We start from the raw sequence: 114120 nt of genomic DNA on the forward strand, positions 1-114120 counted from the left end.
GTAGCGGACCAGGGCCATGTTCGCCTCGATCAGGCAGTTGCGCACGTACTGGTACTCGTGCGTGCCCTCCTCCAGGACCTGGAGCCGGGCGAACATGGTCTTCGACATCGCCCGGATGTCCTTCACCGACGCGCCTGCGTCGAGGACCACCTCATCGAGGTGAGCAGGAACGGTCTCCTCCGCGGTGTCCGACGCGTGACCGATCATCGGGCTGAGCTGCGCCACCATGTCCCCTCCTAAGCCTGACCAGCGACAACGCCGAAACTGAGGCTCGCTTACCCCCGAAACCCGGCACTATGCGTGACGTGCGTCACAAACCGGAGTACGCGCGAACACACGCGTGCGAACACAAGGGTGGGACGGCTTCCAGGAGCCGTCCCACCCTGTGTTCGCGTATGCCCGCCGTGGGCTGTCCTACGGGCGCAGCGCGTCCTTGCCCTTTTCCTTCGCGGCGCGGGCGTCGCCCTTGGTCTGCTCGGCCTCGCCCTTGACCCGCATGCTCTCGTTGCCGACAGCCTCGCCGGCGGTCTTCTTGACCGCACCGGCGACCTGCTCGCCCTTGGCCTTGGCCTTCTGCTCCGCACTCATTCCGGGCCTCCTTGAAAAGGTCGGTTCGTCCTGCCGGACTTCCTCACCGGAGGGACCGTCGTCAAACCCGAAAATTCGAGGGAATGATCGCTGAAGGCGAGGGCACAGGTCGTCGTGGAGGTGATTGGACAATGGGTCCCTTGCTTTTGGTTCTGCTTCTCGCTCTGATTCTCTTCGGTGCGGGCTTCGCCCTCAAAATCCTGTGGTGGGTCGCGGTCGTCGTCCTGGTGGTGTGGCTGCTCGGCTTCCTGGTCCGCAGCGGTGAAGGCGCCGGCCGCAGTCGCTGGTACCGATGGTGACCTGACGTCAGCACGTCAGGCCGATGGCCGGGGCGACACTCCTTCCGGAGTGTCGCCCCGGCCATTCCCATGCGCGTGACGTTTTCGGGGAATTCCTCCGCACCTCCAAGACGGGACGGCGGGACCTGCCCACGGAAAGCGGCGATGCGAGAAGTTCATGGCTTCGACATCGCGAGCCCGGGTAGACACATGATTACGGCGGGGCGGACCGCCCACAAGGGATCTGCACCTCCAGCACGGCCCGTCCCGCCGCCGCACCTTCGATCCCCCTCTGACACAGTGGACGGCATGTACGAGGACGAGACGGTGCGGACAAGCAGCGCGATACGCGGAGACGACTTCGTACTGCGAGTGCAAGGCGAACTCGACGCCGACTCCTGCGAGCAGTTCGAGGAGGCGCTGCTGAAGGCCACCACAGCGTCCGGAGCACGTACCGTCGTCGACCTGTCCCAGATGACTTTCGCGGACTCCACCGTGCTCCACCTGCTCCTCGCCGCACGTCTTGCGCACCAGCGCGCCGAGCGGCCCTTCTTCCTGGCGGGCCCGTTCCAACTGCCGGTCGAACGGCTGCTGGAGGTCACCGGAACCCTCGGCTTCTTCCCCCTGTACGTTCTCGGTACCGCGGACGGCGTCTGAGCCCGGAGCGGGATCCGTTACCCCGGCCGGGACCCATTGCTCCGGTGTATAGGGCACGGACTCGGGCAGGCGCCGAAAAAGGACAAAGATCCGCGAGGGAGGGAAAGGGGATATCCGGCATGAGCGCTGCCGAGGAGATTCACCATGGCATCCTGCGGACCGTCGATGTGGGGGCGGTTCCGCGGACAGCCGGGGAGGCGCGCAGCCGGGTGAAGGTGGTTCTGGCACGCTACGGCACCGAGACCGGCCGCACCGTCTCCCTCCGCACGCACGCCGACGTACTGCTGGCCGTCTCGGAACTGGCCACCAACGCCATACGCCACGGCGAAGGACTGACCGCCTTCGACGCCGCCGTCGCCGACGACACCCTCCGCGTCGACATCACCGACGGCACTCCCCTGCTCCCGAAGACCGCGACCGACCAGGAACCCCTGGCGGGCAAGGGCGGACTGGGCTGGCCGATCATCCAGCAGCTCGCCGACCGGATCACCATCACCCCGACCGGGACCGGCAAGACCATCACCGTCCACTTCCCCCTCGAACTCACCCCGCCGCCCGCCACCTTGTGAACCGGCCGACAGCGGTGAACCGGTAGCCCCCGGGCTCCGCGACCCGCCGGGGCGCCGGAACAGCCCGCAGCGCGACCCCGCTGTGGTCATTCTCACGCAACCGTTCCCCTGCGACCGGCCGCCGTCGCGATGGCTTGAGAGCGGTTCAATCGCCGTCTTCGCGGTCCCGGTGGAGCCAAGGAGCCATGGCCCGTTGTGGCGCACGGTGGCCGAAACGCGGAGGCTCGGACCACCGATAAGCAGGAGTTTGAGCGGCAGTCAGAAGCGCGCGGGCGAAAGTCCTGGAACCCTGACGTTACCGTGATCATCTTCATGGCGAAGGCGAGCGGGGGCGGAGAGAGGTGAGGGCGGAATGCCGGATGCGATGCGCTTCGACGTGCTGGGAACAGTGCGGGCGTACCGGGCCGACGCCGAGCTGCGCGTCGGCCCGCCGCAGCGGCAGGCGATGCTGGCCGTCCTGCTCCTGCGGCCCGGTCACACCGCGTCGATGGCCCAGCTGATCGACGCGTTGTGGGGGGACGAGCCGCCGAACGCGGCGGTCACCACGATCCGCACCTACGCCTGGCAGGTACGCCGGTCCCTGGAGCCGGACCGGACGGCGCCGAGCGTGCTGGTGTCGGTGGGCGACGGCTACCGGCTCGCCGTCGCCTCGTCCGTGATCGACGCCTGGCGTGCGGAGTCCCTGATCGGGCAGGCCGCGCGGGAACGGGACGCGGGGCAGCCCGCCCGGGCCGGCCGCCTGCTCGGCGAAGCGCTCGGCCTGTGGCGCGGCGAGCCGCTGGCGGGCGTGCCCGGCCCCTTCGCCGAGCGGCAGCGCGACCGGCTGGAGGAGTTGCGGGTCGCCGCGCTGGAGGAGCACTTCGACCTCGATCTGGCCCTCGGCCGCCACCGTCTCGCCATTCCGGGCCTGACCGAACTCACCGCAGCGCACCCGCTGCGCGAGCGCCCCTACGGCCTGCTGATGCGGGCGCTGTACGGGGTGGGGCGACAGGCGGACGCGCTCGCGGTGTTCAACAGGGTGCGGCAGTTGCTCGCCGAGGAGCAGGGCATCGATCCCGGGCCGGAGCTGAGCGGTGTGCACCGGCGGATCCTGGAGGGCGATCCGGCGCTGACGGCCGCCGTCGCCGGGGAGGCGCGGGCCGCCGACCAGCGGGAGGAGCACCCGGCCGATCCCGGCCCTGATGCCGAGGCGCGGATTCCCGGCGGGCCGAGCGGTGAGATCCCGTCCTGTCCGCCGCCCGCCCAACTCCCGCCCGATACACCGGACTTCACCGGACGCGAGGCCCAGGTCGGCCAGTTGTGCCGGGTGCTGACCGCGTCCGGCCGGCTCGCGCCCGCCGTGGTGGCGGTGGCCGGGATGGGCGGGGTCGGCAAGACGTCCCTGGCGGTGCACATCGCACACCGGGTCCGTTCCGCGTACCCGGACGGGCAGCTCCACGCGGACCTGCGCGGAAGCGACAGCAATCCGGCGGACCCCGGCATCGTGCTGGCCGGGTTCCTCGCGGCGCTGGGGGTGTCCGCGCAGGCGGTGCCCGACGCGCTCGCCGATCGCTGCCGGATGTTCCGCACCCTGCTGGACGGCCGCCGGGTGCTGATCGTGCTGGACAACGCGCGGGACGCGACGCAGCTCGTCGACCTGATCCCGGGCTCGGCGAGCTGCGGGGTCATCGCCACCAGCAGGTCGCGGCTGTTCGGGCTGCCGCTGACCGCGCAGCTGAGCCTGGACCCCTTCCAGCCCGACGAGGCGCTCGCCCTGCTGGGCGCGGTCATCGGGCCTCGGCGTCTGGCGAGTCAGCGGTCCGACACCCTCGATCTGGTCGCCGCCTGCGGACATCTCCCGCTGGCCATCCGCATCGTGGCCACCAGACTCGCGGCCCGGCCCGGCTGGAGCATCGCGACGCTCACCGCGCGCCTGGCCGACGAGCAACGGCGCATCGGCGAACTGCGGGTCGGCGGCATGGCCATCGACGCCGTCTTCGAACTCGGCTACCGGCAGCTGACCTCGGCGCAGGCCCGGGCGTTCCGGCTGCTGGCCGTGGCGGGGGCGCCGGGGATCGGCCTCGTCGCGTCGGCGGCGCTGCTCGCCCTGGACGAGGAGACGACAGAGGAGTCGCTGGAGTCCCTCGTGGACGCCGCCATGCTGGAGTCGCCAGAACCGGGCCGGTACCGCTACCACGACCTGCTGCGGGTGTTCGCCCTGCAACACGGCGCCGGGGGCGAGCCCGACGAGGCCGCCCACGCCCTCGGGCGACTGCTGGACTTCCTGCTGACCACCGCGTGCAGCGCCTTCTCGCACGCCGTTCCCGGCGACCCGGTCGCCGACGCCCTGGGCCCTCTGCGGGCGCCGGGTCTGTCGTTCGCCGACGTGCACGCCGCGCGTTCGTGGGTCACCGGGGAGATCGACTCGGTCACGACGGTGGCCCTCGCCGCCGCGGGCCTGCCGCTGCGGACCGACGGCGAACACCTGCGGGTCGCCGTCGACCTGCTGATCGCGGTCAGCCCTTTCGCGCGCGACGTGCGGTACGGGCGGCTGGCACCGACCGCGCTCGCCCTGGCCCGTACCGCGGAGCTGCGCGGCGACCGGCGTACGGCGGGACGCGCCCGGTCGCTCTGCAGCACGATCGCGTTGCAGACCGCGCGGCCCGCCGACGCGGAGGAGCACGCCAGGCTGGCCATCGAGGCGTCCCGGGCCACCGGCGACACGGTCATTCTCCGGCAGGCGCTCAACGACCTGGGGCTGGCCGCGCAGTTCCTGCGCCGGTTCGACGAGGCGGTGGCCTGCTACGACGAGGCGATCGCGATCGCCCGGGCCCTGGGCCACCGCTCGGGCGAGGCGGCGACCACCATCAACGCGGCGCTGGCCCGGGTCCGCGACGGCCGGGCGGACGAGGCGATCACGGACTGCGAGGCGGCGCTGACCGTGCTGCGCGGCCTGGGTGACCTCTCGGGGGTGGCCTACGCGTTGTACGTGCTGGGTCTGGCGCTGCACGAGCAGGGGCGGTACGACGACGCGGTCGCGCGGTACACCGAGTGCCTGGACGTGTGCCGGTCGGCGGGGCTGCGGGACCGGGAGACGCACGCGCTGTACCGGCTCGCCGAGACGCTGCGCAGGATGGGGCGGTGCGAGGAGGCGGCCCGGCACGCCGGGGCGGCCGTCGCCCGGTGCGAGGAGATGGGCGCTGAACGCGACCTGGCGCACGCCCTGACCGTGCTCGGGCAGGCCCGGAGCGACCTGGGCCGAGCCGGGGAGGCGCGCGTCCAACTCGACCGCGCGCTGGGGATCTTCACGCGGCTGGGCCTGCCCGACGCGGCCGACGTCTCCCGGCTGCTCGCCCTGATCCCCCAGGGCGCGGCCTCCGACGGCTGAGGGGACCGGTCCTTCCGCGGCCCGGGCGGGCGCGGGGACGGGAACGGACGGGCGCCGCACGGCGGATCAGCTCTTCGGGTTGCAGGTCTCGCAGCTCGACCCGGTGCTGTTCCACAGCTGCTGGCCGTAGACGCCGACAGCCCGCTCGACCCGGGCGGTGTGGCCGCCGGGGGCGGGGGCCGCGAGCGCCGCGACGGCGGACCCCGGCAAGGCGGCCAGTACGGCGATCAGTCCGAACACCGCGGCCCCACCGCGGACGAGCGTCGCTGCGTCGGTCTTCCTCGAAGTCACGGCGGGAGCCTCCTACTGTGGCGCGTTGGTGCTGATGTGTGGTTCACCCTGCCGCATGCCGATCAACGGGCGATCAACGCCCTGGTGGGAGGGGCGTTACGGGCGGTGTGCCACGCCCTTCTTGGCGCCCGCGTGATGCCCACCGGGTCGGCGCGGCAACCCCGAGTGCGTTGATCGGCAATAGATTTCACGCCTATCGCGCCGCTCTAGCGTCATTCCTGTCGCCCCGGCCGGTGAGCCGGAGGCGGATTCCCGTGCCATTGCGGCAGGCCATTCCGGCAGGCCCGTTCCGGCAGCCGATTCCGACAGGAGAAAGGAGGCGTCCTCGTGACGACGTCCACTTCGGGCACGCGGACCGCGGTCGAATCCTTCCCCATGGGAGCGGCCTTCGCCTCGGTGCGAGTGGATTCGGAGATTTCCGGGGTCCACGCCGAAACGCGCGAGCGGTGCAGCCCGCTGTTCTCGTTCGACGACTTTCCGCACGAGCCCCGGGTGACCGTGCGCGTCTCGCGCACCGAGCGCCTGGAGGTCCCCGCCGACACCTGGCGGCACCGCGACGAGACGCCGGTGCTGGACCTGGACGCGAGCCGCTTCCTGGTCGCGGAGTTCGGCAGCCGGTACGCGCTGCTGGAACCGGGTGACGGGGACGCGGCGCCGATGGCCGTCCTCGGCGAACGCGGCGGACGCCACGTCGAGATCCAGGTGACGGAGGACTCCCCCGCCGCACGGCGTGCGGTGGCGCGCCACCTGCGGTTCCTCATGGGCGCCCAGCTCACGTCGGCCGGGCTGCCGGCGCTGCACGGGTCCGCGGTGGCGGCGGACGGCCGCGCGGTCATGGTGCTCGGCAGCCGCGGCTCCGGAAAGTCCTCGCTGATGCTTCTGGCGACGACGCTGCTCGGGTGGCGGTTCGTCTCGGACGACGTCATCCTGCCGTACCGCGATCCGGCGAGCGGCGAGCCGCGCGTCATCGGGCTCCCGAAGCGCATCGGGGTCAGCGTGGCCGCCCTCGACGGCCACCGGGCGCGGGAGCGTTTCGAGCAGACCCCGCTGCGGGGGCACGGCGGCGCCCCCGGCCGCCTCGACCTCGACCCGGCCCGGCCGTGGGGCGCGGAGCACCGGGTGCGGCTCCACTGCGACCTCGGCGAGTTCCTGGCCATCACCGGTGCGCAGGCGGCCTCCGACGCCCGTCCGGCCGGGGTCGTGCTGCCGGTCGCCCGGCACGAGGAACGCGGCTGGCGGATCGAGCGGCTGGCACCGGGCGAGACCGGCTGGCTGACCGAACACCGGGCGCGCACCCGCCAGTTGAAGTACGTGACGGACTTCCTGGGGCTGCTGCCGCAGGATCGCCCGGCAGGCGTCGCCGACGTCCTGCCCGCGCTGCGCGCCCTGCCTGTCGTGCGCGTCGTCTACGGAGCGGACGTCAACCGTGACTTCGCCCGCTTCTGGGGCGAGGTGACCGCGGCGCTCGGCTGCGCCGAGCCGCTGCCCGAGCCGAGCGGGAGGCCGGTGTGAACGCGATCCCGCCGGCCGGCGGATTCGCCCTCGCGGTCGAGGTGTCGGGGCTGAGCCGCACCTTCACGCCCGGGCGCGGTGTGCGCCGCAAGCGGGCGGACGTGCTCGCGCTGGACGGCGTCGACCTGACGGTGCCGCGCGGCGAGGTGCACGGCCTGCTCGGCCCCAACGGGGCGGGCAAGACGACGCTGTGCAAGATCCTCTCGACGATCCTGCTGCCGACCTCGGGGACGGTGCGGGTCTGCGGGCTCGACGTGGTCACCGACGTGCGGGGGGTCCGTGCGCGGATCGGCATCGTCTTCGGCGGCGACCGCGGCCTCTACACACGACTGACGGCACGTCAGAATCTGTCGTTCTGGGCCGCGTTGAGCGGCCTGTCGGGACGCGGCAGCGCCGCGCGGGTGGACGCCGTGCTGGACCGGGTCGGGCTGCGGGACCGCGCCGACGACCGCGTGGAGGAGTACTCCCGCGGCATGAAGCAGCGGCTGCACCTGGCCCGGGCCCTGGTCCACGAGCCGACACTGCTGCTGCTGGACGAGCCCACCACCGGCATGGACCCGGTGGCGGCGCGGGACTTCCGCACCCTGGTCGGGGAGGTCAGCGGCAGCGGGTGCACCGTGCTGCTGACCACCCACGACATGGACGAGGCCGAAGCGCTCTGCTCCCGCGTCACGCTCATCGACAACGGGCGGATCCTGACCACCGACCGCCCCCAGGCGCTCGGCGAGTGGATCAGCCGCTACGAGCGGGTCGAGGCGGAGGGCGTGCCGTCCGCCGTCGCCGACCGGCTGGAGGAACTGGAAGGGGTGGGATCGCTCCAACGCTCCCCCGGCGGCCGGATACGCGTGCAGACCACCGCCCAGGGCGCGAGCGCCGTCGTCATACGGACCCTGCTGGACGCGGGCGTCACCACGATGAGCGTCAACCGCCCCACCCTGGAAGAGGTCTACCTGCACGTCATCGGCGACCGCGGCATGGCGGTGGGCCGATGACCCCTCGAACCCCCGGGCCGGTGCTGCGGCGTACCGCCGTGACCGTCACGGCCGCCGCCCGGCTCCAGTGGGCGCTGATCAGGCGGTCACCCGGCGACGTCCAAGTCCTGGTCACCATCCCCCTGCTGGCGATCGTCTTCCTCGCCATGGCGGACCCCTCCCAGCACCCGCAGACGGCCGCCAGGGCCGCGCTCGCACCCCCGCTCATCGGCCTGTGGAGCATGGCGCTGGTGGTGGCCGGGGAGATGATCAGCCAGGACCGGGCATGGGGAACGCTGGAGCCGGTGATCGCTGCGCCCGCCGGACTGGTGCTCGTGGTCTTCGGCCGGATCGCCGCGGTCGTGGTCACCGGGCTCGCCGCCTTCGCCGAGACCTGGCTGGTGGCGAAAGTGCTGTTCGGCCTGACCATCACCGTGGCGCACCCCGGATGGTTCGCGCTCACCCTGGCGGCCAGCGTGGTGGCGATGGCCGGGACGGCGTCGGTGATGTCGGCGGTGTTCGTGCTGGCGCGCTCGGCCCGCACGTACCAGAACACCCTGAGCTATCCGTTCTACCTGCTCGGCGGGGTCGTGCTGCCGGCGAGCCAACTACCCGAGTGGCTGCGTCCGTTGACCCGGGTGGTGTTCCTGTCCTGGGCGTCCGATCTGCTGCGCGACTCGCTGCGGGACGCGCCGGTGCCGGACGCCTGGCAGCGGGTGGCGGTCATCCTCGGACTGGGCCTGATCGGCTCCGCGGCCGGGGCGTGGCTGCTGCACCGGGTGACGATCCGGGTCCGCCGTCTGGGAACGCTGGGGCGGGCATGAAGCGGATCGCGTACATCCTGCGCATCGTGCGCCACAGCGCCGCCAACGGCGCGGCGGACTTCCGGGCCACGTACACGTGGAAGAGCTGGACGTTCGGCTGGCTGGCCCGGATGCTCACCCAGGTCGTGTTCTTCGTGGTGGCGGGACGCGCGCTCGGCGCGACCCACACCCAGCACCAGCTGCTGGTCTCCAACGCGGTCACGGCCTGCGTGATCGAGACGATGGCCGTGGTGAGCACCAGCGCCCGCGAGCGGCGCGACGGCACCCTGCCGCTGCTGGTCGCCGCGCCGCCCAGCATGATCTGGGTCTTCTTCGGACGCGGCACGCAGCACGTGGTCAGCGGCACGCTGACGTCGGTGGTGGCGCTGCTGGCGCTGGGGCCGCTGTACGGGGTGAGCTGGTCGTGGTCGTCCGCGCTGCTCGCGGTGCCGGCGGTGATCCTGACGGCGCTGGCCAACTACTGCCTGGGGCTCGCGCTTTCGGGCCTCGTGCTCTCGCACACCAGCCTGCGCGGAGTGGCTGCCAACGCCGGGTACATCGCGATGATGGCCGTCTGCGGGGTCCAGGTGCCGGTCGCGTTCTGGCCGCTTCCGGTCCAAGTCGTCGCGTACGGGCTGCCGTTGACGTACGGGATCCGCGCCGTGCAGGCGCTGTCCGCGGGGCAGTCCGTCGCCACGGCGGCCGCCTGGGCCTGCGGGACCGTGCTCGCCGGGTGCCTGTGGTTCCTGCTCGCGGCGGCGGCCTTCCGCCGGGTCGGCGAACGCGGGCGCCGCAGCGGATCGATCGAGTTCTCCATATGAGGGCCCCGAGGCGGCGCACCGGGCGCCACCGGACGCCTTCGAAGACTTCCCGCCCGCGTGGGCCGGAGCGCTCCGGCCCACGCCCCGAGGACCGGTCCGGCGCGGCCGTGTCCGTCAGCCCCCAGGGCGACGGCGCGGCCTCGACCGGGTCGAGGTGACGGCCCATCAGATGAGAGGAGGTGTCCCATGACCCGCAACCACGTGGCGCTGATGCGCCCGCGCCTGCAGAAGCTCGTCGTCAAGGACGGGGAGTGAGTCACAGCCGCCGTGGAGTCCCCAGGGCTCCACGGCGGCCCCCAGCCGGCCGGCGCCGACGGGAACGGCCGCCGGTACACGAGAACGAGGAGCGCCCATGTCGTCCCCGATGACCGTCCACCAGCTCGACGACCGCCTCACGGTCGTGTGCGACACCGACCCGCGGCTGCGGACGACGACGTGGTGCCTGCGCACCGGATTCGGCGCCCGGCACGATCCGGTCGGCAAGGGCGGCATCGCACACCTGCTGGAACACTTGCTGATGTCGGTCCCGGTGGACGGCGGCCCCGGCCTGAGCGAGCGGGTGGAGGCGACGGGCGGCTCCTGCAACGCGATGACCGGGCCGGACTTCCTGCTGGTGCACGCCAGGACCCGATCCGAGGACGCCCACCGGGTGCTGGGCTGGCTGGCCGAGGCCGCGGTCGCACCCGACCTGACCAAGGACCGGCTCGACGCCGAACGCGAAGTGGTGCTGCGGGAGTTGGCGACCGCCGCCGCCGACCCGAGCGACGCGGTGCGCGAGGCGGTCTACACCGAGCTGTTCCCGGAGCACCCGCTCGGCCGGGTCGTCGGCGGCACGCCCGAGGAGCTGGCCGGGGTGACCGTCGCCGACGTCCTCGACACGCATGCCGAGCGGTTCCTCGCCTCCCGCCACCTGCTGATCTGCGTGGGACCGCAGGCGATGGACGAGATCCTGCCCGCCGTCCGCGCCACCCCGCTGGGTGCCCTGCCGCCCGCCCGCACCGCCCCCGACGGGCCACGCGTGGCGCCGTCGCTGCCCGTCGTACGCCGCGACCGGCCGGCATGGCCGCGGGACGAGTTCTGCTGGCTCGTCCTGTGCGCACGCGCCGCGCCCCGCGACAGCGAACTGCGGGCGGCGGAGAAGGTGCTGGCACAGCTGATGGGCGGTAGCCCGGCGTCCCTCGCCTACCAGCGGCTGCGCAACGAACGCGGGCTGGCCTACCTCTTCCACGCCCAGCAACGCGGCTACGCCGAGTCGGGCGTCTGGTACATGATCGTCGGCGTCGAGGCCGAACGCGGCCCGGCCACGCTGGAGGTGGCCCGCGAACTCCTCGCCGAGCTGGCCGGACGCGGCCCCGGCGAGGCCGCGCTCGACGCCGCGCGGACCCAGGCGGGGATGTCGCTGGTGTTCGCCGCCGAGCAGCCGCAGGACCGGGTGCTGCAACTCGCCGCCCACGTCGCACCCACAGGCGAGGGCCCACCTTGGTCGCTGGAGCGGGAGTTGGAACTGCTGCACCAGGTCACCGCGCGGGACGTGCGGGACGCGGCAGCGCGGATGCTCGACGGCCTCCACGTCATCGTGCGCCCGGAGGCGTCATGAACAGCCCGTCGTCCGCACGGACTTCACGTAACGCGTCGACGTCGAAGACGTCAGGGACTTCGGAGACGTCAGGGACTTCAGGGACTTCACAAGCCTCAAGCGCCTCGCAGGGCGAGCCGGTCAGCGAGGCGTTCCTGCGCGGCGCGCGCGCCGCCGGGCTGCTGACCGCCTCGGTGCTCGGCGACTGCGTGGCCGACCTGACCGAGGAGCCCTTCACCGGGGAACGCCAACTGCTCGTCGAATACGCCTCGCCGCGCCTGCTCGCCGACGCCCCGGCCTTCGCCAGGACGGTACGCGCCCTCGTCGCCGACCGCGGGCTGCCGGTCGACCGCGTCGTGGTGCGCGTCCCGGGCGGCCTGACGATGCCCGAACCGTGGGCTCCGTACCTCACGTACCTGCGGTGGACGGGCGAGGGCGACGCGGCCGCCGGGCAGGAGGCCGGGACCGACGGCGTGACCATCGCCACCGCGGGCGAGGCGGACGACCCGGTGGTCGTGGGATGGCTCGTCCGCGCCTTCCGCGCGGCCGGGACGGCGCGCGGCTCCGCCGTCGACGAGGGCGCGGCGCTCGACCAGGCCCGCGCGGTGCTCGACCAGCCCGACAGGGTGACGCTGATGGCCTGGTCCGAGGGGCGACCGGTCGGACACGCCACGCTGCTCACGGAGGCCGTGGACGACGTGAGCGGGCTGCGCTTCGTGGAGCTGCTCGACGTCCTGGTGGAGCCCTCCGACCGTGCGCGCGCCGTCTCGGCCCGGCTCGTGGCCGCCGCGACGTCGGTGGCGACACGGGAGGGCCACACGCTGGTCGGGAACGTCGTGCACGGACTGCCGCCGGACCCGCGGTCGGCCCAGGTGGTCGCCGGGCTGGAGGCGCACGGCTGGCGTACGAGCCATCGCTACTGGTCGGCGCCCCAAGGCGACGAAGGAAGCCGGACATGACCGACGCTCCCGCCGGGCCCTTCCCCGGCGCCGTCACCCCGGCCGCGCGACGCACCGGCTCGACGGACGCCGCTGGTGCGGACGGCTCGTTCCGGCCGACGTCGGGCCTGCTGCTGCGGCTGCTGGGCGGCAACGAGGACGAGACGCCGCGCGCGGTGCTGAGACGGCTGAGATCGCGTGCGTGGACGATGCCGCCGCTGCTGTTGTCGCTGCTCGCCCGCGAGGGCGTCCCGCTCGGTTCCGGCTCGGCGGACGAACTGCGCCGCGCCCGGGAGCGGGCCGCCGTGTACGACGCGGTCCTCGCCTCGGTGACCGGGACCGGCGTACGGCCGCTCAAGGGCCCGTCGCTGGCCCGCTGGTACCCCGCCGACATGGTGCGCCCGGTCGGCGACCTCGATCTCGTGGCCCCCGACGAGCCCGCCCTGTGGGACGTGGTGCGCAGGCTGCTGCGCGAACACCCGTTGGAGCACGTGGAGTTGGCCACCCTGTGGGCGCAGGGCACGGACCACCTGATCGTCGGCGTCTACTGGCCGTCCGCCGATCCGCTGCTCGACCGGGGCCTGAACGTCGAGGTCTCCACGTTCGGCTACGCGGGCGACGGGAGTGCCGTGCCACTGCGGGCGGGACTGCCGGGGGACCAGACGGCAGCGGACCTGCTGGCGCTCGCGGAGGAGCGGTTCCAACGGGAGTTCGCGGTCAAGGACCTGCTGGACGTCGCCCTCGTGCTCACCTCGGCCGAGGCTCCCGACCTCGCGGACCTGGTGGTCACGGCAGCCGAGTACCGACTCGCCCCGGAACTGGGCGAGTTGACGGACCGCACCGCCGACGTCCTGGGGCTGCCCGCGCTGCTGCCCGAGCGCGTTCGCACGGCACTCGCCGACGCCGCGGCGTGGGAGCGCGACCGGCGCACCAGGCACAGCGCACAACAGCCTGAGACGGGTGAGGTCGACGGGCTGTCGGTCATGCAGCGTCTCGACGCGGGGCTCCCCCTCCACGGGCTTCCCCTCGGCGACCTCGGTGTGCGCCCATGGCCGGTCTCCCGGTACGAGCGCTTCGGCGACGAACTCGTGCTGCGCACACCCATAGGCGACTTCCTGCTCGTCGGCAGCGAACCGGTGGACCCGCGGCGGCCCGCGGCCGTGTCGGCCGCGCTGCGCCGGAAGGACACCGCATGTGAGAAGGAGAGGAGCGGCGAATGAAGCTCGCGCTCATCACGGATGAGGTCGGCCAGGACGTCGAGGAGGCGATCAGGCTCGGTCTCGACTTCGGCATCCGGCACTTCGCGATCAGGTCCGCGTGGGGCCTGAACGTGGCGGAGTTCGAAGACGCCCACCTGGAGCGCCTGGAAGCGCTCCTGGAGACCTACGACGTCGGCGTCTCCAGTGTGCTGTCCCCGCTGTTCAAATGCCATCTGCCCGGCGGGCCCGACCGGCCGCACCACGACCCGCACTTCGTGGGCTTCTCCCGCGACCCGCGCGACCACCTCGACCGGGTGGGGGCGCTCGCCGCCACCGCCGGCAGGCTCCGGGCGCCTGTGCTGCGCCTGTTCTCGTTCCTCCTCCCCGACCTCCCCGACCTGCCTGGCCTCCCCGGCCTCCCCGACGGCATCTCCGCTCCCGGCCGCCTGCCCGAGGCCGCGTACGCCGAGCTCGCGCGGATTCCGGGCGCGATGCCGCCGGGCACGGTGGCCGCCATGGAGAACGAGCACGTGTGCCACATCCGGACGCTGCCCGAGTTGCAGGACTTCCTCGGTGAACGCGGTGAGGGGTTCGGCGCGGCCCTCGACCTGTCCAACCACCACCTCGCGGGCGGTTCCGTCGATCCCACGGCGATGACCCCGCACCTCGTGGCGCGCGCGGTCGACCTGCACGTCAAGGACCGCCGCGACGGACGCTACGTGCCGGTGGGGCAGGGCACGTTCGACTGGTCCGGCATCCTGCGCCGCGTGCGGGACCTGGGCTACGACGGGTTCGTCACGCTCGAATCCCATCTGCGCGGCGACGAGGAGGGCGTGCGCGCCTCCCTCACCGCATTGCGCAAGGTCGTGACCGCGTGACCTCCACGAGGCTCGACGCCGCCCGAAAAGGCACGCCACGAGAACAACTCGACCTCGTGCGCGAGTTGGCCGCCGCCCACAGCAACTGGGGCCGGTGGGGCGCGGACGACGAGTTGGGCACGCTCAACCTGGCCGACGCACGAGCGGTCGGCCGGGGCGCGGCGAGCGTGCTGGACGGCAGGGTCTTCTCGCTCGCGCTCCCGCTCGGCCAGGACGGCCCGCAGAACGGCACGTTGGGCCGCTTCAACCCCGTCCACCTCATGCTGCGCGACGGCGGCGACGTGGTGACCGGCGCGATGGTCGACGACTTCTACGACGGCCGGGACCGCCACATGCGCGGCACCGACGGCCTGGTGATCCTGCCGTTGCAGGCCGGAACGCACTGGGACGCGCTCAGCCATGTGATGTTCGAGGGCCGGATGTACAACGACCGCCCCGCGGCCGAGGTCAGCAGTCGTGGCGCACGCCGCAACGCCATCAGCCGGGCCGCCGCGCACGTCGTCACCCGCGGCGTCCTGCTGGACCTCCCCCGGCACCTGAACGACGGCCGGCCGCTCGCCCCCGGCCGGTCCGTCGGGGCCGACGAACTCCGCTCCTGCGCCCGGGCACAGGGGTGCGAGGTCGAGGAAGGCGACGCGCTGCTGATCAGGACCGGCCACCTCCAGCGCTACCGGAGCGCCGGGGCGTGGTCGGACTACGTGGCGGGACCCGCGCCCGGCCTGAGCCTCGACAGCGCCCACTGGCTGGCCGAGCGCGGTGTGGCGGCGGTGGCCGTCGACACCTGGGCGGCGGAGGTGCTGCCCAACGAGACGCCCGCGGTCATGCAGCCCCTGCACATCGTGCTGGTGTGGTCGATGGGGCTGCTGCTGGGCGAGATGTTCGCGCTGGACGAACTGGCCGAGGACTGCGCCCGCGACGGGCGCTACACCTTCCTGTTCAGCGCTCCCCCGCTGCCGTTCGACGGCGGTGTGGCCTCGCCCGTCAACCCGGTCGCGGTCAAGTGACGTACGAGAGGAACGAGCGGATGACGACAGTTGGACAGCCGCCGGAGCGCTTCCGCCCGGTCGGCGTCGCCCTGTTCGGCTACGGCGCCTGGGGCGGCAACCACGCACGTGTGCTGTCGTCCACCGGCGACGCGCGGTTGAGCGGGATAGTCGAGCCCGACCCGGAGCGCCGCGAGGCCGCCCGTGCGGCGCACCCGGACGTCCCGGTGTGGCGGGACGCGACTGCCGCCCTGCGCGATCCCGAGGTGGAGGCGGTCGTGGTCGCCACGCCCGCGCACACCCACGCGCGGGTCGCCGAGGAGGTCGTCACCGCCGGGCGGCACGTGCTGGTCGAGAAGCCGTTCGCGACCCGCGGACGCGACGCGCAGCAGGTGGCACGGCGGGCGCGCGCGGCGGGCGTGGTGTCGATGGCCGGGCACACCTTCCTGTACGCGCAGCCGGTGCTCAACATCGCCCGGATCCTGCGGGAAGGCCTGCTGGACGCACCGGTGTTCGTACGCAGCGAGCGGCTGGGCAGCCGCAGGCGCGCCGACTGCGGCGCGTTGTGGAACCTGGCGCCGCACGACGTGTCGATCCTGCTGCATCTGCTGGACTCGCCGGTCGCCGAGGTGTCCGCCCGCAGCCACGTCTTCCGCTCCGGCGGCTCCGCCGGCCACGACGACGCGACCAGCGTCGACCTGACCTTCGAGTCCGGCGCGGCGGCCGCGGTGCAGGTCTCCTGGCGCAGCGCCGGCAAGCGCCGTGCGTTGTCCGTGCTGGGTGAGACGTGGTCGATGGAGTACCTGAACCGGTCCGGCGGCGACCACCTCGCGCTCGACTGCGGACCCGCGGCGGCCGACCAGGACGCGCTGCGCCAACTGCTCTACGAGGGCTGCGAGTTGGCCGACGGCGGCGTGCGCTACCGGGAGCCGCTCCAGGCCGAGGTGGAGCACTTCGCACGGTGCTGCCGCACCGGTGAGACGCCGCGCACCGGCGCGCGGCACGCGATCGAGACGGCGCGGGTCCTGGAGGCCGCCGAGCGGTCGGCGGCCGAGGGCGGGGCCCCGGTGCGGCTGGCAGCCGGGAAGGAACTGGCCGCGTGACCGCGGTGAGCGCCGAACCCGGCGTCGTTCTGCTGGAGTCCGCCCACGGCCTGTGCCGCCTGGTGTCGGCGCGCCCGTTCGACCCCGCGGCGACCCCGGCCGCGCCGTGGAGCCCGGGACTGCGGGTGCTGCCGGACGCCGAGCGCGACGCGGCCGGTCCCGAGGTGCTGACCTGCTGGTACGAGGACGCTGGTCCGGCCGGGCTGTGCTGGGAGGACGGCGGGGTGCGCGTGCGCCTGCCGTGGCAGGACACCGCGGGCGGCGCCGAGATCGGCTATGTCGCCGCGGTCCTGATGGAACGGGACCGCCAGCGGCACGGCTACTTCACCCTGCACTCCGCCTCGGCGGCGCTCGGCCGGTCCGGGGTCCTGCTGCTGGGCAAGGAGGGCGCGGGCAAGACCAGCGTCCTCACCCACCTGTGCCTCGCGCGGGGCGCCGAGCTGATCGGCAACGACCTCAGCGTGATCGGCGGCCCGGGCCCGCGCTACGAGATCGCGGCCGGGACGCGGTTCCTGTTCCTGCGCCAGGCGTCGGTCAGCCGGTCGATGCGCGCCCTGGACCTCCCGGCCCCCGCCCGGACCGGGCTGGACTCGTGGCGCACCAAGTGGATGGTCGACCCGGCCGATGCGGGCATCTGTGTCGCCGAGGGCCCGCGTCCGCTGGACCACGTGTTCTCGGTGCACGTGGACGAGTCGCAGGACGGGCTGCGCGTCGAGGCGGTCGACGACGCGGCCACACTGCTGCACCTGCACGAGAACGCCGCCCGCTACGTCCGCGGCACCGCCACCCACGTCCTGCACGGGCGGGCCCGCCGTCCGCTCGGCTACCTGCCGAGCCTGGACACCGAGAGCTTCTACCTGCACCGGGTCCGGGTGATCGAGCACCTCGCCACCGAGCTGGGCATCCACTACGTCTCCGGCCCCGCCGCCGCGGTGGCCGCGCACATCGCGGAGGCCGTCCGATGAGCACACCGCCGTTGATCGCCGTGTGCCTGCCCTCGTACGGCGAAGAGGCCACGATCGGCGCGGTGGCGACCGCGGTGGCCGAGGGGCTGCGAGGGCTGGGCGACCGGGCCCGCGTGACGCTGGTGCACGTGGACTGCGGCAGCCCGGACCGCACCGTCGAGCGGTTCGCCGCGCTGCGGCTGCCGGTGCCGACGGTGCAGCGAACCGCCGCGCGCGGCAAGGGCAGTGCGTTGCGCGAGTTCTTCGCGGTGTGCCGGGAGCTGGACGCGCGGTACGCGTTGAGCTTCGACACCGACCTCACCGCGATCACCCCGCGGTGGGTGGCCCGGTTCGCCGAGCCGCTGCTGTCGGGGCGGGCCGGGGCCGTGCTGCCGTCGTATCCGCGCAGCGTCTACGAGGCCAGCGCGACCAACCACCTCGCGGTGCCGGTGGTGTACGCGTGCACCGGCCGGCTCGTTCCGCAGCCGATCGGCGGCGAGTTCGGCATCGACCTGCGCGCGGTCGCGCCGGAACGCGTCGAGTGGACCGGCAGCACGCTGCACTTCGGCGTGGACATCGCGTTGACCTTCGAGATGCTGCGCGACGCCGGGCGGATCGGCCTGGTCGACCCGGGCGTCAAACGCCACAAGCCGAGCTTCTTCCACCTGGAGGAGGTCTTCGGCCAGGTGGCGGAGAGCGCGCTGCGGCTCGCCGGATCGGTGCGCTTCCCCGGCAGCGCCGCGCCACTGACCACCCCCGGGCCCGTACGGCTGTGGCGTGGCGAGTGGACCCATCGGCGCGAGTCCCGGGCCCTGTTCGACCGCGCCCGCGAGACGCTCACCGCCTCCGGCACGGCGGTGCCGGGGTGGGACGATCCCGCACTGCCCGGGTGGGCGGCGGACGCCTGGGCTCCGGCGCTCGCACGGGAGTTGCGCGCCGCCCGCGAGGGGGCCGCTCGTCCGGCCGAGGGGGCCCGGGCGCTCGCCCCGCTGTTCGCGGTCCGTGCGACGAGCTTCTGGCTGGCCGCCGACCGCGAGGGCCTGGGCCAGGCCGAACAAGCCCTGGTCGACCAGGCCGAACGCGTCCGGCGGCTCCTGCTTCCGGTCCGCACCGGCTGACCGGCGACCTCCCGGGGCGGCCGTCCCGCCCCGACCGAACACCCCGTGCGATACACCGACACACTGCGTGAGACAAGGACTGCCATGCACATCTCCAGGACCATGACCCCGGTGCAGGACCTCCCCGTCGAGACGGTGGAGCGCAAGGGCTTCGGGCATCCGGACACACTCGCCGACGGCATCGCGGAAGCCGTGTCCCTGGCGTTCAGCCGGGCCTGCCTCGACGGCGCGCCCGGCGCCGTGCTCCACCACAACGTGGACAAGGTCTACATCGGCGCCGGTCACATCACCCGGCGGTACGGCGCCCACGAGCTGCTCAAGCCCGCCGTGGTGCGCATCAACGGCCGCATGAGCGCGTCGTTCGCCGGGGAGGACCTGGGGATCGAGCGGATCCAGGCCGAGGCGGCCGAGCGCTACCTGTCGGTGTTCGCACCCCACTACCGTGTCGGCGAGAGCATCGTCATCGAGCCCAACGCCACCCAGCACACCAACCGGCCCGACTGGTTCACCCCCAAGAGCCTGGACGACGTGCCCGACGCCAAGGACCCGCGTGCCAGCGACACCGCGCTGTGCGTCGCCCACGCACCGGCGAGCCCCACGGAACACGTCGTGCGGGAGCTGGAGTACGCGTTGTGGGACTGGTCCGGCGACACCCCCCGGCCGCGCTTCTCCGACGTCGGTCAGGACGTGAAGGTCTTCGGCTGGCGCGAGGGCCGCACGTTGGACGTCACCGCGTGCGTGCCGCTGCTGTCGGACTCGGTGGCGTCGCACGACGCGTACCAGGAACGCATCCGCCATCTGGAGTCCGAGCTGCAGGGCATCGCCGACACCCTCGCCGACGGACGGCTCGACGTGCGGACGCGGGTCAACCCGACGACTTCGGGCGAGGGGTACCGGGAGTACATGCTGGCGCTGGGCAGTTGCATCGAGTGCGGCGAGGAGGGCGTCGTCGGCCGCGGCAACGCGCTGAACGGCCTGATCAACCCGCTGCGCCCGCGGTCGATGGAGAGCCCGTTCGGCAAGAACCCCGCGTACCACACCGGCAAGGTGTACGGCCATCTCGCCCAGCAGCTCGCCGACGACGTGCACGAGCGCTTCGGCGTCGCCTGCAGCGTGTGGCTGACCAGCCCCAACGGCTTCCCCCTGCTGCCGCCGCGCAACGTGTGGATCGAGCTGGCCCCCGGAGAAGGGCCCGGCGACCGGGAGTTGACCGACTTCGTGCAGGAGCGGATGGCGGCCTTCCAGGTGCCGGGCGATCTGCTGGTGCAGCGGTTCAGGCGCTGAGGCACGAGCTTCGCCGACGTCGTGTCAATTTCCTGGGTCGCGGGCCTCGGCCCGCAAGCGGGTCAGTACGTCACGGCCCACCCGTTCGAAGTCGGTGTCCCCGACTTCGCGGGCCCAGACGATCGTGGTCATCGCGTGGTGGACACCGCACAGTTCCAGTTGCGCGCGTTCCGCCTCGGTGAAGTCGCGCCCGTACCCGGCCATGAACTCCTCCCGCAGGTCGGGGCGGTGCGGCCACACCTGGTGGCACAGCCTGAGGAAATCCCAGATCCGCGCGTCCGTACGGGAATGCTCGAAATCGATGACGTAGACCCGGTCGCCGTCGATCAGCCAATTGCGTGCCGTATAGTCGCGGTGACACGGTGCCAGTTCCGCTTCCGGATGATCCGCGAGCGCGTGGACCGCTTTCTCGACGAATCGCAACTCCTCGGTGCGGAGAATTCGTTCGGCACGCGGTCGCCACTTCTCGTAGCGCTCGCGGATCACTTCGGCGAAGTCGGTCGTGACGGCGGGGGGCGCCGCCTGATGGAATGCCCGCAGCAGTGCCCCCGCCCGCCGGTGCGTCGCGCGCTCGTCCCGTACGGTCAGCGGCGTGGCGTCCGCCGGGGTGCCGGGCACCGCCGTCACGACGAGGGTGAGCGACGTATCGTCAGCCATGACCAGGCCAGGCGCGCTTCCGGCGAGCGCGGGGACCCAGTCGCGGTAGGCGGTCACCTCGCGGCGGTACGCCTGCGGAGCGGCGTGCCGTTTGGCGAACCAGTGCCGTCCGTCGTCACCCGCCAGTTCGCACACCGCGGTCGTCCCGTCGGGACGGTCGTGGGATGCGGTCACCCGCATATCCGGAAAGGTCGATCGACACCAGGCAGACAATTCACTGATCACGCGGCCGAGCCTATCGCCCGGAAAGCACGACGGGCACGGCATTGCCATGACACGGATATCGACCCCCGTCACACCGGCCGTCCCAAGGCCCCAGATCCCCCAGGGAAAAGACCTCTCATGAGCGCAGCGCCGACCACGGCATTCTCCGCCTTCACCCTCGAACCCTTCCCGCGGATCGCCCCGGGCGACGACCTCGTAGAGGCCATCACGGGCGTCCTGGACGCGCAGGGCGTCGCCCTGGCCGACGGGGACGTCGTCGTCGTGGCGTCCAAGGTCGTCTCGATGGCGGAGCGACGCCACGTGGACCTCGCCACGGTGACGCCCGGCGAGCAGGCCCTCGAACTGTCCGCGCGCACCGGCAAACCGGCCGAGATCGTGCAACTCATCCTCGACGAGTCGACCGACCACTATCTGGCCACCGAACGCGGCCCCATCATCGCCCGCCACAAGCTGGGCCACCAGCTGACCTCCGCCGGGATCGACCGCGAGGGGACAACAGGGGCCTGGCTGCTGCCCGTTGACCCCGACGCGTCCGCCCGCGCACTGCGGGACGCGCTGGCGACGGCGACCGGTGCCCGGGTCGCCGTGGTCATCGCCGACTCCGACGGACGGCCGGACCGCCGCGGCGCGACCGTGATCTCCATCGGCGCGGCAGGGATCGCGCCGCTGCGGGTGACCGAGCACACCGAGCCCGGAGGCAGGACCAAGCGGCAGGAGGAGACCTTCACCGACCTGCTGGCGGGCGCGGCCGGGATCCTGCTCGGCCAGCGCGGCCGGGGAGCCCCGGTGGCCGTGCTGCGCGGCGTCGTCTACGCGCGCGACGACTCCGGCGTCTCGTCCATGCTGCACCACTGAGGGCGGCCTGGTCAGGGGGAATGAGGGGAGCTCATGTCGAAAGGGCCCAGTGTGAAGCGACTGGCCGTGCTGGGGCGGCCGATCGGCCAGGCTCTCTCGCCGGCCTTGCACCGCGCCGCCTATGCCGCGCTCGGACTCCCCTGGCGTTACGGCGCGGTGGACTGCGGCGTGGTCGAACTGCCGTCGTTCCTCGGCTCGTTGGACGACGGCTGGGCGGGACTGTCCCTGACCATGCCGCTCAAGCGGACGGCGGTCCCGCTCCTGGACGAGGTGTCCGACCTCGTGGTGCGGACCGGTTGCGCGAACACGGTGGTGGTGCGGGACGGACGGCTGATCGGCGAGAACACCGATGTGCACGGCATGGTGACCGCGTTGCGCGAGGCCGGGGTCACCCGGCCCGCCTCGGTCACCGTGCTCGGCGCGGGCGCCACGGCCTGCACCGCCCTCGCGGCGGCGCACGCGCTGGGCTGCGAGGAGGTGACCGTGTTCGCACGCGACCCGGCCCGGTCGGGCCCGCTCATGGCCGCGGCCCGGCGGTTGAGTGTGGCGGCCGAGGTCAGGCCGTGGACGCGGGCCCACGAGGGCCTGTCCGCGGCCCTGGTGGTCTCCGCCGTCCCGCCCGCCGCGGCGGACCGGTTGGCGCAAGCGTGGCCCACGACCGCGGGCGCCCTGATGGACGTCGTCTACCGCCCCTGGCCGACCCCCTTGGCGAGGGCGGCGACCCGCTCGGGCAGCGCGGTGGTCCCGGGCCTCCCCATGCTCATCCACCAGGCCGCACGCCAGGTCGTCCTCCAGACGGGCTGCCCCGAAGCGCCGATCGGAGCGATGCGCGATGCCGCACTGACGGCGATGGGGTCGGCGCTGCGGCAGACATAGCGCGCAGGCACAGCACGCCGCCGGCCCAACCGTCCGGGATGCGCCGCACCGTGCTGCTCGTCCCGTGGCCGGGGGCGCGTCCGGCGGGCGGGACAACGCGAGGACCGCTCACACGCGGGCCACGGGAAGGGCCCGGTGTGAGCGGTCCTGCTCCAGGGCGGGGGACCCTGGCAGCGGAGGCACGAGGCTGACAGCGCCGTTCCTCCGGGTCGATGGTCACGCCTCGGCGAACCGTGCCATGGCGCTCTCGTCCTGGTCCCCGCCACCGGTCTGGCCGTCAGCGGTCTCCTGCCCGGTCGCCGCCGCGCCGTCCGCGCCGCCGCGCATCAGGAAGAGCGCGAGGACCGCGGCCCCCACGACGCCCGCCGCACCGATCAGGAAGCTGACGGACATGGCGTGGGTGAAGGCGTTGTGGGCAGCGGTGACCAGCGTCTTGTCACCGGTGCGACCGGCCGTGGCGAGCGCGTCGCTGACCGAGTGCCGGGCCGCCGCGGACGCCGTCCGGGGCATGTGCGAGGTGAAGGTGCTGGACAGGACAGCGCCCAGGACGGCCACGCCGAGCGCGGCGCCCGCCTGCTGGATGGTGTCGTTGAGCGCGGAGCCGACTCCGGCGTGCTCCTCGGGGATGGCGCCCATCATGGCCGCCATCGCCACGGGCATCGCCAGACCGCTGCCCGCGCCCATCAGGCCCATCGCGCCGGCCAGTACGCCCCAGCCGCTGTGCTTCGTCAGGGTGGACAGCACGCGAGGGCCCCTCCGGCGATCCGGTGGGCCGCTGGAACGGTGCCTGCGCCTCCGCGCTGGAGATGGTCTCCGCCCACACCCGCCTGCGGGCTGCGGACGCGTTCTTGGCCGCGGTCGCCCGGGCGAGCGGCTCCAAGGCCCATTTCCTGCTGGACAGGCTCTGCCTGCTGTTCCTGCTCCGCGAGCTGAGTGAGCACACCGGTGACCTCCTCGCCGAGGGCCACCTGACGCCGGATGGTCAAGTCCCCCGCGCGACCGCCCGTCGGCCTGCGCGGGGGACTTCGCCCTCACGCGGTCTTCGGCGCCGCCCTCACGCCGTCTTCGGCGCCGCCCGCATGCCGATGTAGACGCAGTCGGTCCCATCGGAGAGCGTGGCGAAGACGACCGGCATCCAGTCGGCGCTGTACGCGCCGGAGCCCGGACCGGCGAACACCTTCTCCGACACCGGCGCCAGGTCCATCTCCAGCGGAGGGGAGAAGTCCTTCATCCCGTCGACGAACTCGTACACCAGGTGGGCGGTGCCGTCGCGGTCGGTGACGGTGATGCGCACGCCCTCGCGCAGATAGGTGCCGACGAGCGGCGCCACGTCCACGGCCGGCGGCTGCTCGGGCGGCCCGAAGGGCTCGGGCATCCGCACTCCGGCCAGCTCGTCCAGCAGTTCGCCGAACAGCTCCTCGTACAGACGGCGGGCGTCACCGCCGTTGGTCAGCAGCACGAGGGCGACGCCGGCCCGCGGCACCACGCGCAGGAAGCCGTACTGCCCGATGGAGGCGCCGTCATGGCCGAACCCCGGGGTGCCGGACCAGTCGTAGAGCGTCCAGCCCAGGCCCCAACCGTCCGCGCTCACGGTCCACTTGTCCGGGACGTCGGCCTCCCGGTGCCGCATCGCCGCCACGCTCGCGGCGCCCAGCAGCCGCGTTCCGTCCGGCGCCGTGCCGTCCGCGAGGTGCATCCGCGCGAACCGGGCGACGTCGCCCGCGGTGGCCAGCACCCTGCCGTAGGGACCCGCCGAGCGCGGCATGAGATCCCAGGCGGGCGCCGGGTCGGGGTCGTGGCCGAGTTCGCCGAGGTGGCCCATCGCCACCCGGTGGGCGAGCGCCTCCTCCGGCAGCGTCATCGTCCCGGTGAGCCCGAGCGGCGTCAGCAGCCGTTCCTTGAGCGCGTCGTCCCAGGTCTGCCCGGTCAGCACCTCCACCACCCGGCCCAGGACGTTGTACCCGAGGCTGCTGTACGAGACGGCCGTGCCGGGCGGGCAATCCAGGCCGACATGCCGGGCGGCCTCCACGTACCGGGCGAGGCAGTCGTCACCGCGCCCGGAGTCGAAGGTGAAGTCACAGGTGAGGCCGCTGCGGTGGGACAGAAGCTGCCGTGGCGTGATCGTCTCCGTGGCGAGCGGATCCCCGACCACGAAGTCCGGCAGCACGTCCTTGACAGGCGCGTCCAGGTCGATCCGGCCCTCGTCGGCCAGTTGCATGACGAGTGACGCGGTGTAGACCTTGGCGAGCGAGCCCAGCTGGAAGATGGAGTCGGTGGTCGCCTCGACGCCGGTGCCGCGGTGCAGGAGTCCGCTGGCGAACTCGTGGACGTCGCCGTCCACCAGGACCGCCACGGAGGCACCGGGAACTTGGTAGGTGTCGCGCAGCCGGTCGAGCCTGGCCTGCCAGTGATCGAGGTAGAAGGCATGGCCCGCCGAGTCGCGCGTCCCCCAGCGGCCCTTCGCCTGCCAATTCCCCCTGGCGTCCCAGCTCACGGTTTCCGGCATGGCTCCTCCTCGCGATCGCACGGCCCCCGTTCTTCGGTACGCCGTACCCTGATGCGCACACTGTACGCACAGCCCTTCGGCACTCGCAAGGCGTGACCTTCCGGACACGTCCGGAACGCGCCGGCACCGGCGTCACGGCCATCACCATCGCGACGGGACCGATTCACCCGTACGCAGATGCGTATGGTGTGCGCTAAAGTGAACGCAGAGTCGTCAGCCGAAGAGGAGGAGGTTCGCATGCCTTCCGATGCGCAGGTGATCCCATCGGTGTGGACCCGGCCCCGGCGCGTGAGAGAACAGCCCGCGCTGAGCCGGGAGCAGATCGTGGCCCAGGCGGTGCAGTTGCTCGACGCCGAGGGGATCGACGCGCTCAGCATGCGCAAGCTCGGCAACCGACTCGGCGCCGGAGCCACCTCCCTGTACCGGCACGTCGCCAACAAGGACGAGCTGATCGAGCTGGCCGTGGACGAGACCTACGGCGAGGTCGAGTTCCCGCCGCCCGCCGAGGACGCCCAGTGGCGCGAGGCCGTCGTCGCGTGCGCGCAGAGCCTGCGGGCGACCATCCTGCGCCACCCCTGGATCGCCTCCGTACTCGGCGAGATGGGCATGTCCTACCTCGGGCCGAACTGGATGCAGCTGTCCGACGCGCTCCTCGCCCCCTTCGAGCGGGCGGGCCTTCCCACGGAGGAGGCCGACCACGCGGTGGCCACGGTCATCGCGTACGTCACCGGCATGGCCACCAGCGAGGCCGCCTGGCTGACGGTGCTCGCCCGCAGCGGCCAGGACGAGCAGGAGTGGGTGGAACGCCTGTGGCCCGCGGCGGAAGAGGCCGCGCAGTCCTACCCGCGTCTTCGTGATTCCTACGCGCAGCAGCGTGGCAAGTCCCCTCGCGCGGCCCGCGAGGAGGGCTTCGCCTACGGCCTCGACCGCATCCTCGACGGCCTGGCCACCCGCCTCGGCGCGACCACCGCGTAGCCAACGGTTCGACGCACCCGGTACCAACGGCGCGCCCGGTACGACCAGCGACGGCCAACTCCCCGTGCTCCGCGCCGTCAAGCAGGCCCACACCGACACGAGGTGCGGACCGTGCGCCGATCCGGTCAAGGCCGTACGTGTCGAACTGCTGCTCCGGCTTGCCGGTGGATCCCACCTTCACCACGGGTCGCAGGCCCTGGAATCCGAGGACATACAGTCGGCCGCCCTCCTCCTCCGCGCTGGTCGCCCCGGCCCAGGTCGCCGAAATCTGCGCCGGCGCCGCGGTCGACGAAGGCCGGTGGCGGCACCCGGTTCGCCTGATCCGCTTGCGCCCGGACATCACACCCGGCGACGTCGCGCAGTCCGGCACCGGCAACGGCGGGCCGTCGACCAGCGGTGGCGGCCGGCGGCTCCTGGGTGACCGCAGAACGCGCCCGCAGCACGGCCGACGCGGTGGCGACGATCGAACGCGACCGGTGGCACGGAGAACTGACTCCCCGCCTGGCGCTGCGCATCGGCGGCGGGCTCGATCTGCGCCTGACGGTGCGCTTCGAGGCCCGACCGGCCTGCACCGATTCGACGAGGCACGGGTGACGATCCGCGACGACCGCGAAGACCCGTTCTTCGGTGGGGGGAGAAGTTGTCGAGCACGATCGCGATACGGATCTTGGGCGGGTAGAGGCTGCGCAAGTAGCGGCAGAATTCCAGGCACCTAGTGCGGTTCTTCCTCGGCTACCGGGGCTACCGGCCGCATGCCCGCCTCGATGACGGGCAGGCCCAGCTGGCGACTCTGGCCGTGGTGACGGCCCCAGGCCGGGTGGGCCCGGGTCGGCAATCCCTGACGGTGTACCGGTTTCCGCCGGTGTGCCGGGTTTCCCACCTCATCGTGTTGTCATCTTTACGCCACTGTCTTGTTTTTCCCATGACAGGTTCATGCCCGTAGGCCTAGGTTCCTCGGCACCGCGAGCGATCCACAGGCAACACCAAGGAATCGCTCCGGCGAGCTCACCGTGTCGGCACTCCGCCCTTCACCGGGCGGAGTGCCGACACGGCCCCCACTGAGTGTCGAGGAGCGAGAAATGATGCGTCCGCGCATAGCCGTTGGCGTCGCCGCCGCGATCGCCCTGTCCTGCCTGACCCCCGCCCTCACGGCGGCCACCGCGACGGCGGCCGACCAGACCACCGCCTCCCACGCCCACCACCTGGTGCACGGCATGGGCCTCAACCTCAAAGAGGTGCGCGCCGAACAAGCCAACGCCGTCACGGCGGGCCACGCGCAGGCCGTGTTCCAGCGCTCCGGTGCCGCGCCGGCCAGCGCGGACCTGAGCAAGTACGCCCTCTCGCCCGGCGACCAGGGCCAGGTCGGCGCCTGCGTCGCCTGGGCCACCGGCTACTCCGCCTACGGCATCGTGATGAACGAACAGGGCATCAGCGGCGCGCCGATGGCCCCCATGTACATCTACGCGCAGATCGCCAAGGGCGACGACGAGGGCACCACCGCCAGCGTGGCGCTGCCCATGGAGCGGAAGCAGGGCATCGACACCCAGTCCGACTACTGGCAGGGCACCAGCGACTACACCACCCAGCCGGACGCCAACGAGCGGGCCAACGCGGCCCACTACAAGCTCTCCGGCTTCAACACGCTTCCCACCAGCGGCAGCTCCGCCCGCTCGGGCATCGAGAACGCCATCTCCCAGGGCGAGCCCGTGGTGATCGGCTTCCAGGTCCACCAGAGCTTCGAGGACCTCAACTCCCAGACCGCGTCGGACTACAGCTACCTGCCCGGCGACTCCTCCAGCGACCCGATCCTCGGCGGTCACGAGGTGACCATCGTGGGGTACAACAGCCAGGGCGTGAAGATCGAGAACAGCTGGGGCACCAGCTGGGGCGACGGCGGATTCTTCACCGTCCCGTGGGACTTCTTCAACACCGGTGACATCATGGAGGTCCACTCCGTCGGCAAGCTCAGCACCCAGGGCTGAACCCTGAAGGCCACGTGACGGCCGTGTTCCCGCGACTGCCGCTGCCGTACCGGACTCCACATCCGGTGTCGGTAGCGGCAGTTGCCGTCCGTCCAGGACGCGCCCGGCCCCGAGCATGCGCCGGATCCCACGACGAGGGTTCCATCGCACCACTCAGGGCCGAGCCGGGCAGGTCGATCTCCGCTGAGCGGACAAACACGTGAAGCTCCAGGCGGACAGGTGGACTTGGCCGACAACCCGTCTACGAGGACCGTGCAGACACACTCACTGCTCCAGCGCTCGCCGTCGAGGTCGCGGTCGACGAGACGCACCTCCCGCCGCGTGCCCAGGCGTTCGCACACGCTCCACCGAGCTGGCGCTGAGCACGTCGAGGCGGGCGAACAGTCGGTGCACGGCCAGTTCGTCGAACACCTGCCCCGCGACGGCCCGGGCCGCCTCGGCCGCGTAGCCCAGGCCGCGCGGGTTCCTCAGCTCCTGAGCGCGACCTCGGGGCTGCTCCCGGTCGGCAGAGGCTGGCTCGGGCAGGTGGCCAGCACCTTGTTCATCGCCGACTTCTGCGACGGTGTCACCCACAGCCGGTACTTGACCTTGACCGCGATCTGCCGGGCCACGTACTCGCACCGGTACCCGGTGGCCGGCGGGAGCCATCGCGAGGCGTCGTCATCGCCTTCGTCGTCGTTGGCCGCCCCGTCGACCGCGTCCAGGTTCAACGGGTCGTTGGCCAGCTCTTCGCGCTGCGCCTGCGTCAGGTTTGCGGCACCGGTAGTCCATACGTCGCCCAGGGCCGCCATGTGGTCGATCCGCACCGCGCTCGACGTCTCGCGGCCGCGGGTGACGTGGATCGTGCGGTTGGTGTACGGGTCGTCCAGGGTCCCGGAGACGACCTTGCACCGGCCGTCCAGCCGGATGCCGGTCAGATCGCGACGCAGGATGTCATCCCGGGTGTCGCAGCCGTTGTGCCCACCCGGCGCGCTGGTGTCGTCGCTCCAGGCCGGCCCGAAGTCCTTGACCCGGTCGTAGCAGCGGACCGGGGCCTCCGGCGACACCCGCAGTTCTCCGAGCGCGGTCACCGCCCGGCCTGGCGAACCTCCGAGGCGGTCTTCGCATCAGCTCCCGACGAGCCCTGGCACCCCGCCAGCGCCACGATGGGCCCCAAACTGGTCTCAGAGGCAACCGCCGTTCGCCACCTCCGCATCGTGCGCCGAGAGCACGAAAAAGCCCGCTGGCCTGGAGGTTCGACCTCCGCCAGCGGGCTTCTCGCACCGTCGGGACGACAGGATTTGAACCTGCGACCCCTTGACCCCCAGTCAAGTGCGCTACCAAGCTGCGCCACGTCCCGGTGCTCGTGTCGGTCGGGGGTGTCCCCGGCTGACCGCGCACGAGAACAATACCGCACTCCGGAGGCTGGTCGCTCGCACCCCGGGCGGGTGATCGAGGTGGCACGGAGCGTGATCGCCGCACCTCTCAGCGTTCGCGGGGGCGGGGCGGAGTGTCGCCCAGGAGGTAGCGGGCTCCGGGGCCCTTCGTCGCCGCCTGGTCGGACGGGTTGTACAGGGCGCACTTGGTCAGCGACAGGCAGCCACAACCGATGCAGCCCGTGAGGCGGTCGCGCAGGGCGCGCAGGGACTCGATGTGGGCGTCGATGCGGCGCTGCCAGGAGCGGGCGACCTTCGCCCACTCGGTGGCGTTCGGCGTGCGGTCGGCCGGTAGTTCCGCGAGCGCCGCGCGGACCTCGTCCAACGACAGGCCTACCTGCCGCGCGGCCCTGATGAAGGCCAGCCGGCGCAGCGTGGGGCGGGGGTAGCGGCGCTGGCCGCCGGCGGTGCGTTCGGCGTGGATCAGGCCGAGGTCCTCGTAGTAGCGCAACGCGGACGTGGCGAGGCCGCTGCGGGCGGCGAGTTCGCCGATGGTCAGGCGGTCGGGGGCGGACATGCCGTGATGCTAGCGCTTGACTTCAAGTTCGCTTGAAGTTGCAGGCTTCACCCATGACCTCGACACCGACGTCCACCACCGTCAAGTGGCCTTCCCCGCAGGCCACTTCCCCGTACTCGTACGACGACCTGCGCCGCCTGATGTCACTCATGACCGGCGACGAGAAGCACGGGCCCGCCGCCACCTCCACCCTCGACGTCCTGTGGGTGCTCTACGACCGCGTGCTCCGCGTCTCCCCCGAAACCGCCGACGCCGCCGACCGGGACCGCTTCCTGCTGTCCAAGGGGCACGGCCCGATGGCGTACTACGCGGTCCTGGTCGCCAAGGGCTTCCTGCCCGAGGCGTGGCTGTCCGGCTTCGGCGGCTTCGACTCGCCGCTCGGCCACCACCCCGACCGCACCCTCGTGCCCGGCGTCGAGATCGGGTCGGGCTCGCTGGGGCACGGCCTGCCCCTCGCCGTCGGCACCGCGCTCGGCCTGCGGGCCCAGGGGCTCGACGCGGCCCGCACCTGGGTCCTGGTCGGCGACGCGGAGATGGACGAGGGCAGCAACCACGAGGCGATCGCCTTCGCGGGCGCCGTCGGGCTCGACGGCCTGCGCGTCGTCGCCGTCGACAACTCCTCCGCCACCTACGGCTGGCGCGGCGGCCTCGCCTCGCGCTTCACCGCCGAGGGCTGGTCCGCACTCACGGTCGACGGGCGCGACCACGCGGCGCTGTACGAGGCGTTCACCGCCCCGCACCCCGGCCGCCCGCACGCCGTGATCGCCCGCGTCGAGCCCAAGAGGGCTTGACCCTCCGGCCCGGGCCCGCCCGGCCCGGGTTCGCCCGGCCCGGGTTCGCCCGGCTCCCGCTCCGCTCCGCGCCTCGGCCCGATCCACGTCAGGTCCACCTGATCAACGCCAGGTCCCGCCTGATCAACGTACGGCGACTTGTCGACTTACCTCCTTCCGCGGTCACCAGCCCCACCACCCACGAGGACCCCATGGACACCATGCGTGAACGCTTCGCCACCACCGCCTCCCGGCTGCTCGACGAGGACCCCCGGCTCGCCGTGGTGCTCGCGGTCATCTCGTCGGACCGCTTCAAGGACGCCGCCCGCGCCCATCCCGACCGGGTGATCGACGTCGGGATCCGCGAGCAGCTGCTGGTCGGCGCGACCGGCGGGCTGGCCCTCGCCGGGATGCGGCCGATCGCCCACACCTTCGCCAGCTTCCTCGTGGAGCGCCCGTTCGAGCAGGTCAAGCTGGACCTGGACCACCAGGACGTGGGGGCGGTGCTGGTCAGCGCGGGCGGTTCGTACGACATCGCGGCGGGCGGTCGCACCCACCAGGCGCCCGGTGACGTCGCCCTGCTCGACACGCTCGACGGCTGGACGGTGCACGTCCCCGGTCACCCGGACGAGGCGGAGGCGCTGCTGCGGCACGCGGCGGCGGACGGCGACCACCGCGTCTACGTGCGGCTCGGCGAACAGTCCAACCGCGATCCCCTCCACGTGCCGCCCGGCGTCTTCCGGACCGTCCGCACCGGCGGGGCGGGCGTCGTCCTGGCGGTCGGGCCGATGCTCGACGCGACGCTCGAAGCGGTCGAGGGGCTGGACGTCAGCGTGCTGTACGCGTCCACCGTGCGGCCCTTCGACGCCCACACTCTGCGGGCCGAGGTGCGCCGCGCCGGGGCCGCCGACGTGGTGCTCGTCGAGCCGTACCTCGCGGGGACCTCGGTGCCGTACGCGGCCGAGGCACTGGCCGACACCCCGCACCGCCTGCTCGGCCTGGGCACCGCCCGGCGGGAACTGCGCCGCTACGGCACATGGGCGGAACACGTCACGGCGCACGGCCTGGACCCGGCCGGGCTGCGCAGCCGGATCACCGCCTTCCTCCGTTGAGCCGGTGCCGGATCACCGCCTTCCTCCGCTGAGCCGGTGCCGGACCACCGCCTTCCTGCGCTGAGCCCGCGCCGCCCGCGCCCCCGCTCGCGCCGAAAGCGGCTCGTCAGGCCAACGCGCCCCCTCACAGCCACCCCCTGCGCGCCGCCTGCACCCCCGCCTGGAAGCGGGTGGTCGCGCCGAGCCTGGCCTGCAACGCGGAGACCCGGCGCACGACCGTGCGGCGGCCCAGGCCCAGCCGTCTGGCGATCGCGTCGTCGGTGGCGCCGCTGGCCATCAGGGTGAGGATCTGGTGGTCGCGGGCGTCCAGCTCCGGATGGGCGCCCGCCGCCGACGCGGGCACGGCGAGCGTCCAGAGCGTCTCGAACACGTTGGACAACGCCGTCAGCAGGCCGGACGGCCGCACCAGCAGGGCGACGATGCCGTCGTGGTCGTCGGCCCTCAGCGTCACCACGGCCAGGTCGTCGTCGCCGATCAGCAGCTTCATCGGCGGCTCGTCCAGGGTCCTGGCCTGCTCCCCCGCGGCGATCATGCGGGCCATGTTGGGCCCGGCCACCGGGTCGTCGAACGCGGAGCCGTCGTAGAGCGTGCGGTAGACGATACCGGCCGCCATCCGGTCGCGTTGCGTGGTCTCCTGGTCGAGGTAGTAGTCCGAGGTCCCCGCGTACGGCGGCACGTCGATGACCCGTATCTGCTGCCGGGCGGAGCGCTGCAACCGCTGGATGGCACCCAGTACCCGGGCGGTGCCGTAGGCGACGTCCAGGGCCGGATACCGGGTGGCGTCCCGACGGGCCGAGCGGAAGAGCCGCTCCAGTTCCTCGCCCGCCCGCCGCAGCCCCGCGTGGCGGTCGGCCTCGCGCCGCAGGGCCGCCTCGACCGCCTGGACCGGCGGCAGCGCGTCCCACACCCCGTCCTCCATCGCCACGACGGCGCCCTGCGCGACCAGCCCCTCCAACTGCCGCCGGACGGCGTCCACTTGGAGTCCGGTACGGGCCGCCAGCGCGTCGGCGGTGGCGCACGGGTGGAGCACCAGGGCCCGGTAGACCCGGCCGCGGTCGGAGCCTGGGTCCAGTAAGTCGGGCACGGCAACCCCACCATCGGCGTCGGTACCGGTCGGGCGAACGGTACGGGTCAACCGGCTGACGTTACCGCACGGTTGGCGTGTGTGCGCCGATGGCCCAGATGGGCCGGATCATGTTCTGGCGCGGGGAGGGGGTCGTGCGCTGGGATGGTTCCCGCGAACGCAAACTCTCAAGGGGGGATGATGAGTTCGACGTTTCCCGGCGCACGCCTACCCGGCCCGCGCCCACTCGACCTGCGCCGCGAACCGTCCCGTTCCGTCGGCCCACGCGTCAAGGCCCTGTTCGCCGCGGCCGTCACCCTGCTGGCGATGCTGCTCACCGCGCCGTCCGCGCACGCCGACGAACAGGCGCCGCCGGCCCTGACCGACGCCTACGGCCTCACCCAGGTCGGCGCCGCGACCGGCACGGCCACCGATTTCGTGATTACCGTGACCACCGCCGAGGTGGCGGGACAGCACCACATTCGCGTCATCCTGCCCGCCGACTACGCCGCCGATCCCACGAAGCGCTTCCCGGTGTTCTACCTGCTGCACGGCGCGTCCGACGATCCGGCCGACCCGGGGCTGGCCTTCCCGGCGCTGACTTCCGCCTCGATGATCACGGTGATCCCGGACGGCGGCCTGCGCGGCTGGTACACCGACTGGCTCGACCAGACCACCGCCGCGGGCGCGCAGAACTGGGAGACCTTCCACATCGACCAGGTGATCCCGTTCATCGACGCCAACCTCCGCACCATCGCCACCCGGCAGGGCCGGGCCGTCGGCGGCATCTCGATGGGCGGCTTCGGCGCGCTGCACTACGCGCAGGACCACCCGGACCTCTTCGGCCAGGTCGCCACGTTCTCCGGGGCCGACGACCTGTCGGGGGACGAGGCGGTGATCCGTGGCGCGGTCGTGGCGACGCTCACCGACGCGGGGGTGCCGCTGTGCGGCTCCAGTTCGCTGTCCGGCGCGGGCTGCGCGCTCGACTTCGGGCCGCCGGTCTCCAGCGACGCGATCTTCGGCACGCCGTACCCGGTGCTCAACGCGGACTGGCGCTGGAACGCGGCGGACCCCTCGACCCACATGGCGGCGCTCGCCGGCATGGGCATCTCGCTCTACACCGGCGACGGCGCCGGGAATCCCACCGACCCGGAGTTCTGGGTCGAGTCGGCCGCGCACCACGTCAAGGACCACCTGGACGCGCTGGGAATCCCGTACCACTTCCTGGACTACGGCGGCGGGTCCCAGTGGGGCGGCGACTGCCAGGGCGGCCACACGCCGGGCTGCTGGGGGCAGGACCTCGTGGACTTCGTCCCGCGCCTGGAAGCCGCGTTCGCCTCGGCGTCCACGGCCCAGGCCGCTCCGGCCGCGCATCGCTCCTGACGCCCCACCGCCAACGAAGGCACACAACACACCGTCCGAGAAAGGCAGTTGAACCGTGGCTTTATCCCGCAGACTCCGCGGACCCCGCAGTCCCCGCACGCCCTCGTCGCGTGCCGCGTCCCGTTCACCGAAGCGCGTCCTGGCCAGATGCCTGGGCCCGATCGCCGCTCTCCTGGCCGTCTGCTGCGCGGCCCTGGGGTTCGTGGCATCGCCCGCGTCCGCCGCCGCACGGCCCGCGGCGGACTGCGGCACGGCGTTGCAGTGCGTGGGCTTCACCTCCGCGAGCAACGGCCGCCAACTCGACGTGCAGAACGGCACCACGAGTGACGGCGCCTACATCGTCACCAACTCCGCACCCGGCTACCACCAGGCGTGGCATCTGAACGTCAACCCGGCCGACTCGTCGTTCACCATCGTCAACAACGACACCGGCAAGTGCATCGACGTCAGCTTCCCCGCCCTGCGGCAGGAGACCTGCGGGGGCCAGGCGAGCCAGGAGTGGTACTTCCAGCCGGTCGCGGGCGGCACCCGGACGTTCATGCTGCGGCACGAGGGCGACAACACCTGCCTCGACCTGCTGATGGGCGGGCAGTACGACGACGCCTGGACCGACCAGTACACCTGCAACGGCACGGTCAACCAGCAGTGGACGCTGTCCTCGTCCGCTCCCGCCGCGGACGCCACCGCGGCCTGGAACCTCGCGGTCGCGCACGCCGCGGCGCTGTGCCAGCAGAACACCTCGACCTGCACCTGGGCGGAGTCGAGTGAGTCGGCGGCGGCCCCGCTGCCGGAGATCTGCGCCTCGGCGGTCTGGTACAACGACACCAGCGGCCCGATCTCGCAGGCCTTCGCCGTGACCAACACCACCGGATGGTCCGACACCATCTCCAGCACGGTCTCCAGCAGCCTGTCGGGCGGCGCGGCGGGCGCGTTGCAGACCATGGTCTCCGCGAGCCTGACCTTCTCCAACGTGTGGAGCGGGTCGACCAGCGTCAACAACAGCGTCACGGTGCCGGTGCCGTCCGGGCAGTACGGCTGGGTGACGCTGTCGGAGCTGGCGAAGAAGGTGACCGGCACCTGGACCTTCGACGCCCGCGGCTTCCCGTGGACGGCGGCCGACACCATCACCGTTCCGCTCAAGGACGACCCGAGCGGCGGCGCCACGATCTACGTCGCGCACACCAGCCCGACCTTCACCTCCTGCGTCTGAGCCGTGGCCGGGGCCCGGGCTGTGGCCCGGGTCCCGCTACGGGACCACCGTCACCGGCCAGCGGGCCGCCTTCACCAGACGCACCGCGAGCGAGCCGACGATGCGGTGTCCCGCCTGCTCCGAGGCGCCGACCACCACCGCGTCGGCGCGCAGGTCGTCGGCCGCCTGGGCCAGGCCGCTGAACGGATCGCCGGAGAAGGTGTGGAACTCCCACCGCAGGGCGAAGTCGTCCCCCAGCCGGTCGGCGGCCTCCCTGACCTGGGCGACGATCTCCTCGGCGATCTGCGAGGTGGCCTCCGCCATGGGCACGCCGAGGCCCGCGGTGCCGGCCATCGCGATCGGCTGCACGTAGACCAGCGCGAGCAAGGACCGCTGGCGGCGGGCGAGCCCTGCCGCGTACGCGGCGGCCCGCCAGGACGAGTCGGAGCCGTCCACCCCGGCGACGATCACCTTCGGACCGTCCGTACCTCGTTCGAACACGGGGGTGTTCCGGCCCTCAAGCTCGTGGTCTTCGCTCACGGTCCGAGGGTATCGGTCGGGTGCGCGACGATCGAGAGCCCGTCCCACTCCAGCACACCGAGCGGACGGGAACCGGCCGCCCACCGACGCACCGCACGGCCGCCGCCCACCGACGAACCGCACGGTCAGCCGTCCACCAGCGCACGGCCGCCGTCCACCAGCGCACCGCACCCCATGGTCGGCCGCCCACCGGCGCACCGCACTCTCAGGAGTCCCGCCCACGTCGACGAGCCGCGCCCGCGCAGGGTGACCAGTGCGGGCACCGCCGCGCCCGTCACGCCCCTGCCGCCCCACGCGTCCGCCCCGTCCACGACTCGCGCGCCGGAAGAGGCCGGGGCTCTTGCCGAGGACAGCAAGCGCTTACAGGATAGGTCCGGTATCCGTTGTCCGGTGCGGGACGCACGCCGACCCGATCGCCGCGCCCCCGGGAGATCGCGCATGCCCGAACGCCCGTCCGCGCCCACGCCGAAACGCCCGCACGGGCCCACGCCGACCAATGGCGGCGAGTCCTCAGGCGACCCGACACCCGCCAGACAGCGGCCCTCCGCCGGACACCGGGCCGCCCCCGCGAAGCGACAGGCGGCCGCAGGCCAGACCGCCGCCGCAGGCCAGACCGCCGCCGCAGGTCTGACCGCCGCCGCAGATCAGACCCCCGCCGCAGGCTGGCCCGCCGCCGCGCGCCAGGCTCCCCCAGGCATCCGACTGCCCGCGCAGGACTGGCAGTTGTCACCCCGCACCGGGTGGACCCGCGCGCACTGGGAGGCGGTGGCCGACCGGTTGCTCGACGCGCTCGTGCCGTACGCCTCGCCGGGCTTCGCGCGCTACGACCTGCCGGGGCGCGCCAGCCGGTCGGGGCCGCAGTCCGACGGACTCGAAGGGTTCGCCCGGTCATTCCTGCTCGCCTCCTTCCGGATCGCGGGCGCGCTCGCGCCCGCCACGACCGGGCACCCGCTCCCCGCGCACGGCCCGGTCGAAGCACTGATCACACGCTACGCGCGGGGTCTGACAACGGGCACCGACCCGTCCCGCCCGGACGCCTGGCCGCCCATCGCCGAGCGCTCGCAACCCATGGTGGAGGCGGCGTCGATCGCCATCGGGCTGCACGAGACGCGCCCGTGGATCTGGGACCGGCTGGAGGAACAGGAGCGCGAACGTGTCGTCGACTGGCTGTCCGGCTTCACCGGCAAGCACACCTGGGACAACAACTGGCGGCTCTTCCAGGTGGTCGTGGAGCAGTTCCTGGCCTCGGTGGGCGCGCCGTACGACCGGGACGCGATCGAGAGCGGGCTGGACCGGGTCGAGGACTGGTACGTGGGCGAGGGCTGGTACTCGGACGGCGAGGGACGCCACTTCGACTACTACAACGCCTGGGCGCTGCACTTCTACCCGTTGCTGTGGGCGCGGATCGCCGGCTCCACCCCGGGCGGCGGGGCCGAACCAGCGAGGGCGGCGGTGTACCGGGAGCGCCTGCGGCTGTTCCTCGACGGCTACCGGTACTTCTTCGGGGCGGACGGCGCACCGGTGCACCAAGGGCGCTCGCTGACCTACCGGTTTGCGACGGCGGCGCCGCTGTGGATGGGCGCGCTCGCGGATGCCACGCCGCTGGCGCCGGGGCTGACCCGGCGGATCGCCTCGGGCGCGCTGCGGCACTTCGCGGAGCGCGGCGCCCCCGACGCGGACGGCCTGCTGCGGCTCGGCTGGTACGGGCCGTTCCTGCCGGTGACGCAGACGTACTCGGGACCCGGGTCGCCGTACTGGGCGAGCAAGGGCTTCCTCGGTCTGCTGCTGCCCGCCACGCACCCGGTGTGGACGGAACGCGAACTCCCCTCGCCCATCGAGGAGTCGGACGTGACGGTGGTTCTGCGCGGGCCGGGGTGGCTGCTGCACGGGATGCGTCGCGACGGGATCGTCCGCCTGTTCAACCATGGCAGCGACCACGAAGTGGCGGGCGGAGTGGGAAGCGCGACGCCGGACGCGACCGGGGACGCGGGTGCCCTCACCGACGCGGTCGCGGGCGACCCGCACTACGCCAAGCTCGCCTACTCCTCCCGTACGGCGCCGCAGTCCGCGCCGGAGGCCTGGCGGCGCGGGATCGACAACCACTTCGCCCTGCTCTCCCCCGACGGCGTTCCCTCTTCGCGCACCACGGTCCACCCGATCACGGTCACCACCCGGGCGGTGTCCTCCTGGCACACGGCACGCGTGGGAACGATCGGTCACGACGCGGGCGCGACGCACTCCTACCCCGGCACGACGCCCTCGGCCGCCTACCGCGTGGAGACGACCGCGGTGCCGTACGGGCCCTGGGAGTTGCGGGTGCACCGAGTGCGACTCGTTGGGCCTGGCGTCGCTCAGGCTGGCGACCTCGGCGCCGGGCCTCCGGTTGACGACCTCGTCGCCGGACCGGTTGACGGCCGCGCCGTCGTCCGTCCCGCCGCCCGCGAAGGCGGCCACGCCCTCGCCGACGCCGCCGAACCGGTCGTGGCCGCCGGGGACGGCTGGGCACTGGTGCGCCGCCGTGACGGCCTGACCAGCGCTGTCGTCGCGCTGTACGGCTGGGACGCGGTGGGCGTCGAGCGCGCCGCCGACGCGAACGCCTTCGGGCGCCACTCGGCCGTGCCGTATCTGACCGCGACGACCGGGCGCGGAGACGGCGACCGCGACTACACCCCGAGGACGACGCCTCACGGGCACGTCTACGTGTCACTCGTCGGCCTGTCCGGTGTGCCGCTGGACGAGGGGTGTCTGCGCCGGACACGGGAGGGAGTCGCGGTGGAACCGACGGACGGTGAGGTGGTGATCCGATTCCCCGACGGCACGGAACTGCGGGCGTGAGCAGCCGGCCGCACTCGGCTCCGCTCACACCATCGTCGCCTTTCGGCAGCCTCGAGTCCATTCGCACGAAGCAGGATTGACGCCTCATCAGGAGACGGCGGGCCTCACCGGTCCCCGCCGTCCCTCATCCCCCCGCAGCTGTCGCACCGTTCGCGCACCTCCCGAAGCTAGGAGTTCGATGACCAGCGATCCGGAACGCACGCCTCACGATCCGGAACCACCGCTCCCCGACGCAGGCCCCCTCCCGTTCCTCCCGTACTACGAGGATCCCTCCCCCGGGCACGGCACGTTGCCGGCCCGCGCCTGGTACGCCGACTCCTCCGCCCCGCGCATGGACCTGTGCGGCCTCTGGCGCTTCCGCCTCGCCCCGACCGCCGAGGCGCACGATCCCGAAGCGGGCTTCGCGCGGCGGGGGTTCGACACGTCGGGCTGGGACCTGCTGCCCGTTCCCGCGCACTGGGTGCTGGAGGGCCACGGCACGCCCGCGTACACCAACACGCGCTATCCGTTCCCCGTCGAGCCGCCGCACGTGCCGACCGAGAACCCGACCGGCGACCACCGCCTCGTCTTCGACCTGCCGTCCGACTGGCCCTCGGGTGGCGAAACGGTCCTGCGCTTCGACGGGGTCGAGTCCTGCGCCCGCGTCTGGCTCAACGGTCATGAGCTGGGCGTCTTCAAGGGCAGCAGGTTGCCGCACGAGTTCGCGATCGGCGCGGTGCTGCGGCCGCGTGGCAACGTGCTCGCGGTGCGCGTCCACCAGTGGTCGTCCGGCAGCTACCTGGAGGACCAGGACATGTGGTGGCTGCCGGGGATCTTCCGCGAGGTGGCGTTGCTGCACCGGCCCGCAGGCCCGGCGGCGGACTTCTTCACGCACGCCTCGTACGACCACCGGGACGGCACCGGCACACTGCGGGTGGAGAGCGAGCCGCCGGGCCGCGTCAGGGTGCCCGCGCTCGGCCTCGACCTGCCGACCGGCCGGGCCGCGACGGTGCCGGTGGAGCCGTGGAGCGCCGAGTCGCCCACGCTGTACGAGGCCGAACTCGTGCTGCCCGGCGAGCGGATACCCCTGCGCATCGGATTCCGCACCGTCGCGGTGGAGGACGGCGTGCTGAAGGTCAACGGCAGGCGCGTGCTGCTGCGCGGGGTGAACCGGCACGAGTTCGATCCGGACCGCGGGCGGGTGATGAGAGCGGCCACGATGCGCCACGATCTGGTCCTGATGAAGCGTCACAACATCAACGCCGTCCGCACCAGCCACTACCCACCACACCCCCGATTCCTGTCCCTGTGCGACGAGTTGGGGATGTGGGTGGTCGACGAATGCGACCTGGAGACGCACGGCTTCGTCCACCCGGCCAATCCGGGCAACCCGGTGGACGACGAGCGCTGGACCCCCGCGCTGCTGGACCGCGCGGAGCGCATGGTGGAACGCGACAAGAACCACCCGAGCGTCGTCATGTGGTCGCTGGGCAACGAGTGCGGCACGGGCTGGGGACTGCGGGCCATGGCGTCGTGGATCAGGGAGCGCGACCCGGACCGCCCGCTGCACTACGAGGGCGATCCCACCTGCGCGTACACCGACGTCTACTCGCGGATGTACGCCGACCACGCCGAGGTCGAGCGGATCGGCCGCCGTGAGGAGGAGCCCCTGCCGGACGCCGGTGCGGACGCGCGGCGCCGGGCGATGCCGTTCGTGCTGTGCGAGTACGCGCACGCCATGGGCAACGGGCCCGGCGGACTCGCCGAGTACCAGCGGCTGTTCGAGACCTACGAGCGCTGCCAGGGCGGCTTCGTGTGGGAGTGGATCGACCACGGCCTGCGCCTCGGCGGCGATCCGGGCGAGCGGCGCTTCGGCTACGGCGGCGACTTCGGGGAGGAGCTGCACGACGGCAACTTCGTCTGCGACGGGCTGCTCTTCCCCGACCGCACCCCTTCGCCGGGCCTGGTGGAGTACAAGAAGGTCATCGAGCCGGTCCGCGTCGAGGCACCGTCGACCACGTCCGGTGTCCCCCTCGGCACGCTCCGCGTCACCAACCGCTACGACACCGTCAACTCCCGTCATCTGGGCTTCCGTTGGGTCTACGAGGTGGAAGGGCGCGCCATCGGCAGCGGCGAACTCGCGGTCCCCGTACTGGATCCGGGCGGGTCGGCGGACGTACCCCTGCCCGGTCCCCCACGTGACGCGCCGTCAGGTGAGGCGTGGTGGACGGTACGGGCCGTCCTCGGGACCGCGACGGCGTGGGCACCGGCGGGGCACGAGGTGGCGTGGGCGCAGTTCCCGGCCGACGACGGACGCGCGGCGCCGGGGTCGGGGTCGGGGTCGGGGTCAGCGGTGGCGGGGCGGGCCGCCCTGGGGCAGGGCGTAACCGGCCGCGTACTGCGGGGCAAGCCGCGCACGCCGCGCCGGGCCGAGGGAGGGGTCGTCGTGCTGGGACCCGGCACGTTCGACGCCGCGAGCGGGGAGCTGCGGTATCTGGGCGGTTTCGAGGTGTCCGGCCCCCGGCTCGACGTGTGGCGGGCGCCGACCGACAACGACGCGGGCTTCGCCGCACCTCCGGCCGGCCGACTGGAGCCGCGCTGGCGGGAGTTGGGACTGCACCGGATGCGCCACCGCACGGTGCGGGTGTCGGTCGGCGGGGACGCGCTGACCGTCATCACCCGGGTCGCCCCGGCGGCCGCGTCGCTGGGGCTGCGCACGGTGCGCACCTGGACCGCGCGGGACGACCGGCTGCGGCTCGACGTGGATGTCACACCGGAGGGCGACTGGCGGGTGCCGCTGCCCCGGCTGGGGGTGCGGATGGGGACGTGCGGGACGCTGGAGCACGCGGAGTGGTTCGGCGGCGGTCCCGGCGAGGCCTACCCGGACAGCCGGGCCGCGTCCCGGATCGGGCGGTACGCCATGCCGGTCGACGCGTTGCAGACCCCGTACGTCCGCCCGCAGGAGAACGGCGCGCGGGCGGACGTGCGGTGGCTGAGACTGGGGCGTCCCGACGGGAGCGGGCTGCTGGTGGAGGGCGATCCGGTGTTCTGGTTCACCGTGCGGCGCTGGACCAGCGAGGCGCTGGACGCCGCCACGCACACCGGGGACCTGGTGCCGGACAAGGAGCGGCTGTGGGTCACCCTCGACCACGCGCAGCACGGACTCGGCAGTGCCTCCTGCGGCCCGGGGGTGCTGCCGCGCCACCGGCTCCTGGCGCGTCCGGCGCACTTCGCGTTCACGTTCCGCTCGCTCAACTGAGCCGCGCGGAGCGGGACTCGGCGACCACGCCCGGGGAACGGGACGCGGCGACCGCGTGCGGGGAATGGGACGCGGTGGCTGCACGCGGCGAACAGGATGCGGGCGGGGCGTTCGCACCGAACGCCCCGCCCGCCAGGGGTCTGCCTCAGGCCGAGGCCCCGTCCGGCTGCGGCACGGTGCCGCCCGCCGGGTGCGCGCCCACGTCGGCGTCCGGCCGCTCCCCCGCCTCGCCCGGTGCCGTCGCGGCGGCGGGCGGCACCGGCAGCGGCACGGCCCGCGGGCCCGGTACGGCGACCGCGCGCCACCACGGGTGGACCGGCAGCTCGCCGTCCGGCTCGAACGGCTTGCCCGGCGGCGGCACCGCGACCCGCGCGCCGACCGACTCGGCGGCGGCGAGAGTGCGTTCGCCCGGCTCCTCCCACGGATGCGGGGCGAGGTTGAACGTGCCCCAGTGGATGGGCAGCAGGGTGCCCGCGGGGGTGCCGCCGGACAGGTCGAGGTGGGCGCGCAGTCCTTCCTCCGGCGTCATGTGGATGTCGGGCCAGAAGTCGCTGTACGCGCCGATCTGGATCATGGTGGCGTCGAACGGGCCGTGCCGCTCGCCGATCTCGGCGAAGCCGGGGAAGTACCCGGTGTCACCGCTGTGGTAGATCCGGTGCTCGGATCCGGCGACCACCCACGACGCCCACAGGGTGTGCTGCGGGTTGCGCAGGCCCCGGCCGCAGAAGTGCCGTGCGGGCGTGGCGGTGAGGGTGAGACCGCCGACGGCGACCGACTCGTTCCAGTCCAGTTCGGTGATCTGCTTCTCCGGCACCCCCCAGCGCTCCAGGTGGGCGCCGACGCCCAGCGGCACGGCGAACCGCGTGCCGGTGCGCACCAGTTGGCGGATGGTCGGCAGGTCCAGGTGGTCGTAGTGGTCGTGCGAGATCACCACCGCGTCCAGCGGCCCGAGTTCGGTGAGCGGCGCGGGCACGGGGTGCACCCTGCGCGGCCCTATGAACGAGAACGGTGAACAGCGCTCGCCCCACACCGGGTCGAACAGCACCCGGTGGCCGTCGATCTCGGCGAGCACGCTGGAGTGCCCCATCCAGGTCAGCCGCAGTCCGGAGGCGGCGGGCGCGGCCAGGTCGGAGAGGGTGAACGGGTGCACCGGCACGTCTCCCGCCGGGCGCCTGCGGACCCGGTCCGCCTTGCGCAGCATGGTCCGCAGCAGGCCCGGTCCCGGACCGCGCGGCGGCTTCGCGGGGCCGGCGGGGTTGACGAAGACGCCGTCGGCGAAGTTCGGCGAACGGCGGATGCGGGCCAGCCGCTCGCCGCTCGGCGGGGCACCGAAGGACAGCGGACGCGGGGCGCTCATGACGCCCGCCCGGGCTGCCCGTAGGCCCGCTCCACCCGCAGGCGCAGCACCAGCCGCCGGTCGGCGACCATCGTGGCGCGGTACTCGTCCCAGTCGGGGTGCTCGCCCCGCAGCGCGCGGTAGAGGTCGACCAGTTCCTCGACGGCCTCGTCGTCGGGCGCGGCGGCCACCGCCGACAGCTCGGCGACGCCCTCGGCCGCCGTCCAGCTCCAGCGGTCCGCGCTGGTCACGTGGTACGTGGCCCGCGGGTCGCGGCGCAGGTTGCGGGTCTTGGCGCGGTCGTCGGTGAGGGAGACCCGGATGACACGGGTGTCCGGGTCGTAGTGGTGGTTGACGTTGGACAGCTGCGGCCGCCCGTCCTTCTTGAGGGTGACCAGCACCCCGCCGTCCACTTCGCTGAGCAGTCGCAGCAGCGCGTCGTCGCGCTCGTCGGTTCCCGTCATACCGCCCTCAACGCACGGCCCCGACCAGGTGTTCCAGGTCACGCGGGGCATCATGCGCCCCACGCTCCCGGCCGCGCCCGAACCCGTCGCGGTACCCCGCGTGAACACGCGCGGAGCACCAGGTGAACAACTGCTCCGGGCCGTCGGAGGTGATCTTTCCCTGTAGTAGCTTCGCTGCTGCCCCGGCACGTCCTGCGGCTTCCCCCGCGTGCGGCGTCGTCGTCCTCCGGGCGTCTCCCCCTCCTTGACCGAAGGCCGCCGATGTCCGTCCTGACCTACCCAGAAGCCATAGGCGTCGGCCTGCTGCAGGGCGTCACCGAGCTGTTCCCGGTCTCCAGCCTGGGCCACAGCATCCTGGTGCCGGCGCTGATCGGCGGGCAGGTCGAGCGGGACCTGAACGTCTCGGCCGACGGATCGCCGTACCTCAACGTCCTGATCGGCCTGCACCTGGCGACCGCGCTGGCGCTGGTGGTCTACTTCCGGCGGGACTGGGCCCGGGTGGTACGCGGGCTGTTCACCTCCGTGCGGGAGCGGCGGATAGCCACCGTCGAGCAGCGGCTCGCCTGGCTGCTGGTGGTCGCCACGATCCCGGTGGGCATAGCGGGGCTGGCGCTCGACAGCGTCTTCCGGACCACCCTGGGCAAGCCGGTACCGACCGCGGTCTTCCTGTCGCTCAACGGCATCGTCCTCTACGTCACCGAGCGGCTGCGCCGGGGCGGCACCGGCCGCCGACGCGCCGGAGCGGCGCCCGCGCCCGGTGAGGAGGACCTGAGCGAGGAGGAGCGCTCGGACCGGCGCATCACCCGGCTCGGCTTCGGCCAGGCCACCTGGATCGGCGCGGCACAGATCCTCGCCCTGTGCCCCGGCATCAGCCGCTCGGGCTCCACCATCAGCGCGGGCATCTTCCGGAGCATGAACCACGAGGACTCGGCGCGCTTCGCCTTCCTGCTGGCCACCCCGGTGATCGGCGCGGCGGCGCTGCTGAAGGTGCCCTCGCTGCTCGGCCCGGCCGGGGACGGCATCCGGGGCCAGGTGGTCGCGGGCAGCGTGGCGGCCTTCGTCGCCGGATACGTGGCCGTGAAGTACCTGACGAAGTACTTCGAGACCCGGACGCTGACCCCCTTCGCGATCTACTGCACGGTGGCGGGCCTGGGCAGCCTGGCGTGCTTCACCCTGACCTGAGGCCCGCGGTCCGCAGGCGCCCCGCGGGGGCCGCCGACACGGATGCCGCACCGCGCCCCGGCAGGACGGCCCGGGCGGCCGGAACGACTCGGCTAGCGGCCTATCTCCTTGCGGGTGACGCGCTTGAGGCGGGCCCGCTGGGACTTGTCCAGCGCGAGATAGCCACCGACCGGCACGCCGATGATGATCAGCAGCGCGGCCCACAGCGGCAGCACCCACAGCAGCACCAGACCGACCGCAACGCCCCCGACTACATACCCCGTGCGCTTCGACATCGCTATCGTCCTTCCGTCCGCGGCACCGGCCGCGACACCGCGGATCCATCATCCGCCCTGCCTGTCCAACGCCGCCAGGGACCTGGAGGTTCCCGTACACATGTTCCCCGAACGGGTGATTCCCACCGGTACGGGCCCCTCCAGGCCCGGCGCACGCCCCGTCCGGCCCGGCGCCCGCCCCTCGGGGCCCGCCGGGCGGACCGGTCAGACCGGTCAGACCGGTCAGACCAGGGTCGCGGTCAGGGTGATCGTGGTGCCGGCCAGCGCCTGGCTGACCGGGCAGTTCTTCTTGGCGTCCTGCGCCGCCGACTCGAAGCCCTGGGCGTCCAGGCCCGGTACGTCAGCCTCGACGGTGAGGTGGATGCCGGTGATCCCCTCGCCGGGCTGGAAGGTGACGTCGGCGCGGGTGTTCAGCCGGGTGGGCGGGGTTCCGGCGCCCGCCAGGCCGTGCGAGAGCGCCATGGAGAAGCAGCTGGAGTGGGCCGCCGCGATCAGCTCCTCGGGGCTGGTCAGGCCGCCCGGCTGCTCGGAGCGCGCGGGCCAGGACACCGGCTGGGAGCCGATGCCGGACGAGTCGAAGCTGACGGTGCCCTTGCCTTCGAGCAGGTTGCCTTCCCAGACGGTGTGCGCGGTACGGGTGGTGGCCACGACGGGATACCTCCTGAGGTGCGGTGATCCGAGTTCCGGTGGTCCGGCTTCCGGTGATCCGGTTGCCGGTGGGCGCTGCGCCGCGGGTGGACTCCCGCGCCGCCGGTGGCGGACGCCACGCCGCGGGCAACCGGCGACCCCCTGGATACGGGGACGACGCCGCAGGTGTCCGGGGCGCGTTGCCCGCCTGTCCTCGATCATGCGACACGATCGCCAACACGGGGCGTCGAAACGGTGTTCCCGAGGGGCGCCGACCGGAATAATCACCCGCGCGATCCCGAGAATCACCTGGCTCTGACGGGCTTCACACTGGATTTTCATAAACGTCGTCGATGATCATTCATGCGAACACACTCGCCGCCCCAGCCGCCCTCGACGCAGAAGGGCTCCGTATGCCGTACAGGTGGTCATCCCTCCGGCGCTCCCGTCTCGGGCGCGCCGTCGTCCAACACCTGTGCCGCAATTCCGCCCTGACCCTGTCGTGGCTGGTCCTGGTCGCCGTGGGCAGCACCGCGAGCGCCGTCGCCCTGACCGACTCCTCGTCGTCGACGGGCGTCTCCAAGGAGATCCACGACACCCGGTCGTTCGCCATGGTCGGCGCCATCTTCAGCGGCCAGGTCTCCTCCTCCGGTGACCACTTCTGCACCGGAAGCGTGATCGACAGCCCGGGCAGGAACCTGATCGTCACCGCCGCGCACTGCATGAGCGACGGGACCAGCGCGTTGTACTTCGCCCCGGGCTACCACGACGGTGTCGCTCCGTACGGGGTGTGGAAACTGGACCACGCGACGACGGACTCACGCTGGACCAGCGGCCAGGATCCGGACCACGACGTCGCGTTCGTCACCGTGGACCCGCTGAACGGTCAGCAGCTCGAGTCGGCGGTCGGCAGCTACACGCTGGGCATCGGGCGCAGCCCGGACAGCATCGTGCGGCTCACGGGCTACCCCAAGGTCGAGGACGCGCCGCTCACCTGCGTCAACCGCGCCTCGTCGTTCAGCGCCACGCAGCTGCGCATCGCCTGCACCGACTACAGCGGCGGCACCAGCGGGACCGCCTGGGTCACCGGCGGCACGACGGTGATGGGGGTCATCGGCGGCTACGAGCAGGGCGGCGACACGTCCGACGTGTCGTACAGCGTGGTCTTCGGCGACGACGTGGAGACGCTCTACCAGCAGGCCACCGCCTCGGCCTGAATCCGCCGGAGCATCCCCCTCCGGGGGAGGGAGCGAGCGTTTTTGCCTCTGAGGCACAATGTTTGCCCGAGAGGCAGCGCCGGGTGTCCACTTGCGGTATGACCTCCCCCGCGGCGAGCGCCGTCACCGAATCCACGGACGCCGCCGAGCCCACCGGCCCCGAGCTGACCGGCCTCGGCAGCAGGCTCCGGGAGCGGCGCCGTCGCAGCGGGCTCACCCTGGAGGCCGCCGCGTCCCGGGTGGGGCTGTCGCCCGCGTACCTCTCCCGCCTGGAGACGGAACGGCGTCAGCCCTCGCTGCCGGTCCTGCTCGGCCTCTCCCGAGCGTACGCCACGACCGTGGCGGAACTGCTGGGCGAGGAGACCGCTCCGCGTGATCCGGTCATCCGCGCCGGCCGCATCGAACCCGGCCGCGCGGGCGGCTGGGGCTACCGCAGGGCGGGCGCGCCGGACCGGGCGATGCAGGCGCTGCGACTGCGCATCCCGCCGTCGGTGCAGGACGCGGTGGTACGGGTACACCCGGGCGAGGAGTGGCTGTACGTGCTGTCCGGGAGGCTGCGGCTGACCCTGGGCGAGGCGGTCCACCTGCTCGACCCGGGCGACGCGGCGCACTTCGACTCGTTGACTCCGCACCGGCTGGCCTCCGCGACGGCCGATCACGCGGAAGTGCTGTTCGTGCACACGCTGTTGCAGACTCCGGCCGGCGCGCTGTGCGTCGATCCGCCGGGCCACGCCCACTGATCCCCGGGCCCCTCACCAGGGCCGAGCCCCTCGGCCTCCGAGCCCTTCAGCCCGCCGAGCCCGTCACCACGGGCCGTTCACGCAGGAAGGTCGCTTCCGCCATGCCCGAAACCGGAACGCAGCGCGCCGCAGAACCCGCCACGATCCCGTCACTGAACCGCAAGTGGCTCAACCGCGGCCTGGTCGTGCGGCTCGCCATCTACCTCGCCGGTTCCCACCTGTTCGCGGCGTTCCTCTTCCTGCTCTTCGAACTGGGCAGCCACCGCCACTGATCCGCCTGGGCAGCCACCGCCGCTGATCCGCAGTCCCGCATAATCGCCGCATGGCATCAACGCCCCGCCGTACGGCGTCGACGCCCCAACAGGGCGCTCCCGTATGGGAGATCGCGCCGGAGCCGGTCGGTTCGGACGACTCCGGCGCGCTGCTGCGCGCGTACTACTCGGACATCGTCGACCGCTACCACCGCCACCACCACGGCCGCGCGGCGACCGCCGCCGAGGTGGACGCGGCCATGACCGCCGAGCCCAGCGGCCATCTCGCGCCGCCGGACGGGCTGTTCCTGGTCGCCCGGCGTGACGGCACGGCGTACGGCTGCGCGGGAGTTCACCTGCTCGCACCGGGGACGGCCGAGCTGACGCGGGTCCACGTGGCGCCCTCCGCCCGGCGCGGCGGGCTGGGGTCACGCCTGCTGACGGCCGCCGAACGGGCGGCACGCGAGCGGCTGGGAGCAGCGCGGCTCTGTCTGGACACCCGCTCCGACCTGGTGGAGGCACGGGCGATGTACGCGGCGCGCGGGTACGCGGAGGTCCCCGCGTACCACGACGGGCCGTACGCCGATCACTTCTTCGCCAAGCACCTGACGCCCTGACCGCCCGGCACCCTGACCGCCTGACGCCCTTACCGCCTCACTCCTTGACACTTCACTCCTTACCGCCTCACTCCTTGACGCCGACTCCCGCGTAGAAGGCGATGCGGTGCAGTTCGGACGCCTCGGGGAGGGCGCCTTCCGGGCGCCACAGCGGGGCCTGGACGACGCCGGGCTCCAGCAGGTCGAAGCCGTCGAAGAACGGCAGGATCTCGTCGTAGCCGCGCAGCGTGAGGTGGGCGGTGGCGTTCCTGTACACCTCGCGCGCGTCGCCCTCGGCGTCCCGGTGGAAGTCCGTGGTCCCGTGGGTGAGGACGAGGTGGCTGCCGGGGGCGAGCCGCTCGGTGAAGGCGCGCAGGATGCCGACGGGGTCCTCCGCGTCCTTGATGAAGTGCAGCACGGCGACGAACAGCAGGGCGACCGGCTGGTCGAAGTCGATCAACTCCCGCACCAGCGGGCTGTCCAGGATCGACTTGGGGTCGCGCACGTCGGCCAGCGCGAAGCCCGCCTGACCGGTGTCGGTCAGCTTGGCGCCCGCGTGGGTGGCGACGATGGGGTCGTTGTCGACGTAGGCGACCCGCACCGACGGGTCGATCTCGCGGGCGACCTCATGAGTGTTGGGCGAGGTGGGGATGCCGGTGCCGATGTCGATGACCTGGCGTATCCCGGAACGCACGACGGTGCGCACCGCGCGGCCCAGGAAGGCCCGGTTGGCGCGGGCGCTGGCCCTGGCCTCCGGGGCCATGGTGATGACCTGCTCCGCGGCCACCCGGTCGACCTCGTAGTTGTCCCAGCCGCCGAGGTAGTAGTCGTACATCCGGGCGGGATGGGGCTTGCTGGTGTCGATCCGCTCGACGGGGAACCCGGCTCCGGTGGGGTTCTGCTCGCTCACGCCTTGCTCCGTTCGGTGCACTTGGTGGGTGACGCGAGGAGGAAGTCGGCGTCGCCGGCCTTCGCGCCCTGGATGAACGTCTGGATCTCGTGCTGCGTGTAGATCAGCGCCGGCCCGTCAGGATCGGTGGACTGCCGGATCGCCACCCGGCCGTCGCACAGCCTCATGGCCTCGACGCAACTGCCGCCGTTGCCGCCGCTCCATGGCTTGCGCCAGCCCTCGGTGCCCAGTTCGGCGGCGGGCATGCCGTTGTATATGCGTTCCCCGTACAGGTGTTCCCTGCCCGGGTGATTGCGGTCCCCGTCAAACCTGCGGTCCATCGGTCAGATCTCCTTGCGAACGCCGCCGAGGAAGGCCTCGGTGCTCTGTGCGGGCGTGGCCTGCGCGCACATCCGGTCCAGCGCCTCCAGGTAGGTCGACACGTCCTCGCGTTCGTCGAAGTAGACGGCGCCCACCAGACTCTCCGAGCAGACGATGTCGGGCAGTTCCTGGAGTTCGAACCGGAAGATGTGGAACGGTCCGTACATGGCGGGGTGCGGGCCCGCGGCGAAGGGCATGACCTGGAGCCTGACCCTCGGCATCGCGCAGGCCTCGATGAGCCGGTCGACCTGGGCGCGCATCACCGCCCGGCCCCCGATCGGCCGGCGCAGCACGGTCTCGTCCATCACGACCCACAGCAGCGGCGGTTCGTCCCCGGCCAGCCGGGCCTGCCGGGCCAGCCGCAGCGCGACGAGTCGGTCGATCTCCTCGTCGGAGGCGTGCGGCAGTCCGGCGCGCAGCACGGCACGGGCGTAGTCCTCGGTCTGGAGCAGGCCGGGCACGTAGTGCGGCTCGTAGGCGCGGATCAGGTTCGCCTCGCCCTCCAGGCTGACGAACGCGCTGAACCACTCGGGCAGCACGTCGCGGTAGCGGTGCCACCAGCCGGGCCGGTTGGCCTCCCGGGCCAGCACGAGGAAGCCCTCGACCTCCTCCGGGTCGCGTACACCGTAAGTCGTCAGCAGCTTCTCGACGTACGGGATCTTCAGGCCGGTCTCGGCCTTCTCCATCCTGCGGATCGTCGCGTGCGTGACGTCCAGCGCGGCGGCGGCCTGCTCGTAGCCGATTCCCGCCTTCTCCCGCAGATCGGCGAGACGCTTGCCGAGCACCACGCGCAGGACTGTCGGCGCACCTGTACCCCGGGACTCCGCCACCGCCGCTCCTTGATCCTGTAGCTCTCGGGTCCCCGCACCCACGGACCCTGGATCCTGTTGTCCCTGCTCGAACGGTCAACTCCCCTACGGACAACGCAGTGTGTCACGTCGTCAGATGGATGGCCGGTCGGGGTTTCGGATTCTGCAAATTACAGAACGCATCTTGCCATCTGTTGAGCGCACCACGCATAGTGTCGGAGTGCCTTCCTCCCACGACGCTCTGAAGTTGGAGCGCCCGGCCGGCTTCGAAGCCCGGCGGCAGCCGTGCACGTCACGAACGGACGTGTTCCATCTGCCCGCGCTCGGGTCGTGCGTGGGCGAGGCCCGCGGGAGGCTCCGCGCCCTGCTGGCCGAGCGCGGTGTCCACGGCGAGATCGGGGACGACGCCGGCCTGGTGCTCTCCGAGCTGTTCACCAACGCCGTCCGCTACAGCGACAGCGAGCGCATATCGTGCGCCCTGCGCGTCATCGGCGATGTGATCCGTATCGAAGTCGCCGACCAGGGGCGAGGCCTGACGGAGCCTCAGCCGCGCAGGGCGGAGGTCGACGAGGAGGGCGGACGCGGCCTGCTGCTGGTCAACGCGCTGGCCACCGCCTGGGGCGTGCAGTCCTGTCCGGACGGCACGGGACGCCTGGTCTGGGCGCTCCTGCGCGACACGGACGCGAGCGCGCAGCCGCCGAACCCGAAGGCCTGAGACGCGCTTCCCCGACCCCCCGGCCCCTCCGCTCCCGATACCCCGGCCCCTCCGCGCTCCCGCCGGGTTCTCCGCTCCCGATACCCCGGCGGCGGCCGGTAACTACAGCGGCAGCAGGTCCGGCCGCTTGGCGGTGACGTTGTCGCCGCTGGACTCGCCGCGCAGCCTGCGGCCGATCCACGGCACCAGGAAGTCGCGCGCCCAGTGAATGGTGTCGCGGCGCGCGTCGGCCGCGGTGACCGGGGGCAGCGGCGGCCACGGCTGGTCGGGGTCGGCCGGCACGGGGACGCCGAGGACCTGCCCGGCCCGCAGCGCGACCCGGGTGTGACCCTCGGGGGACAGGTGCAGGCGGTCCTCGCTCCAGGCCCGCCGGTCCTGCACCGAGCGCAGCGACCACAGGTCGAGCACTGGGCAGTCGTAACGGTCCGCGATGGCTCGCAGATGGGCGTTGTACGTGGCGATCTTGCCGCGCAGGTGCTTGAGCACCGGGACGCCACGGGTGTCGAACCCGGTGGCCACCAGCACGGTCCCGGCGGCGCCGGCGAGCGTCGCGACGGCCGCCTCGAAGCGCTCGGCGACGTCGTCGGGGTCGGTGCCGGGGCGCAGGATGTCGTTGCCGCCGGCGCAGAACGTCACCAGGTCGGGGGCGAGTTCCACGGCGCGCGGGATCTGTTCCGCCACGATCTGGTCGAGCAGACGGCCGCGCACGGCGAGGTTCGCGTACCGGAAGTCGCCCTCGGGACGGCGGTCGGCGAGCAGGACGGCGAGGCGGTCGGCCCAGCCGGCGAAGGTGCCGTCGGGGCCAGGGTCGCCGACGCCCTCGGTGAAGCTGTCGCCGATCGCCGCGTACGACCCGACGGCCGCCGCACCCGACATGGACGGGGAGTCAGGAGTGTTCACATCAGCCACTCGCGACATCTTTCACCGCGCGACGTGACCTACGCGACCGTAATGAGGGGTTGACGCGACGTGATTCATCCCACCCGGCCCAAGGCCCGGGGAACGGGAATAAGACGGAAGGTGCATGACACACGGATCGCGGCGGCGTGCGGCGGACTCCGGGGGCGCACCGCCGGACGGGCACCCCGCCCGGCACATACCGGCTGGTACGCATCTGGTCATCTTGTCGTATCGTCGGAATTGGCTGAGCGGCGGTGACCAGTACCGTCGGCCGTCCAGAAGGAGCCCCGGTGACCCAGCAGACGCCGCAGTCCGCGACGGCACAGCCCGAGCCCGAGCTGACGGGGGTGCGCAACTTCCGCGACGTCGGCGGACTGGCCACCACGGACGGACGCAGGGTCGCCCGCGGCAGGCTCTACCGCAGCGGTCACCTCGCGCACGCCACCGATCAGGACGCCGCGTTCCTGTCCACCCTGGGCCTGCACACCATCCTGGACTTCCGCAACTCCTCCGACATCGCGCTGGAGGGCCCGGACGTCGGCCTCGACGGGGTGCGCAACGTCAACATGCCGCTGAGCGACCCGGCGGCCGGCGCCGACTTCTGGATGTCGGTGCGCGAGGGCGACCTGGAGACGCTGCACGCCGCGCTGGGCGACGGGCGGGGCGAACGCCGGATGATCGGCGCCTACCGCGCGCTGATCCTGGAGCGCACCGCCGAGCACGGCCGGATGCTGGAGCTGATCGCGGACGCCGGGTCGGTGCCGGTGCTGCTGCACTGCGCCGCGGGCAAGGACCGGGCGGGCACCTCGGTGGCGATCATCCTGCTGGCCCTCGGCGTGCGGCGGGACGAGATCGAGGCGGACTACCTGCTGAGCAACGACGCGCACCGCCGCTACCGGGTGCAGCGCGCCGCGCACGCTCAGCCCACGACGACGCCCGAGGTCATGGCGCTGCTCAGCCCGCTGTTCGAGGCGAGGATCGACTACCTGACAGCCGCCTTCGACACCATCGAGGAGCGCTGGGGCTCCGCCGACCGCTATCTCGCCGACGGCCTGGGCCTGTCCGACGAGCGCCGGGCGAGGCTGCGCGCCCTCCTCCTGGAGGAGCACAGCGGCTAAGGTCGGCCGGGTGACCGCGAACCCGTTCTTCACCAGGAGCAAGCTTCCCTACGAGTTGCCGCCCTTCCAGGAAATACGCGTCGAGCACTTCGCTCCGGCGCTGGACAAGGGCATGGCCGAGCAGCTCGCCGAGATCGCCGCGATCACCGGCGACGCGTCGCCACCCACCTACGACAACACCGTCGTCGCCCTGGAGCGCAGCGGCGAGCTGCTGCGCCGGGTGGAGTGCGTCCTGTACACGATGGTGTCGTCCGACACCTCACCGCGGATCCAGGAGCTGGACGCGGAGTACCGGCCGAAGCTCGCCGCCCACCAGGACGCCGTCCACCTGGACCGCGCCCTGTTCGGCAGGATCGACGCGCTGTTCGCCGAGCGCGACGGGCTGGGCCTCGACGGCGAGGACCTGCGGCTGCTGGAGCGCTACCACCGCGACTTCCTGCGTGCCGGGGCGGGGCTGACGGAGGATCAGCAGCAGCGGCTGCGCGACCTCAACGGCGAACTCGCCCGCGCCACGGCCGCGTTCCAGCAGAACCTGTTCGCGGACACCAAGGCCGGGGCGCTGGTGCTGGACAGCGCCGACGACCTCGCCGGGCTCTCCGACGACGCGATCGCCGCGGCGGCCGAGAACGCCAGGTCGCTGGGGCACGAGGGCGGTTACGTCCTGAGCCTCAAGCTGTTCACCAACCAGTCCGAGCTGGCCTGGCTGGAGGACCGGTCGGTACGGGAGCGGCTGATGACCGCCTCGCTGAGCCGGGGCCTGGACTCCACCCGTGAACTCGTGTCCCGCATCGCGACGTTGCGGGCCACCCGTGCCGCGCTGCTGGGCCACCCGAGCCACGCCGCGTACGCGGTGGACGACCTGACGGCCGGCAGCACCAAGGCGGTCGAGGACCTGTTCGCCCGGCTGGTCCCGCCCGCGGTCGCCAACGCCCGGGCCGAGGCCGACGCGCTGCGCGAGGCAGCCGGCGGTGAACTCGCCTCGTGGGACTGGTCGTTCGCCGCGGAGAAGGTCCGCAAGGAGCGCTACGACCTCGACATGGCGGCCCTGCGCCCCTACTTCGAGCTGGAACGCGTGGTGCGCGACGGCGTGTTCTTCGCCGCCGGGCAGGTGTACGGGATCACCTTCACCGAGCGGCCCGACCTGGTGGGATACCACCCGGACGTGCGGGTCTTCGAGGTCTTCGAGGAGGACGGCAGCCCGGTCGGGCTGTTCCTCGCCGACTTCTACGCGCGCGGCTCCAAGCGCGGTGGCGCGTGGATGCACTCGCTGGTCGAGCAGTCGCGGCTGCTGGGCACCCGGCCGGTCGTCGTCAACAACAGCAACATCACCAAGCCGCCGGCCGGTGAGCCCACGCTGCTGACGGTCGCCGAGGTCAAGACGCTCTTCCACGAGTTCGGTCACGCGCTGCACGGCCTGCTGTCCGACGTGCGCAACGTGTCGTTCTCCGGGCCGAACGTGCCGCGCGACGTGGTCGAGTACCCCTCGCAGGTCAACGAGATGTGGATGCTGCGGCCCGAGGTGCTCGCCCGCTACGCCCGCCACCACGCCACCGGCGAGCCGCTGCCGGAGGCGGTGGTGGACCGGCTGAAGGAGGCGCGCCGCTTCGGCGAGGGCTTCCGCACCGTGGAGTACCTGGGCGCCGCCGTGCTCGACTGGGCCTGGCACTCGCTGGCGGACGGCCAACAGCCCGGCGACGTGGAGGAGTTCGAGGCGGCCGCGCTGGAGGCCGCGGGGCTGGCGATGCCGGAGATTCCGCCGCGTTACCGCAGCACGTACTTCAGCCACGTCTTCTCGGGCGACGGCTACAGCGCGGGCTACTACTCCTACATCTGGAGCGAGGTGCTCGACGCCGACACGGTGGAGTGGTTCGAGACCAACGGCCGTCCGGTGCGCGAGAGTGGTCAGGCGTTCCGCGAGGGCCTGTTGTCGCGGGGCGGCAGCGTGGACCTGATGGAGGCGTTCGAGGCGGTGGTGGGCCGTCCGCCGCGCATCGAACCGCTGCTGGCCCGACGCGGCCTCACGTCCTGACGATCCGTCAGGACATCGACCGCACGGTCCCGTCGGCGGGCCCTCCCCGGGCCGCCGACGGGACCGGCGCGGTTCAGCGGTTGCCGACCGCCTGCCTGATCAGGGTGCGGCCGAAATCCCACATCAGGCCGCTGCCCTTGTGGGCGTCGTCCATCACGTCGGCGAACGCGTCCACGAACCGGTCGACCTCGCGCTCGCCGATGATCAGTGGCGGGATCAGCTTGATGACCTCCAGGTGGTCGCCGGAGACCTGCGTGAGGATGCGGTGCCGTTGCAGCAGCGGCACCACGACCATCTGCGCGAACAGCCCCCTGCGGGCCGCCTGGAGCATCGCCCATCCGCTGCGCAGCTTCAGCGACCGGGGGCGGCCGAACTCGATGCCGATCATCAGGCCCCGGCCGCGCACCTCGTGCAGCATCTCGTAGCGGTCGGTCAGGGCGGCGAGCCGGGTGCGCAGGAGGTCGCCGGTGACCCGGGCGTTCTCCACGACCCGCTCGTCCTCCATGACGCTCAGCGTCGCCAGGCCCGCCGCCATCGCCTGCGCGTTGGACCCGAAACTGGCGGAGTGCACCAGCACCCGGTCCATCGAGGAGTAGACCTTCTTGAAGATCCACTCCTTGCCGAGCGTCGCGGACACCGGAACGTAGCCGCCGGACAGCGCCTTGGAGACGGTCACCAGGTCGGGTTCGACGCCGGTCTCGTGCTGGTACGCGAAGAACTCACCGGTGCGCCCCAGCCCGGTCTGCACCTCGTCGCAGATGAGCAGGGCCTTGTGCCGGTGCAGCAGGTCCTGCGCGGCGGCCAGGTAGCCGGGCGGGGCGATGTGCACGCCGTGGCCCTGGATGGGCTCGACGATGAGCGCGGCGACGTCCCCCTTGCCCAACTCCCGTTCCAGCGCGCCCAGATCGCCCATCGGGATCGCGGTGTCGGGCAGCAGGGGCGCGAAGCCGTCCTGGAAGCCGGGTTCGCCGTTGACCGACAGCGAACCGGTGGTCAGCCCGTGGAAGGAGTGCGTGCAGTACAGCACGCGCGGGCGTCCGGTGGCGTAACGGGCGAACTTCAGCGCGGTCTCGACCGCCTCGGTGCCGCTGTTGCCGAAGAACACCCGGTCCAGGTGCGGGGTGTGGGACAGCAGCTTCTCGGCGAGCAGGCCGGGCAGCGGCGGGCAGTCGAACCGGGTGAGGTCCGCGAGCCCGGCGTCCAGCACGTCGTGCAGCGCCTTGCGGACCACGGGGTGGTGGCGGCCCAGGCCCATCACGCCGAACCCGGCCAGCATGTCGAGGTAGTCGTCGCCGTCCGCGTCCCAGAAGTACGCGCCCTCGGCCCGCTCGTAGACCTTGTCGAAGCCGATGGTGTGCAGCATGCGCGGCAGTTGGTGGTTGAGGTGCCTGGCGTGCAGTTCGTAGCGCTCGGCGCCCCGTTCGGCCAGCAGCCTCGCGAGGTCGAATCCCTTCGCCTCGGGCCCGGCTTCATCGGCCATCGGCTTCCTCCTTCTCTATGACGGTGGCGGTGGCCGGGCTGCCGGTCACGGTCGGGGTGGGGGTGCCGGTCGCGTTCGGGGTCGCGGGGGCGGTCACGCGGGCCAGGGTGGCACCGACGCGGCTCGCGATCTCGGCCGGGGTGAGCCCGAGGTCGGCCAGCACCTCGCTGCGTTTGGCGTGCGCCAGGAACTGCGGAGGAATACCGAAGTCCCTGACGGGAACGTCGACTTCGGCGTCGCGCAGGGCCTGCGAGACCGCGGAGCCGACGCCGCCGACCCGGCCGTTGTCCTCCACCACGGCGACCAGGTCGTGCCGCGCGGCGAGCCCCGGCAGCGCCTCGTCCACCGGCTTGACCCAGCGCGGGTCGACGACGGTGACGCCGATGCCACGGTCGCGCAGCAGGGCGGCGGCGGACAGGCAGGTGGACGCCAGCGCGCCCACCGAGACCAGCAGCACGTCCTCGCGCTCCCCGCGGTGCAGCACGTCCATGCCGCCGACCCGGTCGATCGCGGGCAGCGGCTCGCCCACGGTCTCCTTGGGGAAGCGCAGGACGGTGGGGGCGTCGTCCACCGTGACGGCCTCACGCAGTTGGGCGCACAACTGGTCGGCGTCGCGCGGCGCGGCGATCCGCAGGCCGGGCACGACCTGGAGGATCGACATGTCCCACATGCCGTTGTGGCTGGCGCCGTCGGTACCGGTCACCCCGGCGCGGTCGAGGACGAACGTCACGCCGCAGCGGTGCAGCGCGACGTCCATCAGCACCTGGTCGAAGGCGCGGTTGAGGAAGGTGGCGTAGACGGCGACGACGGGGTGCAGGCCGCCGGTGGCCAGGCCCGCCGCGGAGACGGCGGCGTGCTGCTCGGCGATGCCGACGTCGTGGACGCGGTCGGGGAACTCCTCGGCGAACCCGGCCAGTCCCACCGGCTGGAGCATGGCCGCCGTGATGGCCACGACGTCCTCGCGCTCCCGGCCGAGTTCGACCATGGCGTCGCCGAACACCGACGTCCACGAGCGCCCTGCCGAAGGGGTGAGCGGGGTGCAGGTCAACGGGTCCATGGCGCCCACCGAGTGGAAGCGGTCCGCTTCGTCCTGCTCGGCGGCGGCGTACCCGCGGCCCTTCTCGGTCAGGCAGTGTATGAGGACGGGACCGTGGAACCGCTTGGCGCGGCGCAGGGCGGACTCCACCGCCCCGATGTCGTGGCCGTCGATCGGGCCGACGTACTTCAGGCCCAGGTCCTCGAACATGCCCTGCGGGGCGAAGGCGTCCTTGAAGCCCTTCTTGGCCCCGTGCAGCGACTCGTACAGCGGGCGGCCGACGACCGGGGTGTGCTGGAGCACCTGCTTGCCCCAGGACAGCACGCGTTCGTACTCGTTGGTGGTGCGCAGCGTGGCCAGGTGGTTGGCGAGGCCGCCGATGGTGGGGGCGTAGGAGCGCTCGTTGTCGTTGACCACGATGATCAGTGGACGGTCGCGGGCCGCGGCGATGTTGTTGAGCGCTTCCCAGGCCATGCCGCCGGTCAGTGCGCCGTCGCCGATGACCGCGACGACGTGGTGGCGGCTGCCGAGCACCTGGTTGGCCTTGGCCAGGCCGTCGGCCCAGCCCAGCACGGTGGAGGCGTGACTGTTCTCGATGACGTCGTGCTCGGACTCGGCCCGCGAGGGGTAGCCGGACAGGCCGCCCTTGGCGCGCAGCTTGGAGAAGTCCTGACGACCCGTCAGGAGCTTGTGGACGTAGGACTGGTGACCGGTGTCGAAGAGGACCTTGTCCCGGGGGGACTCGAAGACGCGGTGCAGTGCGATGGTCAGCTCGACCACGCCGAGGTTCGGGCCGAGGTGGCCTCCGGTCCGCGCGACCGCGTCGATCAGGAACGTCCGGATCTCACCTGCGAGTTCGTCCAGTCGTCCGGCGTCGAGCGCCTTGAGGTCCTGCGGGCCTCGGATGCTCTCCAACAACGACATGGTGGGGCCTCCTTTCGCTGGTTCTCCCCAACCGGGCGTGCGCCGCCGCTCGGGCCACGGCCCCGGCGGCGGCTCGGACGACGGCTCAGGCCACGGTGACCGTGGGGCCGGTGCCGTCCGCCTCCTGCGGGTCCACCCCCATCCGTTCGGCGATCTTGAGGGCTTCCTCGATCAGGGTCTCCACGATCTTCGACTCCGGCACGGTCTTGATGACCTCACCCTTCACGAAGATCTGCCCCTTGCCATTGCCCGACGCCACACCGAGATCCGCCTCACGCGCCTCACCCGGCCCGTTCACCACACACCCCATCACCGCCACCCGCAACGGCACCGTCATCCCCTCAAGACCCGCCGTCACCTCATCCGCCAGCTTGTACACATCCACCTGCGCACGACCACACGACGGACACGACACGATCTCCAGCCGCCGCTCCCGCAACCCCAACGACTCAAGAATCTGGATCCCCACCTTCACCTCCTCCGCGGGAGGCGCCGACAACGACACCCGAATCGTGTCCCCGATCCCCTCCGACAACAACGCACCGAACGCCACCGCCGACTTCACCGTCCCCTGAAAAGCCGGACCCGCCTCCGTCACCCCCAAATGCAACGGGTAATCACACTTCTCCGCCAGCAGACGGTAAGCATTCACCATCACCACCGGATCGTTGTGCTTCACCGAGATCTTGATGTCCCGGAAACCGTGCTCCTCGAACAACGAGCACTCCCACAACGCCGACTCCACCAACGCCTCCGGAGTCGCCCGCCCATACTTCTCCAGCAACCGCTTGTCCAACGACCCCGCGTTCACCCCGATCCGAATCGGCGTCCCCGCATCCGAGGCCGCCTTCGCGATCTCCCGCACCTTGTCGTCGAACTGCCGGATGTTCCCCGGATTCACCCGCACCGCCGCACACCCCGCGTCGATCGCCGCGAACACGTACTTCGGCTGGAAATGAATGTCCGCGATCACCGGAATCTGCGACTTCCGCGCGATCACCGGCAACGCATCCGCGTCGTCCTGCGACGGACACGCCACCCGCACGATCTGACACCCCGACGCCGTCAACTCAGCGATCTGCTGCAACGTCGCACCCACGTCCGCCGTCACCGTCGTCGTCATCGACTGCACCGACACCGGAGCATCCCCACCCACCGCCACCGACCCCACCTGGATCTTCCGGCTCCTACGACGCTCAGCGAGCTTCAACGGAACGGACGGCATGCCGAGGGCGACGGGTTCGTTGGTGGTGGTCATGGCGATCAGCCTCGATTCCCGGCCACGGTCTCCCGGGCCGCGCGCAGCGACTCCTTGAGCGAACCCATGGTGGCGAGCACGGCGGTGGGCTCGTAGCCGCAGTGCGCCATGCAGTTGGCGCACCGCGGGTCCTTGCCGCGCCCGTACTTGTCCCAGTCGGTCTCGTCCACGAGTTGCCGGTACGTGGGGACGTAACCGTCGCTCATCAGGTAGCAGGGCCGCTGCCAGCCGAAGAGCGAGTAGTTCGGGATGGCCCAGGCGGTGCAGGGGAAGTCCGCCTTGCCTTCCAGGAAGTCCAGGAAGAGCGGGCTGTGGTTCAGCCGCCACTTCTTGCGGTTCCCGTTGCCGAACGCCTTCCGGAACAGCTCGCGGGTCTGCTCGACGCCGAGGAAGTGCTCCTGGTCGGGCGCCTTCTCGTAGGCGTAGGCGGGCGAGATCATCATCTCGTCGACCTGGAGGTCGTCGTTGAGGAAGTTCAGCACCTCGATGATGGTCTGCGGGGTGTCGGTGTTGAAGAAGGTCGAGTTGGTGGTGACCCGGAAGCCGCGTGCCTTGGCCTCCTTGATCGCCGCGACCGCCTCGTCGAAGACGCCTTCCTTGGCGACCGACTCGTCGTGCCGCTCCCGCAGCCCGTCGATGTGGACGGCGAAGGCGAAGTAGCGGGAGGGGGTGAACTTCTCCAGCTTCTTGCGGAGCAACATCGCGTTGGTGCACAGGAAGACGTACTTCTTGCGGGCGACCAGCTGCCGCACGATCTCGTCGATCTGCGGGTGCATCAGCGGCTCGCCGCCCGCGATGGAGACCATGGGCGCGCCGGACTCCACCACGGCACCCACCGCCTGCGCCACGGGCATGCGCTGCTTGAGCACTCCGGCGGGATGCTGGATCTTGCCGCAGCCCTCGCACTTGAGGTTGCACGCAAAGAGCGGTTCAAGTTCCACGATCAACGGGAACCTCTCGCGCCTGCGGAGCATTTTCTGTTCAAAGAGGTACGTCCCGACCCGGACGGACTGTCGGAGCGGCATGGCCATCTGGCTCACCTCCAGGGGAGAGCGTGGTTACGGTGCCAATCAAGGAAGGCGGGGAAGACTGACCTCAGCACGCGGAACGCGGTGATTCCGGTGCGGAGCGTCGCGACACGCAGGAGTTCGTACTCAGGGGTGTCCACCACGACACGGACGGCGGCCACCGGACGCGGCGCGTCGGCGAGCGCGGCGCGGCGGACGGCGGCGGACTCCATGTCGACGGCGAGCGCCCCGCGGGCCCGCAGCCGCAGCCGTTCCGCGCCGCGGACGACGTGGTCGGACTCGGCGACGCGCCCGGTGTGGACGCGGGCACGGCCGTGGGCGTGCCGGGTGAGGGCGTCGGCGAGCGGCCCGGCGGACTCGGACCGCTCGTCGACGACAATGTCACCCGGCAGCAGGCCGGGCGCCACTCCGGCGCAGAAGCCGGTGGCGAGCACGGCGGCGCCGCGCAGCGCGGGATCACCGCGCAGCGCGTCGGCGACGGCGTGCTCGGCGGCGCGCGGCCCCATGCCGGTCCGCAGCAGCGTCACCGCCGCTGCCGGGGAGCCGGCCGCGCCGCCGCGCAGGGCCGTCTTCTCGACGGCCAGGGCGCAGACGACGAGCAGGGGTTCGCGCGGCGGCGCGGACGGTGGGACCGGATCGGCACGGGAGCGGGAGGAGGAGCGTGAGGGACGGGGCATCAGGCGGCCTCCCCCAGCGGGGCGGCCAGCAGGGCGGGTTCGCCGTGCAGGTAGCGGCCGAGCGCGGTGACGGGGAAGACCATCCGGTACAGGTGGTAGTTGATGGAGAAGTCCCAGGGGAAGCCGGTGCCGGTGAAGTACGGCTCGTCCCAGGACCCGTCCTCGTTCTGCGTGTCGGCGAGCCAGCGGACGCCGCGCTCCACCGCCTTGCCGTCCCGCTCCCCCGCCGACAGCAGCGCCATCAGCGCCCAGGCGGTCTGCGAGGCGGTCGAGGTGCCGCGTCCCGCCCATTCCTGGTCGGGGTAGGAGCGCAGGTCCTCGCCCCAGCCGCCGTCCGCGTTCTGCACGCTCTCCAGCCAGGCCACGGCGCGGCGGATCGCGGGGTGTTCTACCGGCAGGCCGACCCCGATCAGGGCGGGCACCACCGAGCCGGTGCCGTAGACGTAGTTGACGCCCCAGCGCCCGAACCACGAGCCGTCCCGCTCCTGTTCGGCCAGCAACCAGTCGACGCCGCGCCGGGTGCGCGGGTCGTCGCGCAGGCCGACGGCGGCGAGCATCTCCACGACGTGCGCGGTGACGTCGGCCGACGGCGGGTCGATGACCTCGCCGAAGTCGCAGAACGGCAGGCGGTTGGGGAACCGGCTGGTGTTGTCGACGTCGAAGGCGCCCCACGCGCCGTTCTTGGACTGCATGCCGAGGTTCCACAGCACGCCGCGTTCGATGGCGGAGGCCAGCCGGGCCCGGTCGGGGTGCTCGACGCGCTTGAGGGCGAGCACGACCTCGGCGGTGTCGTCGATGTCCGGGTAGTTGTCGTTGTCGAACTCGAAAGCCCAGCCGCCGGGTGTCAGTTCGGGCCTGCGCACCGACCAGTCGCCGCGCTTGCCGATCTGCTCCTGGAGCATCCAGTCGGCCGCCTTGACCAGCGCCGGGTGGTCGGCGGGCAGGCCCGCGTCGGCGAGGGCGATGGTGGCCAGACAGGTGTCCCAGACCGGGGACTGGCAGGCCTCGACCATGCGGCTGCCGTCCTCGTGCCAGACGGCGAACCGGTCGAGGGAGGCGAGGCCGGCCCGCATCACCGGGTGGTCCAGGTCGTAGCCGAGCAGCCGCAGGGCGATGATGGAGTAGACGGCCGGTGGCTGGATGCCGCCCCAGCAGCCGTCGTTCTCCTGCCGTTCGATGATCCAGCGGGCGGCGACGCCCAGCGCGGTGCGGCGCAGCGGTCTGATGCTCACCTTGCGGTAGGCGTGCAGGGCTTTGTCGAGGCGCTGGAAGACGCCTTCCCAGCTGTGCAGCGGGGCGGCGGGGCGCGGCGGGTTGGGCACCGCGGGGTCGGTGTGCAGCTCGTCGATGGGGAACGGCGAGGGCCGCACCGGCCGGTGTGCCCCGACGACGGTGAGGGGCACGATGGTCTGCCGGGCCCACTGGCCGAAGGAGTAGAGGTTCAGCGGGAACCACTTCGGCAGGTAGATGATCTCCGGCGGCAGTTCCGGCAGGTCCTCCCACTTCCACCAGCCGAACAGGGCCAGCCAGATGCGGGTGAAGACCCGGGTGGCGGCCACGCCGCCGTGGGCGCGCACCCAGGCCGCGGCGGTGGCCATGTGGGCGTCGGTGGGCTCGTCACCGGCGAGGCGCAGCGCCACGTAGGCCTCGACGGTGGTGGAGATCTCGCCGGGGCCGCCGTGGAAGGTGGCCCAGGTGCCGTCCTCGCGCTGCTGGGACCGGATCCAGCGGGCGGCGGCCTCCAGGACCCGGGGCTCCTGGATACCGAGGAACTGACGGAGCAGCAGGTCCTCGGCGTCCATGGTGACGTTGGTCTCCAGGATGCCCTTCCACCAGCCGTCCGGATGCTGGGCGGCGAGCAGGTGGGCGGTGGCGCGCTCCGCGGTGCGGGCGGCGACCCGCTCCACGGGGTCGAGCGGTCCGGCGGCCGCCGGGCCGGCGGCCCGGTCGGTCCGTTCACTGGCCGAGGTGGCACGAGGTGGAAGTGGTCCCGCGCTTCCGTCGGTCGTCGCTGTCATGGCTTCCCCTTCTGCAGTGTGGCACTGCGCCGGTGGGGCGTCCGTCGGCCGGCGTCGCACGCGACGCGGTCGGCGACTGCGCTCAGGCAGTTGCAGTTGTCATCTTTCTCGTACCACAACGAAGTCGGCCAACGCGAAGAGGTTTCGCCTGGTCTCCTCCGGCATCGCCACTCCGTCAAGTGCGGCGAGGGCGGTGGCGTGTTGGCGACGGGCCTCGCGCGAGGTCCATTCCCGGCCACCGGCCTGTTCGATCAACGCGGCGCGGTCGGCGAATTCTTCCTCGCTGAAGTCCCCGATCTCGGGGTTCTTGGCGTCCGCCGCCAGGAGTTCACCCAGACGCTCCGCCGCCTCACCCTCGGCGGCGAGCGCGGCCACCACGGGCAGGGACTTCTTGCGCTGACGCAGGTCGCTCCAGGTCTGCTTGCCGGTCACCGCGGGCTCGCCCCAGATGCCGAGCAGGTCGTCGACGGCCTGGAAGGCGAGGCCGAGGTGGTAGCCGTAGCTCTCCAGCGCGTCGGCGGTGGCCTCGTCGGCGCCGCCGAGCACGGCGCCGATGGAGCAGGCACAGGCCAGCAGGGCGCCGGTCTTGTTGCCCTCCATCTCCAGGCACTCCTCGACGGTGACCCGTTCGCGGTGCTCGAAGGAGATGTCCTGCGCCTGACCGTCGATCAGCTTGCGGGTGGCCACCGTCAGCCGCCGGGTGGCCCGGCCCGCCTCCACGGTGCCCTGCTCCAGCAGGATCTCGTTGGCCAGTGCGAACAGCGCGTCGCCGACCAGGATGGCCTGCGCCGGGCCGTGCACCTTCCACACCGTGTCGCGGTGCCTGCGCTGCTCGTCGCCGTCCATCAGGTCGTCGTGGAGCAACGAGAAGTTGTGCACGAGTTCCACCGCGACCGCGCCGGGCACGCCCGCCTCGGGTGCGGCGCCCGCGGCCTCGGCGGACATCAGCGCGAGCGCCGGGCGGACCGCCTTGCCGCTGTCGCCGTGGGTGGGGTTGCCCGCCGCGTCGATCCACCCGAAGTGGTAGGCGGCGACGGTGTCCATCGGGGGCGCGAGCCGGTCCACCGCCGCGCGCAGGACGGGGGTGGACAGGGTCCGCCCGCGCTCCAGCAGCGCGGTGACGCCTTGCTGCGCCTGTGGCGCTGCCAGCTGCTCGTGGGCCGGTGTCACGGGTTCTCCTTCGCTTGCTGATTTCTGGCTCATACGGCTTCCAGCGCACCGTCGGGGGCCGGTCGGCCGAGTTCCGTCAGGGCGTCCCGGGCGGCCCGCAGCCCGCTGCGCACGGCGCCCTCCATCGTCGCGGGCCACCCGGTAGCGGTCCACGCGCCCGCCAGGTACAGGCCCGGGGCGCGGGTGCGGGCGGCCGGGCGCAGCCTGCCGACGCCCGGCGTGGGGGCGAAGGTGGCGGTGCGTTCCCGGGTGACGAAGAAGTCCCGTACGGTCGCGGCGCGAGCGGCGGGCAGCAGCCGCTCCAGCTCCGGCAGGTAACGGGCCCTCAGTTCGGCGACCGGCAGGTCGATCTCGTCCTGGGCGGCGGACTGCGACAGCGCCACGTACTGCCCTTCGGTGAGCCCCGAGGCGCCGGTGCGGTCGAAGACCCACTGCACGGGGCTGTCCAGTGCGGCGAGGAACGGCTCGCGCAGCACCGGGCGGTCGTAGATCACGTGGACGTTGAGGATCGGCGCGGTGCCGATGCGCAGCAGGGCGTCCGGGTCGGCCAGCGCGCCGTCCGGCAGCAGGCCGTGCGCCTCCTGCTGCGGCACCGCGAGCACCACGGTGCCCGCGGCCAGTTCCTCGGCGCGGCCGGGTCCGGTGGCCACGTCCACCAGCCAGCCGCCGTCCGGGGCGGCGCGCAGCCCGCCGACGCGGCCGCGCAGCACGGTCGTGACGCCGGCCGCGTCCAGGGCGGCGCGGGCGCGGGTGTCGTGCAGGTCGCCGAGCGGGGCGCGGGCCCAGCCGATGTCGGCGGCGCCGGGGTCGGAGAGCAGCCCGGTCTTGAAGACCATGGCGGCCAGGCCGAGCGAGGCCTGGTCGGCGGTGGCGTTGAGGGTGGCGACGCCGACCAGGTCCCACAGCGCCTCGACGGTGCGCCGCGACTGGCCGCGGGCGCGCAGCCAGCTCGCGAAGTCGACCGCGTCGAGCGCGGGGTCGTCCAGGTCGAGCCCGCGCAGCGCGAGGGCGGCGCGGCCGACCGTGGCCCGTTCGGCGAGCGACAGGTGCGGGTAGGTGGCGAGGGAGGCGGCCAGGTGCAGCGGGACGGGCAGCGCGGTGCGCCGCAGGTGTCCCATCCGCTGACGGCCCGCGTCCAGCACGGGCACGTCCAGCCGGTCCTGGAGGGTGACCAGGTCGCTCGCCGCGATCCGGTCGAGGAACCAGCGGTAGGCGGTGCAGCAGCGCAGGAAGACGTGCTGGCCGTTGTCGACCGTCAACTCCCCTGCCGGGGTGTCGCGTTGGAAGGAGAAGGCGAGACCGCCGAGGCGCGGCCTGCCCTCCACCAGCGTGACCCGCACTCCGGCCTCGGCCAGGGTGAGCGCGGCGGTGGTGCCCGCCAGACCGCCGCCCACGACGACGGCGGTGGCCGCGGCGGCCTGGTCGCGGTGGTCGTCCCGCGGCATCGATGTCCGGCTCATGCGCTCTCCCCCTTCGCGGCGTCCCCGGGTGCCGTCGGCAGGAGGGACGCGATGATCGTCGGCGGGGTTGAGCGCCCGGCGCGGTGGGCCGGGCGGAACGCCGGCGCTGGGGAGGGCCTCATCTCAGGCACGCCCCCTGGCCGCGTGCCGGGTGTCGAGCCCGGCGAGCCCGCGCAGCGCGACGTAGGCCTTCTCGCGCCCGGGCAGCGAGACCCGGCCGCGCAGCACCGCCTCGGGGTCGGCGGCGATGCGTTCCAGCAGGCGGCGGTAGATCCCGGCCATGGCGGCCACGCAGGCGCCGCTGCGCCGGTCGAGCATCGGCAGCAGCCGGTAGCCTTCCGCGAACAGGGCCCGGGCGCGCCGCACTTCGTGGTGGACGAGGCCCGCGAAGTCCGCCCCGGCGGGCGGCACGGGCTGGGAGAACCCGGCGGAGCAGCCGAACTTGGCGAGGTCCTCGGCGGGCAGGTAGGTGCGTCCGTTGCCCGCGTCCTCGCGAACGTCCCTGAGGATGTTGGTCAGTTGCAGGGCCAAGCCAAGCGTGTCGGCGTAGCTCGACGCGTGCTCCGCGTCGCGGGCGCCGGGGACCGTGCCGAAGACGCCGAGCGACAACCGGCCGATGCCGCCGGCGACGCAGCGGCAGTAGACCTTCAGGTCGTCCCAGCTCTCGTAGGTCTCGCCGCGCAGGTCCATCTGGACGCCGTCGATGAGTTCGTCGAGCCCGCCGAGCGGGATCGGGAAGCGGCGGGAGGCGTCGGCGAGCGCGACGGCGACCGGGTCGGTGTCGTCCTCGGACACCTCGCCGTCCCGTACCCGGCCGAGCACCGCCCGGGTCTCCTCCAGCCGGACCCGCTTGGTGGCGGGGTCCAGGTCGCCGTCGCCGATGTCGTCGACCCGGCGGGAGAACGCGTACAGCGCCGACATGGCCTGCCGCTTCTCCTGCGGCAGCAGCCTGATGCCGTACGCGAAGTTGCGTGCCTGCTGCCCGGTCACGGTCTCGCAGTACCGGTACGCGGCCAGTACCGGTGCGGACGTGTGCGCGGAACCGTCCACGATCCGGCTCACCCCTCTCGTCGCAATGTGGACCCCACCTCGCGCAGCAGCCCGAGCTTGGTGGCCTTCGGCGCTCCCGCCAGGACGTCGTAGCGGGCCGCCTCGACCGCCGCGAGCGCGGCACGGCCCCCCGCCACGAATCCCGCGAGCAGCAGCTTCAGCCTGCCGTGGACGCTACCCACCAGCGGGGTGCCTTCATTCAACAGATCGCGGGCGCGTTCCGCTTCGTATTTCACCAGCGCACGCACCTGCGCGCCCCCGGTGGGGGCGGCGAGGTCGGCCTCGGTCACGCCGAACCGCGCCATGTCGTCGGCGGGCAGGTAGATCCGGTCGCGGGCCAGGTCCTCGGCGACGTCCTGGAGGTGCTCGACGATCTGCAACGCGGTGCACACCGCGTCGGAGTGCCGGATGCGCTCCGGGGTGGCGGTGCCGGTGATGGCGAGCACCAGGCGGCCCACGGGGTTGGCGGACAGCTCGCAGTACGCGAGCAGCTCGTCGTAGTCGGCGTAGCGGCGCACCCGCTGGTCCTGGCGGTTGGCCTCGATCAGGCCGAGGAATGGCTCGGGGGTCAGTCCGCGGGCGCGGACGACCGGGGCGAGGGTGCGCAGGAGGGGATGGCCCGGGGTGTCGCCGTCGAAGATCCGGCGCAGGTCCTTCTCGAGGGCGTCCAGCATGGCGAGCCGGTCGTCGGTGGCGGCCGGGTCGAGGCCGAGCCAGCGGGCGTCGTCGCGGCCGGGCGGCAGGTCGCCGTCGCCGATGTCGTCGACCAGGCGGGCGTAGCCGTACACCGCCATCAGGTCGTCACGCCAGGCGCGCGGCAGGAAGAACGGCGCCACGGGGAAGTTCTCCCGGGCGGCCTTGTCGAGGACGGCGCGCGACTGGGTCTCCTCCGTCCCCGCGGTCACCATGGGTGGCCCCATGTCGCAGCGGCGGACGTGCCCCGGAGCTGGATGGGTTCCGTGTTCATGGCCGCCACACCCCCCGTTCTACACTGATCCTCAGGTTCTTCCCATTTCGGACACGCCGCACCCAATACCGCCCTCCGTTCCTGCCGTCGCCACCGTGCGCGCCCGCACCCCGCGCGCCGAAGGGCAGGTCGTGGGCGGTCCGGCGGTGGGCATTGACTCAGCGTACGCCGTACAGGGATCCGGCGTACGCCCGGGTGTCCCGGTCATTCACCCACGACGTCGAACACCATGAGGGCCGCGAATCTTCCCTTCCGCCACACGAGTTGATCGCTGTCACACGTACGGCCCCTGCCGACCGTATCGGCACGGGGTCGCACGGACGACGCGATTGACGCAACGGATGCGCGACGGCTCCCTCACGATCGGGTCGACACCGGCGCGTTCGGTCAGCCGCGGGTGTGCTCCTCGTAGGCGGCCAGCACCGCTTCGGTCGGGCCGTCCATGAGCAGTTCACCGCGTTCCAGCCACAGCACCCGGTCGCACACCTCACGGATCGAGCGGTTGTTGTGGCTGACCAGGAAGACCGTGCCGGCCTGCTCGCGCAGTTCCCGGATGCGCTCCAGCGAACGCCGCTGGAACGCCACGTCGCCGGTGGCCAGCGCCTCGTCGATGAGCAGCACGTCGTGCCGTTTGGACGCGGCGATGGCGAACCGCAGCCGGGCGCCCATGCCGGAGGAGTAGGTGCGCATCGGCAGCGAGGAGAAGTCACCGCGCTCGTCGATGCCGGAGAAGTCCACGATGTCCTGGTAGCGCTCGCGGATCTCGTGGTGACCCATGCCCATCGCCAGGCCGCCGAGGACGACGTTGCGCTCGCCGCTCAGGTCGTTCATCAAGGCCGCGTTGACCCCGAGCAGCGACGGACGGCCCTCGACGTAGACCCGGCCGCGCTCCGGCGGCAGCAGCCCGGCGATCGCCCGCAGCAGCGTGGACTTGCCGGCGCCGTTGGTGCCGATCAGCCCGACCGCCTCACCGCGGTACCCGACGAAGCTGACACCGCGTACGGCGTGCACCTCGCGCAGGTGCGCAGGGGCCTGGCGGCGCACCAGACGGCCGAGGGCCGCCGACGCGCTGCGTCTGCCGCCACCGCCGCCGTGCACCCGGTAGACGATGTGCAGTTTCTGCACGACGACCGTGGGCACCCGCTCGTCCCGTACCGCGTCCGTCATCCGTACCTTCCCCTGAAGTGCCGCGGTGGGCAGCACATCAGGGAAAGGTGAACGCGAGGCGGACTGCGGCCGAGCAGCCGCCCAACCAGGCGCGTGACGCCGGGGTGCTCAGATGACCGGCGGCCGTCCCAGCCGGGTCAGCCGCCACACCGTGCGCCAGCGCATCGGCCTGCGCGGTCCGCACGGCTTCGTCCAGCCCTCCTTGAACCCGCCCAGCCAGGCCCGCAGCGCGGGACGGGACGGGCGGCGGGCCAGCGTCAGCAGGATCCAGGTGGTCAGGTACAGCGGCACCAGCGGGAGGGGCAGGTTGCGGCGGGCCAGCCAGACCCGGTTGCGGGCCACCATGCGGTGGTAGACGGCGTGCCGGCTCGGCGCGGTCGCCGGGTGCTCCAGCACCATGTCCGCGCGGTAGTCGATCAGCCAGCCGGCGTCCAGCGCCCGCCAGGCCAGGTCGGTCTCCTCGTGCGCGTAGAAGAACTCGTCGGGCAGCCCGCCGACCTGCTGGAAGACCGCCGTCCTGGTGGCGTTGGCGCCACCGAGGAACGTGGTGACGCGCGAGGAGCGCAACGGGTCGGAGGCACGCAGCCTGGGCACGTGACGGCGCTGCGTGCTGCCGGTCTCCGGGTCGGTGATGCGGAAGGAGACGATGCCCAGCCTGCGGTCGGCGGCGAAGGCCTCGCGCACCAGTTGAGCGGTGTCCTGCCGGGGCAGCAGCCCGTCGTCGTCGAGGAACAGCAGCGCGTCCACCTCGCTGCCGCCGGGGCCGAACGCCTCGATGCCGACGTTGCGCCCGGCCGGGATGCCGAGGTTCTCCGGCAGCTCCACCGTCCGTACGCCGTCCGGGAGTTCGGGCAGCGGGGAGCCGTTGCCGACGACGACGACCTCGATGGCGTCGCCGTGCTGCCCGGCCACCGAGTCCAGCAGCGCGCGCAGTTCGTCGGGGCGGTTGCCCATGGTGAGCACGACCGCGCCGAGCCGCATCGCCGCGCTCACCGCAGCCTGCTCGACGCCAGGACGGACACCAGGTGCAGCAGCGTCTGGAGCAGCGCGATGCCCGCGAGCACCGCCACGCCCAGCCGCGAGAAGAACAGGTCGCCGCGGACCTGGTCGGCGATCGCCAGCACCAGGATCAGCAGGGACGCCTCGACGCCGAGCACCAGCCGGTGGAACTTCAGCGCGGCGGCGGCCCGCCGGGCGAGCGCCACACCGGACGAACGCGGCTCGGCGGCCGCCTCCTTGACCGGCGGCAGCCCGCCCTGGTGCCGAGCCACGCCGACGAGGTCGGTCTCGGCCTTGATGAGGATCGCGCCGAGCGCCGCGAGGGTGCCGAGGAACGCCCACAGCCAGTCGATACGGCCCGAGCCCCACAGGTCGGCGGCGCGCAGGCCGAAGCCGACCAGCACGGCGGCGTCGGTGAGATAGGCGCCGACCCGGTCGAGGTAGACCCCCGACAGCGAGAACTGCCGCTTCCAGCGGGCGATCTCGCCGTCCACGCAGTCCAGCAGCAGGTACAGCTGGACCATCACGACGCCCAGCACGGCGCCCGGGATGCCCGGCACCAGCAGCGCCGGTGCGGCCAGCACGCCGCAGACGGTCATCAGGTAGGTCAGCTGGTTGGGCGTGACCCGGGTGGTGACCAGGTGCCGGTCGATGCGCAGCGAGATCTCCCGCATGTACATGCGCCCGGCCCAGTGCTCACCGCTGCGCCGGTCCTTGACCCCCGCGGGGTGCACGACCGGCCGCAGTTCAGCTACCGATGGCTTTGACATAGTCCGCGTACGCATCCCTGATGGCGTCGGAGTCGAGGTCGAGGTGTTCGAGGATCGTGTAGCGGCCCGGGCGGGTCTGCGGCGCGTAGGCGACGGCGGCCACGAACTCCTCGTCGCTGAAGCCGATCTCGCCCGGCAGCACCGGCAGCCGGTGGCGCCGCAGCACCTCGGCGATCTGCCGCGACTCCTCGACCGCGCCGCGCAGGTGCATCGCGAACGCCGCGCCCATGCCGCACTGCTCGCCGTGCGAGGCGGCGCGCTGCGGGTACAGCAGGTCGAAGGCGTGGCTGATCTCGTGGCAGGCGCCGGACGAGGGGCGGGTGTCACCGCTGATGGACATCGCGATACCGGACATCACCAGGCCCTCGGCGAGCGTCACCAAGAACGCGTCGTCGCCCACCGTGCCCGGGTGGCGCAGCACCGACTCGCCCGCGCTGCGGGCCATCGCGGCGGCCAGGCCGTCGATGGGCTCGCCCGTCTCGCGGTGCGACAGCTCCCAGTCGGCGAGGGCCGAGAGGTTGGAGACCGCGTCGCCGATGCCGGAGCGCACGAAGCGGCTGGGCGCCGCGCCGATGACGTCCAGGTCGATGACGATGGCGATCGGCGTCGGCACCCCGTAGGAGCCGCGGCCGTTGTCGTTGTCCAGCGTCGAGACCGGCGAGCAGATGCCATCGTGGGACAGGTTGGTGGCGACCGCGACGAGCGGGAGGCCGACCCGTGCCGCGGCGTACTTCGAGGCGTCGATGATCTTGCCGCCGCCGAGCGCCACCACCGCGTCGTACCGCTTGCCGCGCATGGCGTCGGCCAGATTCACCGCCGCGTCGATCGAGCCGCCGCCCACCTCGAACCAGTCGGCGTCCGGCAGCGCCGGGGCAAGCCGCTCGCGCAGCGCCGCCCCGGAGCCACCACTGATCGCCACCGCCAGCCTGCCGGAGCTGGAGATGCGCTGGTCGGCGAGGAGACCCGCCAGGTCGTCCAGCGCGCCGCGCCGGATGTCGACGACGACCGGCGAGGGGATCAGCCGGGTCAGTACTGGCACGCGATCCCCCGGGCCTTGGCGAGGTCGTCGTGGTTGTCGATCTCGACCCAGGAGACCTCGCCGATCGGCGCGACGTCCACGGTGAAGCCGCGGTCGACCAGCTCCTGGTAGCCGTCCTCGTAGTACAGCTGCGGGTCGCGCTCGTAGGTGGCGCGCAGCGCGTCGGCGAGCGGCTCGGCGGCCTCCGGCTCGATCAGGGTGACGCCGATGTACTCGCCGGTGGCGGCGGCCGGGTCCATCAGCTTGGTGATCCGCTGGACGCCCTTGCCCTCGGCGGTGATGACCTTCATCTCCTCGTCGGCCAGCGACTTGACCGTGTCGAGGGCCAGGATGATCCGCTGTCCGGCGCCGCGCGCGGCCAGCAGGGTCTGCTCGACGGAGACCGGGTGCACGGTGTCGCCGTTGGCGAGGATGACGCCTTCCTTGATGACGTCCCGGGCGCACCACAGGGAGTAGGCGTTGTTCCACTCCTCGGCCTTGTCGTTCTCGACGAGGTGGAGCTTGACGCCGTACTTCTTCTCCAGCGCGGCCCTGCGCTCGACGACGGCCTCGCCGCGGTAGCCGATGACGACGGCCGCGTCGGTCAGCCCGACCTCCGCGAAGTTGCCCAGGGTCAGGTCCAGGACGGTGGTCTCACCGTCCACCGGCACCAGGGCCTTCGGCAGGGTGTCGGTGTAGGGGCGAAGACGCCGTCCGGCGCCGGCCGCCAGCACGAGGCCGATCATGTGGGTTCTCCTGTTTCGTCGTGTACCGCGGGCGCCCCGGCCGAGACCCAGAAACGGATGGACTCGGTGAGCACCGTCAGCGCGAGCAGCCCGGCCAGGGCCGCCAGCGCCCAAGTGAACGTCGTACGGTCCGCGAGGAGGGCGGCGAGCACGGTCACGACCAGCACCCTGCCCTCGTGCCCGCCGGTCGCGCGGACCAGGGCCCGCGGTGGCGCGCCGGTGCCGCCGCGGATGCGGTACACCGTGTCGTAGTGATGGTAGGCGACGGCCGCGACCAGCCCGAACGCCGCCGGGACCGCTCCGTGCAGGCCCGAGCGAGCGGCCAGCGCGAGGATCGTCACGTACTCGGCGGCCCGCAACAGCGGCGGCACCAGCCAGTCCAGCGCGCCCTTGAGCGGCGCGGCGACCGCCACGCCCGAGGTGACCGCGTAGACGGCGGCGGCGAGCACCGGCCACCAGGTGCCGCGGGGGGTCAGCCAGGCGGTGGCGACCACGGCGGCGGTGCCGAGCAGCGCGACCGCGGGGGCGGCGAAGGACGGCAGCCGCTTCGGGGCGACCCGTGCGACGGCCTCGGCGAGCGGGCCGCTGTCGGCGAGGTCGGCCAGGGCCTGAGCCGCGCGGTCGGTGCGCCGGGCGCGGCGGGTCAGCGAGCGCAGCAGGCGTCCGGCGGTGGTGTAGCAGGCGGCCAGCGCGCAGCCGACCAGCAGCACCAGGAAGACGATCCGGGGCGTGGTGACGGCCGTGAGCACGGCGATCAGCGCCCAGCGCTCACCGATCGGCAGCACGATCATGCGCCGCACCCACACCGTCCAGCCGACGCTGTCGAGCCGGTCGGACAGGGCAGCGGTCGGGCTGGTGTTGGCGGTCGCGTCGTGGTTCGCCTCGTTGAAGGAGAAGTCCACGATGTGGCGGCAGGACTGGAGCACCATCGCGCCCAGGGCCAGCGCCCACACGTCGTCGCCGCCGCGCGCGGCGCCCAGGGCCAGGCCCGCGTAGTAGGCGTACTCCTTGGCCCGGTCGAAGGTGGCGTCCAGCCAGGCGCCGAGCGTGGAGTACTGGAGGGAGTAGCGGGCGAGCTGGCCGTCGGTGCAGTCCAGCACGAACGAGGCGATCAGCAGCACGCCGGCGGCGACGAAGCCGGGCCGGGTGCCGGTGGCGGCGCAGGCCGCGGCGATCAGCGCGACCAGCAGCGACGCGGTGGTGACCTGGTTGGGGGTGAGGCCGCGCCGGGCGCACCAGCGGGCGAGGTAGCGCGAGTAGGGGCTGATGCAGAAGGTGGTGAAGAAGCCGTCGCGGGACTTGACCGCGCCGCGCAGCCGCACCGCCTCGTCGTCCACGGCCTCGGTGGCCTCGCGGGCCCGCGTGCGGGCGCTGTCGTCGGCGGGCACGGCGGCGACCAGCACGCCGAGCTCGGGACGGTGCACGTCGATCCCGGCGTCCTCCAGCGCGGTGGCCAGGGCGTCGGGGGTGGGCGCCGCGGGAAAGCCGGTGCCGTTGCCGGCGGCCGCCGCGGCGGGCTCACGGGCGGCGGAGGCCAGCTCGGCGCGGGCGGCACCGGTCGCGGTGAGGGCGCCGGGGACCGCGCCCACGGGGAAGCGGGGGTCGGTCAGCGCCAGCCGCAGGGCGTGCCGGTGGCCGGTGAACCGGGGGTCGACCACGGCGACCCTGGCACCGGCGGGCGCCGCCGCCAGTTCGGCCGCCAGCCGCCCGGGGCCGTCCGCCACGGTGACGTCGAAGCCGAGGGCGCGCAGGTCCTCGGTGAGCGGCGAGCCGGCGACCGGCGGGCCGGTGAGGATGGCGGTCGACAGACGAACTCACTCCCCTGGATGTGATCTGGTGCGAGGCCGCCCGCGGCACGGCCGGGACGCGGGCGCGACGGCCACCACGCCCCCGTGACGCCGGAACGGGCTCGACGGCAGAGGCTATCGGATCGGCGGAAGGCGACGTTCACCGCAGGTTCACCCCGGGCTCGGCAGGCGCATCATGGCACGCCACGCTGTGCGGGCCGGAGGGGAGCAGCGCGGGCTGACACGGGGGTGAAGCCGGGCGTGATCACTCTCACGGGCGGGGTGGAGTGGGGCAGACTGGGGCCTTCGCGTACGTCGTGAACGTCACGGTGTGAGCGACAAGAAGCAGGGCGTTACCGAGGTTCAACAACGAAGGATGGCCATGCCGATCTCTCCCGCCACCGGCTCAGCGTCAACCGGGCCGGCCTCCCACGGCAGCTCGACCGTCAACGGCAGCGCGGAGGCGATCCTGCTGGAACTGGTCGACGAGACCGGCGAGACGATCGGGACCGCGGAGAAACTCTCCGCGCACCTGCCTCCCGGCAGGCTGCACCGCGCCTTCTCCGTCTTCCTGTTCGACGACGCCGGGCGGCTGCTGATGCAGCGGCGGGCACTGGGCAAGTACCACTCCCCCGGGGTGTGGTCCAACACCTGCTGTGGTCACCCGTACCCGGGCGAGCAACCGTTCGTGGCCGCCGCCCGGCGCACGGCGGAGGAGCTGGGGGTCGCCCCGGTGCTGATGCGCGAGGCGGGGACGGTGCGCTACAACCACCCGGACCCGGCCTCCGGGCTGGTGGAGCAGGAGTTCAACCACCTGTTCGTGGGTCTGGTGCGCGCCGAGCCGCGGCCGGACCCGGAGGAGGTCATGGAGACCGCCTTCGTGACCCCGGCGCAGCTGGCCGAGCTGGGCGCGGGGGCGACGCTGTCGGCGTGGTTCGGCACGGTGTTGGACGCGGCGCGCCCGGCGGCGCGTGAGCTGACCGGCACGGAAGCGGGCTGGTGACCGGCGCGGAAGCGGGCCGGTGACGGGCTGATCCGGCGCGGCGGGCGTCGCCGGAGGGCGGGCGTTCGTTCCCCGCCCGGCCGGTTCGCCGTGCGTCAGGAGGCGGCGTGCAGGGGGAGCGCCGCCCAGACGACCTTGCCGCCCTCCGGGGTGTGCTCGACGTCGCAGCTGCCGCCCGCCTCGACGGTGATCGCCTTCACCAGCAGCAGCCCGCGCCCGCCGGTCCTGACGTGGTCGGCCTCCAGCGCCTTGGGCCGGTACGGATGGTCGTCGGCGACCGCGATCCGTACCCAGCCGGTGGTCACGGCGATCTCGACGGTGATGCGCGGGGAGAGCACGGCGGCGTGCCGCACGGCGTTGGTCACCAGTTCGGAGACGATCAGCAGCAGCCCGTCGGCGGTCTCGTCGCGGACCGGCACCCGCTGCCGGGCCAGCAGGTCGCGCACCGCGTGCCGGACCTGGGGCACGGAGGAGTCCAGGGCGGGTGCGGTGAACCGCCAGGTCCCCTCGTACGGGACCCGCGGCGCGGCGGCGGGCACGGCGGCGCCGACCGCCCTGGGCACCGGGCCGGACGGGACGGGGTCGGCCGGGACCGGATCGGGTGGGATTCTTCCGCAGACCGTCATGACAGCAGCACCCGCTTCGCGTGACGTTCCCCGCAGTTCCGCCGATGTGGAACCGCTTCACTCCCCATGAGTGTTGAACGCAGGAAGCGCTTACCGAAGCGCTGACCGCAAGTCTGTACCTCTTGGCGTGTCGTGACCGGTAATGAACGTATTCACCGGCTGGACCGAGCGGTTGTGCGGCTTTTGTTCTTCTTGCGTGGTGGTCGCAGTCCAAGGGGCGCTCGCCCGGCTGCGGTTAGGATCCGGGCGGGCGATCATCTGGAGGTGCGCGCATGGCGGAGCCCGGTCTGCTGCTGGAACGACGGGACGGCGTCGCCACCGTCACCATCGCCAACCCGGCCAAGCGCAACGCCATGACGCCCGGGATGTGGCGGGAACTGCCGGTGCTGCTGGACGCCCTGGCCGCCGAGCCGCGGGTGCGGGCGCTGGTGCTGACCGGCGCGGGCGAGACCTTCTGCGCGGGCGCGGACATCTCGGCGCTCAGCGAGCCCGGCACCGAGGGCGCCGCGGCCGTCGCCGAGGAGGCGCTCGCCGCCTTCCCCAAGCCCACGCTCGCGGTGATCCGGGGCTACTGCGTGGGCGGCGGGTGCCAGCTGGCCGCCGCCTGCGACCTGCGGTTCGCGGCGCGCGGGTCGCGGTTCGGGGTGACCCCGGCCCGGCTGGGCATCGTCTACCCGGCCTCCTCCACCCGGCGGCTGGTCTCCCTCGTCGGGCCCGCGACCGCCAAGTACCTGTTGTTCTCCGCCGAGTTGATCGACGACGAACGGGCCTTGCGCACCGGACTGGTCGACGAGCTGCTGGACGCCGGTGAACTGGCCGCGCGCGTCGAGCGGTTCACCGCCGTGCTGGCGGGCCGGTCGCGGCTGACCCAGGCCGCGGCGAAGGAGTTCACCGCGCAGGCGCTGCGGGGCGAGCCGAGCGCGGACCGCGTGGCGCACTGGGAGCGCGAGGCACGCGGCAGCGGGGACCGCGCGGAAGGCGTCGCCGCGTTCCTGGAGCGACGCGAGCCGCGGTTCACGTGGAGCGCGTGACGCCGCCCGCCGACGGCACGGCAACAGTGGGCGTGGACCGCGTCCGTACGGAATACCCCCGGGTAACGTGAGGCGCATGACTACCCTGACCCTGCGGGCGGCCCGGCGCTGCTACAACGCGCTCAACCCGCTGCACTCGGCCTTCTACTTCGCGCCCGAGCACGACGAGCAGCTGGCCGCCCTCGGTCTCGAACGCGGTTCGATGGCCTACTTCGCCGGGCGGTCGGCCCCGATGGGGGCGGTCGGCGCGGGGACGGTCACCGCGACGTTCTACAACTTCAGCCCCGACCTCGTGGCCCGCGACATCCCGCGCGCCTGGGAACTGACCACCCCGGTGGAGGTCCTGGAGACGCGGCTGCGGATCACCGACGCCTACCTGCGGCGGCTGCTGGGCGACGAGACGGTGGGGTCGCGGCGGATGACGGAGGCCGCCGAGCTGGCGTTGCGCGCCGCCGAGGCGTGCGAGGCGCCCGGCCGTCCGCTGTACGCGGCCAACGCCGACCTGCCGGTGCCGGACGAGCCGCACCTCGCGCTGTGGCACGCGGTCACCCTGCTGCGCGAGCACCGGGGCGACGGGCATCTGATCGCGCTGGCGACGGCCGAACTCGACGGCCTGGAGGCGCTGGTGACGCACACCGCCACCGGCAAGGGCTTCACCTCGTACTTCTTCCAGGCCACCCGCGGCTGGTCGGCCCAGCAGTGGGCGGCGGCCGAGGTCCGGCTGCGCGAGCGCGGGCTGCTGGACGCGGAGGGCGAACTGACCGAACGCGGCGCCGAGTTGCGGCGCGAGGTCGAGGAGGACACCGACCGGCTGGGCTTCGCGCCGTACCGCCACCTCGGCGCCGAGTACGCGGAACGGCTGATGGAGCTGGCCGGACCGTTCACCCAGGCGGTGCTCGCGGCGGACGCGCTGCCGCTCAAGCACCTCGGCAAGGGCTGACGGCCCGCGCACGGGCCCCGGAAGGGTTACGAGGATGACACTCGCCGGAGCGCCGGCCCGGCGCAGACCGCTCTCGCCGGCCTGGCGCCGCGCGGGCACCACCGCCCGCGACCCGCGGCTCGCGCTGGTGTGCCTGACGTACACCGTGCTCCAGCTGCTGCTGGCGGCGCCCGGGCGGTCACTGGCCTGGGACGAGTCGATCTACTTCTCGCAGGTCGACCCGCGCGCGCCCGCCGCGTTCTTCAGCGCGCCGCGGTCGCGCGGGGTGACGCTGCTGGGCGCGCCGGTCGCGCTGTTCACCTCCGATCCGCTCGCGATCCGGGTGTTCCTCGCCGTGCTGTCGGGCCTGGCGCTGTTCGGGGCGTTCGCGGTGTGGCGGCGGCTGGTGGGCGGCGGGACGGCGGCACTGGCGGCGCTGCTGTTCGGCACGCTGTGGGTGAGCCTGGAGTACGGCGCCCAGATGATGCCGAACCTGTGGGTGGCCTTCGGCGCGGTGGCCGCCGCCGGGTTCCTGCTGCTGGCGGTGCGCGAGGGGCCGCGCGGGCGGTATCTGCTGGGGCTGGCGCTGAGCGTCGGGTGGCCGACGCTGGTGCGGGCGCCGGACGGGGTCTGGCTCGCGTTGCCGCTGCTGGCGGCCGTCGTGCTGGTGCCGTCCTGGCGTTCGGTGCGGCCCGCCGCGGCGATCGCGGCGGGCCTGGCGGCCGGGCTGGCGGAGTGGGTCGCCGAGGCGTACGCGCGGTTCGGCGGCATCGGGCAGCGGCTGTACGACTCCAGCGTGATCGAGGGCGGCATGGGGCTGTCGTGGAACGTCGGCAACGCGCTGCGCAGCGCCGACGGCCCGCTGCTGTGCCGGCCGTGCGACGTGGGCTATCCCCCGGCGCTCGACACCGCCTGGTGGCTGGCGCTGCCGGTGCTCGCGGTGGCCGGGCTGGTGGTGGCGCACCGCACCGGGCGCACGGCGAGCGCGGTGCTCCCGGTGGTCTGCGCCGTCGCGCTGTCGGTCCCGTACCTGTTCCTGATCCCGTACGCCGCCCCGCGCTTCCTGCTGCCCGCCTACGCGCTGCTGGCGCTGCCGGTGGCCGGACTGCTGACCCGGGGAGTGCGGGCGGTGCGGCTGCGGCCGACCGGGTGGCGCCTGGCGGCCGCCGCGCTGGCCTGCGCGCTGCTCGTCGGGCACTGGGCGGTGCAGCTGCGGCTGCTGGACCGCCAGATCGTCTCGGCCCGGGGCACGGTCGACCACTACCAGGCACTCGCCGAGGCGGTGGGCCGGGCGGGCGTCCGTCCGCCGTGCCTGCTCGCCGGGTGGACCCAGCCGATCGCTTACGACGCGCGCTGCGCCTCGTCGGTGACCTCCTACCTGGACACCGACGCCTCCGTGCCCTCCCCGGCCGACGTGCTGCGGGCGGCACGGCACGAGACGGTCGCGGTCCTCGTCGACCCCGGCTCCCCGCCGCCCGCCTACGCCCGCGGCTGGCAGCGGCGCCCGCTGAGCGGCAAGGGGCTCGGGGCGGGCTGGGCGGTCTACGTGCCCAGGGGACGGTAGCGGCCGCGCCGGGCGGGACGGCTCAGTGGCGAGCGTACGGCTGCGTGGCGGGCGGGACGGCTCAGTGGCGGGCGGAGGCGCGGCGGCCGAGGTGCTGGCGCGGCTGGACCTGGTGCGGGTCGCGGGTGGCGCACGGGCCCTCCGGCATCGCCGGGTGGCTGCCGAGCAGGACGACGCCGACGACGATGGCGATCAGGCCGATGACCTGCCAGGCCAGCGCGCCGGGCGTGACCCGCAGCCGGTCGCCGAGGAAGCCGACGCCGCAGGCGATGCCGACGATGGGCTCGGCGGCGGTGAGCGCGGGCAGCGAGGAGCGCAGCGGCGCGGTCTCGAAGGCGCTCTGCACGAGCAGCAGCCCGGTCAGGCCGCAGCCCACGATGACGTACGGCTGCCAGTGGGTGAAGACCGCGGCGATGCCGCCGTCGTGGACGAGGGTGCCGGTGACCCGGGTCAGGGCGTCCTGGAGCCCGTAGAGCGAGCCCGCGGCCAGCGACAGCAGGGTCGCCTCGCGCGTGGGCCGCAGCCGCTTGCCGATGGCGGTCAGCAGCATCGCGAGTCCCACGACGACCCCGAAGACCAGCCAGTGGCGCAGCGGCGAGGCGAGGTGGCCGCCGCCGGAGGGCCGCCCGGCGACGATGAACGCGGTGACGCCGAGCGCCAGCACCACCACCCCGCCCCAGCCGCTGCGGCCGAGCGGCTGGTTGCTCAGCCAGCGCGACAGCGCCATGGCGAACAGCAGGTTGGTGGCGAGCAGCGGTTCGACCTGGGAGACCTCGCCGTGGGTGAGGGCGAGCGCGCCGAGCACCTGTCCGGCGACCATGGAGGCGATGCCGAGCAGCCATTCGGGCATCTTCAGCAGGTCGAGCAGCAGCCGGAAGGAGAGGAAGTCGGCCAGCGGGGCGCGCTGGGCCGCCCGCTGCTGGAGCACGAAGCCGAAGCCGAGGCAGCACGCGGCGCCGATACCGAGCAGGAACACGGCCACGACGTCACCTTCCCAGCGAGCCGGGCGCACCGCACCGGCGGCTTGTCGAAGTGCTGCCGACGATAGCGCCCCCGGCCGAGGTCAGCGACCGCCTCGCTCCGTCAGCCCCACTGGTCGTAGCCGAGCTTCGCGACCAGCGCGACGACCACCACCATGAGTGCGTAACGAATGAAGGACGCGCCGCGTTTCAGGGCCATCCGGGCGCCGAGCGCGCCCCCGGTGACGTTCCCCACCGCCATCGCGGCCGCCGTCAGCCACATGACGTGCCCCTCGACGACGAACACGATCAGGGCGCCGAGGTTGGTGCCGACGTTGACGACCTTGGCCATCGCCGAGCCGTGCACGAAGTCGGCGCCGAGCACCAGCAGGAACGCGATGATCAGGAAGGTGCCGGTGCCGGAGCCGATCACGCCGTCGTAGAAGCCGATGCCGCCGCCGCACAGGAGAGCCGCGGTGAGCGCCTTGCGCCTGCTGAGCCGCACGGGGGTGTGGGTGCGGCCGAAGTCGGGGCGCAGCGTGACGAAGGCGCCCACGGCCAGCAGCGCGATCATGATGACCGGGCGGAAGACGGAGCTGGGCAGCGCGGTGGCGACCAGGGCGCCGCCGGCCGCCGCGGGCAGCGCGACCGCCGCGGCAAGGCCCAGGAAGCTCCAGTCGACGTCGGTCTTGCGCAGGTAGGTGGTGGCGGCCGAGGACGTGCCGGTGATGGCGACGGCCTTGTTGGTGCCCAGGACGGTGGCGGTCGGCAGGTGGGGGAACGCGATCAGCATCGCCGGGAGCTGGAGGAGCCCGCCGCCGCCCACCACCGCGTCGATCCAGCCCGCGGCGGCGGCCACGGGTATCAGTTCCAGCGCCACGGCGCTCATCGGTCCCCCTCGGAGTCGGCCGGTGGCACGATCATGCCGGACACGGCCGGGCGGGTGGCGACCGGGCTCAGACCTCGGTGACCTTTCCGGCCTCGACCTCGAAGCGCCGGGTGGTGTGGACCGCCTCCAGCATCCGCCGGTCGTGGGTGACCAGCAGCAGCGTGCCGTCATAGGAGGCGAGGGCGGATTCCAGCTGCTCGATGGCGGGCAGGTCCAGGTGGTTGGTGGGCTCGTCCAGCACCAGCAGGTTCACCCCGCGCGCCTGGAGCAGGGCCAGCGCGGCCCGGGTCCGCTCGCCGGGCGACAGCGTCCCGGCGGGCCGCAGCACGTGGGCGGCCTTCAGCCCGAACTTGGCCAGAAGTGTCCGTACGTCCGCGGGCGGCGTGTCCGGGACGGTCGCGCAGAACGCGTCGAGCAGCGTGGCGTCGCCGTGGAAGAGCCCGCGGGCCTGGTCCACCTCGCCGACCACCACACCGGGGCCGAGGGTGGCGCTCCCGGCGTCCAGCGGGCGGCGGCCGAGGAGCGCGGCGAGCAGGGTGGACTTGCCGGAGCCGTTGGCGCCGGTGACGGCGATCCGGTCGGCCCAGTCGATCTGGAGGTCCACCGGGCCGAGCCGGAAGCCGCCGAGCGCGACCTCGGCGCCGCGCAGGGTGGCCACCACCGCGCCGGAGCGCGGCGCGGCGGCGATCTCCATGCGCAGTTCCCACTCCTTGCGGGGTTCCTCGACGACGTCGAGGCGCTCGATCATGCGCTGGGTCTGGCGGGCCTTGGCGGCCTGCTTCTCGGTGGACTCGGCGCGCAGCTTGCGGCCCATCTTGTCGTTGTCGCCGGACTTGCGGCGGGCGTTGCGCACGCCGTGTTCCAGCCAGTTGCGCTGGGTGCGGGCGCGGGCCTCCAGGGACGCCTTGGTGTCGGCGTACTCCTCGAACTCCTCGCGGGCGTGGCGGCGGGCCACCTCGCGTTCCTCCAGGTACGAGGCGTAGCCGCCGCCGTAGGTGTTGACCTGCTGCTGGGCGAGGTCCAGCTCGACGACCCGGGTGACCGTGCGGGTGAGGAACTCGCGGTCGTGGCTGACCACGACCGTGCCGGCGCGCAGGCCGCGCACGAACGCCTCCAGGCGCTCCAGTCCGTCCAGGTCGAGGTCGTTGGTGGGCTCGTCCAGCAGGAAGACGTCGTAGCGGCTCAGCAGCAGTGACGCCAGCCCCGCGCGGGCCGCCTGGCCGCCGGACAGGGACGTCATCGGCTGGTCGAGCCCGACGGCGAGGCCGAGGTCGGCGGTGACCTGCTCGGCGCGTTCGTCCAGGTCGGCGGCGCCGAGGGCGAGCCAGCGGTCCAGCGCGGCGGCGTAGGCGTCGTCCGCGCCCGGGGTGCCGTCCGCGAGCCCCTGGGTCGAGGCGTCCATCGCGGCCTGGGCGGCGGCGACTCCGGTGCGGCGGGCCAGGAAGTCCCGCACGGTCTCGTCCGGACGGCGTTCCGGCTCCTGGGGCAGGTGGCCCACGACCGCGGAGGACGGCGAGAGCCGCAGCGTGCCGCCCTCGGGCCGCACCACTGCGGCGAGCATCCGCAGCAGCGTGGACTTCCCGGCACCGTTGGCCCCGACGAGCCCCACCACGTCCCCGGGCGCGACGACGAGATCGAGCCCGGAGAAGAGCACACGGTCACCGTGCGCGGCGGCGAGGTCCTTGGCGACGAGGGTGGCAGTCATAAGGGGGCAGATCCTATCGGGCGCACGTGGCCACCAGGGCCGTCACCTGACCATCGGAGTCAGGGCCGGGGCCGGCCGGAGGGGGCGGCCGGACGAGGTGCGGGCAGGCGGTCACGGGCGACCGGGTCCGGAAATCATGCAAGCACGCTTGATTGTTATCGCGTCCGGTGCCAGCCTGCTCGGGAGCGTGGCGTTGGTGACCGTTCGTCAGACGAGGGGCCTGCGTGGTGCAGACGCGTGCCGTGTGCGAGGTGCTGGACGACCTGCGGGACGAGGGCGAGGAGCTCGACCGGCTGGTGGCGGGGCTGCCGGAGTGGGAGTGGCGGCGCGCGACGCCCGCGCCGGGCTGGACGATCGGCCACCAGATCGCGCACCTGGCCTGGTCCGACCGCCAGGCCGTCCTGGCGGTCACCGCCCCCGGCACCTTCCTGCGCGAGGCGGAACGGGCGAGGCCCGCGCTCGTGGACGACACCGCCGCCGAGGGGGCCGCGGGACCGCCCGCCGATCTGTTGCGCCGGTGGCGGGACGGACGCGCCGTCCTGCGCGGCACCCTCGCCGAGCAGCCGCCGGGCGCCCGGCACCCGTGGTTCGGTCCCCCGATGGCCACCGCGTCCGTGGCGACCGCGCGGCTGATGGAGACCTGGGCGCACGGCCAGGACGTCGCGGACGCGCTCGGGGTCGTGCGGGAGCCCACCGCCCGGTTGCGTCACGTCGTGCGGATCGCCGTGCGCACCCGGGACTTCGCCTTCCGGGTCCGCGGTCTACCCCCGCCCGCGCCCGAGTTCCGCGTCGAACTGACCGCGCCGGACGGCGCGTTGTGGACGTACGGGCCCGACGACTCCCCGCAGCGGGTGATCGGGACGGCGCTCGACCTGTGTCTGCTGGCCACTCGGCGCCGCCATCGCGACGACCTCGCGCTGCGGGCGCAGGGGCCGGACGCCGACCGCTGGCTGGACGTCGCGCAGGCGTTCGCCGGGCCGCCCGGAGCGGGCCGGACTCCCCGAGGAGGTGCGGCGTGACCACGACCGCCGACGCGCATCCCACCGCCGACGCCGAGGCCGACCGGCGGATCATGCTTGACCGCCTCGCCGAGCTGGAGGCCGAACACGCCAAGGCGATCGCGGGTGGCGGCCCCAAGTACGTGCAACGTCACCGCGACCGGGGCAAGTTGACGGCCCGTGAGCGCATCGAGCTGCTGCTCGATCCCGACACTCCGTTCCTCGAACTCTCCCCGCTCGCCGCCTGGGGCAGCGACTACCCGGTGGGCGCCTCGATCGTGACCGGGATCGGTGTGGTCGAGGGCACCGAGTGCGTGGTGACCGCCAACGACCCGACCGTGCGCGGCGGTGCCAGCAACCCCTGGACGCTGAAGAAGGCGCTGCGGGCCAACGAGATCGCGTTCGCCAACCGGCTGCCGCTGGTCAGCCTGGTGGAGTCGGGCGGCGCCGACCTGCCGAGCCAGAAGGAGATCTTCATCCCGGGCGGCGCCCTCTTCCGCGACCTGACCCGGCTGTCGGCGGCCGGGATTCCCACGATCGCCGTCGTCTTCGGCAACTCCACGGCGGGCGGCGCCTACGTGCCGGGGATGTCGGACCACGTCGTGATGGTCAAGGAGCGCGCCAAGGTCTTCCTCGGCGGCCCGCCGCTGGTGAAGATGGCCACCGGCGAGGAGGCCGACGACGAGTCGCTGGGCGGCGCCGACATGCACGCGCGGGTCTCCGGGCTCGCCGACCACTTCGCGCTGGACGAGCCGGACGCGCTGCGCACCGCCCGCAGCATCGTCGCCCGCCTCAACCGGCGCAAGCAGGGCCCGAGTCCACGCCTCGCCCCCGAACCGCCGCGGTACGACGAGGAGGAACTGCTCGGCATCGTCCCCGGCGACCTGCGCACCCCGTTCGACCCGCGCGAGGTCATCGCCCGGATCGTGGACGGCTCGCGCTTCGACGAGTTCAAGCCGCTGTACGGGCCGAGCCTGGTCACCGGCTGGGCCGAGCTGCACGGCTATCCGCTGGGCGTGCTGGCCAACGCGCAGGGCGTGCTGTTCAGCCCGGAGTCTCAGAAGGCCGCGCAGTTCATCCAGTTGGCCAACCAGCGCGACATCCCGTTGCTGTTCCTGCACAACACCACCGGCTACATGGTGGGCCGCGAGTACGAGCAGGGCGGCATCATCAAGCACGGCGCGATGATGATCAACGCGGTCTCCAACTCCCGCGTCCCGCACATCTCCCTTCTGATCGGGGCGAGTTACGGCGCCGGGCACTACGGCATGTGCGGCCGCGCTTACGACCCGCGGTTCCTGTTCGCCTGGCCGAGCGCCAAGTCCGCGGTGATGGGACCCGCGCAGCTGGCGGGCGTGCTGTCGATCGTCGCGCGGCAGTCGGCGGCGGCAGGCGGCATGCCGTACGACGAGGAGGCCGACGCGGGCCTGCGGGCCATGGTGGAGCGGCAGATCGAGGAGGAGTCGCTGCCCGCGTTCCTGTCGGGGCGGCTGTACGACGACGGGGTGATCGATCCCCGCGACACCCGCACGGTGCTGGGCGTGTGCCTCTCCGCGGTGCACAACGCGCCGGTCGAGGGCGCGCGCGGCGGCTTCGGCGTCTTCCGGATGTGAGGGAGCGGACGATGACGATCTCTTGTGTCCTGGTGGCCAACCGCGGCGAGATAGCGCGCCGTGTCTTCCGCACCTGCCGCGACCTGGGCGTCGCCACTGTCGCGGTGCACTCCGACGCGGATGCCTCGGCGGCCCACGTGCGCGAGGCCGACGCGGCGGTGCGGCTGCCCGGCGAGTCGTCGGCTCAGACGTATCTGCGCGGCGAGGCCGTGGTGGCGGCGGCCCTGGCGGCGGGCGCGGACGCGGTGCACCCGGGGTACGGGTTCCTGTCGGAGAACGCCGGCTTCGCGCGGGCCGTGCTGGAGGCGGGGCTGGTGTGGATCGGCCCGTCGCCGGACGCGATCGAGGCGATGGGGTCGAAGACCCGGGCCAAGCGGCTGATGCGCGACGCGGGGGTGCCGGTACTGGACGGCACGGGCGCGCCGCCCCCGCTGCTGATCAAGGCGTCCGCGGGCGGCGGCGGCCGGGGCATGCGCGTGGTGCGTGAACTCGCCTCGCTGGACGAGGAGTTGGCGGCGGCGCGGGCGGAGGCGCGGGCGGCTTTCGGTGACGACGAGGTCTTCGTCGAGCCGTACGTGGAGGACGGCCGGCACATCGAGGTGCAGGTGCTGGCCGACGCCCACGGCACGTTGTGGACGCTGGGCGAGCGCGACTGCTCGGTGCAGCGGCGCCACCAGAAAGTGATCGAGGAGACCCCGGCACCCGGCATCGGCGACGACCTGCGCCGCACCCTGCACGACGCGGCGCGCGACGCGGCCAAGGCGATCGGCTACGTCGGCGCGGGCACCGTGGAGTTCCTGGTCTGCGGTGCGGGCCGCCCGTACTTCCTGGAGATGAACACCCGCCTCCAGGTGGAACATCCGGTGACCGAGTGCGTGACCGGGCTGGACCTGGTGCGCGAGCAGATCCGCGTCGCGGAGGGCGCGCGCCTGACCGGGCAGCCGCCGACGCCGCGCGGCCACGCCGTGGAGGCCCGCCTGTACGCGGAGGACCCGGCGCACGACTGGCGGCCCCAGACCGGCACCGTGCACCGCTTCCGGATCGATCCGGGCCCTGGGCTGCGGGTGGACTCCGGGGTGGAGGACGGTGACGTCGTGGGGGTGCGTTACGACCCGATGCTGGCGAAGGTCGTCGCGCACGCCGACACCCGCGAGGAGGCGCTGCGTCTGCTGGCTCGCGCGCTCGAACGCGCCCGGCTGCACGGCCCGTTGACCAACCGGGACCTGCTGGTGCGGGTGGCGCGCGATCCGCGGTTCGTGCGCGGCGGGGTGTCCACGGCGTTCCTCGCCGACTTCGACCTCGCCGGACCTGACGATCCGTCGGTCACGGCCCTGTCCGCTCTGGCCGCCGCGCTCGCCGACGCCGCCGGACGCCACCCCCTGGGCGGCTGGCGCAACGTCCCCTCGCAACCGCAGCTCAAGCGGTACGCGGCGGTGCGGGACGGCGCGGTCCACGAGGTGCGCTACCGGCACACCCGCCGGGGCCCGGTGCCCGAGGGTCACGAGGACGTGCGGGTGCTGTCGTACGCGCACGACGGCGTGGTGCTCGAAGTGGCGGGCGTGCGGCGGCGGTTCGAGGTGTCCGCCTACGGGGACCAGGTGTTCGTGGACTCGCCGCTGGGCGCCCGGGCGTTCACCGCGCTGTCGCGTTTCCCCGAGCCGCAGGCGCGCACCGCGCCGGGTTCGCTGCTCGCGCCGATGCCGGGCACGGTGGCGCGGATCGCCGACGTGGCGGTCGGGGACCGGGTGACCGCCGGGCAGCCGCTGCTGTGGCTGGAGGCGATGAAGATGGAGCACCGCGTCAGCGCCCCCGCCGACGGGACCCTCACCGCCCTGCACGCGGAACCGGGCCGCCAGGTGGAGCTGGGCGCCGTCCTGGCGGTCGTCACGGAACCGGGGAGCACGGACCGGGAATCGCAGAGCCCGGCGTAGCCGACGCAGAGCCCGGCGTAGCCGACGGAGAAGGAAGGCACCTGCCATGAGCGTCACCTTCGACAACGCGTTGCTGGAGAGCGAGGAGCGCCGCACGCTGCGGGCCTCGGTCGCCGCACTGGGCCGCCGCTTCGGCCGCGAGTACTTCACCACCGCCGTCCGCGAGGGCCGCCAGACCGACGAGCTGTGGCAGGAGGCCGCGAAGCTCGGCTACCTCGGTGTGAACCTGCCCGAGGAGTACGGAGGCGGCGGTGCGGGACTGTCCGAACTCGCCATCGTGCTGGAGGAGTTGGGAGCGACCGGCTGTCCGCTGCTGCTGCTCGTGGTCTCCCCCGCCATCTGCGGGACGGTCATCGCCCGCTTCGGCACCGAGGAGCAGAAACGCCGCTGGCTGCCGGGACTCGCGGACGGTACGAGGCGGATGGCGTTCGGCATCACCGAGCCGGACGCGGGCTCCAACTCGCACCGGATCACCACCACCGCCCGCCGCGACGGCGACACGTGGGTGCTCACCGGCCGCAAGGTCTTCGTCTCCGGGGTGGACATCGCCGACGCCACGCTGATCGTCGGCCGCACCGAGGACGCGCGCACCGGCAGGCTCAAGCCCTGCCTGTTCGTCGTGGAACGCGAGACACCGGGCTTCGAGTTCCGGCACATACCGATGGAACTGACCGCCCCCGAGAAGCAGTTCCAGCTCTTCCTCGACGACGTGCGGCTGCCCGCCGACGCGCTGGTCGGCGACGAGGACGCGGGGCTGCTGCAACTGTTCGCCGGGCTCAACCCGGAACGCGTCATGACCGCCGCGTTCTCCCTCGGCATGGGCCGCTACGCGCTTCAGGTCGCCGTCGAGTACGCGCGGGTCCGGCAGGTGTGGAAGGCGCCGATCGGTGCACACCAGGCGATCGCGCATCCGCTGGCCCAGGCCCGTATCGACCTGGAGCTGGCCGGGTTGATGACGCGCAAGGCGGCGTTCCTGTACGACGCGGGCGACGACATGGCGGCGGGCGAGGCGGCCAACATGGCCAAGTACGCGGCGGCGGAGGCCGGGGCCCGCGCGGTCGACCAGGCCGTGCACACCCTCGGCGGCAACGGCCTGACCACGGAATACGGTCTCGCGTCGCTGCTCACCGCGTCCCGGGTGGGGCGGATCGCGCCGGTGAGCCGGGAGATGATCCTCAACTTCGTCTGCCACCACACCCTCGGCCTGCCCAGGTCGTACTGAGGAACCTGTCCAGGTCCCACTGAGCAACCCGCTCAGGTCGTACCTAGGAAGCCGCCCAGGTCGTACCGAGGAAGCCGGAGGACGCCCCGCATGACCGACCCCGCCGCACCCGTTCGCGTGTCCCACGACCGGGGGATCGCGGTCGTCACCCTCGACTCGCCGCACAACCGCAACGCGCTGTCGTCCGCCCTGGTGTCCGGGGTGCGCGCGGCGCTCGACGAAGCGGCCGGCGCCCCGGGCACCCGGGCGGTGCTGCTCACGCACACCGGCAACACTTTCTGCGCGGGCGCCGACCTCACCGAGCGGCATCCCACCGGGCCCGCCGAACTGACCGCGTTGCTAAGGGCGTTGGTGGAGTCGCCGAAGCCCGTGGTGGGCCGCACCACCGGACACGTGCGCGCCGGAGGTCTCGGGCTGCTGGCGGCCTGCGACATCGCGGTGGCCGGTCCCCGCGCCACGTTCGCCTTCACCGAGGCGCGGCTGGGACTCGCGCCCTCGGTCATCTCGCTCACCGTGCTGCCGCGGATGAGGCCCAGGGACGCCGAGCGTTACTACCTGACCGGCGAGGTCTTCGACGCCGATCAGGCCGTGCGCACCGGCCTGGTCAGCGCGGGCGACGAGGCGCTGGACGGGATCCTGGACGGCCTGCGGGCCGCCTCGCCGCAGGGGCTCGCGGAGTCCAAGCGGCTGACCGGCGCGGCGGTGCTACGGTCCTTCGACCGCGACGCACGCGTCCTGGCCGAGCAGTCGGCCCGGCTGTTCGCCTCCGCCGAGGCGGCCGAGGGCGTGCGCGCGTTCCTCGAACGACGGGAGGCGCCTTGGGCGTTGTGAGGGCGGCGTCCGCCGACGCGGACCGCTCCCCCAAGCAGGACCGCAGCCGGGCGACCCGGCGGCGGCTGCTGGAGGCGGCGGTCGCGTGCCTGGCGGAACGTGGCTGGAGCGGCAGCACGGTCGCCGTGGTCGCCGAGCGCGCGGGCGTGACGCGCGGCGCGGCACAGCACCACTTCCCCACCCGGGAGGACCTGTTCACCGCCGCCGTCGAGCACGTCGCCGAGGAGTGGCTGACCACGATCCGGCGGCGGGAGCGGCCGCTTGCGCCGAGCGGCCCCGACCGCACGCGGGCCGTCGTGGAGCTGCTGGTCGAGGTCTTCACCGGCGAGCTGTTCCGCGCGGCGCTGCACCTGTGGGTCGCGGCGGCCGACGAGCCGGGGCTGCGTCCGCGGGTCGCCGCGCTGGAGGGCCGCATCGGGCGGGAGGCGCACCGGGTGGCGGTGGAGCTCCTGGAGGCGGACGAGAGCGCGCCCGGGGTGCGGGAGACCGTCCAGGGCACGCTGGACATGGCCCGCGGGCTGGGACTCGCCACGCTGCTGCGCGACGACACCGCGCGCCGCACCGCGGTCGTCGCCCAGTGGTCCCGGGTCCTCCAGGCCACGCTGCGGGCCTGACCGCGTGGGCGGTCGCGGCCCCCTTCCCTCGCCGGCCTCGCGGCCTCTTCCCTCCCCGGCCTCGCGGCCTCTTCCCTCCTCGGCGTACGGACGTACGCTGAAGGAGGAGCTGTGTACCGATGCGTACCGGAAGCGAACCGACTCAGGCCCGCAGTCCGCTGCGGGCGCGGCTCGCGCTGACCGTCTTCGGCCTGGTGTGGGCGTTCGGCGGGATGGCGATCTTCCTCGCCGCCGGCCATCCCGGCTGGGTGGCCGTCTTCGCCGCGATCGCGCTGGTGGCGGCGGTCGACCTGACGGTGATCGTCCACCATCTGCGCCAGGGCCCGCACTACCAGCCGGGCCGCGACGTCCCGCCGTACTGGCCGGTGGACCGCGATATTCCGCCATACCGGCGGTCAGGACGCGACCGTTCGCGGTGGCCGCGCTGAGCGGTGCCGAAGATCCGTCGGCCGCGCGGGGCGCCCACCGCAATGTTGCGGGCGTGAAACGCCTCATTGACAACGAGTTTCCCGCAAGGTTGTCATGAGCACATACGTGGGCACGAGGGGCACCCGACCGGTGCCGTCCAACGGTGTCCGTGACGTCGTCACGTCGTCACGTCCGGCCGGGCGAAGGGTGGGCAGCTGTCATGCGGGAGTCGGCCGCCTGGCGCGGCGGATCCACGGGGCCGGGTTCCGCCGTGCCCTCGATCGGGAGCACCACCTCCCCCGCCTCCGGGTCCGGCGGCCCGCGCGACGGCTCCGGGCGCGACGTCGCCCTGCCGATGCCTCCCGCGGCCCCTGACCTCACCCGCCCCGGAGCCCTGCTCGCGCTGCCGGGGACGGGCGGGCGCGACGGCCACGCCTCGCTCACCGGCCGCAGGGAGTTACTGGACGACGCCTACGCGCGCCTCGCGGCGGACCGGGCGGTGCTGTTCTGCGGGCCCGCCGGTATCGGCAAGTCGACACTTCTGGCCGCGCTGGTCGCCTGGGCCACGGAGGGCTCGGGCGGCGCCGTGCTGCGGTGCGCGCCCGCGCCGGAGGACGCGCGGCTGCCGTTCGTCGGGCTGATCGACCTGTTCGCGTACGTGCCGGAAGAGGTCGTGGACGGCCTGCCCCCGCAGCCCCGCGCCGCCCTGCGCGCCGCACTGCTGCGCGGCGTGGAGCCGGACGGCGGCCACAGCAGGCTCGCGGTGCGCCTGGCCGTGCTGGAGGCGCTGCGCCGCCTCGCGCGGACCGGTCCCGTGCTGCTCGTGGTCGACGACCTCCAGTGGCTGGACGAGCCGAGTGCCGAGGTGCTGGCCTTCGTGGCGCGCCGCCTGGACGGCCTGCCGGTGCGCGTGGTGGCCGCCGAGCGGGTGTCCGAGGGCGGTCAGCCGGAACGCCTGCGCTGCTGCCCGCCGGGGACCGCCGAGATCCCGGTGCCGCCGCTGGCCGCCGACGACGTGGCCCGGCTGCTGGGGGGCGTCGCGGGCGGGGACCTGCCGTTGCCGTTGCTGCGCGCCATCCAGCGCACCGCGGCCGGGAACCCTTTGTACGCACTGGAGTTGGGCCGTGCGGCGCTGCGCGACGGCGGTCCCCGCGAGCACGGCGGCGCCCTCGCGGTGCCGCCCCGGCTGCGTACCCTGCTGCTGGAGCGGGTCCGTACGCTGCCGGACTCCGCCCGTCGCACCCTGCTGGTCAGCAGCGCCGCCGCCCGCCCCAGCCTGACCCTGCTGCGCGCCGCGGGACTCGACGACGCCGGGTCGGGCCTGGCCGAGGCGGAACGGCTCGGGGTGGCGAGCGCGGACGCCGCCGGTGCCGTGCGCTTCAGCCATCCGCTGCTGCGGGCCGCCGTCTACGCCGACGCCTCCGGCCAGGAGCGCCGCCAGGCGCACGCCCTGCTGGCCGCGGCGGTCACCGAACCGGTGGAGCAGGCACGGCACTTGGCGCTCGCCCGGCCGCACGAGGACGAGGCGACCGCCGCCACGCTGATGGCGGCGGCCGGCTCCGCCCGGCACCGCGGCGCGCCCGCGACCGCGGCGGAACTGGCCACGCTGGCCGCCCGCCGCACCCCGCAGGACCGCCCGGGCGAGCGCGTCGAGCGGTGGCTGTCGGCGGCCGAGTACGCCTGCGACGCCGGGGACCGCGAGGAGACCGAACGCGTCGCCCGCACCGTGCTCGCCGACGCGCTCACGCCACGGCAGCGGGTGCGCGCCCGGCTGGTGCTGCTGCGCAACGTGGGCCAGGCGCTGGAGGGCGCGCAGGGGCTGATCGAGGACGGCCTGCGGGACGCCGACGGCGATCCGCAGCTGGAGGCGTGGTTGCGGCAGTGGGCCGCGGTGCGCGGGCTGTTGTGCGGGGAGTTGGAGCAGGCCGCCGACCACGCGCAGCGGGCGGCGCGGCGCGCGGCGGCGGCGGGCGACGTCCAGGCCCGGATCACCGCGCTGTTCACGCTGGCCAGGGCGCGGTCGCTGTCCGGTGAGACCGCCGCGGCCGATCACGCGCTGGAGCGGTCGCTGGCGCTGGCCGGTGGCGAGGACGGCGGGCCCGGCAGCTGGGGTCTGCTGCGGATGCGCGCGGTCCTGGCGCTGGACGCGGACCGGGTCGCCGAGGCTCGCGAGCAGGTGGGCCAACTGCTGGCGTCGATGGACGAGTTCGCCGGTTTCGAGGAGGTGACCGCGGCCCTGGTGGCGTTGACGCGCGTCCAGGTGCGGGCCGGTGAGTGCCGGGAGGCGCTGCGCACCGCCGAGCGCTGCACCCGTACCGTCGAGGAGGCCGGGGTGGAGTCGGCGCCCGCGCTGTACGCCGCCGCGCTGGCCGCGACCACCGGCGGCAGCCCCGACGAGGCGCGACACCTGGCCGAGCGGGCGGTGCGGGCCTCGGAGGCGGACGGCGACCGGCTGTTCCTGCTGCGGGCGCTGGCGGTGCTGGGGCAGGCGGCGTTGCAGACCGGGGAGCCGCAGGGCGCGGCGCAGGCGGTGGGGGCGCTGCGCAGGGTGCGGGAGATCGGCGAGGCGATGGGCGCCGCCGATCCTCCGCTGCTGCACTGGCACGGTGATCTGGCCGAGGCGCTGGTGATGCTGGGCGAGACGGACGCGGCGGCCGCCGTGGTCGAGGAGGCGTACCGCCGCGCGTCCGAGCAGGTGCCGGGGAGCGTGCTGGCGTCCCTGGAACGGGCCGAGGGTCTGCGGGCCGCGGCGGTCGGGCGGGCCCGGGAGGGCGCGGCGCTGCTGCTGTCGTCGGCCGGGCGGTTGCGGGAGCTGGCGCTGCCGGTCGACCTGGCCCGTACCCTCATCGCGCTGGGCGCGGTGGAGCGAAGAGCCCGGCGCCGTACGGCGGCGCGGGCCGCGCTCGCCGAGGCGCTCCAGATCGCGGAACGCACCGGGGCCGTGCCGCTGGCCGCCCGGGCCGGTGAGGAACTGGCCCGGCTGGACGCGGTCGAGCGTGGCGGCGGGCCCCAACTGACGCCCACCGAGGCGCGGATAGCGGAGCTGGTCGGCGAGGGTGCGACCAACCGCGAGGTGGCGGCGGAGCTGTTCATCAGCGTCAAGACCGTCGAGGGCACGCTGTCGCGGGTCTACCGCAAGCTCGGGGTGCGTTCGCGCACCGCGCTGTCGCGGGTGATGTCCTCGGCCCGCACGGCGCGGGCGGTGGGCGGCGAGGACCGGTCGGCGCAAGGCCAGGAACCGGCCGAACCGGGCCGCGTGGTACGGCAGTTGACCGCCGTGCCGCCGGTCCACGGCTGACCCGCCCGCGACCTCGCACGTCCCGCGCGGGCCCCGGCGCGCCTCCCCCTTTCGTCGCACGAACGTCACGCCATGCCCTCGTAAGTCCGTCGTGCGATACGCGTACGTCATACGACACGCACCGTTAACACATGGGGCAAGGGTTCCCCCGCTTATGGCGAGGGCTCCGCGTTCCTAGCGTGGTGGTCGTCCCGCTCCGCTCGTGAACGCCATCCCCCCATGGAGGAACGTCAAGTGACGTCACGTCTGAAGCTGCTCGCCCTGGCGACGACCCCCGCCCTGTTGCTCGCCGCCGTCCCCGCCGCCTACGCCGCCGTCCCGCAGTCGCACACCGCCCGCGCCGCCGTCGCCGGTGACGTGGTGTCGGGCCTGGGCACGCAGGCCCACCGCACCGGCAGCGTGTCGGCGAACAACCGCATATCGGTCGCCGTCAGCCTGGCGCCCAGAAGCGACAAGGCCCTCGACACCTTCGTCGCCCAGGTCACCGACCCGCACTCGGCCCAGTACGGGCACTACCTGACGAAGGCTCAGTTCACCGCCCGCTTCGGCCGCAGCGACGCCGAGGTCGCGCAGGTCAAGGACTACCTGCGCTCGCAGGGCCTGACCGTGGGCACCGTCCACTCCGGCAACCTGCTGATCGACGCCAGCGGCACCGCCGCCCAGCTGGAGAAGGCGTTCGGCACCAAGCTGTCGACGTACAAGGACGCGAAGACCGGGCGCTCCTTCTACGCCAACGACTCGGCGCCCACCCTGCCCTCCGCCATCGCGTCGATCGTCAGCGACATCTCGGGCCTGAACAACCACGCCCAGCTGACCCACGCGCCGGTCGCCAAGGCCGCCTCCCCGCACAACGGCCCGAACGGCGGCTACACCCCGGCGCAGCTCAAGGGCGGCTACAACGTGCCGAGTTCGTACACCGGCAGCGGGCAGAAGGTCGCCCTGCTGGAGTTCGACGGCTTCCAGCAGTCCAACATCAGCACCTACGACAGCCACTACGGCCTGGGCTCGCCCGCGCCCACCGTGCAGCAGGTGGACGGCGGCTCCGGCGCGCTCGGCGACGGCCAGGTCGAGGTCGAGCTGGACATCGAGGTGATCAACGCGATCGCCCCGAAGGCCAACGTCACCGTCTTCGAGGGCCCGAACACCGACGCGGGCGAGGTGGACACCTACCAGGCCATCGTCGACAGCGGCATCCCGACCACGTCCAGCAGCTGGGGCGCGGCCGAGTCGCAGCGCACCACCAGCAACATCAACGCGGTGGACGCGGTCTTCAAGCAGGGCGCGGCCGAGGGCCTGGGCTTCTACGCGGCCTCCGGCGACGACGGCTCGGACGACGCGGGCGACGGCGGCACGTCGGTGGACTACCCGGCGAGCGACCCGTACGTCACGGGCGTCGGCGGCACCAAGCTGACCGTCACCTCCTCCAACGCGTGGAGCAAGGAGACCGCGTGGTCGGACGGTGGCGGCGGCAAGTCGTCGGTCTTCAAGATCCCCAGCTGGCAGACCCCGGTGCAGCAGAGCCAGGGCGGCGGCTACCGCCAGGTGCCGGACGTCTCGGCCGAGGCCGACCCGACCCCTGGTGTGTCGATCTACTCCCAGGGCACGTGGGAGCCGGTCGGCGGCACCAGCGCCGCGGCGCCGGAGTGGGCGGGCTTCGCCGCGCTGTACAACCAGCAGGCGGCGGCCAAGGGCAAGGCGAACCTGGGCTTCGCCAACCCCACCCTGTACGCGGCGGGTGGCACCGGCTTCCACGACATCACCAGTGGCAGCAACGGCGCCTACAAGGCGGCCAAGGGCTGGGACTTCACCACCGGCTGGGGCTCGTACAACGCCTCGACGCTGGCCGCGAAGCTGCTGGGCAGCTGACCGGTCCGTCCGGAGGCCGCCGATCGGCCTGACCTCCCGATCGGCGGCCGGTGAAGACCGATGAGAGCGCGGGTGCCGGGACGACCTCCCGGCACCCGCGCTCTCGTCATACCCGGGCCGTCCGCGCGGGGGCGCCTCCGTCGGAGGCTATGGGCGTTGATGTCGCCGCCCGCCGAACGACAGGGAACGGCACCGCAGTTGACCGGCCGGCCGGGAGGGGACACGCGGCGCGGACGCCCGCCGCGCGATCCGGGCGTCGTCACTTCAGCGACAGCGACGCCCACACCGTCTTGCCCGAGCGGTCCGGGGCCGTCCAGCCCCAGGTGTCGCTGAGCGAGTCGATGACGTGCAGTCCACGGCCCGACTCGGCCAGGTAGTCGGGGTCCTTGCGGACCGGCGCGGTGCTGCTCGGGTCGGAGACCGCGCACAGCACGCCCGCGCCCCGGCGCAGCAGGCCGAGCCAGATACGGCCGGGTGCCGGCACGCCGGCCTGGGCGCAGGGCAGCCCGTAGCGCAACGCGTTGCTCAGCAGCTCGGAGACGATGACGGCGACGTCGTCCACGAGGGGCTGCATGCCCCAGCCGGTGAGCGTCGAGCGGGTGAACCGCCGTGCGTGGCACGGCGCTTGGAGCTCGCCCTCCAGACCGCAGGCGGCGAATCCGGTCGGGCCGGGCTCGCCGCTGTCCGCGGGCAGCGCGTTGAGCGCGGCCAACGCCAGCCAGTGCCTGCCTGATCCGTGCTGTGCGGGGTCAGCCGGTGAGCTGACCGGATGCGTTGTCATCACGTTCTCCGCGGAGGCCCCACGGAAGTCTCCGCGGAGACCCTGGGGCAGTCGTCACGAACGGTTTCTCTGCCGAACCCCACTATTCCGCGCGCCCGGCTCCCCCTGCAAGCACATCTGCAATTACAGTCGGGCGTAAACGCATCTGTAAGTGCATCGGTAAGCACACATGCAAGTACAGATGCACGTACACGCAGAGTTGACGGGCTGTCAGCTGATCGTGCGCGATCACCGGAACCACCACAGAAGGAGAGATCTGACGATGCGGACGTACGACAACGGGGTGCCCGCCACCCGGATCGAGGACGCCGTGTGGACCAAGAGCCGGCGCAGCAACCCCAACGGCAACTGCGTGGAGATGGCCCCGCTGCCCGACGGCGGCTTCGCCGTGCGCAACTCCCGTCACCCCGAGGGGCCGGCGCTCGTCTATACGCGCGAGGAGATGGTGGCGTTCATCGGCGGCGCCAAGGACGGCGACTTCGACGCCATGGTGACGGGTGGTCAGTGACCCCGGTTCGGGGCACACCCGCACCAGATGACTGTACGGGACGGGACCGTGGGTGCCAGACTGAGTGCTCGCCCAGCAACTCAGGGGAGCCGGAATGACCGCCATGCCGCTGCCGAACAGCGAGCAGCCCATGCGGCGCTACCTGGAGAATCCGGGCAGCGGCCCCACGGTCCTGCGGATCGTCCTGGGCAGCCAACTGCGCAGGCTCCGCAAGGAACGCGGCATCACGCCGGAGGACGCAGGCAAGGCGATCCGCGGTTCGCACGCGAAGATCAGCCGCCTGGAACTCGGCAAGGTCGGCCTGAAGGAGCGCGACGTCGCGGACCTGCTCACGCTCTACGGCGTGGCCGACGAGACCGAGCGCGCCGACTACCTCGCCCTGGCCCGGCGCTCCCGGGTGCCGGGCTGGTGGCAGGGGTACGGCGACGTGATGACCGACTGGTTCGAGACGTTGATCGGTCTGGAGGAGGCGACCGACTTCATCCGCACCTACGAGGTCCAGTTCGTCCCCGGCCTGTTGCAGACGGCGGACTACGCCCGTGAGGTCATACTCCTCGGCCACCCGGACGACCCCGAGCGGCTGATCGAGCGCAGGGTCCAACTGCGCATGGAACGACAGAAGTTGCTGACCGGTCCGGACGCGCCGACGCTGTGGGCGGTGGTGGACGAGGCCGCCCTGCGCCGGGTGCCGGGCAGCGTCGCGGTGATGAGGGAGCAGCTGAGCCGCCTCCTGGAGGTCGCCGAGCTGCCCAACGTCATCCTCCAGGTGGCCCCGTTCGCCTCCGGCGGGCTGGCCGCGGCGGGTGGCCCGATCACCATCCTGCGCTTCCAGGAACCGCACCTGCCGGACGTCGTCTACCTCGAACAGCTCACCAGCGCGCTCTACCTCGACAACCCGGACGAGGTGGACGACTACATGGCGGTGATGGACCGCCTGTGCGCGACGGCCGAACCGCCGGACCGCACCGTGCCGTTCCTCAGGGAACTCCTGGCCGGGCTGGACTGACGGTACGCGTCCGCGAACTCCGGGCGCGCCAGCATCCGCCGCACGTAGGCCGACAGGTGCCCGTGGCGTCCGTCCGGGGCGCCGACGCCCGGCTCCCACCCGTCCAAGTGGACCAGGGCCACCCACAGATCGACGTCGGCGGCCGTCAACTCCGCACCCAGGGCGTACGGTTGGCCGCTCAGCTGCCGGTCGAGCGAGTCCAGCGCCGCGGCCCACCGCTCCGGCCGCTCCGGCGCCCGCGTGACCTCCTCGTCCAGGAACTCGCGGAAGGCGTCGATGCGGGCGGCGAGCGCTTCGGGACGCAACCGCACCGAGGCACGGGCACCGTGGGGACCGAGGCGTTCCGCCAGGTCGCGGAGGATGTCGGGGGTGTGGTTGCTCACGACCCGGCCGGTCCACCGGTCGCACAGCGCGGGCACGGTGAGCGGCCCCCGGTAGCGGTACCAGGTGGCGTCGTAGGCCCGGCGCAGCGCCGAGGCGGCCTCGCCCCCGCCCTCGCACGGGGACAGCGCGGTGGCGCCGACCGCGTCCTGGAGGCCCAGCAGCGCGAGGGTGATCGACACGCGCAGTGAGCGGGGGCAGTCCTGCTCCAGGTAGAGGTGGTAGCGGTGCGGAGCCGGGTAGAAGCCGCGCGCCCGCAGGTCGCCGATCCGGGCGCGGAACCGCTCGGGGGTCGCGCCTTCCGTCAAGGTGACTCCGGCCGGGGCGAGTTGGAGGTTGCGAGACGGTGCCGAACAGCAGGGAACGGAACGGGACATGACTCTCCAAGGGCGTGGTGGAAGCCTCCCGGCGACCCGCGTGGCGGACCTCGGCCACGGGACGGTGGAGGCGACGGAGCCGGAACGCCGTGACGCGCGATGGTAAGTGACGTCACGTCAGGTGCGGTCGATCGACGGCACCTGGCATGGCGGCCCTCACGCCCGGAAGCGTGGACGCGTGCGGCGGCGCGGGCGGCGCTTGACGCGACGCCCGTGACACGGACGACGGATGACGGGCGGGTCAGCTCACGTCGTCGTAGGCGCTGCACACCCGCAGCAGATCGATGTGCAACCTTCTGGTCAGGAGCCTGGACATCTCCACCGGTCCCTCCCACGGGCTCGCGGGGACGCGAGACCGCGCTTGCCCCGCCGCACCGGCGGGACCCGGTCGTCACCCGGGGTACCCCGTCGCGGTGGAAGGGTTGCCTGTCAGCGGGCCGGGGCCGGTGACCGCCGCCACGGGACCCCCGCGACGCCGGCGCTGACAATCATGACCGTGCCCACGAGTGTGACCGCGCCCTGTCGGGGCGTCAAGAAGCCTTCCGAGGGGCGGGACGACACCGGCCACCGAGGTGTGCCGGACGGCGGCCGGGAGCGCGTGGTCAGCGGGGCGGGCGCATTGACATTCGTTCCGCGCCCTGCCTACGTTACGGCCCACAACGGTCATGAGCAGTGAACGCGAGAGCGGACGGGTGACGGCGATGGAGACAGGACCGGGAGCGACCGCACGGCGGCGCCACGGCCGGGTCTCGGCGCACCTCGTCGCCAACCGCTGCGTCGACCTGCTGCGGGTCAGCAGCGCCCTGTGTACCGCCGCCGGACTCCCCGCCGCCCCGCGGCGCTGACCTCCCGCACGGCACCGCTCGCGCGCTGAGGAGGCCCGGCCGCCCAGGCGGTGAGGTCCGCCCGCCCGGGCCCGTCCCACTCGTCCACGGCACCGGACCACGCCCGTTCGCCCGCCCCTGAGCGACCGGCTGCGTCTGCCGGCCCGTGATCAGTGGGCCGCGCCGCGATCACTGGGCACCGCCCGTGATCGGTGGGCTCCGCCCGCGCCTTCCCCTCCCCCGCTCGTCCCGTGTTCCCGCACGAACCGCCGGGTGCGCCACCTCGGCGTACGCGTCGGCCACGTCGGCGCACGCGTCGGCCGTCGTCGGCCCACGCGTCGGCCGTCGTCGGCCCACGCGTCGGCCGCCGTCGGCGGCCCGGCCGGTTCCGCGCGAACGCCTTCCCCGGGAGCCTCCCCATGACCGAACCCCTGACCACCGCCGCGCCACCCGGCGCGGTCTCGCAGGCCGATCCGGGCCCGCCGTCCCTCGTCGCCGTCCCCGCACCGCCGCGCCGCGTCCTGCCGAGGCGGCACCCCGGCCGCTGGATCACCACGGCCGTCGTCCTCGTACTGGTCGCGCAGGTGCTGCACGGCCTGGTGACCAACCGCTTCTTCGCGTGGGACCGCTTCGCCTACTGGTCGGTCCGCCCGGTCATTCTCGACGGCCTGCTCATCACGCTGGAGGTGACCGCGCTGGCCGCCGTGCTCGGGCTGCTCGGCGGCATCGCCCTCGCGCTGGCCCGGCTGTCCGCCAACCCTGTTCTGCGGGCGGCCAGTTGGACGTACGTCTGGCTGTTCCGCTCGGTGCCGCTGATCGTCGTGCTGCTGTTCCTGTACAACTTCAGCGCGCTGTACCACACCCTCAGCCTCGGCATCCCGTTCGGTCCGGCGTTCGTGCGGTTCGACGAGTCGCGGCTCGCCAGTGACCTGGTGATCGCGGTCGTCGGGCTGAGCCTCAACGAGGCCGCCTACGCCGCCAAGGTGGTGCGGGCCGGCATCCTGTCGGTGGACCAGGGCCAGCACGAGGCCGCAGCCGCGCTCGGCCTGCCGAAGGGCTACCAGTTCGGCCGGATCGTCTTCCCCCAGGCCCTGCGCGCCATCGTGCCGTCCTACGTCAACCAGTTGATCGGCCTGGTCAAAGGCACCTCGCTGGTCTTCTACGTCTCGCTGCTCGACCTGTTCGGGTCGGTGCAGAGCATGGGCAGCACCTACCCGGGCGACATCGTGCCGCTGCTGCTGGTCGCCACCGCCTGGTACGTGCTTCTCACCAGCGTCGTGTCCGTCGTCCAGTTCTACGTCGAACGCCACTTCTCGCGCGGCGCGTTGCGGACGCTGCCGCCCACCCCGTTGCGGAAGGCCCGGGCGAACCTGCGTGCGCTGCGGGCCCGGATCGCCCGGGAGGCGGCGATATGACCACGGTGACCGAGGAACGGGCGGCGGCCGGGGTCGAGGTACGCGACGTGCACAAGTGGTACGGGACCCACCACGTCCTCGACGGAGTCAGCCTGACCGTCCGGCCGGGAGAGGTGACCGCGGTCATCGGTCCCTCCGGCTCGGGCAAGTCCACGCTGCTGCGGGTGATCAACCACCTGGAGCGGCCGGAGAGCGGGCACGTCAGCGTCGGCGGGGAACTGGTCGGCGTGCGCCGCCACGGCGACCGGCTGAAGGAACTCGGCGAGCGGGCCCTGCTGACCCAGCGCGGCCGGATCGGCTTCGTCTTCCAGAACTTCAACCTCTTCCCGCACCTGACCGTGCTGGACAACGTGGCCGCCGCCCCGGTGGCCACCGGCAGGCTCCGCAAGCCCGCCGCCCGCGAACTGGCCCGCACCCTGCTCGGTCAGGTCGGGCTCGCCGACAAGTCCACCGCGTACCCACGGCAGTTGTCCGGCGGCCAGCAGCAGCGGGTGGCGATCGCCCGCGCTCTCGCGCTGCGGCCGGGCGTGATCCTCTTCGACGAGCCGACCTCAGCCCTCGACCCCGAACTCGTCGGCGAGGTGCTGGACGTCGTCAAGGACCTGGCCGGCAGCGGCACGACCCTGGTCATCGTCACCCACGAGATCGGCTTCGCCCGCGAGGTCGCCGACCGCGTCGTCTTCCTCGACCGCGGCCGTGTCGTCGAACAGGGCACTCCCGCCCAGGTGTTGGACGACCCGCGCGAGGGCCGCACCCGCGAGTTCCTCAGCCGGGTGCTGTGACCGCGCCGGGTCCTGTGACCGCGCCACGTCCGGCGACCGCGCCGCCACTCATCCTTCCCCGTCCTTTCCCTCCCGCTTCCGGCCCTGAACGAAGGACCACCATGTCCAGCCGCACCACCGCCGCCAGATCCCTTCCGCGCCACCGCCTTCCGCGCCTGTTCGCGGTCGGCGCCGTCGTCGCCGGACTCGTCGCCGGGCTCGCCGCCTGCGGCGCCACCACCGCCGCGTCCGACAGCACCGCCGACACCGCACCCGGCACGGTCACCGTCGGCGCGCTGTCCAACGGCGCCGCGCAGCAGGTGGCACTCAAGGTCCCCGAGGTGGCCTCCCTCCACGCCGAGCTGCCCAAGTCGGTAGCCGCAAGCGGCCAGTTGGTGATCGGCGTCGGCGCCCTGCCCGCAGGATTCCCGCCGCTGGCGTACGTCGGCAGCGACCAGAGGACCCTCGTCGGCTCGGAGCCGGACTTCGGCCGGCTGGTCGCCGCCGTCCTGGGCCTGAAGCCGGTGGTGCGTAATTCCACGTGGGACAACCTCTTCGTCGGCATCGACAGCGGCAGGACCGACGTGGCGTTCTCCAACGTGACCGACACCGAGCAGCGCAAGGAGAAGTACGACTTCGCCTCCTACCGTCAGGACAACGTCGCGTTCGAGGTGCTCAAGGGCAACTCCTGGAACTTCGACGGCGATTACGAGAACCTCGCGGGCAAGACGGTCGCCGTGGGCTCGGGCACCAACCAGGAGAAGATCCTGCTGGCGTGGAAGGCGAAGCTGGCAGCTCAGGGCAAGTCGCTGACCGTCAAATACTTCCCCGACGACAACAGCACCTATCTGGCGCTGGCGGGCAGGCGCATCGACGCCTACTTCGGCCCCAACCCGGACGTCGCGTACCACGTCAGGCAGGACGCGAACACCACCAGCGCGACGCGCGACGCGGGCACGTACTCCGGCGCGGGTGCTTCACTCCAGGGCCTGATCGCCGCCACCACGAAGAAGGGCGACGGTCTCGTCAAGCCACTCGCGGATGCCATCAACTACCTGATCAAGAACGGTCAGTACGCGCGCTGGCTGGCCGCCTGGAACCTGTCGAACGAGGCCGTCACCACCTCGCGGGTCAACCCGCCGGGGCTGCCGCTCGGCGATTCCTGACGCGGCCCTCCGCACCGCCCGGTACGTCCGGCCAGTCCCCGACCCGCCTCCTGAGACCCGTAGGGAGACCCGGCATCCCATGTCCACCGCACTCGACACCCCAGGCCCGCACACTCCCGCGCTCCCCCACGTCCTCGACAACCCCGCGTGGGCCTCGCTGACCGGCGCGCACGCCCGTTTCGCCGAACGCGTCGGCCGGGCCGCCCGCTACCAGGCCGACGTCTCCCCCTTCATCGCGCTCGCCGACGCCCTCGACCCCGGCGCCTGGCACGACCTGGCGGCCCTCGCCGGTCCCGGGGCCGAGGTCGTCGTCCCCGGGGTGGCGACCCGGCCGCCGGGCTGGGAGCTGTCGCGCGGCATCGCGGGAGTGCAGCTCACCGGTGAGGACGTGACCGTCGAGGCGGCACCGCAGGCCGTGGTGCTCGGCCCGGCCGACGTGCCGGAGATCCTCGATCTGATCGCGCTGACCGAGCCCGGGCCATTCCTGCCACGCACCGTCGAACTCGGGCGCTACCTCGGGATCCGGCACGACGGCCGCCTGGTCGCCATGGCCGGGGAGCGACTGCGGCCGCCGGGCTGGACGGAGATCAGCGCGGTGTGCACCCACCCCGCGCACCGGGGCCGTGGCCTGGCCACCCGGTTGATCCGCGCGGTCGCCGCGGGCATCCGTGAGCGCGGGGAGCTGCCGTTCCTGCACACGGGCGCGGCCAACACGGGCGCCATCCGGCTCTACGAGTCGATGGGATTCATCCTGCGCCGCCGCACCACCTTCGACTTGGTGCGCGTCCCCGAGAGCCCCGGGTGACCGCGACGGACGCCAAGGACGACCCGTTTCCGCGCCGCCGAGGCCCCGCGTCACCGGTCAGGCGATCCCACCCGGCCGATCAGGAAGGCAACCCCTCCGTGTCAGCATCCCCCTCCGCATCCGCGTCCCCGCTCCACCTCGCCGTCGCGCTCGACGGCGCGGGCTGGCACCCCGCCGCCTGGCGCGAACCCGGCGCGCGACCCAACGCCCTGTTCACCGCCGCCTATTGGGCCGGCCTCGTCGCCGAGGCCGAACGCGGCCTGCTCGACTTCGTGACGTTCGAGGACGGGCTGAGCCTCCAGTCCTCGCATCCCACGGCAGCGGACGAACGCACCGACCAAGTGCGCGGACGGCTCGACGCGGTCCTCGTCGCCGCCCGGATCGCACCGCTGACCCGCCACATCGGCCTGGTGCCCACCGTCGTGGCCACTCACACCGAGCCGTTCCACATCTCCAAGGCCGTCGCCACCCTCGACTACGTCAGCTCGGGCCGCGCCGGACTGCGCGTCCGGGTGTCGGCGCGACCGCACGAGGCCGCGCACTTCGGCCGCCGCACCTTCCCCGGAGTCGGCGAAGGAGGCGTGATTCCACCGGAGTTGGCCGCCGATCTGCTGGACGAAGCGGCCGACCACGTCGAGGTGGTGCGGCGGCTGTGGGACAGCTGGGAGGACGACGCGGAGATCCGCGACGCGGCCACCGGGCGTTTCGTCGACCGCGACAAACTGCACTACATCGACTTCGAGGGCGCCCGCTTCAGCGTCAAGGGCCCGTCCATCACTCCCCGCCCGCCGCAGGGCCAGCCGGTCGTCGCCGCGCTGGCGCACGGTCCCGCCGCGTACCGGCTGGTGGGCCGCTCCGCCGACGTCGGTTTCGTCACCCCGCACGACACCGCCGGGGCCGAGGCCGCCGTCGAGGCCGTGCACGCCGAACGGACGGCGGCGGGCAGGGCGGACGATCCCGTGCACGTCTTCGGCGACCTCGTGGTGTTCCTCGACGACGACGCCGCGACGGCCGCCGCGCGCCGGGAACGGCTGGACGACCTCGCGGGCACCGCGTACGCCTCCGACGCGCGGATCTTCACCGGCACGGCCGTCCAACTGGCCGATCTGCTGGAGGAGTTGAGCGCGGCTGGACTGTCCGGGTTCCGGCTGCGTCCCGCGGTCGCCGGTCACGACCTGGAGGGGATCACCCGCGGTCTGGTGCCGGAACTCCAGCGCCGGGGCCTGTTCCGCAGCGCCTACGAAGCCGACACCCTGCGCGGACTGCTCGGTCTCGCCCGCCCCGCCAACCGCTACGCCGCCACCGCCTGACCCGGGAAGGACCGCCGCAAAATGAGCAAGCCGACCACCGGCAAGCCCGTCACACCTGGCAAGCCCGTCAAGCAGATCCACCTCGCCGCACACTTCCCCGGCGTCAACAACACCACCGTGTGGAGCGACCCGAGAGCCGGGAGCCACATCGAGTTCAGTTCCTTCGTCCACTTCGCGCGCACCGCCGAGCGCGCCAAGTTCGACTTCCTCTTCCTCGCCGAGGGACTGCGACTGCGCGAACAGGGCGGGGAGATCTACGACTTGGACGTCGTGGGCCGACCCGACACCTTCACCGTGCTGGCCGCGCTCGCCGCCGTCACCGACCGCATCGGCCTGACCGGCACCATCAACTCGACGTTCAACGAGCCGTACGAGGTGGCCCGCCAGTTCGCCAGCCTCGACCACCTGTCGGGCGGGCGTTCGGCGTGGAACGTGGTCACCTCCTGGGACGCCTTCACCGGCGAGAACTTCCGGCGCGGCGGCTTCCTCCCGCGCGAGGAGCGCTACTCGCGGGCGCGGGAGTTCCTGTCCACCGCCAACGAGCTGTTCGACTCCTGGACGGGCGACGAGCTCGTCGCCGACCAGGCGACCGGCGTCTTCCTGCGCGACGCGCGGGCCGGCGCCTTCCGGCACACCGGCCGGCACTTCGACATCGCCGGGCGGTTCGACGTACCGCGCGGTCCGCAGGGCCGTCCGGTCATCTTCCAGGCCGGGGACTCCGACGAGGGCCGTGAGTTCGCGGCGGCCGACGCGGACGCCATCTTCAGCCGGCACAGCACGCTGGACGCGGGCCGTGAGTTCTACGCCGACGTCAAGCGCCGCCTCGCACACTACGGCCGCACCCACGACCAGCTGCTGATCCTGCCCGCGGCGACCTTCGTGCTCGGCGACACCGACGCCGAGGCACGCGAACTCGCCCACGAGGTGAGGCGGCAGCAGGTCAGCGGCCAGACCGCGATCCGCTACCTGGAGCACGTGTGGAACCGCGACCTGTCCTCGTACGATCCGGACGGGCCGCTGCCCGACGTCGACCCGGACACCACGGAACACACCATCGCCCGCGGCCGGGCCAGCGTCCGCATGTTCCGCGATCCGCTCGCCACGGCCCGCGAGTGGCGCGAGTACGCCGAGGCCCACAAGCTGTCGATCCGCGAACTGATCATCGAGAAGACCGGCCGCCAGTCCTTCGTGGGATCGCCCGCCACCATCGCCGACAGCATCGACGCGTTCGTGCAGGCCGACGCGGCCGACGGCTTCATCCTCGTCCCCCACATCACCCCGGGCGGCCTGGACGGGTTCGCCGACACCGTGGTGCCGCTGCTTCAGGAACGCGGGGTGTTCAGGACCGAGTACGAGGGCACGACGCTGCGCGACCACCTCGGGCTGTACCACCCGCGAACGGCCGCCGACCCGGAGCGCCGGGCGGACGCCGAACGGCTCGCGGACGCCGGACAACGCGCCGACGCCGAACGGCTCGCCGACGCGCGGGCGCGGTCGCTCGACGGCCGGGCGGCGTCGTGAGGTTTCTCGCCCTCACCCTGATCGCCAACGCGCCCGACCCGGTCACCGGCGAGCGCGTCTCCACGGCCGAACGCTTCCGCGAGGTCGTCGACAGCGCGCTGGAGGCCGAGCAGCTCGGCTTCGACGGTTTCGCGGTGGGCGAGCGCCACGAGTGGCCGTTCCTGTCCTCCTCGCCACCGGTGGTGCTCAGCCACATCGCCGCGCTGACCTCGCGCATCCGGCTGTTCACCGGCGTCACCACGCTCAGCCTGCTCGACCCGGTACGCGCCTACGAGGACTACGCGACGCTGGACCACCTGTCCGGCGGGCGCCTGGAGCTGATCATCGGCAAGGGCAACGGCACGGCGCAGCGGGAGCTGTTCCACGTCACGCCCGAGGACCAGTGGGAACGCAACGCCGAGGGGTACGAACTCTTCCGCCGGTTCTGGCGGGAGGAGAAGGTGACCGCCTCGCCGCGCTTCCGCCCGGAACTGGTCGACGCCCAGGTGTGGCCGAGACCGCGGCAGCGGCCGGTGCGGGTGTGGCACGGCAGTGCCACCAGCCGTGAGTCCGCCGACCTGGCCGCCCGCCACGGCGATCCGCTGTTCTCCGCCAACGTCACCCATCCCATCGAGCCGTACGCCGGACTCGTGCGCCACTACCGCGAGCGCTGGGAGCACTACGGGCACGATCCCGCGCTGGCGGTCGTCGGCGCGGGCACCGCCGGGTACTACGCGGCCCGCACCTCGCAGGAGGCGCTGGCCACCTACCGACCGGTGTTCGCCTCCCGCCTCGCGTTCCAGCGTCAACTCGGCCTGGAACCGGTCTTTCCCACCCTGGAGGACTTCGTGGAGCGCAGTTCGGCGCTGGTCGGCAGTCCGCAGCAGATCGTCGAGAAGGTCCACCGCTACCACGAGGCGTTCGGCCACACCGTGCTCCACCTGACCGCCGACGCGAGCGGGCTGCCGCAGAAGGAGCACCGCGCCTCGCTGGAGCTGTTCCAGTCCGACGTCGCGCCCGTCCTGCGCCGCGAGATCCCCGACCCGCCGTTCGCCTGGGGCCCGGCGTCGCCCGCCCCCACCGACGACTGACGCCCGCCGCCCGTGACGAACATCCCCCGACGACCGACGACTGAGGAGCATCCGGCCATGTCGGACACACCCCTCGGGATCCTCGACCTGGTCCCGATCCCCTCCGGCGCGACCGCCGCCGACGCACTGCGCAACTCCATCGATCTCGCCCAGCGCGCCGAGGAGTTCGGCTACGCGCGCTACTGGTTCGCCGAACACCATCTCAACCCCGGAGTCGCCGGGACGTCTCCCGCCGTCGTGCTGGCGCTGACCGCCGCCGCGACCTCCACGATCCGGCTGGGTTCCGGCGCCCTCCAGCTGGGCCACCGCACGGCGTTGTCGTCGGTGGAGGAGTTCGGGCTGATCGACGCGCTGTACCCGGGGCGGCTCGACCTGGGCCTCGGCCGCTCGGGCGGGCGCCCACCGGCGCGTTCGAACGGGCCCACGCCGACCACCACACCGGTCATGGACGGCCGCACCCCCAACGGGCTCCGCATACCCCCGCGTTTCTCCTTCGAGCACCTGCTCGGGTCGCCACGCTTCGCGCTCCACCAACGTCTGCTGCGCCAGCCGAACGCCGAGCCGCAGGAGTACGGCGAGCAGGTCGAGGACGTCCTCGCGCTGCTGCGCGGCGGGTACCGCTCGGCGGACGGTGTCGAGGCGCACGCCGTCCCCGGCGAGGGAGCGGACGTCCAGGTGTGGATCCTGGGCAGCAGCGGCGGCACGAGCGCCCAGGTCGCGGGGCGCAACGGCCTGCGGTTCGCGGCGAACTACCACGTCAGTCCGGCCACCGTGCTGGAGGCCGCCGAGGGCTACCGGGCCGAGTTCGAACCGTCGGACGACCTCGCCAAGCCGTACGTGACCGTCTCCGCCGGCGTGGTCGTGGCCGAGGACGACGCGACCGCCCGCGAACTCGCCACCGGCTACGGCCTGTGGGTCCGCAGCATCCGCAGCGCCGAGGGCGCGATCCCGTTCCCCACGCCGGACGAAGCGCGGGCGCACGTGTGGACCGACGAGGACCGGTCACTGGTCGCCGACCGCGTGGAGACGCAGTTCGTGGGATCGCCCGCGCGCGTCGCCGACCAGCTGGAGCAGCTCCAGGAGGCCACCGGGGCCGACGAGTTGATCGTCACCACGATCACCCACGACCACGCCGACCGGGTGCGTTCGTACCGGCTCCTGGCGGAGGAATGGAGCCGGCGATGACGACGGCGAAGGAGGACAGGACGCCGAAGGAGCCGCCCACGCCGGAGCGTTCCCGGGCCGCGCCGGGCGACCCGCCCGTTCCCGTGCTCGACCGGCGGCCGTCCGACGAGCAGTTGCTCGCCGCGCGGCTGGTGCCGTTGCGCAGGCCGGGGCAGTGGGTCTCGGCGGTGGTGTTGCTGGTGCTGTTCGCGATGCTCGTGCACACGCTGCTCACCAACGACCGCTTCCAGTGGGACGTGGTGGGCCGGTACTTCACCCGTGCCCCGATCCTGCACGGTCTCGCGCTCACCCTGTGGCTCACCGCCGCGGTCATGGCGAGCGGCTACCTGCTGGGCGTGGGGATCGCCGCGATGCGGTTGTCCGGCAACCGCGTCCTGCGCGCGCTCAGCTTCGGCTACGTGTGGATCGTCCGCTCGGTGCCGCCGCTGGTGCAGCTGCTCTTCTGGTACGAACTCGCCTCCCTCTACCCGACGTTGTCGCTCGGCATTCCGTTCGGGCGGGAGTTCGTCACGTTCCGCACGGCGCACATGTTCAGCGGTGTGCTCGCCGCGTACGTGGGGCTGACGCTGGACGTGGCCGCGTTCTCCGCCGAGATCGTCCGGGGCGGCGTCCTGTCCGTCGACCGCGGCCAGACCGAGGCGGCGCAGGCGCTCGGCCTCGGCCGCTCGCGGGTCTTCCGCCGGATCGTGCTGCCGCAGGCGATGCCCGCGATCGTGCCCGCCTCCGGCAACCTGCTGATCGGCCTGTTGAAGGCCACTTCGATCGTGAGCGTCATCGCCGTGCAGGACCTGCTGTACTCCGCGCAGCTCATCTACAACCAGAACTTCCTGATCGTCCCGCTGCTGCTGGTGGCCACCATCTGGTACGTCGTCCTCACCACGCTGCTGTCGGTCGGGCAGCACTACGTGGAACGCCACTACGCGCGCGGCCGCCGCGGGGCGGGTGGTGGCGGAGGTGCCGCTCGGGCGGGACGTGGTGTGTGGGACGTGGCGCGGGCCAACCTCTCGCTCTTCGGCGCCACCCGGCGCGACCTGGCGGGTCTGTCGTGACCGGGGGCGAGCGGCCCGCCCTGAACGCCCTGGACGGTGACGCCCTGAACGGTGACGCCGTGAACGGCGCCGATCGCCCGCTGGTGCGGGTGCGGGGGCTGCGCAAGAGCTTCGGCGGCCACGTGGTGCTGGACGGCGTCGACCTGGACGTGCGCGAGGGCGAGGTGACGGTCCTGCTCGGCCCCTCGGGCTCGGGCAAGTCCACGCTGCTGCGCTGCGTGAACCACCTGGAGAAGCCGGACGGCGGTTTCGTGGAGCTGGGCGGTGAGATCGTCGGCTACCGCGCGAGCGGCGGCAGGCTGCACGAACTGCGCCCGCGGCACATCGTGCGGCAGCGGTCCCGGATCGGCATGGTCTTCCAGCAGTTCAACCTCTTCCCGCACCTGACGGTGATCGAGAACGTCACCGAGGCGCCGGTCTCCGTACGCGGCACGCCGAGGAAGCGGGCGGCGGAACACGCGCGCGAGCTGCTGGCCAGGGTGGGTCTCGCCGGGCGCGAGGACGCCTACCCCCGGCAGTTGTCGGGCGGACAGCAGCAACGGGTGGCGATCGCCCGGGCGTTGGCGATGGAGCCGCGGTTGATGCTGTTCGACGAGCCGACCAGCGCGCTGGACCCCGAACTCGTCGGCGAGGTGCTGGCGGTCGTGCGGGACCTCGCGCTCAGCGGGATGACCATGATCGTGGTCACCCACGAGATCGGCTTCGCCCGCGAGGTCGCCGACACGGTGGTCTTCCTCGACGGCGGCCGCGTCGTCGAGTCCGGTCCGCCGGAGGTGGTCCTGACCGCCCCACGCCACGAACGCGCCCGCGCGTTCTTCGCGGCGGTCCTGTGAGGCGCGGGCGCCGTTCCGTGAGGCGCGGGCGCCGTTCCGTGAGGCGCGGGCGCCGTTCCCCCGAGGCGCGAACTCCGTTCCCATCCCACCACCACCGAAAGGCACGAACGTGACCACCGCCGGACGCCCCCACCGCCCCCACCACCCTCATCGCCACCGCATCCCACGCCTGGCCGCTGCCCTGCTCGCCGCCGCCACCGGCCTCGCCGTGCTCACCGCCTGCGGCAGCGGCTCGGACTCGGACTCCGGCGCGGGACCCGCAGCCAAGTCAGTTCCCGGAGACGGGAGTTCGACTGCCGTCCCCACCCGGGACGTCGTCTCCGGAGTCCGCGCCGACCCGGCGCTCAGGGCCGAACTGCCCGCCGCCGTACGCGACAGCGGCACCCTGTCACTGGGCACCGTCCAGGCGGTCGGCACCTCCGGGCTGCCGCACGCGGGCCAGGCGCCGGACGGCAGTACCGTCGGCCTCGACGTCGACCTGCGCGACGCGGTCGCCAAGGTGCTGGGCGTCAGCTGGAAGGTGGACTACGGGACGTTTCCCACCATCATCCCCGGTGTGCAGAACGGCCGGTTCGACGTCGGCCAGGCCAACTTCGGGGTGACCGCGGCGCGCGAGAAGGTCGTGGACTTCGCCACGTACCTCGACGACGGCCAGGCGTTCCTCGGCGGCCGGGACACCACCATCCCGTCGGTCGGCAAGCTCACCGACCTGTGCGGGCTGACCGTCGCCACGAGTCCGGGATCGACGTTCCAGCAGATCCTGACCAGCGGCGCCGCCGAGTGCGCGGCGGTGGGCCGCAAGCCGTACCGCGTCCGGTACTTCACCGACACCGCGCCGATCTTCCTCGGCCTGGCCAACGGCACGGTGGACGTCTACTTCGGGCCGACGCTGGGATTGAAGTACGACGCGGCGCACATCGCCGGCACGAAGTTCCTCGGCCAGATCAGCACGACGCCGGTCGGCTTCGTGACCCGCAAGGGGTCGCCGCTCGGCAAGGCGCTCAGCGACGCCGTCAACAAGCTGATCGCCGACGGCACGTACAAGCAGATCTTCGCCAAGTGGGGTGTCCCCGGCACGGGCATCCCCACCTCCCGTCTCAATCCGCCCGCCACGTTCTGAACACCACCGACCGAACAGGAGATCGTGATGACCACCGTCCTGCCCACCCCCGCCGAGCGGACCGCGACCGGTCTGCGCGTCGAGAAGCTCACCGCCCGCATCGGCGCCCGGGTCTCCGGCGTCGACCTCGGCCGGGAGCTTCCCCCGGACGTCGTCGCCGATCTGCGCACGGCGCTCAACGAGCACAAGGCCCTCGTCTTCGACGACGTCCACCTCGACGACGAGGGGCAGCAGCGCTTCGCCCGCCACTTCGGCGAGCTGACGACCGCGCACCCCACGGTCCCGGCGGTCGAGGGCGCCCCGAACGTGCTGCCCGTGGACAGCGAACGCGGCCGGTCCAACCACTGGCACACGGACGTCACGTTCGTGGTCAACCCGCCGCAGGCGAGCACGTTGCGCAGCATCGTGGTCCCGCCGTACGGCGGCGAGACCCTGATCGCCGACGCGGCCGGCGCGTACCGCGACCTGCCCGACCCGCTGCGGGACCTCGCGGACACGCTGTGGGCCGAGCACACCAACGACTACGACTACGCGGTGCCGGAGGAGGACGTGGACGACGAAGGCGCCGCGCGGCGGGCGCAGTTCACGTCGATCACGTTCCGCACCGCGCACCCGGTGGTACGGGTGCATCCGCTCACCGGTGAACGCGGCCTGTTCATCGGCGGATTCGCGCAGCGGGTCGTCGGGCTGTCGAAGGCCGAGTCCCGCACGATCCTGGACCTGCTCCAGGCGTACGTCACCCGTCCGGAGAACGTCCTGCGCTGGCGCTGGTCCCCCGATCAGCTGGTGCTCTTCGACAACCGCATCACCCAGCACTACGCCATCGACAACTACGACGACCGCCCCCGCCGCCTGCACCGCGTGACGGTGGCGGGCGACGTCCCGGTCGGCATCGACGGAAGGCGCAGCCACGCCGTCACGGGCGACGCCTCCCACTACACACCGGCCGGGTAGCGTCCGGCGGCCGACCGGGACGCCCTCGACGCCCGGGGCTCAGCCGATGCCGAAGACCCGCTCGGCCGTGCGGTGGGCGAGCGCCGTTCGCTGCTCCTCGGTGAGCGGCGTCTCGCGCAGGAAGGCCACGGCGGCGGCCGGGTCCTCGTAGGGCGAGTCGATCGCGAACATGATGTTGTCCTCGCCGACCGCGCGCAGGGCCAGCCCGAGCACGTCGGGATCGTCGATGCCGCTGGTGGTGAGGGCGAAGTTGCGGCGGAAGTACTCGCTCGGGGTGAGCGACAGCCGGGGCATCGGTGTCGCCGCCCCGGCGATGCGCGTCGCGAACGCGTGCCGGTTGTCGATGCGCCGCAGCCAGTACGGGATGCCCTCGCCGAGGTGGCCGAGGACGACGGTCAGCCCCGGGTGGCGGTCGAGGGTGCCGCTGAGGATGAGCCGCATGGCGTGCAGCCCGGCCTCCGCCTGGTAGCCCCAG

At 72.9% G+C, this 114120-nt stretch carries 105 protein-coding genes, 1 tRNA gene, 3 pseudogenes and 1 riboswitch (1 of these 110 only partly in view); of the genes and pseudogenes, 65 read left to right on the plus strand and 44 right to left on the minus strand.

What is annotated here, in order from left to right; all coding sequences use genetic code 11:
* A pseudogene (locus K7472_RS32890) lies at positions 1-207 on the minus strand (RNA polymerase sigma factor SigF); the annotation flags it as partial.
* Between the two features lie 207 nt (positions 208-414).
* Positions 415-588 (minus strand): CsbD family protein, encoded by a 174-nt coding sequence (locus K7472_RS22155; RefSeq protein WP_222980276.1) that lies wholly within the window; start codon positions 586-588, stop codon positions 415-417.
* 131 nt (positions 589-719) lie between these two features.
* Here K7472_RS22155 and K7472_RS22160 point away from each other — a divergent pair, with 131 nt between their 5' ends.
* The 4 genes from K7472_RS22160 to K7472_RS22175 all read left to right on the plus strand — a co-directional run bounded on the left by K7472_RS22160 (position 720) and on the right by K7472_RS22175 (position 5459).
* On the plus strand, positions 720-887 hold the full coding sequence (locus tag K7472_RS22160) for a hydrophobic protein (RefSeq protein ID WP_222980401.1): 168 nt from the start codon (positions 720-722) through the stop codon (positions 885-887).
* Between the two features lie 288 nt (positions 888-1175).
* Positions 1176-1523: an STAS domain-containing protein gene (locus tag K7472_RS22165; RefSeq protein WP_222980277.1), complete on the plus strand. Its 348-nt coding sequence runs from the start codon at positions 1176-1178 to the stop codon at positions 1521-1523.
* Between the two features lie 119 nt (positions 1524-1642).
* The gene (locus K7472_RS22170; protein WP_222980278.1) at positions 1643-2092 is read left to right on the plus strand and encodes an ATP-binding protein; all 450 of its coding nucleotides are present in this window, start codon (positions 1643-1645) and stop codon (positions 2090-2092) included.
* Positions 2093-2444: 352 nt separating this feature from the next.
* Positions 2445-5459 (plus strand): AfsR/SARP family transcriptional regulator, encoded by a 3015-nt coding sequence (locus K7472_RS22175; protein WP_252396053.1) that lies wholly within the window; start codon positions 2445-2447, stop codon positions 5457-5459.
* Between the two features lie 66 nt (positions 5460-5525).
* Here the strand turns inward: K7472_RS22175 and K7472_RS22180 are convergent, their stop codons facing one another.
* On the minus strand, positions 5526-5750 hold the full coding sequence (locus K7472_RS22180; protein WP_222980279.1) for a hypothetical protein: 225 nt from the start codon (positions 5748-5750) through the stop codon (positions 5526-5528).
* Positions 5751-6077: 327 nt separating this feature from the next.
* On the opposite strand from K7472_RS22180, the gene K7472_RS22185 reads away from it, so the two are divergent.
* From K7472_RS22185 to K7472_RS22245, 13 genes are all read left to right on the plus strand, one after another.
* A complete protein-coding gene (locus K7472_RS22185) occupies positions 6078-7262 on the plus strand; it encodes a hypothetical protein (protein ID WP_222980280.1) in 1185 nt (394 codons plus the stop codon).
* A complete protein-coding gene (locus K7472_RS22190) occupies positions 7259-8254 on the plus strand; it encodes an ABC transporter ATP-binding protein (RefSeq protein ID WP_308014029.1) in 996 nt (331 codons plus the stop codon). Before K7472_RS22185 ends, K7472_RS22190 begins: the two co-directional genes overlap by 4 nt.
* Positions 8251-9057: an ABC transporter permease gene (locus tag K7472_RS22195; protein ID WP_222980281.1), complete on the plus strand. Its 807-nt coding sequence runs from the start codon at positions 8251-8253 to the stop codon at positions 9055-9057. The genes K7472_RS22190 and K7472_RS22195 overlap by 4 nt, the downstream gene beginning before the upstream one ends.
* Positions 9054-9857: an ABC transporter permease gene (locus K7472_RS22200; RefSeq protein ID WP_222980282.1), complete on the plus strand. Its 804-nt coding sequence runs from the start codon at positions 9054-9056 to the stop codon at positions 9855-9857. Before K7472_RS22195 ends, K7472_RS22200 begins: the two co-directional genes overlap by 4 nt.
* Before the next feature lie 352 nt (positions 9858-10209).
* The gene (locus K7472_RS22205) at positions 10210-11454 is read left to right on the plus strand and encodes a M16 family metallopeptidase (protein ID WP_222980283.1); all 1245 of its coding nucleotides are present in this window, start codon (positions 10210-10212) and stop codon (positions 11452-11454) included.
* Positions 11451-12392, plus strand: coding sequence for a GNAT family N-acetyltransferase (locus K7472_RS22210; protein ID WP_222980284.1), 942 nt, complete (start codon positions 11451-11453; stop codon positions 12390-12392). The genes K7472_RS22205 and K7472_RS22210 overlap by 4 nt, the downstream gene beginning before the upstream one ends.
* Positions 12389-13591: a nucleotidyltransferase family protein gene (locus K7472_RS22215; protein WP_222980285.1), complete on the plus strand. Its 1203-nt coding sequence runs from the start codon at positions 12389-12391 to the stop codon at positions 13589-13591. The genes K7472_RS22210 and K7472_RS22215 overlap by 4 nt, the downstream gene beginning before the upstream one ends.
* Positions 13588-14448: a sugar phosphate isomerase/epimerase family protein gene (locus K7472_RS22220; protein WP_222980286.1), complete on the plus strand. Its 861-nt coding sequence runs from the start codon at positions 13588-13590 to the stop codon at positions 14446-14448. Before K7472_RS22215 ends, K7472_RS22220 begins: the two co-directional genes overlap by 4 nt.
* Positions 14445-15452 carry a cyclase family protein gene (locus K7472_RS22225; RefSeq protein ID WP_222980287.1) on the plus strand — a complete coding sequence of 336 codons (1008 nt, stop codon included), beginning with the start codon at positions 14445-14447 and terminating at the stop codon, positions 15450-15452. The genes K7472_RS22220 and K7472_RS22225 overlap by 4 nt, the downstream gene beginning before the upstream one ends.
* Positions 15453-15472: 20 nt before the next feature.
* The gene (locus K7472_RS22230) at positions 15473-16534 is read left to right on the plus strand and encodes a Gfo/Idh/MocA family protein (protein ID WP_222980288.1); all 1062 of its coding nucleotides are present in this window, start codon (positions 15473-15475) and stop codon (positions 16532-16534) included.
* Positions 16531-17499: a hypothetical protein gene (locus tag K7472_RS22235; protein ID WP_222980289.1), complete on the plus strand. Its 969-nt coding sequence runs from the start codon at positions 16531-16533 to the stop codon at positions 17497-17499. The genes K7472_RS22230 and K7472_RS22235 overlap by 4 nt, the downstream gene beginning before the upstream one ends.
* Positions 17496-18596 carry a glycosyltransferase gene (locus K7472_RS22240; RefSeq protein ID WP_222980290.1) on the plus strand — a complete coding sequence of 367 codons (1101 nt, stop codon included), beginning with the start codon at positions 17496-17498 and terminating at the stop codon, positions 18594-18596. Before K7472_RS22235 ends, K7472_RS22240 begins: the two co-directional genes overlap by 4 nt.
* An 84-nt stretch (positions 18597-18680) precedes the next feature.
* Positions 18681-19880, plus strand: a complete 1200-nt coding sequence (locus K7472_RS22245; RefSeq protein ID WP_222980291.1) for a methionine adenosyltransferase — start codon at positions 18681-18683, stop codon at positions 19878-19880.
* A gap of 24 nt (positions 19881-19904) precedes the next feature.
* Here the strand turns inward: K7472_RS22245 and K7472_RS22250 are convergent, their stop codons facing one another.
* A complete protein-coding gene (locus K7472_RS22250) occupies positions 19905-20834 on the minus strand; it encodes a phosphotransferase (RefSeq protein ID WP_222980292.1) in 930 nt (309 codons plus the stop codon).
* 45 nt (positions 20835-20879) lie between these two features.
* Between K7472_RS22250 and K7472_RS22255 the strand changes: the two genes are divergently transcribed.
* Both K7472_RS22255 and K7472_RS22260 read left to right on the plus strand, forming a co-directional pair.
* Entirely contained in the window at positions 20880-21617 is a 738-nt protein-coding gene (locus tag K7472_RS22255) for a coenzyme F420-0:L-glutamate ligase (RefSeq protein WP_222980293.1), read from the plus strand.
* A gap of 33 nt (positions 21618-21650) precedes the next feature.
* Positions 21651-22493, plus strand: a complete 843-nt coding sequence (locus K7472_RS22260; RefSeq protein WP_222980294.1) for a shikimate dehydrogenase — start codon at positions 21651-21653, stop codon at positions 22491-22493.
* Positions 22494-22709: 216 nt separating this feature from the next.
* On the opposite strand, the gene K7472_RS22265 is transcribed toward K7472_RS22260, so the two are convergent.
* Positions 22710-23237 carry an MFS transporter gene (locus tag K7472_RS22265; protein ID WP_222980295.1) on the minus strand — a complete coding sequence of 176 codons (528 nt, stop codon included), beginning with the start codon at positions 23235-23237 and terminating at the stop codon, positions 22710-22712.
* Positions 23238-23260: 23 nt separating this feature from the next.
* Here K7472_RS22265 and K7472_RS22270 point away from each other — a divergent pair, with 23 nt between their 5' ends.
* A complete protein-coding gene (locus K7472_RS22270; RefSeq protein WP_308014030.1) occupies positions 23261-23584 on the plus strand; it encodes an acyl-CoA dehydrogenase in 324 nt (107 codons plus the stop codon).
* On the opposite strand, the gene K7472_RS22275 is transcribed toward K7472_RS22270, so the two are convergent.
* Positions 23548-24999 carry a serine hydrolase domain-containing protein gene (locus K7472_RS22275; RefSeq protein ID WP_222980296.1) on the minus strand — a complete coding sequence of 484 codons (1452 nt, stop codon included), beginning with the start codon at positions 24997-24999 and terminating at the stop codon, positions 23548-23550. The genes K7472_RS22270 and K7472_RS22275 overlap by 37 nt on opposite strands.
* A gap of 237 nt (positions 25000-25236) precedes the next feature.
* Between K7472_RS22275 and K7472_RS22280 the strand changes: the two genes are divergently transcribed.
* Positions 25237-25974, plus strand: coding sequence for a TetR/AcrR family transcriptional regulator C-terminal domain-containing protein (locus K7472_RS22280; protein WP_222980297.1), 738 nt, complete (start codon positions 25237-25239; stop codon positions 25972-25974).
* Between the two features lie 417 nt (positions 25975-26391).
* Positions 26392-26568 (plus strand): hypothetical protein, encoded by a 177-nt coding sequence (locus tag K7472_RS22285; RefSeq protein WP_222980298.1) that lies wholly within the window; start codon positions 26392-26394, stop codon positions 26566-26568.
* Positions 26569-26592: 24 nt separating this feature from the next.
* Here K7472_RS22285 and K7472_RS33525 read toward each other — a convergent pair.
* A pseudogene (locus K7472_RS33525) lies at positions 26593-26706 on the minus strand (IS630 family transposase); the annotation flags it as partial.
* A 350-nt stretch (positions 26707-27056) separates the two neighbouring features.
* Between K7472_RS33525 and K7472_RS22290 the strand changes: the two are divergent.
* Positions 27057-27956 (plus strand): C1 family peptidase, encoded by a 900-nt coding sequence (locus K7472_RS22290; protein ID WP_222980299.1) that lies wholly within the window; start codon positions 27057-27059, stop codon positions 27954-27956.
* Positions 27957-28423: 467 nt separating this feature from the next.
* Here the strand turns inward: K7472_RS22290 and K7472_RS32895 are convergent, their stop codons facing one another.
* The 3 genes from K7472_RS32895 to soxR form a co-directional block, all read right to left on the minus strand.
* On the minus strand, positions 28424-29026 hold the full coding sequence (locus K7472_RS32895; protein WP_308014031.1) for an HNH endonuclease family protein: 603 nt from the start codon (positions 29024-29026) through the stop codon (positions 28424-28426).
* A gap of 195 nt (positions 29027-29221) precedes the next feature.
* A tRNA-Pro gene (locus K7472_RS22300) sits at positions 29222-29295 on the minus strand.
* Between the two features lie 125 nt (positions 29296-29420).
* Positions 29421-29888 (minus strand): redox-sensitive transcriptional activator SoxR, encoded by a 468-nt coding sequence (gene soxR, locus K7472_RS22305; protein ID WP_222980300.1) that lies wholly within the window; start codon positions 29886-29888, stop codon positions 29421-29423.
* A 53-nt stretch (positions 29889-29941) separates the two neighbouring features.
* Between soxR and K7472_RS22310 the strand changes: the two genes are divergently transcribed.
* A complete protein-coding gene (locus K7472_RS22310) occupies positions 29942-30679 on the plus strand; it encodes a thiamine pyrophosphate-binding protein (RefSeq protein WP_222980301.1) in 738 nt (245 codons plus the stop codon).
* Between the two features lie 191 nt (positions 30680-30870).
* Positions 30871-31770 carry a transketolase family protein gene (locus K7472_RS22315; RefSeq protein WP_222980302.1) on the plus strand — a complete coding sequence of 300 codons (900 nt, stop codon included), beginning with the start codon at positions 30871-30873 and terminating at the stop codon, positions 31768-31770.
* Positions 31771-31894: 124 nt separating this feature from the next.
* On the opposite strand, the gene K7472_RS33530 is transcribed toward K7472_RS22315, so the two are convergent.
* Positions 31895-32854, minus strand: a complete 960-nt coding sequence (locus K7472_RS33530) for a helix-turn-helix transcriptional regulator (RefSeq protein ID WP_222980303.1) — start codon at positions 32852-32854, stop codon at positions 31895-31897.
* Positions 32855-33160: 306 nt separating this feature from the next.
* Here K7472_RS33530 and K7472_RS22325 point away from each other — a divergent pair, with 306 nt between their 5' ends.
* Entirely contained in the window at positions 33161-34216 is a 1056-nt protein-coding gene (locus tag K7472_RS22325; protein ID WP_372458023.1) for an alpha/beta hydrolase, read from the plus strand.
* Between the two features lie 202 nt (positions 34217-34418).
* Positions 34419-35426, plus strand: coding sequence for an RICIN domain-containing protein (locus K7472_RS22330; RefSeq protein ID WP_222980305.1), 1008 nt, complete (start codon positions 34419-34421; stop codon positions 35424-35426).
* 36 nt (positions 35427-35462) lie between these two features.
* On the opposite strand, the gene K7472_RS22335 is transcribed toward K7472_RS22330, so the two are convergent.
* A complete protein-coding gene (locus K7472_RS22335; protein ID WP_222980306.1) occupies positions 35463-35945 on the minus strand; it encodes a universal stress protein in 483 nt (160 codons plus the stop codon).
* A gap of 125 nt (positions 35946-36070) precedes the next feature.
* Entirely contained in the window at positions 36071-36301 is a 231-nt protein-coding gene (locus K7472_RS22340) for a hypothetical protein (RefSeq protein ID WP_222980307.1), read from the minus strand.
* Between the two features lie 82 nt (positions 36302-36383).
* Here K7472_RS22340 and K7472_RS22345 point away from each other — a divergent pair, with 82 nt between their 5' ends.
* Together K7472_RS22345 and K7472_RS22350 are read left to right on the plus strand one after the other, a co-directional pair.
* Positions 36384-38780 (plus strand): DUF2264 domain-containing protein, encoded by a 2397-nt coding sequence (locus K7472_RS22345; RefSeq protein WP_222980308.1) that lies wholly within the window; start codon positions 36384-36386, stop codon positions 38778-38780.
* Positions 38781-38958: 178 nt separating this feature from the next.
* Positions 38959-42018 carry a glycoside hydrolase family 2 TIM barrel-domain containing protein gene (locus K7472_RS22350; RefSeq protein ID WP_222980309.1) on the plus strand — a complete coding sequence of 1020 codons (3060 nt, stop codon included), beginning with the start codon at positions 38959-38961 and terminating at the stop codon, positions 42016-42018.
* Between the two features lie 145 nt (positions 42019-42163).
* Here K7472_RS22350 and K7472_RS22355 read toward each other — a convergent pair whose 3' ends face one another.
* Positions 42164-43375: an MBL fold metallo-hydrolase gene (locus K7472_RS22355; protein WP_222980310.1), complete on the minus strand. Its 1212-nt coding sequence runs from the start codon at positions 43373-43375 to the stop codon at positions 42164-42166.
* Positions 43372-43818: a PPOX class F420-dependent oxidoreductase gene (locus K7472_RS22360; RefSeq protein WP_222980311.1), complete on the minus strand. Its 447-nt coding sequence runs from the start codon at positions 43816-43818 to the stop codon at positions 43372-43374. The genes K7472_RS22355 and K7472_RS22360 overlap by 4 nt, the downstream gene beginning before the upstream one ends.
* A 261-nt stretch (positions 43819-44079) precedes the next feature.
* Between K7472_RS22360 and K7472_RS22365 the strand changes: the two genes are divergently transcribed.
* The gene (locus K7472_RS22365; RefSeq protein ID WP_222980312.1) at positions 44080-45000 is read left to right on the plus strand and encodes an undecaprenyl-diphosphate phosphatase; all 921 of its coding nucleotides are present in this window, start codon (positions 44080-44082) and stop codon (positions 44998-45000) included.
* A 92-nt stretch (positions 45001-45092) separates the two neighbouring features.
* On the opposite strand, the gene K7472_RS22370 is transcribed toward K7472_RS22365, so the two are convergent.
* Both K7472_RS22370 and K7472_RS22375 read right to left on the minus strand, forming a co-directional pair.
* On the minus strand, positions 45093-45275 hold the full coding sequence (locus tag K7472_RS22370; protein WP_222980313.1) for a tail-anchor membrane protein: 183 nt from the start codon (positions 45273-45275) through the stop codon (positions 45093-45095).
* Positions 45276-45497: 222 nt separating this feature from the next.
* The gene (locus K7472_RS22375) at positions 45498-45923 is read right to left on the minus strand and encodes an OsmC family protein (protein ID WP_222980314.1); all 426 of its coding nucleotides are present in this window, start codon (positions 45921-45923) and stop codon (positions 45498-45500) included.
* Positions 45924-46315: 392 nt separating this feature from the next.
* Here K7472_RS22375 and K7472_RS22380 point away from each other — a divergent pair, with 392 nt between their 5' ends.
* From K7472_RS22380 to K7472_RS22395, 4 genes are all read left to right on the plus strand, one after another.
* Positions 46316-47119, plus strand: a complete 804-nt coding sequence (locus tag K7472_RS22380) for a trypsin-like serine peptidase (RefSeq protein ID WP_222980315.1) — start codon at positions 46316-46318, stop codon at positions 47117-47119.
* Positions 47120-47217: 98 nt separating this feature from the next.
* Positions 47218-47859, plus strand: coding sequence for a helix-turn-helix domain-containing protein (locus K7472_RS22385; RefSeq protein ID WP_222980316.1), 642 nt, complete (start codon positions 47218-47220; stop codon positions 47857-47859).
* Positions 47860-47960: 101 nt separating this feature from the next.
* Entirely contained in the window at positions 47961-48131 is a 171-nt protein-coding gene (locus K7472_RS22390) for a DUF6126 family protein (protein ID WP_222980317.1), read from the plus strand.
* Positions 48132-48181: 50 nt separating this feature from the next.
* Positions 48182-48727: a GNAT family N-acetyltransferase gene (locus tag K7472_RS22395; RefSeq protein ID WP_222980318.1), complete on the plus strand. Its 546-nt coding sequence runs from the start codon at positions 48182-48184 to the stop codon at positions 48725-48727.
* Positions 48728-48794: 67 nt separating this feature from the next.
* Here K7472_RS22395 and K7472_RS22400 read toward each other — a convergent pair whose 3' ends face one another.
* From K7472_RS22400 to K7472_RS22410, 3 genes are read right to left on the minus strand one after another with little or no spacing between them, the layout of a single operon-like run.
* The gene (locus K7472_RS22400) at positions 48795-49616 is read right to left on the minus strand and encodes an SAM-dependent methyltransferase (RefSeq protein WP_222980319.1); all 822 of its coding nucleotides are present in this window, start codon (positions 49614-49616) and stop codon (positions 48795-48797) included.
* The gene (locus tag K7472_RS22405; RefSeq protein WP_109453658.1) at positions 49613-49936 is read right to left on the minus strand and encodes a DUF397 domain-containing protein; all 324 of its coding nucleotides are present in this window, start codon (positions 49934-49936) and stop codon (positions 49613-49615) included. Before K7472_RS22405 ends, K7472_RS22400 begins: the two co-directional genes overlap by 4 nt.
* A 3-nt stretch (positions 49937-49939) precedes the next feature.
* Positions 49940-50806 (minus strand): Sco1979 family transcriptional regulator, encoded by an 867-nt coding sequence (locus tag K7472_RS22410; protein ID WP_222980320.1) that lies wholly within the window; start codon positions 50804-50806, stop codon positions 49940-49942.
* A gap of 199 nt (positions 50807-51005) precedes the next feature.
* Between K7472_RS22410 and K7472_RS22415 the strand changes: the two genes are divergently transcribed.
* The gene (locus K7472_RS22415; protein WP_308014032.1) at positions 51006-51500 is read left to right on the plus strand and encodes an ATP-binding protein; all 495 of its coding nucleotides are present in this window, start codon (positions 51006-51008) and stop codon (positions 51498-51500) included.
* Positions 51501-51602: 102 nt separating this feature from the next.
* Here K7472_RS22415 and K7472_RS22420 read toward each other — a convergent pair whose 3' ends face one another.
* The gene (locus K7472_RS22420; RefSeq protein WP_222980406.1) at positions 51603-52376 is read right to left on the minus strand and encodes an SGNH/GDSL hydrolase family protein; all 774 of its coding nucleotides are present in this window, start codon (positions 52374-52376) and stop codon (positions 51603-51605) included.
* A gap of 314 nt (positions 52377-52690) precedes the next feature.
* Between K7472_RS22420 and K7472_RS22425 the strand changes: the two genes are divergently transcribed.
* Together K7472_RS22425 and K7472_RS22430 are read left to right on the plus strand one after the other, a co-directional pair.
* Positions 52691-53518, plus strand: a complete 828-nt coding sequence (locus K7472_RS22425) for a tyrosine-protein phosphatase (RefSeq protein WP_222980321.1) — start codon at positions 52691-52693, stop codon at positions 53516-53518.
* A gap of 10 nt (positions 53519-53528) precedes the next feature.
* Positions 53529-55547, plus strand: coding sequence for a M3 family metallopeptidase (locus K7472_RS22430; protein WP_222980322.1), 2019 nt, complete (start codon positions 53529-53531; stop codon positions 55545-55547).
* A gap of 73 nt (positions 55548-55620) precedes the next feature.
* Here the strand turns inward: K7472_RS22430 and K7472_RS22435 are convergent, their stop codons facing one another.
* The 16 genes from K7472_RS22435 to K7472_RS22510 all read right to left on the minus strand — a co-directional run bounded on the left by K7472_RS22435 (position 55621) and on the right by K7472_RS22510 (position 75123).
* Positions 55621-57027, minus strand: coding sequence for an aspartate aminotransferase family protein (locus tag K7472_RS22435; protein ID WP_222980323.1), 1407 nt, complete (start codon positions 57025-57027; stop codon positions 55621-55623).
* Positions 57017-58987 (minus strand): 1-deoxy-D-xylulose-5-phosphate synthase, encoded by a 1971-nt coding sequence (dxs, locus tag K7472_RS22440; RefSeq protein WP_222980324.1) that lies wholly within the window; start codon positions 58985-58987, stop codon positions 57017-57019. The genes K7472_RS22435 and dxs overlap by 11 nt, the downstream gene beginning before the upstream one ends.
* A gap of 85 nt (positions 58988-59072) precedes the next feature.
* Positions 59073-60245 (minus strand): flavodoxin-dependent (E)-4-hydroxy-3-methylbut-2-enyl-diphosphate synthase, encoded by a 1173-nt coding sequence (ispG, locus tag K7472_RS22445; RefSeq protein WP_252396054.1) that lies wholly within the window; start codon positions 60243-60245, stop codon positions 59073-59075.
* Positions 60246-60250: 5 nt separating this feature from the next.
* A complete protein-coding gene (gene hpnH, locus K7472_RS22450) occupies positions 60251-61276 on the minus strand; it encodes an adenosyl-hopene transferase HpnH (protein ID WP_222980325.1) in 1026 nt (341 codons plus the stop codon).
* Positions 61277-61281: 5 nt separating this feature from the next.
* Complete coding sequence (locus tag K7472_RS22455) at positions 61282-61950, minus strand: nucleoside phosphorylase-I family protein (protein ID WP_222980326.1); 669 nt, start codon at positions 61948-61950, stop codon at positions 61282-61284.
* Complete coding sequence (shc, locus tag K7472_RS22460; RefSeq protein WP_222980327.1) at positions 61950-63968, minus strand: squalene--hopene cyclase; 2019 nt, start codon at positions 63966-63968, stop codon at positions 61950-61952. Before shc ends, K7472_RS22455 begins: the two co-directional genes overlap by 1 nt.
* A gap of 99 nt (positions 63969-64067) precedes the next feature.
* Complete coding sequence (locus tag K7472_RS22465; protein WP_222980328.1) at positions 64068-65171, minus strand: polyprenyl synthetase family protein; 1104 nt, start codon at positions 65169-65171, stop codon at positions 64068-64070.
* Complete coding sequence (gene hpnE / locus K7472_RS22470; RefSeq protein ID WP_222980329.1) at positions 65168-66598, minus strand: hydroxysqualene dehydroxylase HpnE; 1431 nt, start codon at positions 66596-66598, stop codon at positions 65168-65170. The genes K7472_RS22465 and hpnE overlap by 4 nt, the downstream gene beginning before the upstream one ends.
* A gap of 123 nt (positions 66599-66721) precedes the next feature.
* Entirely contained in the window at positions 66722-67660 is a 939-nt protein-coding gene (gene hpnD / locus K7472_RS22475; RefSeq protein ID WP_222980330.1) for a presqualene diphosphate synthase HpnD, read from the minus strand.
* The gene (gene hpnC, locus K7472_RS22480) at positions 67657-68556 is read right to left on the minus strand and encodes a squalene synthase HpnC (protein ID WP_222980331.1); all 900 of its coding nucleotides are present in this window, start codon (positions 68554-68556) and stop codon (positions 67657-67659) included. Before hpnC ends, hpnD begins: the two co-directional genes overlap by 4 nt.
* A gap of 446 nt (positions 68557-69002) precedes the next feature.
* Positions 69003-69782 (minus strand): ABC transporter ATP-binding protein, encoded by a 780-nt coding sequence (locus K7472_RS22485; RefSeq protein WP_222980332.1) that lies wholly within the window; start codon positions 69780-69782, stop codon positions 69003-69005.
* Positions 69783-69890: 108 nt separating this feature from the next.
* Positions 69891-70763, minus strand: coding sequence for a glycosyltransferase family 2 protein (locus K7472_RS22490; protein WP_222980408.1), 873 nt, complete (start codon positions 70761-70763; stop codon positions 69891-69893).
* A gap of 8 nt (positions 70764-70771) precedes the next feature.
* Positions 70772-71551 (minus strand): CDP-alcohol phosphatidyltransferase family protein, encoded by a 780-nt coding sequence (locus K7472_RS22495; protein ID WP_222980333.1) that lies wholly within the window; start codon positions 71549-71551, stop codon positions 70772-70774.
* The gene (locus K7472_RS22500; protein WP_222980334.1) at positions 71529-72590 is read right to left on the minus strand and encodes an iron-containing alcohol dehydrogenase family protein; all 1062 of its coding nucleotides are present in this window, start codon (positions 72588-72590) and stop codon (positions 71529-71531) included. The genes K7472_RS22495 and K7472_RS22500 overlap by 23 nt, the downstream gene beginning before the upstream one ends.
* Complete coding sequence (locus tag K7472_RS22505) at positions 72578-73315, minus strand: phosphocholine cytidylyltransferase family protein (RefSeq protein WP_222980335.1); 738 nt, start codon at positions 73313-73315, stop codon at positions 72578-72580. Before K7472_RS22505 ends, K7472_RS22500 begins: the two co-directional genes overlap by 13 nt.
* Positions 73312-75123 (minus strand): DUF5941 domain-containing protein, encoded by a 1812-nt coding sequence (locus K7472_RS22510; protein WP_222980409.1) that lies wholly within the window; start codon positions 75121-75123, stop codon positions 73312-73314. Before K7472_RS22510 ends, K7472_RS22505 begins: the two co-directional genes overlap by 4 nt.
* 361 nt (positions 75124-75484) lie before the next feature.
* Between K7472_RS22510 and idi the strand changes: the two genes are divergently transcribed.
* Entirely contained in the window at positions 75485-76105 is a 621-nt protein-coding gene (gene idi / locus K7472_RS22515) for an isopentenyl-diphosphate Delta-isomerase (protein ID WP_222980336.1), read from the plus strand.
* Between the two features lie 95 nt (positions 76106-76200).
* On the opposite strand, the gene K7472_RS22520 is transcribed toward idi, so the two are convergent.
* Complete coding sequence (locus K7472_RS22520) at positions 76201-76731, minus strand: ATP-binding protein (RefSeq protein WP_222980337.1); 531 nt, start codon at positions 76729-76731, stop codon at positions 76201-76203.
* 272 nt (positions 76732-77003) lie between these two features.
* On the opposite strand from K7472_RS22520, the gene K7472_RS22525 reads away from it, so the two are divergent.
* The 3 genes from K7472_RS22525 (at position 77004) to K7472_RS22535 (ending at position 80245) form a co-directional block, all read left to right on the plus strand.
* Complete coding sequence (locus tag K7472_RS22525) at positions 77004-77762, plus strand: enoyl-CoA hydratase/isomerase family protein (RefSeq protein WP_222980338.1); 759 nt, start codon at positions 77004-77006, stop codon at positions 77760-77762.
* Positions 77763-77838: 76 nt separating this feature from the next.
* The gene (locus K7472_RS22530; RefSeq protein ID WP_222980339.1) at positions 77839-78702 is read left to right on the plus strand and encodes an SCO6745 family protein; all 864 of its coding nucleotides are present in this window, start codon (positions 77839-77841) and stop codon (positions 78700-78702) included.
* Between the two features lie 34 nt (positions 78703-78736).
* Positions 78737-80245 carry a glycosyltransferase family 39 protein gene (locus tag K7472_RS22535; protein WP_222980340.1) on the plus strand — a complete coding sequence of 503 codons (1509 nt, stop codon included), beginning with the start codon at positions 78737-78739 and terminating at the stop codon, positions 80243-80245.
* Positions 80246-80306: 61 nt separating this feature from the next.
* On the opposite strand, the gene K7472_RS22540 is transcribed toward K7472_RS22535, so the two are convergent.
* The 3 genes from K7472_RS22540 to K7472_RS22550 all read right to left on the minus strand — a co-directional run bounded on the left by K7472_RS22540 (position 80307) and on the right by K7472_RS22550 (position 83798).
* Positions 80307-81227, minus strand: a complete 921-nt coding sequence (locus tag K7472_RS22540) for a DMT family transporter (RefSeq protein WP_222980341.1) — start codon at positions 81225-81227, stop codon at positions 80307-80309.
* 101 nt (positions 81228-81328) lie between these two features.
* Entirely contained in the window at positions 81329-82093 is a 765-nt protein-coding gene (locus K7472_RS22545) for a TSUP family transporter (RefSeq protein WP_222980342.1), read from the minus strand.
* 67 nt (positions 82094-82160) lie between these two features.
* Positions 82161-83798: an ABC-F family ATP-binding cassette domain-containing protein gene (locus K7472_RS22550; protein ID WP_222980343.1), complete on the minus strand. Its 1638-nt coding sequence runs from the start codon at positions 83796-83798 to the stop codon at positions 82161-82163.
* Between the two features lie 224 nt (positions 83799-84022).
* On the opposite strand from K7472_RS22550, the gene K7472_RS22555 reads away from it, so the two are divergent.
* The 9 genes from K7472_RS22555 to K7472_RS22595 all read left to right on the plus strand — a co-directional run bounded on the left by K7472_RS22555 (position 84023) and on the right by K7472_RS22595 (position 96579).
* The gene (locus tag K7472_RS22555; RefSeq protein ID WP_308014033.1) at positions 84023-84817 is read left to right on the plus strand and encodes a TIGR03084 family metal-binding protein; all 795 of its coding nucleotides are present in this window, start codon (positions 84023-84025) and stop codon (positions 84815-84817) included.
* Positions 84818-84870: 53 nt separating this feature from the next.
* The gene (locus tag K7472_RS22560; RefSeq protein WP_222980411.1) at positions 84871-86409 is read left to right on the plus strand and encodes an acyl-CoA carboxylase subunit beta; all 1539 of its coding nucleotides are present in this window, start codon (positions 84871-84873) and stop codon (positions 86407-86409) included.
* Between the two features lie 11 nt (positions 86410-86420).
* Positions 86421-88340 (plus strand): ATP-binding protein, encoded by a 1920-nt coding sequence (locus tag K7472_RS22565; RefSeq protein WP_222980344.1) that lies wholly within the window; start codon positions 86421-86423, stop codon positions 88338-88340.
* 46 nt (positions 88341-88386) lie between these two features.
* On the plus strand, positions 88387-89562 hold the full coding sequence (locus tag K7472_RS22570) for an acyl-CoA dehydrogenase family protein (protein ID WP_222980345.1): 1176 nt from the start codon (positions 88387-88389) through the stop codon (positions 89560-89562).
* Positions 89563-89652: 90 nt separating this feature from the next.
* On the plus strand, positions 89653-90393 hold the full coding sequence (locus tag K7472_RS22575) for an enoyl-CoA hydratase family protein (protein ID WP_222980346.1): 741 nt from the start codon (positions 89653-89655) through the stop codon (positions 90391-90393).
* Entirely contained in the window at positions 90381-91007 is a 627-nt protein-coding gene (locus tag K7472_RS22580) for a TetR/AcrR family transcriptional regulator (protein ID WP_222980347.1), read from the plus strand. The genes K7472_RS22575 and K7472_RS22580 overlap by 13 nt, the downstream gene beginning before the upstream one ends.
* 119 nt (positions 91008-91126) lie before the next feature.
* The gene (locus K7472_RS22585) at positions 91127-91435 is read left to right on the plus strand and encodes a DUF6343 family protein (RefSeq protein WP_222980348.1); all 309 of its coding nucleotides are present in this window, start codon (positions 91127-91129) and stop codon (positions 91433-91435) included.
* A gap of 251 nt (positions 91436-91686) precedes the next feature.
* A complete protein-coding gene (locus tag K7472_RS22590; RefSeq protein WP_308014034.1) occupies positions 91687-94713 on the plus strand; it encodes a helix-turn-helix transcriptional regulator in 3027 nt (1008 codons plus the stop codon).
* A gap of 234 nt (positions 94714-94947) precedes the next feature.
* A complete protein-coding gene (locus K7472_RS22595) occupies positions 94948-96579 on the plus strand; it encodes a S53 family peptidase (RefSeq protein ID WP_222980349.1) in 1632 nt (543 codons plus the stop codon).
* A 259-nt stretch (positions 96580-96838) separates the two neighbouring features.
* Here K7472_RS22595 and K7472_RS22600 read toward each other — a convergent pair whose 3' ends face one another.
* On the minus strand, positions 96839-97360 hold the full coding sequence (locus K7472_RS22600; protein WP_222980350.1) for an ATP-binding protein: 522 nt from the start codon (positions 97358-97360) through the stop codon (positions 96839-96841).
* A 262-nt stretch (positions 97361-97622) separates the two neighbouring features.
* Here K7472_RS22600 and K7472_RS22605 point away from each other — a divergent pair, with 262 nt between their 5' ends.
* Positions 97623-97868 (plus strand): DUF397 domain-containing protein, encoded by a 246-nt coding sequence (locus tag K7472_RS22605; RefSeq protein WP_222980351.1) that lies wholly within the window; start codon positions 97623-97625, stop codon positions 97866-97868.
* Positions 97869-97962: 94 nt separating this feature from the next.
* Positions 97963-98874, plus strand: a complete 912-nt coding sequence (locus K7472_RS22610) for a Sco1979 family transcriptional regulator (RefSeq protein ID WP_222980352.1) — start codon at positions 97963-97965, stop codon at positions 98872-98874.
* Here K7472_RS22610 and K7472_RS22615 read toward each other — a convergent pair.
* Positions 98781-99563, minus strand: a complete 783-nt coding sequence (locus tag K7472_RS22615) for a glutathione S-transferase C-terminal domain-containing protein (protein ID WP_252396055.1) — start codon at positions 99561-99563, stop codon at positions 98781-98783. The two genes, K7472_RS22610 and K7472_RS22615, sit on opposite strands and share 94 nt — an antisense overlap.
* A 421-nt stretch (positions 99564-99984) precedes the next feature.
* Positions 99985-100098: riboswitch (SAM riboswitch) on the minus strand.
* 199 nt (positions 100099-100297) lie between these two features.
* On the opposite strand from K7472_RS22615, the gene K7472_RS22620 reads away from it, so the two are divergent.
* From K7472_RS22620 to K7472_RS22680, 13 genes and pseudogenes are all read left to right on the plus strand, one after another.
* A complete protein-coding gene (locus tag K7472_RS22620) occupies positions 100298-100477 on the plus strand; it encodes a hypothetical protein (protein WP_222980354.1) in 180 nt (59 codons plus the stop codon).
* Positions 100478-100875: 398 nt separating this feature from the next.
* Positions 100876-101871 (plus strand): amino acid ABC transporter permease, encoded by a 996-nt coding sequence (locus K7472_RS22625; protein ID WP_222980355.1) that lies wholly within the window; start codon positions 100876-100878, stop codon positions 101869-101871.
* Positions 101868-102653 carry an amino acid ABC transporter ATP-binding protein gene (locus tag K7472_RS22630; protein ID WP_222980356.1) on the plus strand — a complete coding sequence of 262 codons (786 nt, stop codon included), beginning with the start codon at positions 101868-101870 and terminating at the stop codon, positions 102651-102653. Before K7472_RS22625 ends, K7472_RS22630 begins: the two co-directional genes overlap by 4 nt.
* Before the next feature lie 101 nt (positions 102654-102754).
* Complete coding sequence (locus K7472_RS22635) at positions 102755-103798, plus strand: ABC transporter substrate-binding protein (protein WP_222980357.1); 1044 nt, start codon at positions 102755-102757, stop codon at positions 103796-103798.
* 79 nt (positions 103799-103877) lie between these two features.
* Entirely contained in the window at positions 103878-104603 is a 726-nt protein-coding gene (locus tag K7472_RS22640) for a GNAT family N-acetyltransferase (protein WP_222980358.1), read from the plus strand.
* A gap of 98 nt (positions 104604-104701) precedes the next feature.
* Entirely contained in the window at positions 104702-105913 is a 1212-nt protein-coding gene (locus K7472_RS22645; protein WP_222980359.1) for an LLM class flavin-dependent oxidoreductase, read from the plus strand.
* Positions 105914-105934: 21 nt separating this feature from the next.
* A pseudogene (locus K7472_RS22650) lies at positions 105935-107335 on the plus strand (NtaA/DmoA family FMN-dependent monooxygenase); the annotation flags it as partial.
* A 95-nt stretch (positions 107336-107430) separates the two neighbouring features.
* The gene (locus K7472_RS22655) at positions 107431-108504 is read left to right on the plus strand and encodes an LLM class flavin-dependent oxidoreductase (RefSeq protein ID WP_222980361.1); all 1074 of its coding nucleotides are present in this window, start codon (positions 107431-107433) and stop codon (positions 108502-108504) included.
* A 57-nt stretch (positions 108505-108561) separates the two neighbouring features.
* Positions 108562-109689 (plus strand): MsnO8 family LLM class oxidoreductase, encoded by a 1128-nt coding sequence (locus K7472_RS22660; protein ID WP_222980362.1) that lies wholly within the window; start codon positions 108562-108564, stop codon positions 109687-109689.
* Positions 109686-110738 (plus strand): amino acid ABC transporter permease, encoded by a 1053-nt coding sequence (locus K7472_RS22665; protein WP_222980363.1) that lies wholly within the window; start codon positions 109686-109688, stop codon positions 110736-110738. The genes K7472_RS22660 and K7472_RS22665 overlap by 4 nt, the downstream gene beginning before the upstream one ends.
* 59 nt (positions 110739-110797) lie before the next feature.
* The gene (locus K7472_RS22670) at positions 110798-111571 is read left to right on the plus strand and encodes an amino acid ABC transporter ATP-binding protein (RefSeq protein WP_308014035.1); all 774 of its coding nucleotides are present in this window, start codon (positions 110798-110800) and stop codon (positions 111569-111571) included.
* A 109-nt stretch (positions 111572-111680) separates the two neighbouring features.
* Positions 111681-112691 carry a transporter substrate-binding domain-containing protein gene (locus K7472_RS32905; RefSeq protein ID WP_222980364.1) on the plus strand — a complete coding sequence of 337 codons (1011 nt, stop codon included), beginning with the start codon at positions 111681-111683 and terminating at the stop codon, positions 112689-112691.
* Between the two features lie 27 nt (positions 112692-112718).
* Positions 112719-113645, plus strand: a complete 927-nt coding sequence (locus K7472_RS22680) for a TauD/TfdA dioxygenase family protein (protein WP_222980365.1) — start codon at positions 112719-112721, stop codon at positions 113643-113645.
* A gap of 39 nt (positions 113646-113684) precedes the next feature.
* On the opposite strand, the gene K7472_RS22685 is transcribed toward K7472_RS22680, so the two are convergent.
* Positions 113685-114120, minus strand: the end of a protein-coding gene (locus tag K7472_RS22685) for an amidohydrolase family protein (protein WP_308014043.1). Its footprint extends 467 nt past the window's final position; only the last 436 of its 903 coding nucleotides appear in the window; the start codon falls outside the window, past its right edge — the gene reads right to left on this strand; the stop codon is at positions 113685-113687.

The sequence above is a fragment of the Streptantibioticus parmotrematis genome, from assembly GCF_019890615.1.
Classification (GTDB): Bacteria; Actinomycetota; Actinomycetes; order Streptomycetales; family Streptomycetaceae; genus Streptantibioticus_D; species Streptantibioticus_D parmotrematis.

Coding starts and splice junctions, on each gene's coding strand:
- K7472_RS22360 (WP_222980311.1), bottom strand. CDS start 43,818: ATGACGGGAACCGACGAGCGCGACGACGCGCTGCTGCGACTGCTCAGC.
- K7472_RS22485 (WP_222980332.1), bottom strand. CDS start 69,782: ATGACGGACGCGGTACGGGACGAGCGGGTGCCCACGGTCGTCGTGCAG.
- K7472_RS22530 (WP_222980339.1), top strand. CDS start 77,839: ATGACTACCCTGACCCTGCGGGCGGCCCGGCGCTGCTACAACGCGCTC.
- K7472_RS22260 (WP_222980294.1), top strand. CDS start 21,651: ATGTCGAAAGGGCCCAGTGTGAAGCGACTGGCCGTGCTGGGGCGGCCG.
- K7472_RS22495 (WP_222980333.1), bottom strand. CDS start 71,551: ATGTCAAAGCCATCGGTAGCTGAACTGCGGCCGGTCGTGCACCCCGCG.
- K7472_RS22395 (WP_222980318.1), top strand. CDS start 48,182: ATGGCATCAACGCCCCGCCGTACGGCGTCGACGCCCCAACAGGGCGCT.
- K7472_RS22525 (WP_222980338.1), top strand. CDS start 77,004: ATGGCGGAGCCCGGTCTGCTGCTGGAACGACGGGACGGCGTCGCCACC.
- K7472_RS22435 (WP_222980323.1), bottom strand. CDS start 57,027: ATGGCCGATGAAGCCGGGCCCGAGGCGAAGGGATTCGACCTCGCGAGG.
- K7472_RS22535 (WP_222980340.1), top strand. CDS start 78,737: ATGACACTCGCCGGAGCGCCGGCCCGGCGCAGACCGCTCTCGCCGGCC.
- K7472_RS22240 (WP_222980290.1), top strand. CDS start 17,496: ATGAGCACACCGCCGTTGATCGCCGTGTGCCTGCCCTCGTACGGCGAA.
- K7472_RS22230 (WP_222980288.1), top strand. CDS start 15,473: ATGACGACAGTTGGACAGCCGCCGGAGCGCTTCCGCCCGGTCGGCGTC.
- shc (WP_222980327.1), bottom strand. CDS start 63,968: ATGACAGCGACGACCGACGGAAGCGCGGGACCACTTCCACCTCGTGCC.
- K7472_RS22255 (WP_222980293.1), top strand. CDS start 20,880: ATGAGCGCAGCGCCGACCACGGCATTCTCCGCCTTCACCCTCGAACCC.
- K7472_RS22385 (WP_222980316.1), top strand. CDS start 47,218: ATGACCTCCCCCGCGGCGAGCGCCGTCACCGAATCCACGGACGCCGCC.
- K7472_RS22165 (WP_222980277.1), top strand. CDS start 1,176: ATGTACGAGGACGAGACGGTGCGGACAAGCAGCGCGATACGCGGAGAC.
- K7472_RS22490 (WP_222980408.1), bottom strand. CDS start 70,763: ATGCGGCTCGGCGCGGTCGTGCTCACCATGGGCAACCGCCCCGACGAA.
- soxR (WP_222980300.1), bottom strand. CDS start 29,888: ATGTCCGCCCCCGACCGCCTGACCATCGGCGAACTCGCCGCCCGCAGC.
- K7472_RS22620 (WP_222980354.1), top strand. CDS start 100,298: ATGAGCAGTGAACGCGAGAGCGGACGGGTGACGGCGATGGAGACAGGA.
- K7472_RS22600 (WP_222980350.1), bottom strand. CDS start 97,360: ATGACAACGCATCCGGTCAGCTCACCGGCTGACCCCGCACAGCACGGA.
- K7472_RS22585 (WP_222980348.1), top strand. CDS start 91,127: ATGCGTACCGGAAGCGAACCGACTCAGGCCCGCAGTCCGCTGCGGGCG.
- K7472_RS22630 (WP_222980356.1), top strand. CDS start 101,868: ATGACCACGGTGACCGAGGAACGGGCGGCGGCCGGGGTCGAGGTACGC.
- K7472_RS22220 (WP_222980286.1), top strand. CDS start 13,588: ATGAAGCTCGCGCTCATCACGGATGAGGTCGGCCAGGACGTCGAGGAG.
- K7472_RS22405 (WP_109453658.1), bottom strand. CDS start 49,936: ATGGACCGCAGGTTTGACGGGGACCGCAATCACCCGGGCAGGGAACAC.
- K7472_RS22195 (WP_222980281.1), top strand. CDS start 8,251: ATGACCCCTCGAACCCCCGGGCCGGTGCTGCGGCGTACCGCCGTGACC.
- K7472_RS22245 (WP_222980291.1), top strand. CDS start 18,681: ATGCACATCTCCAGGACCATGACCCCGGTGCAGGACCTCCCCGTCGAG.
- K7472_RS22575 (WP_222980346.1), top strand. CDS start 89,653: ATGACCGACCCCGCCGCACCCGTTCGCGTGTCCCACGACCGGGGGATC.
- K7472_RS22370 (WP_222980313.1), bottom strand. CDS start 45,275: ATGTCGAAGCGCACGGGGTATGTAGTCGGGGGCGTTGCGGTCGGTCTG.
- K7472_RS22570 (WP_222980345.1), top strand. CDS start 88,387: ATGAGCGTCACCTTCGACAACGCGTTGCTGGAGAGCGAGGAGCGCCGC.
- K7472_RS22175 (WP_252396053.1), top strand. CDS start 2,445: ATGCCGGATGCGATGCGCTTCGACGTGCTGGGAACAGTGCGGGCGTAC.
- K7472_RS22545 (WP_222980342.1), bottom strand. CDS start 82,093: ATGAGCGCCGTGGCGCTGGAACTGATACCCGTGGCCGCCGCCGCGGGC.
- K7472_RS22465 (WP_222980328.1), bottom strand. CDS start 65,171: ATGAGCCAGAAATCAGCAAGCGAAGGAGAACCCGTGACACCGGCCCAC.
- K7472_RS22380 (WP_222980315.1), top strand. CDS start 46,316: ATGCCGTACAGGTGGTCATCCCTCCGGCGCTCCCGTCTCGGGCGCGCC.
- K7472_RS22315 (WP_222980302.1), top strand. CDS start 30,871: ATGGACACCATGCGTGAACGCTTCGCCACCACCGCCTCCCGGCTGCTC.
- hpnC (WP_222980331.1), bottom strand. CDS start 68,556: ATGGTGACCGCGGGGACGGAGGAGACCCAGTCGCGCGCCGTCCTCGAC.
- K7472_RS22280 (WP_222980297.1), top strand. CDS start 25,237: ATGCCTTCCGATGCGCAGGTGATCCCATCGGTGTGGACCCGGCCCCGG.
- K7472_RS22200 (WP_222980282.1), top strand. CDS start 9,054: ATGAAGCGGATCGCGTACATCCTGCGCATCGTGCGCCACAGCGCCGCC.
- K7472_RS22635 (WP_222980357.1), top strand. CDS start 102,755: ATGTCCAGCCGCACCACCGCCGCCAGATCCCTTCCGCGCCACCGCCTT.
- K7472_RS22565 (WP_222980344.1), top strand. CDS start 86,421: ATGACGATCTCTTGTGTCCTGGTGGCCAACCGCGGCGAGATAGCGCGC.
- K7472_RS22505 (WP_222980335.1), bottom strand. CDS start 73,315: ATGATCGGCCTCGTGCTGGCGGCCGGCGCCGGACGGCGTCTTCGCCCC.
- K7472_RS22170 (WP_222980278.1), top strand. CDS start 1,643: ATGAGCGCTGCCGAGGAGATTCACCATGGCATCCTGCGGACCGTCGAT.
- K7472_RS22390 (WP_222980317.1), top strand. CDS start 47,961: ATGCCCGAAACCGGAACGCAGCGCGCCGCAGAACCCGCCACGATCCCG.
- K7472_RS22605 (WP_222980351.1), top strand. CDS start 97,623: ATGCGGACGTACGACAACGGGGTGCCCGCCACCCGGATCGAGGACGCC.
- K7472_RS22345 (WP_222980308.1), top strand. CDS start 36,384: ATGCCCGAACGCCCGTCCGCGCCCACGCCGAAACGCCCGCACGGGCCC.
- K7472_RS22275 (WP_222980296.1), bottom strand. CDS start 24,999: ATGCCGGAAACCGTGAGCTGGGACGCCAGGGGGAATTGGCAGGCGAAG.
- hpnE (WP_222980329.1), bottom strand. CDS start 66,598: ATGAGCCGGACATCGATGCCGCGGGACGACCACCGCGACCAGGCCGCC.
- K7472_RS22310 (WP_222980301.1), top strand. CDS start 29,942: ATGACCTCGACACCGACGTCCACCACCGTCAAGTGGCCTTCCCCGCAG.
- K7472_RS22420 (WP_222980406.1), bottom strand. CDS start 52,376: ATGTCGGGTGCGGCGGCCGTCGGGTCGTACGCGGCGATCGGCGACAGC.
- idi (WP_222980336.1), top strand. CDS start 75,485: ATGCCGATCTCTCCCGCCACCGGCTCAGCGTCAACCGGGCCGGCCTCC.
- K7472_RS22520 (WP_222980337.1), bottom strand. CDS start 76,731: ATGACGGTCTGCGGAAGAATCCCACCCGATCCGGTCCCGGCCGACCCC.
- K7472_RS22660 (WP_222980362.1), top strand. CDS start 108,562: ATGTCGGACACACCCCTCGGGATCCTCGACCTGGTCCCGATCCCCTCC.
- K7472_RS22355 (WP_222980310.1), bottom strand. CDS start 43,375: ATGAGCGCCCCGCGTCCGCTGTCCTTCGGTGCCCCGCCGAGCGGCGAG.
- ispG (WP_252396054.1), bottom strand. CDS start 60,245: ATGACCACCACCAACGAACCCGTCGCCCTCGGCATGCCGTCCGTTCCG.
- K7472_RS22155 (WP_222980276.1), bottom strand. CDS start 588: ATGAGTGCGGAGCAGAAGGCCAAGGCCAAGGGCGAGCAGGTCGCCGGT.
- dxs (WP_222980324.1), bottom strand. CDS start 58,987: ATGTCGTTGTTGGAGAGCATCCGAGGCCCGCAGGACCTCAAGGCGCTC.
- K7472_RS22365 (WP_222980312.1), top strand. CDS start 44,080: ATGTCCGTCCTGACCTACCCAGAAGCCATAGGCGTCGGCCTGCTGCAG.
- K7472_RS22625 (WP_222980355.1), top strand. CDS start 100,876: ATGACCGAACCCCTGACCACCGCCGCGCCACCCGGCGCGGTCTCGCAG.
- K7472_RS22550 (WP_222980343.1), bottom strand. CDS start 83,798: ATGACTGCCACCCTCGTCGCCAAGGACCTCGCCGCCGCGCACGGTGAC.
- K7472_RS22610 (WP_222980352.1), top strand. CDS start 97,963: ATGACCGCCATGCCGCTGCCGAACAGCGAGCAGCCCATGCGGCGCTAC.
- K7472_RS22665 (WP_222980363.1), top strand. CDS start 109,686: ATGACGACGGCGAAGGAGGACAGGACGCCGAAGGAGCCGCCCACGCCG.
- K7472_RS22215 (WP_222980285.1), top strand. CDS start 12,389: ATGACCGACGCTCCCGCCGGGCCCTTCCCCGGCGCCGTCACCCCGGCC.
- K7472_RS22210 (WP_222980284.1), top strand. CDS start 11,451: ATGAACAGCCCGTCGTCCGCACGGACTTCACGTAACGCGTCGACGTCG.
- K7472_RS22290 (WP_222980299.1), top strand. CDS start 27,057: ATGCGTCCGCGCATAGCCGTTGGCGTCGCCGCCGCGATCGCCCTGTCC.
- K7472_RS22560 (WP_222980411.1), top strand. CDS start 84,871: ATGCTTGACCGCCTCGCCGAGCTGGAGGCCGAACACGCCAAGGCGATC.
- K7472_RS22205 (WP_222980283.1), top strand. CDS start 10,210: ATGTCGTCCCCGATGACCGTCCACCAGCTCGACGACCGCCTCACGGTC.
- K7472_RS22325 (WP_372458023.1), top strand. CDS start 33,161: ATGCTGCTCACCGCGCCGTCCGCGCACGCCGACGAACAGGCGCCGCCG.
- K7472_RS22640 (WP_222980358.1), top strand. CDS start 103,878: ATGTCCACCGCACTCGACACCCCAGGCCCGCACACTCCCGCGCTCCCC.
- K7472_RS22680 (WP_222980365.1), top strand. CDS start 112,719: ATGACCACCGTCCTGCCCACCCCCGCCGAGCGGACCGCGACCGGTCTG.
- K7472_RS22350 (WP_222980309.1), top strand. CDS start 38,959: ATGACCAGCGATCCGGAACGCACGCCTCACGATCCGGAACCACCGCTC.
- K7472_RS22160 (WP_222980401.1), top strand. CDS start 720: ATGGGTCCCTTGCTTTTGGTTCTGCTTCTCGCTCTGATTCTCTTCGGT.
- K7472_RS22455 (WP_222980326.1), bottom strand. CDS start 61,950: ATGCCCCGTCCCTCACGCTCCTCCTCCCGCTCCCGTGCCGATCCGGTC.
- hpnH (WP_222980325.1), bottom strand. CDS start 61,276: ATGGCCATGCCGCTCCGACAGTCCGTCCGGGTCGGGACGTACCTCTTT.